General features: G+C 63.4%; 107 protein-coding genes (2 of these 107 cut by a window edge). 62 read left to right on the top strand and 45 right to left on the bottom strand.

Annotated features, from left to right (window positions below):
• The 3 genes in view from PO883_RS06630 to PO883_RS06620 are tightly spaced (at most 20 nt apart) and all read right to left on the bottom strand, a layout consistent with a single transcriptional unit that may run on beyond the window.
• A protein-coding gene (locus PO883_RS06630) for an efflux transporter outer membrane subunit (RefSeq protein WP_289309039.1) crosses the window boundary here: on the bottom strand, positions 1-1,170 show its 5' portion. The gene continues 234 nt to the left of window position 1, outside the view; 1,170 of the gene's 1,404 nt are visible here — the first part of the coding sequence; it begins with the start codon at positions 1,168-1,170; its stop codon lies beyond the left edge, outside the window.
• Positions 1,160-4,324, bottom strand: a complete 3,165-nt coding sequence (locus PO883_RS06625; RefSeq protein ID WP_289309038.1) for an efflux RND transporter permease subunit — start codon at positions 4,322-4,324, stop codon at positions 1,160-1,162. Before PO883_RS06625 ends, PO883_RS06630 begins: the two co-directional genes overlap by 11 nt.
• 20 nt (positions 4,325-4,344) lie before the next feature.
• Entirely contained in the window at positions 4,345-5,595 is a 1,251-nt protein-coding gene (locus PO883_RS06620; RefSeq protein ID WP_289309037.1) for an efflux RND transporter periplasmic adaptor subunit, read from the bottom strand.
• A 150-nt stretch (positions 5,596-5,745) separates the two neighbouring features.
• Here PO883_RS06620 and PO883_RS06615 point away from each other — a divergent pair, with 150 nt between their 5' ends.
• Complete coding sequence (locus PO883_RS06615; RefSeq protein WP_289309036.1) at positions 5,746-6,357, top strand: TetR family transcriptional regulator; 612 nt, start codon at positions 5,746-5,748, stop codon at positions 6,355-6,357.
• Between the two features lie 78 nt (positions 6,358-6,435).
• Here PO883_RS06615 and tal read toward each other — a convergent pair whose 3' ends face one another.
• The 3 genes from tal to zwf all read right to left on the bottom strand — a co-directional run bounded on the left by tal (position 6,436) and on the right by zwf (position 9,852).
• Positions 6,436-7,368, bottom strand: a complete 933-nt coding sequence (gene tal / locus PO883_RS06610) for a transaldolase (protein WP_289309035.1) — start codon at positions 7,366-7,368, stop codon at positions 6,436-6,438.
• 57 nt (positions 7,369-7,425) lie between these two features.
• Entirely contained in the window at positions 7,426-8,280 is an 855-nt protein-coding gene (locus PO883_RS06605) for an SIS domain-containing protein (protein ID WP_289309034.1), read from the bottom strand.
• Positions 8,281-8,385: 105 nt separating this feature from the next.
• Positions 8,386-9,852, bottom strand: coding sequence for a glucose-6-phosphate dehydrogenase (gene zwf / locus PO883_RS06600; RefSeq protein WP_289309033.1), 1,467 nt, complete (start codon positions 9,850-9,852; stop codon positions 8,386-8,388).
• Positions 9,853-10,229: 377 nt separating this feature from the next.
• On the opposite strand from zwf, the gene PO883_RS06595 reads away from it, so the two are divergent.
• Positions 10,230-11,261 carry a hypothetical protein gene (locus PO883_RS06595; protein WP_289309032.1) on the top strand — a complete coding sequence of 344 codons (1,032 nt, stop codon included), beginning with the start codon at positions 10,230-10,232 and terminating at the stop codon, positions 11,259-11,261.
• A 30-nt stretch (positions 11,262-11,291) separates the two neighbouring features.
• Here PO883_RS06595 and PO883_RS06590 read toward each other — a convergent pair whose 3' ends face one another.
• Entirely contained in the window at positions 11,292-12,515 is a 1,224-nt protein-coding gene (locus PO883_RS06590) for a sensor histidine kinase KdpD (RefSeq protein ID WP_289309031.1), read from the bottom strand.
• Positions 12,512-14,068: an ATPase domain-containing protein gene (locus PO883_RS06585; RefSeq protein ID WP_289309030.1), complete on the bottom strand. Its 1,557-nt coding sequence runs from the start codon at positions 14,066-14,068 to the stop codon at positions 12,512-12,514. Before PO883_RS06585 ends, PO883_RS06590 begins: the two co-directional genes overlap by 4 nt.
• Positions 14,069-14,260: 192 nt before the next feature.
• Here PO883_RS06585 and PO883_RS06580 point away from each other — a divergent pair, with 192 nt between their 5' ends.
• Complete coding sequence (locus tag PO883_RS06580; protein WP_289309029.1) at positions 14,261-15,004, top strand: hypothetical protein; 744 nt, start codon at positions 14,261-14,263, stop codon at positions 15,002-15,004.
• A 69-nt stretch (positions 15,005-15,073) separates the two neighbouring features.
• Here PO883_RS06580 and PO883_RS06575 read toward each other — a convergent pair whose 3' ends face one another.
• Positions 15,074-15,970 carry an SMP-30/gluconolactonase/LRE family protein gene (locus tag PO883_RS06575; protein WP_289309028.1) on the bottom strand — a complete coding sequence of 299 codons (897 nt, stop codon included), beginning with the start codon at positions 15,968-15,970 and terminating at the stop codon, positions 15,074-15,076.
• Entirely contained in the window at positions 15,970-17,613 is a 1,644-nt protein-coding gene (pgi, locus tag PO883_RS06570) for a glucose-6-phosphate isomerase (RefSeq protein WP_289309027.1), read from the bottom strand. Before pgi ends, PO883_RS06575 begins: the two co-directional genes overlap by 1 nt.
• Positions 17,614-17,888: 275 nt before the next feature.
• On the opposite strand from pgi, the gene edd reads away from it, so the two are divergent.
• Entirely contained in the window at positions 17,889-19,805 is a 1,917-nt protein-coding gene (edd, locus tag PO883_RS06565; RefSeq protein WP_289309026.1) for a phosphogluconate dehydratase, read from the top strand.
• Positions 19,802-20,425, top strand: coding sequence for a bifunctional 4-hydroxy-2-oxoglutarate aldolase/2-dehydro-3-deoxy-phosphogluconate aldolase (gene eda / locus PO883_RS06560; RefSeq protein WP_167076462.1), 624 nt, complete (start codon positions 19,802-19,804; stop codon positions 20,423-20,425). Before edd ends, eda begins: the two co-directional genes overlap by 4 nt.
• A gap of 223 nt (positions 20,426-20,648) precedes the next feature.
• Here the strand turns inward: eda and PO883_RS06555 are convergent, their stop codons facing one another.
• Positions 20,649-21,029 carry a hypothetical protein gene (locus tag PO883_RS06555; RefSeq protein WP_289309025.1) on the bottom strand — a complete coding sequence of 127 codons (381 nt, stop codon included), beginning with the start codon at positions 21,027-21,029 and terminating at the stop codon, positions 20,649-20,651.
• Positions 21,030-21,203: 174 nt separating this feature from the next.
• Complete coding sequence (locus tag PO883_RS06550) at positions 21,204-21,617, bottom strand: hypothetical protein (protein ID WP_289309024.1); 414 nt, start codon at positions 21,615-21,617, stop codon at positions 21,204-21,206.
• Positions 21,618-21,796: 179 nt separating this feature from the next.
• Here PO883_RS06550 and PO883_RS06545 point away from each other — a divergent pair, with 179 nt between their 5' ends.
• The 7 genes from PO883_RS06545 to PO883_RS06515 all read left to right on the top strand — a co-directional run bounded on the left by PO883_RS06545 (position 21,797) and on the right by PO883_RS06515 (position 29,597).
• Positions 21,797-22,318, top strand: a complete 522-nt coding sequence (locus PO883_RS06545; RefSeq protein WP_289309023.1) for a Rhs element Vgr protein — start codon at positions 21,797-21,799, stop codon at positions 22,316-22,318.
• Between the two features lie 350 nt (positions 22,319-22,668).
• Positions 22,669-23,169 carry a hypothetical protein gene (locus PO883_RS06540; protein WP_289309022.1) on the top strand — a complete coding sequence of 167 codons (501 nt, stop codon included), beginning with the start codon at positions 22,669-22,671 and terminating at the stop codon, positions 23,167-23,169.
• Positions 23,170-23,386: 217 nt separating this feature from the next.
• Positions 23,387-25,684: a type VI secretion system Vgr family protein gene (locus PO883_RS06535; protein WP_289309021.1), complete on the top strand. Its 2,298-nt coding sequence runs from the start codon at positions 23,387-23,389 to the stop codon at positions 25,682-25,684.
• Positions 25,681-26,838, top strand: coding sequence for a DUF2169 domain-containing protein (locus PO883_RS06530; RefSeq protein WP_289309020.1), 1,158 nt, complete (start codon positions 25,681-25,683; stop codon positions 26,836-26,838). Before PO883_RS06535 ends, PO883_RS06530 begins: the two co-directional genes overlap by 4 nt.
• Before the next feature lie 32 nt (positions 26,839-26,870).
• Positions 26,871-28,670 carry a hypothetical protein gene (locus tag PO883_RS06525; RefSeq protein ID WP_289309019.1) on the top strand — a complete coding sequence of 600 codons (1,800 nt, stop codon included), beginning with the start codon at positions 26,871-26,873 and terminating at the stop codon, positions 28,668-28,670.
• A gap of 26 nt (positions 28,671-28,696) precedes the next feature.
• The gene (locus tag PO883_RS06520) at positions 28,697-29,047 is read left to right on the top strand and encodes a hypothetical protein (protein WP_289309018.1); all 351 of its coding nucleotides are present in this window, start codon (positions 28,697-28,699) and stop codon (positions 29,045-29,047) included.
• 127 nt (positions 29,048-29,174) lie between these two features.
• Positions 29,175-29,597, top strand: coding sequence for a hypothetical protein (locus PO883_RS06515; protein WP_289309017.1), 423 nt, complete (start codon positions 29,175-29,177; stop codon positions 29,595-29,597).
• Positions 29,598-29,680: 83 nt separating this feature from the next.
• On the opposite strand, the gene PO883_RS06510 is transcribed toward PO883_RS06515, so the two are convergent.
• Genes PO883_RS06510 through PO883_RS06490 form a run of 5 tightly spaced genes read right to left on the bottom strand, consistent with a single transcriptional unit; the run spans position 29,681 to position 33,935 of the window.
• Positions 29,681-30,406: a hypothetical protein gene (locus PO883_RS06510; RefSeq protein WP_289309016.1), complete on the bottom strand. Its 726-nt coding sequence runs from the start codon at positions 30,404-30,406 to the stop codon at positions 29,681-29,683.
• A 5-nt stretch (positions 30,407-30,411) separates the two neighbouring features.
• Positions 30,412-31,635, bottom strand: a complete 1,224-nt coding sequence (locus tag PO883_RS06505; RefSeq protein WP_289309015.1) for an ABC transporter permease — start codon at positions 31,633-31,635, stop codon at positions 30,412-30,414.
• Positions 31,632-32,396 carry an ABC transporter ATP-binding protein gene (locus tag PO883_RS06500; protein WP_289309014.1) on the bottom strand — a complete coding sequence of 255 codons (765 nt, stop codon included), beginning with the start codon at positions 32,394-32,396 and terminating at the stop codon, positions 31,632-31,634. Before PO883_RS06500 ends, PO883_RS06505 begins: the two co-directional genes overlap by 4 nt.
• Positions 32,396-33,604 (bottom strand): efflux RND transporter periplasmic adaptor subunit, encoded by a 1,209-nt coding sequence (locus PO883_RS06495; RefSeq protein ID WP_289309013.1) that lies wholly within the window; start codon positions 33,602-33,604, stop codon positions 32,396-32,398. Before PO883_RS06495 ends, PO883_RS06500 begins: the two co-directional genes overlap by 1 nt.
• A gap of 58 nt (positions 33,605-33,662) precedes the next feature.
• A complete protein-coding gene (locus tag PO883_RS06490; protein ID WP_289309012.1) occupies positions 33,663-33,935 on the bottom strand; it encodes a hypothetical protein in 273 nt (90 codons plus the stop codon).
• Between the two features lie 127 nt (positions 33,936-34,062).
• Here PO883_RS06490 and PO883_RS06485 point away from each other — a divergent pair, with 127 nt between their 5' ends.
• Positions 34,063-34,530 (top strand): Lrp/AsnC family transcriptional regulator, encoded by a 468-nt coding sequence (locus PO883_RS06485; RefSeq protein WP_167088837.1) that lies wholly within the window; start codon positions 34,063-34,065, stop codon positions 34,528-34,530.
• Between the two features lie 182 nt (positions 34,531-34,712).
• Here the strand turns inward: PO883_RS06485 and PO883_RS06480 are convergent, their stop codons facing one another.
• From PO883_RS06480 to PO883_RS06470, 3 genes are read right to left on the bottom strand one after another with little or no spacing between them, the layout of a single operon-like run.
• On the bottom strand, positions 34,713-35,672 hold the full coding sequence (locus tag PO883_RS06480; protein WP_289309011.1) for a sensor domain-containing diguanylate cyclase: 960 nt from the start codon (positions 35,670-35,672) through the stop codon (positions 34,713-34,715).
• Position 35,673: 1 nt separating this feature from the next.
• Entirely contained in the window at positions 35,674-36,300 is a 627-nt protein-coding gene (locus tag PO883_RS06475; protein ID WP_289309010.1) for a chemotaxis protein CheC, read from the bottom strand.
• Positions 36,297-36,662, bottom strand: a complete 366-nt coding sequence (locus tag PO883_RS06470) for a response regulator (RefSeq protein ID WP_289309009.1) — start codon at positions 36,660-36,662, stop codon at positions 36,297-36,299. The genes PO883_RS06475 and PO883_RS06470 overlap by 4 nt, the downstream gene beginning before the upstream one ends.
• 198 nt (positions 36,663-36,860) lie before the next feature.
• Between PO883_RS06470 and rpiA the strand changes: the two genes are divergently transcribed.
• Together rpiA and PO883_RS06460 are read left to right on the top strand one after the other, a co-directional pair.
• Positions 36,861-37,538, top strand: coding sequence for a ribose-5-phosphate isomerase RpiA (rpiA, locus tag PO883_RS06465; RefSeq protein WP_289309008.1), 678 nt, complete (start codon positions 36,861-36,863; stop codon positions 37,536-37,538).
• 75 nt (positions 37,539-37,613) lie between these two features.
• On the top strand, positions 37,614-37,955 hold the full coding sequence (locus PO883_RS06460) for a hypothetical protein (RefSeq protein WP_289309007.1): 342 nt from the start codon (positions 37,614-37,616) through the stop codon (positions 37,953-37,955).
• Between the two features lie 60 nt (positions 37,956-38,015).
• Here the strand turns inward: PO883_RS06460 and PO883_RS06455 are convergent, their stop codons facing one another.
• Entirely contained in the window at positions 38,016-38,288 is a 273-nt protein-coding gene (locus PO883_RS06455; RefSeq protein ID WP_099875725.1) for an oxidative damage protection protein, read from the bottom strand.
• 35 nt (positions 38,289-38,323) lie between these two features.
• Positions 38,324-39,634: an amino-acid N-acetyltransferase gene (argA, locus tag PO883_RS06450; protein WP_167088843.1), complete on the bottom strand. Its 1,311-nt coding sequence runs from the start codon at positions 39,632-39,634 to the stop codon at positions 38,324-38,326.
• A gap of 383 nt (positions 39,635-40,017) precedes the next feature.
• Here argA and hrpA point away from each other — a divergent pair, with 383 nt between their 5' ends.
• Positions 40,018-44,295 carry an ATP-dependent RNA helicase HrpA gene (gene hrpA, locus PO883_RS06445; RefSeq protein WP_373890040.1) on the top strand — a complete coding sequence of 1,426 codons (4,278 nt, stop codon included), beginning with the start codon at positions 40,018-40,020 and terminating at the stop codon, positions 44,293-44,295.
• A 294-nt stretch (positions 44,296-44,589) separates the two neighbouring features.
• Here the strand turns inward: hrpA and PO883_RS06440 are convergent, their stop codons facing one another.
• Complete coding sequence (locus PO883_RS06440) at positions 44,590-45,087, bottom strand: PRC-barrel domain-containing protein (RefSeq protein WP_289309005.1); 498 nt, start codon at positions 45,085-45,087, stop codon at positions 44,590-44,592.
• 224 nt (positions 45,088-45,311) lie between these two features.
• Between PO883_RS06440 and PO883_RS06435 the strand changes: the two genes are divergently transcribed.
• The 6 genes from PO883_RS06435 (at position 45,312) to PO883_RS06410 (ending at position 50,227) form a co-directional block, all read left to right on the top strand.
• Positions 45,312-45,434 carry a hypothetical protein gene (locus PO883_RS06435; RefSeq protein WP_289309004.1) on the top strand — a complete coding sequence of 41 codons (123 nt, stop codon included), beginning with the start codon at positions 45,312-45,314 and terminating at the stop codon, positions 45,432-45,434.
• On the top strand, positions 45,428-46,624 hold the full coding sequence (locus PO883_RS06430; protein ID WP_289309003.1) for a PHB depolymerase family esterase: 1,197 nt from the start codon (positions 45,428-45,430) through the stop codon (positions 46,622-46,624). Before PO883_RS06435 ends, PO883_RS06430 begins: the two co-directional genes overlap by 7 nt.
• 57 nt (positions 46,625-46,681) lie before the next feature.
• Positions 46,682-47,104: a hypothetical protein gene (locus PO883_RS06425; RefSeq protein WP_289309002.1), complete on the top strand. Its 423-nt coding sequence runs from the start codon at positions 46,682-46,684 to the stop codon at positions 47,102-47,104.
• 171 nt (positions 47,105-47,275) lie between these two features.
• Complete coding sequence (gene imuA / locus PO883_RS06420) at positions 47,276-47,983, top strand: translesion DNA synthesis-associated protein ImuA (RefSeq protein ID WP_289309001.1); 708 nt, start codon at positions 47,276-47,278, stop codon at positions 47,981-47,983.
• On the top strand, positions 47,913-49,400 hold the full coding sequence (locus PO883_RS06415) for a DNA polymerase Y family protein (RefSeq protein ID WP_289309000.1): 1,488 nt from the start codon (positions 47,913-47,915) through the stop codon (positions 49,398-49,400). Before imuA ends, PO883_RS06415 begins: the two co-directional genes overlap by 71 nt.
• 65 nt (positions 49,401-49,465) lie before the next feature.
• The gene (locus PO883_RS06410; RefSeq protein WP_289308999.1) at positions 49,466-50,227 is read left to right on the top strand and encodes a S9 family peptidase; all 762 of its coding nucleotides are present in this window, start codon (positions 49,466-49,468) and stop codon (positions 50,225-50,227) included.
• Positions 50,228-50,446: 219 nt separating this feature from the next.
• Here PO883_RS06410 and PO883_RS06405 read toward each other — a convergent pair whose 3' ends face one another.
• From PO883_RS06405 to PO883_RS06395, 3 genes are all read right to left on the bottom strand, one after another.
• Positions 50,447-50,797 (bottom strand): hypothetical protein, encoded by a 351-nt coding sequence (locus tag PO883_RS06405; protein WP_289308998.1) that lies wholly within the window; start codon positions 50,795-50,797, stop codon positions 50,447-50,449.
• Between the two features lie 19 nt (positions 50,798-50,816).
• Positions 50,817-51,794: a sensor domain-containing diguanylate cyclase gene (locus tag PO883_RS06400; protein WP_289308997.1), complete on the bottom strand. Its 978-nt coding sequence runs from the start codon at positions 51,792-51,794 to the stop codon at positions 50,817-50,819.
• 130 nt (positions 51,795-51,924) lie between these two features.
• Complete coding sequence (locus PO883_RS06395) at positions 51,925-53,844, bottom strand: M61 family metallopeptidase (protein ID WP_289308996.1); 1,920 nt, start codon at positions 53,842-53,844, stop codon at positions 51,925-51,927.
• Positions 53,845-54,154: 310 nt separating this feature from the next.
• On the opposite strand from PO883_RS06395, the gene PO883_RS06390 reads away from it, so the two are divergent.
• The 6 genes from PO883_RS06390 (at position 54,155) to PO883_RS06365 (ending at position 59,621) form a co-directional block, all read left to right on the top strand.
• On the top strand, positions 54,155-54,718 hold the full coding sequence (locus PO883_RS06390; protein WP_289308995.1) for a hypothetical protein: 564 nt from the start codon (positions 54,155-54,157) through the stop codon (positions 54,716-54,718).
• A complete protein-coding gene (locus tag PO883_RS06385; RefSeq protein ID WP_289308994.1) occupies positions 54,715-55,116 on the top strand; it encodes a hypothetical protein in 402 nt (133 codons plus the stop codon). Before PO883_RS06390 ends, PO883_RS06385 begins: the two co-directional genes overlap by 4 nt.
• A gap of 90 nt (positions 55,117-55,206) precedes the next feature.
• Positions 55,207-55,662 (top strand): Hsp20 family protein, encoded by a 456-nt coding sequence (locus PO883_RS06380; RefSeq protein WP_289308993.1) that lies wholly within the window; start codon positions 55,207-55,209, stop codon positions 55,660-55,662.
• A 354-nt stretch (positions 55,663-56,016) separates the two neighbouring features.
• Positions 56,017-57,576 carry a DegQ family serine endoprotease gene (locus PO883_RS06375; RefSeq protein WP_289308992.1) on the top strand — a complete coding sequence of 520 codons (1,560 nt, stop codon included), beginning with the start codon at positions 56,017-56,019 and terminating at the stop codon, positions 57,574-57,576.
• 42 nt (positions 57,577-57,618) lie between these two features.
• Positions 57,619-58,281, top strand: coding sequence for a response regulator transcription factor (locus tag PO883_RS06370; protein WP_289308991.1), 663 nt, complete (start codon positions 57,619-57,621; stop codon positions 58,279-58,281).
• Positions 58,278-59,621, top strand: a complete 1,344-nt coding sequence (locus PO883_RS06365) for an ATP-binding protein (RefSeq protein WP_289308990.1) — start codon at positions 58,278-58,280, stop codon at positions 59,619-59,621. Before PO883_RS06370 ends, PO883_RS06365 begins: the two co-directional genes overlap by 4 nt.
• A gap of 96 nt (positions 59,622-59,717) precedes the next feature.
• Here PO883_RS06365 and PO883_RS06360 read toward each other — a convergent pair whose 3' ends face one another.
• From PO883_RS06360 to PO883_RS06350, 3 genes are all read right to left on the bottom strand, one after another.
• Positions 59,718-60,272 carry a hypothetical protein gene (locus PO883_RS06360; RefSeq protein ID WP_289308989.1) on the bottom strand — a complete coding sequence of 185 codons (555 nt, stop codon included), beginning with the start codon at positions 60,270-60,272 and terminating at the stop codon, positions 59,718-59,720.
• Positions 60,273-60,403: 131 nt separating this feature from the next.
• Positions 60,404-62,788: a TonB-dependent receptor domain-containing protein gene (locus PO883_RS06355; RefSeq protein WP_289308988.1), complete on the bottom strand. Its 2,385-nt coding sequence runs from the start codon at positions 62,786-62,788 to the stop codon at positions 60,404-60,406.
• A gap of 95 nt (positions 62,789-62,883) precedes the next feature.
• Complete coding sequence (locus PO883_RS06350; protein ID WP_289308987.1) at positions 62,884-63,681, bottom strand: PhzF family phenazine biosynthesis protein; 798 nt, start codon at positions 63,679-63,681, stop codon at positions 62,884-62,886.
• Positions 63,682-63,772: 91 nt separating this feature from the next.
• Here PO883_RS06350 and PO883_RS06345 point away from each other — a divergent pair, with 91 nt between their 5' ends.
• Entirely contained in the window at positions 63,773-66,937 is a 3,165-nt protein-coding gene (locus tag PO883_RS06345) for an error-prone DNA polymerase (protein WP_289308986.1), read from the top strand.
• 56 nt (positions 66,938-66,993) lie between these two features.
• On the opposite strand, the gene PO883_RS06340 is transcribed toward PO883_RS06345, so the two are convergent.
• Entirely contained in the window at positions 66,994-68,961 is a 1,968-nt protein-coding gene (locus tag PO883_RS06340) for a PQQ-binding-like beta-propeller repeat protein (RefSeq protein ID WP_289308985.1), read from the bottom strand.
• Between the two features lie 264 nt (positions 68,962-69,225).
• Positions 69,226-69,627, bottom strand: coding sequence for a PRC-barrel domain-containing protein (locus PO883_RS06335; RefSeq protein WP_289308984.1), 402 nt, complete (start codon positions 69,625-69,627; stop codon positions 69,226-69,228).
• 230 nt (positions 69,628-69,857) lie between these two features.
• Between PO883_RS06335 and PO883_RS06330 the strand changes: the two genes are divergently transcribed.
• From PO883_RS06330 to PO883_RS06290, 9 genes are all read left to right on the top strand, one after another.
• Positions 69,858-71,537, top strand: a complete 1,680-nt coding sequence (locus PO883_RS06330) for a CTP synthase (RefSeq protein ID WP_289308983.1) — start codon at positions 69,858-69,860, stop codon at positions 71,535-71,537.
• Positions 71,534-72,388, top strand: a complete 855-nt coding sequence (kdsA, locus tag PO883_RS06325) for a 3-deoxy-8-phosphooctulonate synthase (protein WP_289308982.1) — start codon at positions 71,534-71,536, stop codon at positions 72,386-72,388. The genes PO883_RS06330 and kdsA overlap by 4 nt, the downstream gene beginning before the upstream one ends.
• 103 nt (positions 72,389-72,491) lie before the next feature.
• Positions 72,492-73,775: a phosphopyruvate hydratase gene (gene eno, locus PO883_RS06320; protein ID WP_167094245.1), complete on the top strand. Its 1,284-nt coding sequence runs from the start codon at positions 72,492-72,494 to the stop codon at positions 73,773-73,775.
• A gap of 50 nt (positions 73,776-73,825) precedes the next feature.
• The gene (ftsB, locus tag PO883_RS06315) at positions 73,826-74,164 is read left to right on the top strand and encodes a cell division protein FtsB (protein WP_289308981.1); all 339 of its coding nucleotides are present in this window, start codon (positions 73,826-73,828) and stop codon (positions 74,162-74,164) included.
• A 432-nt stretch (positions 74,165-74,596) separates the two neighbouring features.
• Positions 74,597-75,139, top strand: a complete 543-nt coding sequence (locus PO883_RS06310; RefSeq protein ID WP_289309053.1) for a GbsR/MarR family transcriptional regulator — start codon at positions 74,597-74,599, stop codon at positions 75,137-75,139.
• Positions 75,136-75,555 carry a DUF393 domain-containing protein gene (locus PO883_RS06305; RefSeq protein ID WP_289308980.1) on the top strand — a complete coding sequence of 140 codons (420 nt, stop codon included), beginning with the start codon at positions 75,136-75,138 and terminating at the stop codon, positions 75,553-75,555. The genes PO883_RS06310 and PO883_RS06305 overlap by 4 nt, the downstream gene beginning before the upstream one ends.
• 8 nt (positions 75,556-75,563) lie before the next feature.
• On the top strand, positions 75,564-76,016 hold the full coding sequence (locus tag PO883_RS06300; protein WP_289308979.1) for a cell division protein: 453 nt from the start codon (positions 75,564-75,566) through the stop codon (positions 76,014-76,016).
• Positions 76,013-76,630, top strand: coding sequence for a DUF4166 domain-containing protein (locus tag PO883_RS06295; protein ID WP_289308978.1), 618 nt, complete (start codon positions 76,013-76,015; stop codon positions 76,628-76,630). The genes PO883_RS06300 and PO883_RS06295 overlap by 4 nt, the downstream gene beginning before the upstream one ends.
• A complete protein-coding gene (locus PO883_RS06290; protein ID WP_289308977.1) occupies positions 76,627-78,072 on the top strand; it encodes a TIGR01777 family oxidoreductase in 1,446 nt (481 codons plus the stop codon). Before PO883_RS06295 ends, PO883_RS06290 begins: the two co-directional genes overlap by 4 nt.
• Before the next feature lie 3 nt (positions 78,073-78,075).
• On the opposite strand, the gene PO883_RS06285 is transcribed toward PO883_RS06290, so the two are convergent.
• The 4 genes from PO883_RS06285 to PO883_RS06270 form a co-directional block, all read right to left on the bottom strand.
• The gene (locus PO883_RS06285) at positions 78,076-78,840 is read right to left on the bottom strand and encodes a hypothetical protein (protein WP_289308976.1); all 765 of its coding nucleotides are present in this window, start codon (positions 78,838-78,840) and stop codon (positions 78,076-78,078) included.
• 19 nt (positions 78,841-78,859) lie between these two features.
• Positions 78,860-79,564: a LytTR family DNA-binding domain-containing protein gene (locus PO883_RS06280; protein WP_289308975.1), complete on the bottom strand. Its 705-nt coding sequence runs from the start codon at positions 79,562-79,564 to the stop codon at positions 78,860-78,862.
• A gap of 5 nt (positions 79,565-79,569) precedes the next feature.
• Positions 79,570-80,664, bottom strand: coding sequence for a sensor histidine kinase (locus PO883_RS06275; RefSeq protein ID WP_289308974.1), 1,095 nt, complete (start codon positions 80,662-80,664; stop codon positions 79,570-79,572).
• Between the two features lie 61 nt (positions 80,665-80,725).
• A complete protein-coding gene (locus PO883_RS06270) occupies positions 80,726-81,718 on the bottom strand; it encodes a formylglycine-generating enzyme family protein (protein ID WP_289308973.1) in 993 nt (330 codons plus the stop codon).
• A 282-nt stretch (positions 81,719-82,000) separates the two neighbouring features.
• Between PO883_RS06270 and PO883_RS06265 the strand changes: the two genes are divergently transcribed.
• Both PO883_RS06265 and PO883_RS06260 read left to right on the top strand, forming a co-directional pair.
• Positions 82,001-82,438, top strand: coding sequence for an RcnB family protein (locus PO883_RS06265; protein WP_289308972.1), 438 nt, complete (start codon positions 82,001-82,003; stop codon positions 82,436-82,438).
• A gap of 74 nt (positions 82,439-82,512) precedes the next feature.
• On the top strand, positions 82,513-83,019 hold the full coding sequence (locus PO883_RS06260; protein ID WP_289308971.1) for a MepB family protein: 507 nt from the start codon (positions 82,513-82,515) through the stop codon (positions 83,017-83,019).
• Here the strand turns inward: PO883_RS06260 and PO883_RS06255 are convergent.
• Positions 83,004-83,834: a helix-turn-helix domain-containing protein gene (locus PO883_RS06255; protein WP_289308970.1), complete on the bottom strand. Its 831-nt coding sequence runs from the start codon at positions 83,832-83,834 to the stop codon at positions 83,004-83,006. The genes PO883_RS06260 and PO883_RS06255 overlap by 16 nt on opposite strands.
• Before the next feature lie 92 nt (positions 83,835-83,926).
• Between PO883_RS06255 and PO883_RS06250 the strand changes: the two genes are divergently transcribed.
• Positions 83,927-84,403, top strand: a complete 477-nt coding sequence (locus tag PO883_RS06250) for a DUF3224 domain-containing protein (protein WP_289308969.1) — start codon at positions 83,927-83,929, stop codon at positions 84,401-84,403.
• A gap of 135 nt (positions 84,404-84,538) precedes the next feature.
• A complete protein-coding gene (locus PO883_RS06245; protein WP_289308968.1) occupies positions 84,539-85,537 on the top strand; it encodes an aldo/keto reductase in 999 nt (332 codons plus the stop codon).
• Positions 85,538-85,575: 38 nt separating this feature from the next.
• On the opposite strand, the gene PO883_RS06240 is transcribed toward PO883_RS06245, so the two are convergent.
• Genes PO883_RS06240 through PO883_RS06225 form a run of 4 tightly spaced genes read right to left on the bottom strand, consistent with a single transcriptional unit; the run spans position 85,576 to position 88,039 of the window.
• Positions 85,576-86,109 carry a GNAT family N-acetyltransferase gene (locus tag PO883_RS06240; protein ID WP_289308967.1) on the bottom strand — a complete coding sequence of 178 codons (534 nt, stop codon included), beginning with the start codon at positions 86,107-86,109 and terminating at the stop codon, positions 85,576-85,578.
• Positions 86,110-86,115: 6 nt separating this feature from the next.
• Positions 86,116-86,553: a thioesterase family protein gene (locus PO883_RS06235; RefSeq protein ID WP_289308966.1), complete on the bottom strand. Its 438-nt coding sequence runs from the start codon at positions 86,551-86,553 to the stop codon at positions 86,116-86,118.
• A 1-nt stretch (position 86,554) separates the two neighbouring features.
• Entirely contained in the window at positions 86,555-87,511 is a 957-nt protein-coding gene (gene hslO, locus PO883_RS06230) for an Hsp33 family molecular chaperone HslO (protein ID WP_289308965.1), read from the bottom strand.
• A 3-nt stretch (positions 87,512-87,514) separates the two neighbouring features.
• Complete coding sequence (locus PO883_RS06225; RefSeq protein WP_289308964.1) at positions 87,515-88,039, bottom strand: gamma carbonic anhydrase family protein; 525 nt, start codon at positions 88,037-88,039, stop codon at positions 87,515-87,517.
• Positions 88,040-88,229: 190 nt separating this feature from the next.
• Here PO883_RS06225 and PO883_RS06220 point away from each other — a divergent pair, with 190 nt between their 5' ends.
• The 13 genes from PO883_RS06220 to bamC all read left to right on the top strand — a co-directional run bounded on the left by PO883_RS06220 (position 88,230) and on the right by bamC (position 99,392).
• Entirely contained in the window at positions 88,230-89,378 is a 1,149-nt protein-coding gene (locus PO883_RS06220) for a hypothetical protein (RefSeq protein WP_289308963.1), read from the top strand.
• Positions 89,379-89,425: 47 nt separating this feature from the next.
• Positions 89,426-89,842, top strand: coding sequence for a hypothetical protein (locus PO883_RS06215; protein ID WP_289308962.1), 417 nt, complete (start codon positions 89,426-89,428; stop codon positions 89,840-89,842).
• Positions 89,843-90,000: 158 nt separating this feature from the next.
• Positions 90,001-90,513 carry an antitoxin Xre/MbcA/ParS toxin-binding domain-containing protein gene (locus PO883_RS06210; RefSeq protein WP_289308961.1) on the top strand — a complete coding sequence of 171 codons (513 nt, stop codon included), beginning with the start codon at positions 90,001-90,003 and terminating at the stop codon, positions 90,511-90,513.
• Positions 90,510-91,025 (top strand): RES domain-containing protein, encoded by a 516-nt coding sequence (locus tag PO883_RS06205; protein ID WP_289308960.1) that lies wholly within the window; start codon positions 90,510-90,512, stop codon positions 91,023-91,025. Before PO883_RS06210 ends, PO883_RS06205 begins: the two co-directional genes overlap by 4 nt.
• A gap of 107 nt (positions 91,026-91,132) precedes the next feature.
• Positions 91,133-92,008 carry an alpha/beta fold hydrolase gene (locus tag PO883_RS06200; protein WP_289308959.1) on the top strand — a complete coding sequence of 292 codons (876 nt, stop codon included), beginning with the start codon at positions 91,133-91,135 and terminating at the stop codon, positions 92,006-92,008.
• A 77-nt stretch (positions 92,009-92,085) separates the two neighbouring features.
• On the top strand, positions 92,086-92,919 hold the full coding sequence (locus PO883_RS06195) for a 3',5'-nucleoside bisphosphate phosphatase (RefSeq protein ID WP_289308958.1): 834 nt from the start codon (positions 92,086-92,088) through the stop codon (positions 92,917-92,919).
• Between the two features lie 144 nt (positions 92,920-93,063).
• A complete protein-coding gene (gene htpX / locus PO883_RS06190) occupies positions 93,064-93,948 on the top strand; it encodes a protease HtpX (RefSeq protein ID WP_289308957.1) in 885 nt (294 codons plus the stop codon).
• On the top strand, positions 93,945-94,580 hold the full coding sequence (locus PO883_RS06185) for an L-threonylcarbamoyladenylate synthase (protein ID WP_289308956.1): 636 nt from the start codon (positions 93,945-93,947) through the stop codon (positions 94,578-94,580). Before htpX ends, PO883_RS06185 begins: the two co-directional genes overlap by 4 nt.
• A gap of 55 nt (positions 94,581-94,635) precedes the next feature.
• Positions 94,636-95,400: a site-2 protease family protein gene (locus PO883_RS06180; protein ID WP_289308955.1), complete on the top strand. Its 765-nt coding sequence runs from the start codon at positions 94,636-94,638 to the stop codon at positions 95,398-95,400.
• Between the two features lie 3 nt (positions 95,401-95,403).
• A complete protein-coding gene (locus PO883_RS06175) occupies positions 95,404-96,606 on the top strand; it encodes a tryptophan--tRNA ligase (RefSeq protein WP_289308954.1) in 1,203 nt (400 codons plus the stop codon).
• Positions 96,607-96,620: 14 nt separating this feature from the next.
• Entirely contained in the window at positions 96,621-97,205 is a 585-nt protein-coding gene (locus PO883_RS06170) for a bifunctional 2-polyprenyl-6-hydroxyphenol methylase/3-demethylubiquinol 3-O-methyltransferase UbiG (RefSeq protein WP_167093408.1), read from the top strand.
• 71 nt (positions 97,206-97,276) lie between these two features.
• Positions 97,277-98,161, top strand: a complete 885-nt coding sequence (gene dapA, locus PO883_RS06165; protein WP_289308953.1) for a 4-hydroxy-tetrahydrodipicolinate synthase — start codon at positions 97,277-97,279, stop codon at positions 98,159-98,161.
• 61 nt (positions 98,162-98,222) lie between these two features.
• Positions 98,223-99,392, top strand: a complete 1,170-nt coding sequence (gene bamC, locus PO883_RS06160; RefSeq protein ID WP_373890039.1) for an outer membrane protein assembly factor BamC — start codon at positions 98,223-98,225, stop codon at positions 99,390-99,392.
• A gap of 204 nt (positions 99,393-99,596) precedes the next feature.
• Here the strand turns inward: bamC and PO883_RS06155 are convergent, their stop codons facing one another.
• The 3 genes from PO883_RS06155 to PO883_RS06145 form a co-directional block, all read right to left on the bottom strand.
• Entirely contained in the window at positions 99,597-99,878 is a 282-nt protein-coding gene (locus tag PO883_RS06155) for a hypothetical protein (RefSeq protein ID WP_167093404.1), read from the bottom strand.
• A gap of 317 nt (positions 99,879-100,195) precedes the next feature.
• On the bottom strand, positions 100,196-100,675 hold the full coding sequence (locus tag PO883_RS06150) for a hypothetical protein (protein ID WP_289308952.1): 480 nt from the start codon (positions 100,673-100,675) through the stop codon (positions 100,196-100,198).
• A 12-nt stretch (positions 100,676-100,687) separates the two neighbouring features.
• Positions 100,688-101,809, bottom strand: coding sequence for a cupin domain-containing protein (locus PO883_RS06145; protein WP_289308951.1), 1,122 nt, complete (start codon positions 101,807-101,809; stop codon positions 100,688-100,690).
• Between the two features lie 79 nt (positions 101,810-101,888).
• On the opposite strand from PO883_RS06145, the gene PO883_RS06140 reads away from it, so the two are divergent.
• Positions 101,889-102,437 (top strand): peptidylprolyl isomerase, encoded by a 549-nt coding sequence (locus PO883_RS06140; RefSeq protein WP_289308950.1) that lies wholly within the window; start codon positions 101,889-101,891, stop codon positions 102,435-102,437.
• A 78-nt stretch (positions 102,438-102,515) separates the two neighbouring features.
• On the opposite strand, the gene PO883_RS06135 is transcribed toward PO883_RS06140, so the two are convergent.
• Together PO883_RS06135 and mutS are read right to left on the bottom strand one after the other, a co-directional pair.
• Positions 102,516-103,472 (bottom strand): hypothetical protein, encoded by a 957-nt coding sequence (locus PO883_RS06135; RefSeq protein WP_289308949.1) that lies wholly within the window; start codon positions 103,470-103,472, stop codon positions 102,516-102,518.
• Positions 103,469-106,162, bottom strand: a complete 2,694-nt coding sequence (gene mutS / locus PO883_RS06130; RefSeq protein ID WP_289308948.1) for a DNA mismatch repair protein MutS — start codon at positions 106,160-106,162, stop codon at positions 103,469-103,471. The genes PO883_RS06135 and mutS overlap by 4 nt, the downstream gene beginning before the upstream one ends.
• 566 nt (positions 106,163-106,728) lie before the next feature.
• Here mutS and PO883_RS06125 point away from each other — a divergent pair.
• The 6 genes from PO883_RS06125 to PO883_RS06100 all read left to right on the top strand — a co-directional run.
• Positions 106,729-108,771: a peptidase domain-containing ABC transporter gene (locus PO883_RS06125; RefSeq protein WP_308605757.1), complete on the top strand. Its 2,043-nt coding sequence runs from the start codon at positions 106,729-106,731 to the stop codon at positions 108,769-108,771.
• 6 nt (positions 108,772-108,777) lie between these two features.
• Positions 108,778-110,202 (top strand): HlyD family type I secretion periplasmic adaptor subunit, encoded by a 1,425-nt coding sequence (locus PO883_RS06120; protein WP_289308946.1) that lies wholly within the window; start codon positions 108,778-108,780, stop codon positions 110,200-110,202.
• Between the two features lie 580 nt (positions 110,203-110,782).
• Positions 110,783-111,118 carry a hypothetical protein gene (locus PO883_RS06115; protein WP_289308945.1) on the top strand — a complete coding sequence of 112 codons (336 nt, stop codon included), beginning with the start codon at positions 110,783-110,785 and terminating at the stop codon, positions 111,116-111,118.
• 300 nt (positions 111,119-111,418) lie between these two features.
• Entirely contained in the window at positions 111,419-111,889 is a 471-nt protein-coding gene (locus PO883_RS06110) for a hypothetical protein (RefSeq protein ID WP_289308944.1), read from the top strand.
• A gap of 2 nt (positions 111,890-111,891) precedes the next feature.
• Positions 111,892-112,698 carry a hypothetical protein gene (locus tag PO883_RS06105; RefSeq protein WP_289308943.1) on the top strand — a complete coding sequence of 269 codons (807 nt, stop codon included), beginning with the start codon at positions 111,892-111,894 and terminating at the stop codon, positions 112,696-112,698.
• Positions 112,695-113,843, top strand: partial view of a putative Ig domain-containing protein gene (locus tag PO883_RS06100; protein ID WP_289308942.1) — the beginning only. 8,244 nt of this gene lie beyond the right edge of the window; only the first 1,149 of its 9,393 coding nucleotides appear in the window; it begins with the start codon at positions 112,695-112,697; the stop codon falls past the right edge of the window. The genes PO883_RS06105 and PO883_RS06100 overlap by 4 nt, the downstream gene beginning before the upstream one ends.

Raw genomic sequence — 113,843 nt, 5'->3', positions numbered from 1 at the left:
GGCCTGGCCCGCCAGCGCGTCCGACACTTCGCGGAATGCCGTCTGCACCGATTTTTCGTACTGCGCCACGGCGATGTCGCGCCCCGCCTTGGCGCTGCCCAGGTTGGCGTTGTTGCGGCCGTAGTCGAAGATCGGCAGCACCATCTGCGGCGCAAAGCTCCAGCCGTAGGAACCGCTCTTGAACAAGCCGCTCAGCTCCTTGCTGGCGCTGCCGGCGCTGCCCGTGAGCGTGATGCGCGGGAAGAAAGCCGCGCGCGCCGCGCCGATGTTGGCATTGGCGGCGATCAGCTGCTGCTCGGCGGCGCGGATGTCCGGGCGCACCGTCAGCAAGTCCGACGGCAAGCCTGCCGGCAATTCGCTCAGCGACATCGCCGCCAGCGTGGTGCTGGTATCCGGCCCGGCCGGCAAGGTCTGGCCGACCAGCAAGGTCAGCAGATTGAGGTCCTGGGCGCGCTGGCGCTGTTGCTGGGCCAGCACCACGCGGGCGCTGTCGGCCAGCGACAATCCCTGTTGCAGGTCGAGCTTGGACACCACGCCATGGTCGAACTTGAGCTGGATCAGCTTGAGCGATTCCTCGCGCGCGCCCAGGGTTTTTTGCGTCAGGCCCAGCAATTCTTCATCGGCCAGCAGGCTCAGATAAGCGTTGGCGACCGAGGCGACCAGGCTGATGTGGGTGCTCTTGCGTGCTTCCTCGCTGGCCAGGTACTGGGCCAGGCCGGCGTCGCTCAGGCTGCGCACGCGGCCGAACAGGTCCAGCTCGAACGAGCTGATGCCAAACCCGGCCGTGTAGCTGCTGTTGATGCTGTCGTCCGCTCCCGGCACGCGGCTGCCGCTGACGCTGGCGTTGAGCGAAGGCAGGCGCTCGGCGCGGCGGATCTGGTGCTGCGCGCGGGCCTGTTCGATATTCAGGATCGCCACGCGCAGGTCGCGGTTATTGGCCAGCGCCAGTTCGATCAGTTGCTTCAGGCGTGCATCGGCGAAGAAGCGCTGCCAGGCGATGCTTGATGCCGCTTCGGTGCTGGCGCTGCTCATCGCTGGCGCCGGGAAGGCGGGTGCCACCGGCGCGGCCGGACGCTCGTACTTGGGCGCCATCGAGGCGCAGCCGGCCAGGACCAGGGCCAGGGCCAGCGGAGACAGCCGGGTCATCAAGGTGGTCAATTTATGCGTCATGTTTTACCTCTGCGGTCAAAGCGGCGCCCTCTTCGTGCGCGTATTTCTTGCGCTGGCGCTCGCTGCCCTTGAATAGTTTGCGCACCACCACGAAGAACACGGGGATGAAGAACACGCCCAGTGCGGTCGCGGTGAGCATGCCGCCGGCCACGCCGGTACCGATGGCGCGCTGGCTGGCCGAACCGGCGCCGCTGGCGATCACCAGCGGCATCACGCCGAGGATGAAGGCAAACGAGGTCATCAGGATCGGACGGAAGCGCAGGTGGCACGCTTCGATGGCCGCTTCCACCAGCGGTTTGCCCTGCGCCTGCAAGTCCTTGGCGAATTCGATGATCAGGACCGCATTCTTGGCACCGAGACCGATGATGGTGATCAGGCCGACCTTGAAGTAGACGTCATTCGGGAAGCCGCGCCCGCCGGCCGCGATCAGCGCGCCCAGCACGCCGAGCGGCACCACCAGCAGCACGGCCACCGGAATCGACCAGCTTTCGTACAGCGCGGCCAGGGCCAGGAATACCGCCAGCAAGGCGAAACCGAGCAGCACGAACACAGTCGAGCCGGACAGTTTTTCTTCGCGCGACTGGCCAGTCCATTCGAAGCCGAAGCCCGGCGGCAATTCGGACGCGATGCGTTCCATTTCAGCCAGCGCGTCGCCGGTGCTGCGGCCCGGGGCGGCGTCGCCCGCGATGCGCATGGTCGGGTAACCGTTGTAGCGCACCGTCTGCATCGGGCCGGTGATCCAGCGCGTGGTGGCGAACGAGGATAGCGGCACTTGCTGGCCCTTGTTGTTGACCGCGTTCAGCCTCAAGAGGTCTTCCGGCTGCATGCGGTCCTTGGCGTCGGCCTGGACCACCACGCGCTGCAAGCGCCCGGCATTCGGGAAGTCGTTCACGTAGGACGAGCCGAGCGAGGTCGAAATGGCGGTGTTGATGGCGTCAAACGTCACGCCCTGGGCGCTGGCCTTGTCGCGGTCGATGTCGAGCTGCACCTGCGGCGCATCTTCCAGGCCTTCCGGACGCACGCCGGCCAGCACGGGGCTCTTGCTGGCCGCGCCGAGCACCTGGCCGCGCGCGGCGAGCAGGGCGGCGCGTCCGAGGCCGGCACGGTCTTGCAGGCGGAACGAGAAGCCGGTGCTGCTGCCCAGTTCGGGAATCGGCGGCGGGCTGATGGCGAAGATGAAAGCGTCGCGTACGCGGCTCATGCGGCCCGAAATGCGCCCGGCCACGTCGCCGGCGCTATGGCCGGCGCCTTCACGCTCTTTCCAGTTCTTGAGCGTGATGAAGCCGAGCGCCATGTTCTGGCCGGAGCCGGAAAAGCTGAAGCCCTGCACCCCGACCATGCTGGCCACTTCCGGCTGCTTGAGGATGAAGTCTTCCGCTTCGCGCAGCGCCTTGCCGGTGCGTTCCAGCGTGGCGCCAGGCGGCAGCTGGAAGTTGGCGATGATGTAGCCCTGGTCTTCGTTCGGCAGGAAGGAGTTCGGCAAACGCACGAACAGCAGCCCGACCACGGCGACCAGCGCGACGAACACGATCATCGAGCGGCCGGTGTGGCGCAAGGTGGTGGCGACCCAGCCTTCGTACTTCTTGGCGGTGCGCGTGAAGCCGCGGTTGAACCAGCCGAAGAAGCCTTTCTTGGCGTGGTTGTGGCCGGCTTCGACGGGTTTCAAGAAGTGGGCGCACATGGCCGGCGTGAGCGAGAGCGCCATGAAAGCCGAGAACAGGATCGACGAGACCATCACCGCCGAAAACTGGCGGTAAATATTACCGACCGCGCCGCCAAAGAAGGCCAGCGGCACGAACACCGATACCAGCACCACGGTCACGCCGATGATGGCGCCCGAAATCTGGCCCATCGCCTTGCGCGTCGCTTCCAGCGGCGGCAAGCCTTCTTCGCTCATGATGCGTTCGACGTTTTCGACCACCACGATGGCGTCATCGACCACGATACCGATCACCAGCACCATGCCGAACATGGTGAGCACGTTGATCGAAAAGCCCAGCGCCAGCAGGGTCGCGAGCGAGCCGAGCAGCGCCACCGGCACCACGATGGTGGGAATCAGGGTGTAGCGGAAATTTTGCAGGAACAGGTACATCACCAGGAATACCAGGATCACCGCTTCGACCAGGGTTTCCAGCACTTGCTTGATGGAGATCTCGACGAACGCGGAGCTGTCGAACGGCACCGCGTATTTCATCCCGGCCGGGAAGTATTTGGACAGTTCGTTCATGCGCGCGCGCACCAGCTTGGCCGTTTCCAGCGCATTGCCGCTCGGCGAAAGCTGGATGCCGATGCCGGTCGACGGCTTGCCGTTCAGGCGCGCCGAGGTGGAGTAGCTCTGGCCGCCGATTTCGATGCGGGCCACGTCTTTCAGGCGCACGGTCGCGCCCTCCGGATTGGAGCGCAGAATGATGTTGCCGAACTGCTCGATGCTGGCCAGCTGGCCGGTCACGACCACGGTGGCGGTGATGGCTTGTCCGCCCAGGTTCGGCAAGTCGCCGATGGTGCCCGAGGCGACTTGCGCATTCTGGGTGCGGATGGCGTTGTTCACGTCGGCCGGCGACAGGTTGAAGCCCACCAGCTTGGCCGGATCGATCCAGATGCGCATGGCTTTTTCGGTACCGAACAACTGGGCCTGGCCCACGCCGCGAATACGCTGGATTTCCGGCAGTACGGTGCGCGAGGCGTAGTCGCCGAGCGCAATCGGGTCCCATTTCGGGTCGTCCGACGAGAGGATGGTAAACAGCAGGAAGTTCGAGCGCGCCTTGTCCACGCGCACGCCCTGCTGCACCACCGCCTGCGGCAGGCGCGGGGTGGCGCGCCCGAGGCGGTTCTGCACGTCGACCTGGGCCAGGTCGGCATTGGTGCCGGTCTCGAAACTGAGCGTGATGGTGCCGGTGCCGTTGGCCTGGCTGTTCGATTCCATGTAGATCAGGCCGGGCGAACCGTTCATCTCGCGTTCGATCACGCTGATGACGCTGTCCTCCAGGGTCTGGGCCGACGCGCCCGGGTAGGAGGTGGTGACCACGATGGCCGGCGGCGCCACGGTGGGGTATTGGGCGATCGGCAGCTGGGTGATCGCCACCGCGCCGACAACCATGATGAATAATGCGATCACCCACGCAAAAATGGGGCGGTCAATAAAGAAACGAGCCATGAAGGAGTCCTGTTATATGTTTAACGGCTGGCGGCCGCGGCGGCACTGGCCGCCGGCGCAGCGCTGGCAGCGGGTGCGGCAGCGGCGGGAGCGCTACCGGCGGCTGGCGCTGCGCCCGGCGTCCATGGCACCGGCTTGACCGTCATGCCGGGCGCCTGCATCTTCTGGAAGCCATCGACCACGACCTGCTCGCCCGGCTTGATGCCTTCGAGGACAATCCATTTGCCGTTCTGCTGCGAGGCCACCTTGACCGGACGCGGGCCGGGTTTGCCGTCCTGGCCGACGATGATGACCGTGTCGCCCTGGCTGCCGCGCGTGACGGCTTGCTGGGGAATGAGCATGCCGGCCGGCAGTTCAGCCTGCGACAGGCGCACGCGCACGTACTGGCCGGGCAGCAGCAAGCCATCCTGGTTCGGCACTTCGGCGCGCAGGGTGACCTGGCCCGAGGTCGGGTCGACGCTCACGTCGGAAAACAGCAGCTTGCCCTTGCTTGGCAGTTCGGAGCCGTCTTCCAGCAAGATCGATACCGGCAGCGACTCGGCGTTGCGCACTTTCAGGTTGGCCGACTTGCGCAGGCGCTGCAGGTCGGAGGCCGACTGGGTGAAGTTGACGTAGACGTGATTGGTTTGCTGGATCAGGGCCAGCTGGGTCGCTTCGGTGGCGCTGACCAGCGCGCCTTCGGTGACCAGGGCGCGCCCGATACGGCCGGCGATCGGCGCCGTGACCCGGGTGTAGCCGTTATTGATCCGGGCGATCTGCAGCGCCGCTTTGGCGGCTGCCACGTCGGCCTCGGCCTGCTTCTGGGTGGCCACGACGTTGATGTATTCCTGCTTGCTGACCGCGTTCGCTTCCACCAGCGGCTTGTAGCGTTCGGCCTGGGCGGCGGCCTGGGTCAGGTTGGCCTGGGCCTTGCCGAGGGCCGCCTGGGCGCTCAGCAGCGAGGCGGCGTACGACGCCGGATCGATCTGGAACAGTTCCTGGCCGGCCTTGACTTCGCTACCCTCTGTAAACAAGCGCTTGAGCACCACGCCATTCACCCGCGCCCGGACCTGGGCCACGCGGATCGGTTCGACCCGGCCCGGCAGTTCGGTTTGCAGGGCGACCGGTTCGAAGTTGGCTGTAATCACCCCCACTTCCGGCGGCGGGCGCTGGGCGCCAGCGCCGGGCGCGGCGTCTTTCTTGTCGCCGCAGGCCGATAACAAAGCCAGCGCAGCGAGCGTGCAGGCGGCGATCCGGGTCAGGGACGGGGAAGGGAGGAGGGTGTGGCGCATTACGTGTGCATCCTTTAAGTAAGGGATGGGCTGTGGTTACATCCGCCGGAGGGGTGTAATTACGAACTTCATCGCGGGCTTCCTGATTTTGGAATATACTAACATGACTGTATGTTTAATGTTTGACGCCCCCTGAAAGGGAGGAGTTGCATGGTCCGCAGGACAAAGGAAGATGCGCTGGCGACGCGCGACAGCATCATGGATGCCGCGGAACAGCTGTTTGTCGAGCAGGGGGTGTCGGGAACCACCTTGCAGCATATCGCGACGGCGGCGGGCGTGACGCGCGGTGCGATTTACTGGCATTTCGAGGATAAGGGTGCGCTGTTCAACGCCATGATGGAACGCGCCACCATGCCGCTCGAAGCGGCGATGCAGACGCTCGACTGCGCGGCCGGGGCCGACCCGCTGGGGCATTTGCGCAGCTATGCGCTGTGCGTGTTCGACTTGACCATTCACGATCCGAAGGCGCGCCGGGTGTTCGAGATTGCCACCCTGAAACTCGAATATGTCGGCGAAATGTCGGCCATGCGGGGGCGCCGCAGGCAGCATCGCGAGCAGTTCATGGCCAGTGCCGAACGGATTGTGAGGGAAGGGATCGCCCATGGCCGGTTAAAAGGCACGGTCAAGCCGCATGCGGCGGCGCTGGGATTGTTCATCCTGATCGAAGGGCTGGTGCGCAGCTGGCTGATCACGCCCGATTTCGACCTGGAGCAGCTGGGCGCGGAAATCGTCGATACGCATCTTGATTCTCTCCGCGCCTGACGACAATGGTCGTGATTTTCGGGATCGGGTTTCCGGCGCCGGACGGATGCATCCGTCCGGTCCGGGTCGGAGCGATGCTTAACGCATGCCCGTAATGATCTGTTTCAGCTTGCCCGAATCGGCGCAGAACGCACGGATGCCTTCCGCCAGCTTCTCGGTCGCCATCGCATCTTCATTCATCATGAAGCGGAACGTCTTTTCATCAATCGCCACCTTCTCGATCGACACCGCCGACGCGCTCGGAGTCAGCTTGCGCTCGACCGGCTCATTGCTGTCGGCGAGCTTTTGCAGCAGCTCGGGGCTGATGGTCAGCAGGTCGCAGCCGGCCAGTTCCAGGATCTGCGAGGTATTGCGGAAGCTCGCGCCCATCACTTCGGTGGTGTAGCCGAACTTGCGGTAGTAGTTATAAATGCGCTTGACCGATTGCACGCCCGGGTCTTCCGCGCCCGTGTACTCAAGATCGTTGGCCTTCTTGAACCAGTCGTAGATGCGCCCGACGAACGGTGAAATGAGCTGCGCGCCCGCTTCGGCGCAGGCAATCGCCTGGGCCAGCGAAAACAGCAAGGTCATATTGCAGCGGATGCCTTCCTTCTGCAAGATCTCGGCGGCGCGGATGCCTTCCCAGGTCGACGCGATCTTGATCAGCACGCGCTCGCGGCCTGCGCCGGCGTCTTCGTACAGGGCGATCAGCTCGCGGCCCTTGGCGACGGTCGCTTCGGTATCGAACGACAGGCGCGCATCGATCTCGGTGGAGACGCGGCCCGGAATGATCTTGAGGATTTCCATGCCGAAGGCGACCAGCACGCGGTCGATCACGTCGCCGGTGGACAGGTCCGGAAAGTCGCGCACGGCTTTTTCGAGCAGGGGTTTGTATTCGGGTTTTTGCACCGCCTTGAGGATCAGCGACGGATTGGTGGTCGCGTCGCGCGGCGTGTACTGTTTGATCGACTGGAAATCGCCGGTGTCGGCAACGACCTTGGTGAATTGCTTGAGTTGTTCGAGTTGGTTCATGGTTGCGCTAACGGGTAAGGAGATCGAACCTTATTGTACAACCATGTACAGACTTGTCTATCCGATAAAGGAATCGAACTGCATGTCGAATTCCTGCAACGCCTTTTGCGCATTCTGCATCTTCTTGCGGAACTCCGGCCCGCGCTGCAAGGCCAGGCCCACCGCCAGCACGTCGATCACCACCAGATAGGCCAGGCGCGCCGAAATCGGCGTGTACGGGTCGATATTGAACACCAGGTCGATCGGAATGAGCACCGTGGCCATGTCGGCCAGCGGGGTGCCCGAGGGCGCCAGCACGATCACGTCGGCCCCGCCACGGCGCGCCAGCTTGGCCGAACGCACCAGCGCCGAGTTGTTGCCGCGCTGGGAAATGGCCACTACGGCGTCGCCCGCGTGCAGCAGCGAGGCGGCGATGCTGTGGATGGCCGGATCGGCGTAGGCCACGGTCGGCACGCCGGAGCGGAAGAATTTGTGCTGGGCGTCGGTGGCGACGATGCCGGACGTGCCCTGGCCATAGAACTCGATCTTTTTCGCGCGCGACAAAATATCGAGCGCGCGCTGGATCGCTTCGGGATTGAGGTTGTTGCGCAGGTCGAGCAGGGTGTTGATGGAACGGCTGCAGATCTTGTTGACCAGGTCCGCCGCCAGGTCGTCCTGGGTTGGCTGTTCGTTGGCGCCGGGCAGGGCCAGGGCCAGGCCCTGCGCCAGTTTCAGCTTGAATTCATGCCAGCCGTCGTAGCCGAGGGTGCGGCAAAAGCGCACCACGGTCGGCTCGGACACCTGGGCGCTCTTGGCCAGCGCCGTGATGTTCTGGCTGACCGTGGCCGCCGGTTGTTCAAGCACCGCCAGCGCGACTTTTTTCTCGGACTTCGAGAGGGAATCGAGCTGGGTGCGGATGGAGTCGAGTAGCACTGGTTCAGTCTTCGGGGAAGGGTGAAGCAGGGGTTTCGCGGTGCACCGCACCGCGCCTGCGTAACGGTCTGGCCATGCAGGGCCAGACTCCTTGCGCTTCCATTTTTAGTCCTCGGGAAGGGCTTCTTCGCGCCACTGCAAGCCATCGCGTCCGATCAGGGCGCTGGCTGCGGCAGGGCCCCAGGTGCCGGCGCTGTATGGAATCGGTACGCTGTCTTCCTGGTCCCAGTGGTCGAGGATCGGTTCGACCCATTCCCACGCCGCTTCCAGCTCGTCGCCGCGCATGAACAAGGTCAGTTGGCCGCGCAGTACGTCGAGCAGCAGGCGCTCGTAGGCATCCATGCGCGGGGTCTTGAACTGCTCGCGGAAATCGAGTTCGAGTTCGGCTTGTTTGAGGCGCATGCTGTCGCCCGGGGTCTTGGCCATCAGGTTCAGCGACAGGCCTTCGTCCGGCTGCAGGCGGATCACCAGGCTGTTTGGCTGGAAGCTGCTGGTCGGCTGGTTGAAGATCGAGTGCGGAATCTGCTTGAAGCGCACCACGATTTCAGCCAGGCCGTCAGCCATGCGCTTGCCGGTGCGCAGATAGAACGGCACGCCGGCCCAGCGCCAGGTATCGATTTCGGCCTTGATGGCGACGAAGGTTTCGGTGCGCGACTGTTGCGGCGCGTCCGGTTCATCGCGGTAGCTCGGCACGGCCTTGCCGTCGACATGACCGGCGCGATACTGGCCGCGCACGATGTTTTGCGCCAGCGTGGTCGGGGTGAAGCGCTTGAGGGAGCGCAGCACCTGCAGCTTGGCGTCGCGCACGGCGTCGGGAGCGATCGAGGTGGGCGGTTCCATGGCGACGATACAGAGCAGCTGCAACAGGTGATTTTGCAGCATGTCGCGCAGGGCGCCGGAGGTGTCGTAATAACCCATGCGGTTGCCCACGCCGATTTTTTCGGCGATGGTGATCTGCACGTCCGAAATCCACTCGCGGCGCCACAGCGGCTCGAACAGGATGTTCCCGAAGCGCAGGGCCAGCAGGTTCTGGACGGTCTCTTTGCCGAGGTAGTGGTCGATCCGGTAGATCTGCGATTCGGCGAAGACCTTGCCGACTTCGGCGTTGATCTGCTTGGCCGATTCCAGGTCGCGTCCGAGCGGTTTTTCGAGTACCACGCGCGAGTTGGCGGTGGCAAGACCCGCGCTGGCGAGGTTGTCGCAAATTTGCGCGAACAGGTGCGGCGGCGTGGCCAGGTAATAGACGCGGGTGATCTTGTCGTCGTTGCGCAGGGCGTCGACCAGCGCGCCGTAAGTGGAGGCGTCGGTGGCGTTGAGCGAGACGTAGACGATGCGCTTGACGAAATTGGCCCAGCCTTCTTCGACCAGCTTCTTGACGTGCGGCTTTGAGGTGCTGTCGACGGTTTGCAGGAATTCTTCTTGCGAGATGTCGTTGCGGCCGACGCAGATGATGCGGGCGGTCTGCGGCAGGTCCTTGGCGACATCGCGCGCGTACATCGCAGGGAGCAGCTTGCGCATCGACAGATCGCCGCTGCCGCCAAAAAGAACGAGGTCAAAATCGGTAAGAGCCATAGTATGTGATCGCTGAAAGTAGGGGGCCGGATGATGATGCCGCTAGTTGCCGATGGCTGGCGCACGCAAGAGAGCGCAAGCAGAAAGGGTAGCAAAGCTGGTTGTGTAAATTTACTACATATTTAGATGGTTCGCAAGAAATTTTACTACGCATTTCCGTCTTGGCCTGATTGCGTGGGCCTTCTCGAAAACCTGTGGATGCCGCAAGGTCAAGGATCGCTGCGCTGATAACCTTGCCTGGAACGGATGAGGAACGGGCAAGCGCACGACCGCCCCGCCTCGTGCCCGGCGCACAGCCCTTTTTCAAGGTATGTGCAATTGGACATGTTACCGAATCGAATCGTCGACATGTCGCCTGACTTCTCGGAGGATTCATCATGCAATCGATCCACCCACTCACGGCCGCCCTGGCCGTCCTGTTCGCCGCATCGGGCGGCAGCGCGCTGGCCCAGGACGATCACGCCCATGCGGGCTTCTGCGCGCCGACGACCAAGGCCACCCCCGTGCTGAGCACCAGCGATTTCGATGGCGACGGAACAGTGACGAGGAACGACATCCGCCTGCTCAGGCAGCAGGTCAGGACGGGCCAGTACATCGCCTTTTTCGAGCGCAACGCCGATCATGTCCTCGACCGCAAGGATATCGCGATAGCGACAGCCGAAGCCGGGGCGAAGAGCACTGAACTCGACCGCCAGCTGGCCGCCGCCTACCGGGCAACGAAGGCTTACCGCAACATCCGCGCCGCCATCCGCGCCGGTTTCGTGCCGTGGACGCCGTCCTTCCACGGCCACGGCACGCATTGGGTCCAGGTTCCGCAAAAAGGCTCGCTGGGCTACGCGTTCGACCCTGGCGCGCCGGAAGGGCTCAATTACGATGCCAGGGGCCGCCTGTGGGCCGTTTTCTACTATTCCGGGCCCTCGCCAACCCGCCTCAATGGGGAAAAATATCCGCCCGGCGACAGTTATGTGCCGAACCTGCACGCCTTTGGTGAGGGATTTGCCGGCGACACGGATGTCTGGCACCATCACAATGGCGTTTGCTTCACGGGGCTGAACTACGAACATCCCACCCTGGATGCGCGCAAACTGACGTTCCGGCAGGGACTGAGCCCGAAAGAGTGCCTGCCGGCCAGTGCCATCGCAAAAGGCTTGCCGGTCGCCCCCGACGTCAAATGGACGCCGCAATTCCACATGCTGCATGCCTGGATCTACGAGTTGAACCGCTGCGGCACCTTTGCCGACGCGGATCCGGACCTGGCGACGCGTTCTCCGCTCCTGGAAAGCACCATGCCGAAGGAGGGCGGCGATCCGCAGGCGCCGCATCCGGCCTATCCGTTTGCCGGAGGCACCCTGTGCGCCTGGCTCAGTGAGCTCGGCCAGACGCCGGCTTCCTGCGCGCAGCGCAAGTGACGAGCATCGCGCACTGCCGGGATGGCCCTGTCACCGCACCGGCAGGCGAATCGTAAACGTGGTTCCCTTGTCCTTGCCCGCGCTGGCCACCGACAAGGTGCCGCCATGCAGTTCCACCAGATGCCGCGCGATGTACAGACCCAGTCCCAGTCCCGCGGCATTGGCGTGGCGCTGCAAATTGAAGGCCCCGAACACATGCGGCAGATCGTCCGCCGCGATCCCCTGGCCGGAATCGGCCACGGCGATCTCCACCTGTTCGGCGCCCTGGCTGATATCGACGCGGATGGTGCCGCCGCGCGGCGTGAACTTGATCGCGTTGAACAGCAGGTTCCACAGCACCTGCTGCAAACGCCGTCCATCGGCCTCCAGATGCACCTGGTCGCCATGGTCGGGCGGCGTCACGGCGAGCACAATCTCCTTTTCGCTGGCGTTGCCTTCCACCGTCGACAGCGCGTCGCGCAGCACCTGGCCCAGCACCACCGGCGTGCGCGCAATCGACATTTGCCCGGTCAGCGTGCGCGCCGCGTCGATCAGGTCATCGATCATGGCCGCTTCCTGGCCGATGTGCACGCGCATCGCCGTCAGGCCGGTTTCCACCTTGGCCGGCAGGTCCGGCACGGTCTTGAGCAGCACCTCGATGCGCATCGACAGCGCCGACAGCGGCGTGCGCATTTCGTGCGACACCGTGGCCAGGAACAGATCGCGCGCGCGGTTGACGCGATTGAGTTCTTCGATGGTTTCGCGCTGGCGGTCGATCGACCCGGCCAGCGTTTGCAGCAGCGCGCCGTAGGTCGCCAGGCGCGCTTCCGACACCGGCGACTCAAGCCGCACTTCGCTCCACAGCGCATTGCCCGACACGCCCACCGCCGCGCCGATGCGCTCGCAGGCCATGGGCGAACTGAAATCGCTGAAGCGCCAGCCGTACACCAGCACCCCGTACACCTGGCCGAACTGGGTCAGCGCCAGGCTGCATATGCGCATGCCGTGAAAACTGCCTTCCTCGGCGATGTCGCCTGCAAACACGCGCGCGGCGATGCGCCTTTCCAGCGCCGTGCCGGGGCCGTCGTCGCGCCACAGGGTCGAGGTGCCCAGTACGCGCGTGGTGGACGAGGCAACCAGCGGGCCGACCTGGCGCCAGCCGCGCACATCGTACAGCGACACCGTCAGTCCGCTGGCCTGCGCAAACTGGGTCAGCGGCGTGACCCATTCGTCCCAGTCGATGCCGGCGTCGCCGGCCACGGCCAGGTTGATCATGCCGGATTGTCGGTCGGCAGGTCGACCGAGTCAGGCAAGCGCGTTCCGTGCGCCACGGCGTCCTCGATGAGAGGACTCTGGCGCGACGGCGAGCGCGAAAGCAGGCCGTAATACGAGGAGAACGGCAGTTGCGGCACCACGCCGGCCGGATCGGCATGGCCGCTGGCTTCGTCGAGCAACTGCAAGCCGCCTTCGGCGATCACGTACTCGCGCGTGATCTGGCGATTGCGGCTGCCGCGCACCTTGGGCACGGCGATTGCGCGCCGCAGCACGGTGGAGATTTCGACGTAGTTAAGCAAAATGATGTTGTCGACCAGGTGCGAGCCCTTGAGTTCTTCGCTGATCTGCGAAATGCCCAGCAGTTCCGGGCTTTCGTAATTGAAGAGAATGGTCGCCAGCCGGTTCTTGAAGAAGGTGGCCAGCGCGTACAGGTAGTCGGCCACCTCGGAAGGACTGGTCATTTCATACACCGCGCAGGAATCGAACACCACGCAGTCGATGCCTTTTTCCTCGACCAGCTTGATGATGCGGTCGAAGTGGATGTCGAGTTCGAGTTCGAGCGGCGACTCGTAGTGGATGAACAGGTCGCCGCTATCCATCAGCGCGGCCAGGTCGAAACCGAGCGTGGCGGCGTTGCGGATCAACTGGCGCGGGTGTTCGTCCAGGCTGACCAGCAGCGTCTTGTGGCCGGTGCCGATGGCCGCGGTGAGGAACTGCACGCTCAACACCGTCTTGCCGGTGCCGGAGATGCCGCTGACCATGGTGACCGAGCCGGCGTACAGGCCGCCGTCCATCATGTCGTCGATGGCCTTGGAGCCGGTCGAGACACGCTGGTCGGAGGTTGGCTGGTCGTTCGAACTGATTGGGCGCGACTGCGCGCGGCGGTAGATGTGCACCCCGCGCCCGCCTTCGATGCGCATGGTGTGGCTGCCGCCGATGAAGTCCTGGCCGCGCGACTTGAGCACCGTCAGGCGCCGGTGCACGCGGCGGCGCTGCTCTTCGCGCGTGAGCGAGACGATGGTGTCGAACACGAAGCGCTCGTGCGACGGCACCGAGCCCAAGCTCTCGTCGCGTTCAGCCGTGACCATGGTGGTCACGCCCATGCGCGCCAGGCCTTCGATCAGCAGGTGCACGTCTTCGCGGAAGGGTTTGTCGTGCACCTCGGCGTACAGGCGCATCGGGGTCAGGCCGTCGATCAGCAGGCGCTTGGCGCCCATCGATTTGAGGGCGTCGGCAAAGGCGCCGTCGGCGTTGCGGAACTCGCTGAGCAGCACGGCGGGACTGGTCTGGATCACCTTGATCTTGCCGGCGTCGATCAGCCCTTGCAAGTCCCAATTGAAGCCAGCGGCGTCGCGCAGCAGCTTGGCCGCATCGAGCTCGAACGACACGATCACGCCCGGCTCGTCGTGCAGCGCAGCGCCGGCGTAAATGAAGCCGAGACCGAGCGTGGTCTTGCCGGTGCCGGGCGCGCCTTCCACGATCAGGTTGTTCCCGCGCGGGATGCCTCCAAGCAGAACTTCGTCCAGTCCGGCGATGCCTGTTTTGACCAGCATGTTCAATTGGCTTCCTTCAGTGTGTTTTGTGCATTCTTAATTGCACGCTAGTTTATCACCGGGCATTGAATCGTTCCGCCGCACGCGGCATTTTGCCGTGCACCGTTGTTCGCAGGTATATTACTCAGCGGAATCGATGACATTCAGAAGCGCATCGATCGCCCTGGCAGTGACTAACTCAATAGGATGGATATGAAATATTTGGTAATTGCGGCGGTTTTTTGTGTCGGACCGGCATGCGCGAGCGGGCTCGACGACATGAAGGCAGCGCTGGCGCTGTTGCAGGGGCAGGGCACGCTGCGCGCGGCGTATGAGGCGCGCGAAACGCACACGGAATTCGACGCCAAGCCGCTCAAGGGGCCGGAGACGGCGATGGCGGCGGCGCAGGTGGTGGACGATCCGGCCGGGCTGGAGATTCGCTGGGACCGCGGCTTGCTCAAGCGCGCGGCGGACGAGTCGAGCGTGGCGAAGGGGGCCAAGCGCAAGCAGGCGCTGACGCAGCTGGTGGCGTCGAGTTCGGCGCCGCGGCTGGCGGTGGCGGTCAATTACGCGCCGCGCTTGCTGCAGGCGCTGGCGATCAGCCAGTTCAAGTCGGAGCGCGCCGATACCTACCAGGGCAAGCCGGCCAGGCTGGTGGAGGTGGTGATGACGCCGCAGGAAGAGGTGAACCAGAACGTCAGCATCAAGGACAACACCATCGAGGCGCGCTTCTGGCTCGGGCCGGACGGGGTGCCGCTGGCGGCGGTGACGAATCACACGATCAAGGCCAAGTTCATGGTGTTCATGTCGTATGCGAAGACCACGAAGGAAGAGTTCACGTTCGGGGTGGTGAATAACCGGCTGGTGGTGCTCAAGCGCGAGATGCAGGGGAAAGAGAAGGGGCCGGGGACCGAGAATGAGTTCAAGAATTTGTATACGATGACGCCGAAGTTGTAGCGCACCCTAAAGCCGTCGTTCCCGCTAATGGCAGGAACGACGGTTTTTAAGCTAACGTGAAAGCGTGGATCATGGCCGGTACGCGTATTCCTCGCGCCCCGCCACATCCACCCTCAGCGACAGCACGTGTCCATTCAACGGATAGCTCTCGCGTTCCGCTTCCGGCCGTCCGTGGCTGGCGCTGGTCACATACAGGGTGCGCAGATCCTCGCCGCCAAACGCGATCATGGTCGGGCATTTGACCGGCAGCTTCACTTCGCGCAGCAGCTCACCCGACGCCGCAAAGCGCAGCAGCCGCGCGCCCTCGAACATCGCGCACCAGTACGCACCTTCGCTGTCCACTGTCGCGCCATCGGGCCGGCCGCCGTAATCGGCCGCCTTCTTATCGGGCGAAAACAGCTGGAAGGTTTCACGCGCCTTGGCCTCGCCGCTGGCCGCATCGAAGCGATAGCGGTCGATCCGGTGGGCGGCGGTGTCGGCGTGATACATCGCGTGTCCGTCCGGCGTGAAACCGAGTCCGTTGGAATTCATCATTCCGCCCGACCATTTGAGGCTGACAACGCCTTTCTCCAGGCAGAACATCTGCGCCGCCTGCTGGTCGCGCGGCTCGTAGATGGTGCCGACCCAGAAGCGCCCGGCCGGATCGACCCGGCCATCGTTAAAGCGCGTGGTGGCCATGTCGTACGGCGCGGCGGCGATGTCGGTGACGTCGTTGCTGGCCGTATCGAGGTGCACAAAGCCGGCGCGGGTGGCGACCACCAGGCCGCCGCCGGCGTGGATGGCCAGCGCCGCCGGTTCGCTCGCCATGCGCCACGAACGGTGCGCGCCGCTGCCCGGGTGCAGCGCGTGCACCGTGAAGCCGCCGATGTCGACCCAGTACAAGGTCTGTTCGCCGGCATGCCAGAGCGGGCATTCGCCCACCAGCATTGGCGTGTCGTGGACGACGGTAAAGGCGCCGGCGTCCATTACACCGCCGCCTTGGCCATGGCGATCAGGCCATTGGTGGAGCTGTCGTGCAGCTCGGGCTGCGCTTCGCCCGTCAGTTCGGCCTCGATCTTCTTGGCCAGCACCTTGCCCAGTTCGACGCCCCACTGATCGAAGCTGTTCACGTCCCAGATCACGCCCTGCACGAAGGTCTTGTGTTCGTACAGCGCGATCAGGGCGCCCAGCGTGTAGGGCTTGAGGTACTCCATCAGGATGGTATTGCTTGGACGGTTGCCGGGGAAGGTCTTGTGCGGCGCCAGCGTTTCGATGTCGGCCAGCGACAGTCCTTGCGACTGCAAATCGATGCGCACCTCGTCGATGGTTTTACCGCGCATGAAGGCTTCCGACTGGGCGAAGCAGTTGGCCAGCAGCGCGGCGTGGTGGTTTTCCAGTTCGTGCGCGGGACGCAGCGCGGCGATGAAGTCGATCGGCGTGACGTCGCTGCCCTGGTGCAGCAGCTGGAAGTAGGCGTGCTGGCCGTTGGTGCCGCAATCGCCCCAGATTACCGGACAGGTTGGCGTGTCGACCGGCTGGCCGCCCTTGGTCACGCGCTTGCCGTTGCTTTCCATGTCGAGCTGCTGGAGGTAGGCCGGGAAGCGGTTCAGGTCCTGGTGATACGGCGCGATCGACACCGAGCTGCAACCGAGGAACTGGCGGTTCCAGAAGCCCACCAGCGCAAGCAGCACCGGCATGTTGTCCTCCAAGGGCGTCTGCTGGAAGTGCTGGTCCATCGCGTGGGCGCCGGCCAGCAGGTCGCTGAAGTGGCCGAAACCGATTGCCAGTGCCACCGACAGGCCGATTGCCGACCATACCGAATAGCGTCCGCCGACCCAGTCCCAGAATGGAAACATATTGGCCGGGTCGATGCCGAAGGTCTTGATCGCTTCCGTGTTGGTGGAGACGGCGACGAAGTGGCGCGCCAGTGCGTCTTCCGGCGCGTTTTGCAGGAACCAGGCGCGCGCGGTTTGCGCGTTCATCATCGTTTCGGTGGTGGTGAAGGTCTTGGAGGCGATGATGAACAGGGTGGTTTCGGGATTGACCTTGCCCAGCGCGGCGTCCATGTCGTGGCCGTCGACGTTGGAGACGAAGTGCATGGTCAGGCGCGGGTGTGCGTATTGACGCAGCGCCAGGCAGACCATCTTCGGTCCCAGGTCGGAGCCGCCGATGCCGATGTTGACGATGTCGGTAATCGGTTTGCCGCTGTGGCCAAGCCAGGTGCCGGCGCGCACCGCGTCGGTGAAGAGGCGGACCCGGTCGAGCACCACGTGGACGTCGGCGTTGACATCCTGGCCGTCGACCACCAGCGGCGTGCCGCGCGGGGCGCGCAGGGCGGTGTGCAGCACGGCGCGCCGTTCGGTCAGGTTGATGTGCTCGCCGGCGAACATGGCGTCGCGCTGGCTTTCGATGCCGCGTTCCCGCGCCAGCTCGACCAGCAGTTCAAGCGTGCGCCCGTCAAGCCGGTTTTTTGAATAGTCTAGGAACAAACCCGCCGCATCGACGGTCAGTTTGGGGAAGCGTTGCGGGTCGGCGGCGAACAGGCCGCGCAATTCCCAGTCTTCGGCTTCGATCGCGTGCGTTTCGAGGGCCTGGAAGCTGGCGGTGGAGGTAAGGGCAGGCTGGCGCATTGGTACTCGCTGTTCGGTTGGTTAAGATCGGGTGCCGGCCGCGCGGCCAGCGCATCGAAGAAGATTATCCAATAATACAGAAATTCACGTAAATTCACTACATAAAATTGGCGGCCACGAGCGGTGGCGAGCCCGCATGACCGATGTTGCCGGGTCGCTTTATCGGCTGTGGAGTGGCAATTGGCGATTGAATTAAGCAAGCCGGATGACCAGAAGGTACGGTTTGCGCCAATTTTGTAGTAAAATTTCACGAAATAAATTCATAAGGAACGACCATGGCGTTGCATCCCGTAGTTGAATCGGTCACCAAACGCATCATCGAACGCAGCCGGCCATCGCGCGCGGCGTATCTGGCGCACCTCGACGCGGCGCGCGTCGACGGTCCGCAGCGCGGCGCGCTGTCGTGCACCAATCTGGCGCACGGCTTTGCCGCTTTCCCCGCCAACGACAAGCTGATGCTCAAGCAGGTGAAAAAGCCATCGGTGGCGATTGTCTCGGCGTACAACGACATGCTGTCGGCGCACCAGCCGTTCGAGCACTTCCCGGCCATGATCAAGGATGCGGTGCGCGAGGTTGGCGCGGTGGCGCAGTTCGCCGGCGGCGTGCCCGCCATGTGCGACGGCGTCACGCAAGGCCAGCCGGGCATGGAATTGTCGCTGTTTTCGCGCGACGCCATCGCCATGGCGACCGCGATCGCGCTGTCGCACAATATGTTCGATGCGGCCGTGTACCTGGGCGTGTGCGACAAGATCGTGCCGGGCCTGCTGATCGGCGCGCTGCACTTCGGCCACCTGCCGGCGGTGTTCGTGCCGGCCGGGCCGATGACGACCGGGATGTCGAACAAGGAAAAGGCGCGCATCCGCCAGCTGTACGCGCAGGGCAAGGCCACGCGCGACGAGCTGCTCGAATGCGAATCGCAGTCGTATCACGGCGCCGGCACCTGCACCTTCTACGGCACCGCCAACAGCAACCAGATGCTGATGGAAATCATGGGCCTGCACATGCCCGGCGCCGCCTTCATCACCCCCGGCACGGCGCTGCGCGACGGCCTCACGCGCGCCGCCGCCCAGCGCGCGGTCGCCATTTCGCAGCAGGGCGGCAGCTACACGCCGGTCGGCCAGATCGTCGATGAAAAGTGCATCGTCAACGCGGTGGTGGGCTTGCTGGCCACTGGCGGCTCGACCAACCACACCCTGCACCTGGTAGCCATCGCCAAGGCGGCCGGCATCGTGATCGACTGGAACGACTTCAACGAACTGTCGGCGATCATCCCGATGCTCACCCGGATCTATCCGAACGGCGACGCCGACGTGAACCACTTCCAGGCCGCCGGCGGCCCCGGTTTCGTGATCCGCGAACTGCTCGATGCGGGCCTGCTGCACGACGACGTGACCACCATCCTGGGCAAGGGTTTGCGCGCGCATTGCGCCGAACCGTTCCTTGATGGCGAAAAGGCGATCTGGAAGGAGCTGCCCGCGCTCACCGGCGACGACAGCGTGCTGCGGCCTGCCTCGGCGCCGTTCGCGCGCGACGGCGGCATGATCCTGGTGGCCGGTAACCTGGGCCGCGCGGTGATGAAGATCTCGGCCGTCAAGGAAGAGCACCGCATCGTCGAGGCACCGGCGCTGACCTTCAATTCGCAGGAAGACTTCATGCACGCCTACACGGCGGGCAAGCTCGATCGCGATTTCGTGGCCGTGCTGCGCTTCCAGGGGCCGCGCGCCAACGGCATGCCGGAACTGCACGCGCTCACGCCGGCGCTGGCCAATCTGCAAGATGCCGGGCGCCACGTGGCGCTGGTGACCGACGGACGCATGTCTGGCGCGTCGGGCAAGGTGCCGGCGGCGATCCACGTCTCGCCCGAGATCCTGGCGGGCGGCCCGCTGGGCCTGGTGCGCGACGGCGACATCATCCGCCTCGACGCCACCACCGGCACGCTCGAAGCGCTGGTGCCGGCTAGCGTGTGGGCCGCGCGCTCGCAAGCCACGGCCGACCTGTCGTCCAGCCATATCGGCATGGGCCGCGAATTGTTTACGATGTTCCGCAATGCGATCAGCGAAGCGGAGAAGGGCGCCACCACCTTCCCGCTGCCATCGCCGATTCCCACCACCGTGTCGCTGCACGACACCGCCGACATTGGCGACAGCGTGCCCGGCTCCGACGAAGACTTTTTGATCAAGAACCCAAAATGACCATGACCCTACTCGACATCATGCGCTCGGCGAGCGTGATTCCCGTGATTGCCATCGACGATCCAGAGCACGCGGTGCCGCTGGCAAAGGCGCTGGTTGCGGGCGGTATCCGCGTGCTCGAAGTGACGCTGCGCACCGCGCACGGCCTGGGCGCGATCCGCGCGATGGCGCAGGTGGAAGGCGCCATCGTCGGCGTTGGCACGCTGACGCAGGCCGATGAATTTGCGGCCGCGCGTGACGCCGGCGCGGTGTTCGGCGTTTCGCCGGGCCTGACGCCGGCGCTGATCGAGGCGGCGCGCAAGAGCGGCTTGCCGCTGCTGCCGGGCGTGATGACGCCGTCGGAAGTGATGGCCGCACGCGAAGCGGGTTTCCGCCAGCTCAAGCTGTTCCCGGCGGTGCCGGCCGGCGGCGTGGGCATGCTCAATGCGATCGGTGGTCCGCTGCCGGACGTGACGTTCTGCCCGACCGGCGGCATTTCGATCGAGACCGCGCCGCAGTTTTTGGCATGTAAGAACGTGGCCTGCGTGGGCGGTTCGTGGCTCACGCCGAAAGATGCGATCCTGGCCGGCGACTGGGCCCGCATCACTGAGCTGGCCAGGGCCGCTTCCGCGCTGCGTTAAGGCGGAGCTGCCGTGCTAGCGTGCTGGCGCGGCAAACCCGGGCGTCGCATGACGCCGGGGAGATCGGCATGGCGTCGGCCCTGTTCGGCGACGCCATCGATTACGCGCAGGTTCAAGTGCACGCGCGTCACTGGTTCATGCACGAGATGGTAGGGTTCTGTCGCTTTGCATACCGATAATCAAGTATCAGCGGCTGGCCCGGAGCCGGCTCTCCACTAATGAATCAGCCGTGGCCCCACCTTGGGAGCACGCGTTTCAGATCGATTTCGTAGAGAACTGCGTCGTCTAAAACGTAGAGTACTGCCCCCCTCCCAATCGTTCGGAGAGGCTTCACGGCGACGCCATCGTCGCCGGTCAGTTCGAATTCGCCTATCAGCGTTGAAGTGCCATCCGGGTCAAGGCGAACAAGCGTGAACGAGTCGCGTTTGTCGTAGCCACCGGCAAATAGAACGTGTGCACCGGCGATGGCGAATGCATTGCTGCCCGCGACCGGGACGTTCCAGGTCGAGGCGATGCGCTTCTTGTGTAAATGGACGAGCGGGAAGTTCGTATAGTAGCAGCACCATACGTCCGCTCGGCGCTCGCCACGTTCAGCGCATAGCAATCGATGATCCGGTCTAGTGGCCCGACAGGGGCGTACTCGTACACTTTTTCACCCAGTTCATTCCAGGCGACCAAACCGGCAGCGCCCACTGGATCGGGCCATCCATAGTTTCCTGAAACTCCTTCGTCGAAGTAGGAAGCCCAGATGTCGCCATGCATGGTCGTTTGGATGGTTTCAAGACCGCCCGTCGCCGAGTAGAAACTCTCTAAGGAAGATACCGTCTCGCGAATAGACGCGCGCATTCAGGTCGACATCGTCTTCCCGTCTATACTCCGAGCGCGAACACGCTAGAAGGAGGTCGTTTCCCAGTGGCTGGATAGTGTGAATGTTGAATCGCTCTCCGTGAATGGCAAGATCGAGTTCGAGTTCGCCTTGGCGAAAGACCAGGATACGGTAACGCTGCGGCGAATCCGGAACGGTTTTCGCGAAGGATGCGAATGCGTTATCCTTGGTACGGTAGTCCAGCGTGTCGAGGGCGAGAAGGACGTACACCTCACCGCCCGGCCCTACGTTGAATGTGATAAGGGTATGTTTGCCAATCGCTTCCTTCAGTGTGTACGAGAGGGTCGGGAGAAGGACTTTTTTCATGTATTGGGACGGGGGAGATTCCGGCTTCCGGATAAGCGCATCCGGTTGTCCGGTGGAAGCAGGAGTAGCGTTCAACCTTTCATAGTAGCTCAGTATCCGCAAAACCAACAATGGACACAATGCTTTCTCAGCACCCGGGGTCGCGCCGTTACCGAACACTCACCGCAGGCGAAATCGCGATGGCGTCCCTGCTGTTCCGGGATACCATCGACTACCGGCGCGTGCGCATCCATGGCCGGCGCTATATGCCTTTCCAGCCGAGTAACTGCGCGATGACGCCGAACGGTCACCTGTACTTTCATGCGTCCTGCTTCCTCGATGACTACGCCCAGGCATCCATCAGTAACCGGCATTGGTTCCTTCATGAAATGGTGCATGTATGGCAGCATCAACTGGGATACGCGGTGCGCCTGCGGGGCGCGGTGCGCATCGGGCTGTCGTACGATTACGATCTGGCAGCGGGCAAGACACTGGCGGACTTCAACATGGAGGCGCAGGGCGATCTGCTGGCCGATTATTTCGCACTCAGGCACCTGAGTTCACCGGTATCGATGCGCCAGCAGCGCTACGCAGACAGCCTGTCACTGTATGAAGAGGTACTGGCTGGCTTTCTCGCTGATCCGTCCAGCGTGGCGAATCTGCCACGCGATTGTGGCCGCTGCATGCTGTATCTGAAGCGACTGGCAAGACGCAAGGCCTAGTCCCAAATCTTGGGGAACTTCACCGTGCGTTCATCGGGAGGGCAGCGCAGCCGGCATCTGCCCGGCCAGCATGGCGGCATTCGTTCCTGTGTGAGATGGTGTAGGGATGGCAGTACCAGCTGGGCTATCCGGTGTGGTGGCGCGTTGCGCGTCGGCTTGCGTTGCCGCTATGAGCTGGGCCAGCAGCGCACGCTGGCCGATGTCCCGGCGCGCCTTGCGGCTTGTAAGATAAATACCTCGACGCTGCGTCAAGTCCCACGCAGCGTTACCGTATGTGCTGAGTCAACACTGTGCGGAGCCAGCCCTCTACTCTTGATGTTTATTTACGACATCATTTCCGGGGGTGTTTCATGCGGCCCAGCCTGCAAATCCTGTGTTGTTTGGTCGCGCTCACGTCCAGCGCGGGCGCATGCGCCGCCCCCCACATCGGCGAACTCGATGTGCGGCATGGCAGCGGGGGCGTACCGTGTTTTACGGTGTTCCAGAAGGATGAGCGCCTGTTCGGCGCGCCCGAATTTCGCTCGATCGGCGTGACCGATGTGACGGCGGGAGGGCGGACGCCGATGTGGGCGATGGCGATCCCGCCGGAGCGGGCGTTCCTGGTGACGTTTCGCCTGTGCATACCGTACGCGGGGCGCTTGCCGGTCTTGCCGAAAACGTCAGCCTTGCCGCTGCAGCCGGGCAAGGTCTACGAAGTGCTGATCGATATCAAGCCGCCCACGCTGGCCACCGCGCCGCGCGCTTACCGCGCCCGGTTTTGCCTGAGCGGCAAGGCGGACGGCGGGGTGCAGCTTCGCACGCTCAACAGCGGGACAGGGGACGGCAAGAACCGTCCTGGCTGCGCTGGCTAGGACTCCGAAACGGGGTGTCGCCGGCGAAGGTGTTGTCCCCGCACAGGCTAAGCCTTAATCTTAAGAAATTTCGCGTTCCTGGCAACACCATCTTCGCGTTGTCGCGCGGCTTCGTGCCATCTCTGCGTTCGCTCAATCCAGCCTTGCTTTCGTTCCTCTACTGTCGTTTAAAGATTCCAAGTGGAAATATCTTAAACCGACAACAGTGGACTGGGACATGGCGACTATTTCCTATTCTGGATGCTTGCAAGACCTGGTGGGCGAGCGCCAGCACGACCGCCTGTTGCGCTTGTCCTTTCCCCACGATGACGGCCCCGTTGCGCAATTGCTCGTGAATCAGCTTCATGCGTCGGAAGGCTTGTCCCGGCCGTTCGAGTTTATTGTCGAACTGTTGTCGGACGATCCAGGCATTGCGCTGAAAGCAGTGCAGGGAAAGCTCATGTGCATCGAGCTGGTGCGCAAGGATGGCAGCCTGCGTCATTTTTCCGGAAGGGTATTCGGTTTTTCGCTGAAACGCGTCGATGGCGGCGTGTCGTTTTACGAAGCGCGGCTGGCGCCGTGGTTCAAGTATCTGAGCCTGCGCAAGGATAACTATCTGTTTCATTACACCACCCTGTATGAGCAGGCGCGGAGCATCTTCGGGGATTATGCCAACCTGGCCGATTGGGAATGGCGGGTGCAGGGGGCGAGCGGCATGATGACGGATTGCTGCCAGTTCGACGAGACCGACAGCAATTTCCTGGAGCGGCGCTGGGCCACCGCCGGCATTTTTTATTGGTTCGAACACAACGCCACCGGCCATACGCTCGTGCTATCGGATGATTCGAGTGCGGCTCCTCCAATTGACGGCGATCCGGAGATTGCCTTCCAGCGTCATGGCGGCGCAGTGGAGGAGGACGGCATCGGCGAATGGTCGCCGGGGCGCCAAGTCACGGCGGGCAGTATCGCGCTGGCATCGTACGACTTCAAGTCGCCGCAGCCTGCGCTGACTTCCTTGCCGACCTGTCATCGGCAAGGCGAGGTGCTGCATGTCGAGTCTTACGAATACACGGGCGCGTTCGGGTTCAAGGATGGTGGCGATGCGCGGTCGGTGGCGCAGACCCGCATGGAAGCGCTGGAAGCGGCTGGCAAGAGCTTCAAGGGCGCTGGCAACAGCCGCCATGTCATGCCGGGCCGCTGGTTTCGTCTTACCGGTCATGTCGACCGCGGGGCGATGGAGCATGACGAGCAGGCCAGGGAATTCCTCATCGTCGAGGCGATTCACAGCGCGAGCAATAACTACCATGTGAGTTCGACGGCGCCGTCCCATTACGACAATGAACTGCTCTGCGTACGAAAAATCGTCCCCTGGCGCGCTCCCCGCAGCCATAACAGCAGCGAGACGAAAATTCACGGCATTCAGACGGCCACTGTCGTCGGCCCCGCCGGCGAAGAAATTCATACCGATATGTATGGCCGGGTACGCGTCCAGTTTCATTGGGACCGTGCCGGTGCCAGTGACGAAAAGAGTTCGGCCTGGATTCGGGTCGCGACGCCCTGGGCGGGTGAAAACTTCGGGATGGTGTCGATCCCGCGCGTCGGGACGGAAGTGCTGGTGCAGTTCATGGATGGAAATCCGGACCGGCCGATCATCACGGGCATGGTGCCGAATGCGAATACCCTGCCGCCATGGGCGCTGCCGGCCAATAAAACCCAGAGCGGCATCCTGTCACGCTCGACGCCGGGCGGCAGCTACGACAACGCGAATGCCTTGCGCTTCGAGGACAAGAAGGGGCAGGAGCAGTTATGGCTGCATGCGGAGAAGGATCAGCTGACCGAAGTCGAACACGACGAAGACAAGTGGGTCGGCAACGACCGGCGCAAGACGGTCGACCGTGACGAAACCAGCCGCATCAAACGCGACCGGACCGAAACTGTCGACCGGGACGAAGCGATCACGGTGCATAACAACCGCACGGAACGCGTCGACCATGACGAACGTATCAGCATCGGAGAGAACCGCAGCGAAGACGTCGGCATCGACGAAACGATCTCCATCGGCGGCAACCGCAGCGAGACCGTCGGCAAGAATGAAACGGTCAGCGTTGGCGTGAACCGCAGCAAGACGGTTGCCAAAAACGAGAAGGACAAGATCGGTAAAAACTGGTCGATCAATGTCGCGCGGATGAAGACCGAGACGATCGGCATGGCGTCGATGCAGAACGTGGGCATGGGCCGGATCGATACGGTGGGCATGGCCTACAACCTGAATGTCGGCATGATCATGGCGACGGTGGTCGGCAGGAGCCAGACGACCAAGGTCGGCAAGGTCGTCTCCGTGTCCGCAGGTGACAGGATAGAGCTGGTGTGCGGTGGTTCGAAATTCGTCATGACGCCGGATGCGATTTACCTTGAAAGCAAGGACATTCATATCAAGGCGAGCGGCAAGGTCCATGTTGACGGGCCGGGGGATGTGCTTCTCAATTCGGGCGGCGCCGCAAGCCCGCCGGGAGACGATGGGGAGAAAGCCACATGATGGCGGCGGTTTCCGAGGAGGAGAGGCCCGCCAGCGACGCGGGGACATGCGCCACCATCCATAACCATACGGGCGTACCGCACTTCTGGTTTCAGCAATCCGGTCCCGAAGGCGAACGTCTCGATGTTCTGGTGGTGCGCGCCACCTTCGACTTTGCCGCGCACGGCGAGCGCGTGACTCTCGCTGCGGACCAAGATCCCATCGTTGCCGGTGATGTGTACAGCGGACCGGCATCGGCCGATCCGCTGCGCGCGGTGATCCAGGAAGATGGCGATCTGGTGCCGTATAAGCCCGGCACGGACATCCTCGTCAGCGGTCGCGCACTGGCGCCCGGCGGGGTCCCGCGTACGCAGTGGATCGCGGGATTACGCGTTGGTCATCTCAAGAAATTGGTACGCCTGCATGGGCCGCGCCAGTTTCGCAAGCGGGTGTTTGGCTGGCGCGTCGGGCCGGCGTCGCCTGTGGAATCTGTCTGTCTCGATTACCGGTTGGCGTATGGCGGCTGCATTGACGTGGGCGCTGAATTCACCGGCGATGGTGGACCCGACACGATCCGGCATTGCGCAAATCCGGCGGGAATCGGCTGGTTGCCAAAGCCCGCCGATTACCGGCATCTCGGGCGGTCGGGGCGCGCCTTCGTCGCGCGCTGGGTGGCCGGCCAGAAGGTGCTGGATGCTCCGCAAATCGAAGCTGCGCTCGATCCGGTCACGCATCCATTCCAGCATCTGGCGCCCCAGGGCTTGGGGGCGATTGCACGCTGGTGTACACCCCGGGTGAATTATCAGGGGGACTACGACGCGCGCTGGCGTGCCACCCGCTATCCGCTGCTGCCGGAGAATTTCGACGCACGCTATTTTCAGAATGCCCCGGCCGACCTGGTGGCGACCCCGCATCTGCGCGGCGACGAAAGCGTGACGATGACCGGCCTGCTGGCGGAACGAAGCGACATGGCGCTGCCTGGGTGGATGCTCATTGTCGTGGCCAGGCTTGCCGGTGGGAGCGATGTGGTCAGCGTGCCGCTGCTCGACACCCTGCGTTTCGACCTGGACCGGCGCCAGGTGTCGATTGTGTGGCGGACCCACTTCGACTACCACGATCCGGTGGTGGACATTGCGATTGCTTCCACCCGTATCCCGGATCGGGAACGTGGGTGACGAGCCGGTAGTGCAACCATTGAGCGGGGTGGATGATGGGTCTGGTCCGACATATCGCGCATGCTGACGGTTGGCTGGTCGTCGCCACGGAGCCTGATTTGTGCCAGGTGGGCCAGTGTGTGGTGGCGTTTAACAGCTTCGCACAGCTCGATTACAAGTACGCGGCGTCGCCGGATGTGAAAGCGCGGGGAACGCCGGTCTACCGCGTCGGCGATCTCTTCAGGAACACGCAAGCGAATGCGGGCGCACACATTGTGTCCGGCACCTCGCTGTCCACAGGCTATGTGCAGATCCTGGAGGGACATTCCAACGTCAAGGTCAACGGGATTGCTGTCGCGCGTCACGACAGCGGTTGCCGTATCAATTGCGACAGCGCGGGCGTGGGTGGCGCGCGCGGGCAGATCGTAACGATGACGAAAACCGTCGCGTCGCCACCGGCGAAAGGCGCCGCCGCGCCGGCCGGCGCTGCGGCACGTATCAGCAAGAAATTGCTGGCGCTCAAAGCGCTGCGGGAGAAGGTGATTGCAGGGCGCCTGGATTTCGATGCGTTCGACGAGTTCATCGATTTTGATAGCGCGAATTCTGTGTTGGATGGCTGGATCGGCAAGATCCAGGGGACACCGGGAACGGTCAGTGATTGGGATGCGCAGCTCGGACGCGGTTTGCTCGGCGGTGCGAAGGACCTTGCCTTTGGCTTAAGCGAACTTTTCTACGAAGGGATGAAGGGTGTCCCCAAGCTGGTGCGCCGATTTGGTACGGTGGATGGTCAGCTGCTTGCGGCGCTTGATGAGCAGATTCTTCTCGAAGAGATTAATCTTGGTAATGTCAATACAACGAGTATTGCGCAAGATGCAGGGAAGCTTGCACAAGCCATAGCCCGGCCTGTGACCAATCCATGGACGAAGGGGCAGTACGTTGAATCGATATCGCGGGGTGGGTTCGAGGTAATCACGTTCTTCAGTGGTTTGCTTAAAGCTGGACGTGTTGCGAAAGCGAAGAAGCTGTTGGATGTGGCTAAGGCGAAGGATGCGGCGGCAGCCGCTACTGCTGCCACGGCCGCTACCGCAACCCCTGGTACCGCTGTTGTTCGAGCAGTGACGAGTACTACCGCGACGGTCGGTACTGCCACCGCTGGTGCTGCTACTGGTACTAGCGCGACGGGCGTCACCGCTGCTGCTGGTCCGGCCGCCGGTGCTACTGCTGCTACCACGACAGTCCCGACTGTCAAAGCGCGAGTCGCTTCTCGTCCGGGCGGTGCTGCGACGGCCCGTGGCGGGGTGTATATTTCGCGTGCGCCTAAGCGTGCACGTCCTCCGGCTAACGGCTTTGTCGGCCCGGATGCGTACATGACACATGGGATTCGCGAAAGTCCCCTTCGTTCTGAAGAAGGACGCAAGCTAGTTGCCGCTTACCGAGCGCAAGGTATTCCACCCGATAAAGCGTTGAAATTGTCTAAGGACTTGATGGCTAGTGGATCAACATTGCCGAAAGCAATCGATCTCGCAGCGGGAGAATCACTATTTAAAATAGTTCCGGAGGGGAATATGCCAGGTCCTTATTCAGCATTTTTTGCAACACAGGACGAAATTTCTGCGCTAAAGGGGATGAGTTACGACCAGATATCAGATCGTATTGGAATTCCGCTGGAAAGTCAGCAAACTCTGCGATTTGATGTGGTAGAGGTAAAAACAACGAAGAACGTTACTGTTTTTGAATCTACAATTGCCCCTACGACGCAGAACGGTTACATTCAACCTGGTGGGGGGGTGCAAACGCTTATAACTAATCGCAGCGCTTTTACAAATCCTATTGTGATTGGAAAATTACCATGAGGTTGTGCAAAAGAAAACTTGTTAGAGTGGATGAGCAGACGGGGGACTATGCAGAGGTTGATATAGTACGATTGAAACGTGAATCACGGGAGTTAATTGAATATATTAAGGGAAATATTGATCCGAACAAAGACCAATATGGTATATGGAATTCGGTTGTTCCGCTATGCCGAGAGGTGCTGGCCGAAACGATTTCCTTGCCCGTCCCTTTTTTTAACTTGCCACTCAGATATGAAACTCGGGAGGGCATGTTAGATGCAGACTTCGACGAACGGTTTTCGGAGTTTGCCTTAACCATCTCAGGCACTGCCAGAGAGATTCTTGAGGAAGTCGTTATTGACGGCATAAGGTACATGTACGCGGATTTTGAAGAATGAGTGATAATTGCCGTTAAGGAAGCGCTGATTTAATCACTCCATGTGCATCAAGTGTACGAATCAAGGTGAAAAAGAGGTGCGGTGCCCCGCCTTTTTTTAAATGGCGGAAAAGTGTATTTGGAAAACTGTGAGGTTACCAGAAATTATTCGTAAAGTGATTGGGAATGCCATGGGTGTAACGAAAAAAAGATTGGTAAAGCTATTGGGTAATACCTATTTTTATGCGGATATTGACGAGCGTCGACTAAGGTGTGATACAGTTGAGCTGCTGGTTTATATACGAAGCCACATTGATCCAGATAACGATGAGCATGAGGTTTGGAAATGGGTAGTGCCGGTGTGTGAGAGTGTACTGGCGTGTACCATTAGTCTACCGGTTCCATTCTATGAGCTACCCCTAAAATATGCAGTTCGTGAGCGACTGTTGACACCGGAATTCGAAAAAGTTCTGGCTGAGTTCAGCTTAACCATTTCCGGATCTCCTCGCGAAGTTTATGAGGAAATTGTCATCGACGGTGTGAGGCATGCGTATGTAGAGTTTGAGGAGTAAATGCGGTTTGGATGTTTATTGATGGCGTACACGGGAGGCTGTCAGGTCGACCTCCTCATGCGCCAGCACAACTGCACCAGAAATCACTTCTGCCCCGCAAACTCAAACTCCACCAGCGCATCATCCGGCCAGCTCGCATCGTGCAGCGGTACCACGTACGTCATTCCGTCCGGGCCAACAGCCCCGGCCGGCGCAGTCACGGTGCGCTCTCCCGCCACCATGCGATAGCCCGCAAGCGCGCGCGGTGCCAGCTGGATCACGTGCACGCGCGCGGTATGGCAGGGGCCGCCTAGCGTCGTAATCAGCGTCCGCTTGACGAACGGGAGGTCCTGGCGGTCCACCGCCCAGCGCACTTCGCATTCCAGCCGTAAATCCCCCAGGCGGCGCGCGTTGGCCGGCACCTCGGGCGTGTGCACGTCCGGGCGCCAGCGGAAGCTGCCTTTCTTGCGGTTGAGGATGATTTCGGCGTCCTCGTCCAGCGCCGCCTGATTGCGCGGCATCGCAAACGTCCCATCGGCCGCCAGCGGCACCCCGATGCTGGTCTCATTGCCGGCAATCCGGATCGTCACGCCCTCGATGCTGGCGTCCGCTGCGCTCGGGCGCAGCAGAAAGCGCAGGGCCGAGGCCGGCGCCAGCGCGTGCTTGCTGTCGAACTCGTCCAGCCCGGCAACAAACGCCCGGTAGGTCTTGAAATCGGGATCGCGCAGGGCGTTGACCTGCACCGTGTCAACTTCCTTGCCGGCCTCGGCCTCCTGGGCGGGAGCGGTGCCGGCCGCGAGCATCATGGCAATCAGTAATGTGAATTTCATCTAGTCTATTCGTAACGCAAACAATCGACCGGCAGCAGCCTGGACGCGCGCCGGGCCGGGTAAAAACCGAAGAACACGCCCACCAGACTGGAAAAGCCGCAGGCAACGATCACGGCAGACAGGGTGATCACGACCTCGAACTTGCCGGTGGCGGTGATCGCCGCCGCCAGCCCCACGGCGATGGCGATGCCGAGCACGCCGCCAGCGAGGCAAATTACCACCGCCTCGGTCAGAAATTGCAACAGCACATCGCGCGGCTTGGCGCCGATGGCCATGCGGATGCCAATCTCGCGCGTGCGCTCGGTCACCGACACCAGCATGATGTTCATGATGCCAATTCCGCCCACCACCAGCGAAATGGCGCCGATCACGCCGAGCAGGGCGGCAATGCCTGCGCTGATCTTGCCGGCCGTCTCCGCGAACGAGGCCAGGTTGTCGATGCGGAAGTCGTCCGGTTCCTCGAACTTGATGTGATGGCGGTCGCGCAAGGTTTCGTTGATGTCTTCGATGGCATCGAGCAAGTTGCCGTCCGATCTGCCCTGCGCCACGACGTAATGCACATTGTCGGGGAAGGGATTGCGGATCAGGTGGGCGCGGGCGGCGGTGATCGGCACCAGCACCAGTTCCGACAAGTCCGGCCCGTCGACCTGCTTGCCTTCGCCATGCAGCACGCCAACCACCTGGAAGGCGACGTTTTCGATGCGGATATATTTGCCGAGCGGGTCCATCTTGTAGAAGAACTGGTCGGCCACCTTGTGTCCGATAATCACGCTGCGCGAGGCGGCGCGCACGTCGGCTTCGCTGAACACGCTGCCGAGCTCCATCTTCCAGTTGCGGATCTTGAACATGGCTGGCGTCACGCCGTGCACGCTGCTCGACGCCGTTTCGTTGCCAACCGCCAGCTTGAAGCCGCCTTGCAATGCCGGCGCCGCGCCGGACAGGCTCGATAGCGAATTCAGGGCAGCCGCATCGGCCAGGGTCAAGGCGGGAGCGGCCCCGGCGCGCATGCGCTGGGCGGCGGCGCGGTTGCCGCCCGGCGAAATGAACAGCATATTCGTGCCCAGCGCTTCGAGTTCCTTGCCGATGAAACGCTGCATGCTGTCGCCCAGGGCCAGCAGCAGCACCACCGAGGTGATGCCGATGATGATGCCGAGCATGGTCAGCGCAGTGCGCAGGCGATTCGCGCTCATCGAGCGGAACGCTTCGATCACGACCTGGAAGAAATTCATGGCGCGCCTCCGTGCGCCAGCACCTGCTGCTCATGGCTGAGCGCCAGGTCGCGCAAGCCCTCGGCGGCCGGGCCGTCGTACAGCACGCGCCCATCTTTCAGGCGCATCAGGCGCTTGCTGTAGGCGGCGATGTCGGGCTCGTGCGTGACCAGCAGGATCGTGATGCCACGCTCGCTATTTAATTGCTGGAAGGAGCGCATGATCTCGACGCTGGTCTGGGTGTCGAGGTTGCCAGTCGGCTCGTCGGCCAGGATCAGCGGCGGGTCGCCCACCAGCGCGCGGGCGATCGCCACCCGTTGCTGCTGGCCGCCGGACAATTGATTGGGCGTGCGTTTGGCGTATTCGGCCAGGCCGACCCGCTCCAGTTCGACCAGCGCCTTGGCATGCGCTTTGGCGCGCGAGACGCCGGCGTAGATCAGCGGCAAGGCCACGTTCTCGGCCACGCTCATGCGCTTGATCAGGTTGAAGCTCTGGAACACGAAGCCGATGGTCCGGTTGCGCACGGTCGCCAGTTCGGCGCGCGACAGGGTCAAGGTATCGATGCCGTTGAGCAGGTAGGTGCCGCCGGTGGCCTGGTCGAGGCAGCCGAAAATATTCATCAGGGTCGACTTGCCCGAGCCGGATTGCCCCATCACCGCCAGAAAGTCGCCGCGCGGCACCAGCAGGTCGATGCCGAACAGCACTTGGGTTTCCATGCTGCCCGAAAAATAGCTTTTCGTGACCTGGCGGATATCGATCAGCGGCGTGTCCTGCGCCGGCATCAGAACTCGCTCTTGGCGCTGGCGTTGGCGCGCGTGATGACTTTGTCGCCTTTTTTCAGCTCGCCCGACAGCACTTCGGTGTAGCGGAAGTTGGACAGGCCGATCTTGATGTCGACCGGTTTGGCGGCATTCTTCTCGTCGAGCTTGTAGACCTTGAAGATGCGCGCCGTTTCGCTCTTGCTGCGGAAGGTGATGTCGTCATCCTCGGCCGGCGGCGGCACGGCGGGCGGCGCCTTGCCGTCGGCCTTTTGTTTCTTCTGTTCTTTTTCCAGCTCTTCATCGCTGAGGCGGAAACGCAGGGCGGCCGTGGGAATGCGCAGCACGTTGGGACGGTTGCCGACCACCAGGCGCACCTGGGCCGTCATGCCGGGTTTCAGCAATTCTTCCTTGTTTTCCACATCGAGCACGACGTTGTAGGTGACCACGTTCTGCACCACGTTCGCCGCCAGGCGGAACTGGCGCATGCTGGCCGCAAATTCGCGGTCGGGATAGGCGTCGACCACGAAGTGGGCCGGCTGGCCATCTTTCAGCGCGCCCACGTCGGCTTCCGAGACGCTGGTGTCGATCTGCATCTTGGTCAGGTCCTTGGCGATCTGGAACAGGTTCGGCGTGGTGAAGGAGGCCGCCACGGTCTGGCCCAGGTCGATGGTGCGCTTGATCACGACGCCGTCGATGGGGGCGCGGATCACGCTGTTGTCGAGGTCGGCCTGAGCGCGTGCCAGTTGCGCTTCGGACAGCTTGATATTCGCCTTGGCCACGTCCAGCTCGCGCCGCGCCTGGTCCAGGGTCAGGCTGGAGACGTAGTTCTGGGCCACCAGCCGTTCGTTGCGCTCGAAGTTCGCTTGCGCCAGCCGCATCGAGGCCTGGGCCGAGGCCAGCCCCGCTTCGACCTGGCGGATCTGGGCGTTGAAGATGGTCGGGTCGAGTTTGAGCAGGACCTGGCCCTTTTTCACATGGTCGTTGAAGTCGGCCTTGAGCTCGACCACGGTGCCCGATACTTGGGAGCCGACATTGATCAGCGCCACCGGATTGATGGTGCCGGTGGCCGTGACGGTCTGGGTGATGGTGCCGGTGTCGACCGGCGCGGCGCGGTAGCGCGACTCCGGGATGACGGGCGCTTTTGTCGATTGCAGGTAGGCAGCGCCGGCGGCGCCGGCAGCGGCCACGGCGATCAGGATTGCTACGCGTTTCCGGGTAAATAGTGTCATGGGCTTCAACAAGTCTGGCGCGGCAGCGCGACGTTGTAGTGTCCGCCATTTATGCTAGTTAGGCAACATGCATACGCGTAACTTTTTCGTCCAGAGGGCAAATGTCGGTGATGCCGATCACGTTGTTCAGGCGCGCCATGAACAGGTCGAGCAGGTCGGCGTCGGGGGCGCGCAGGTTCAGGAAGACGGTATCGTCGCCGGCGCGGCTGTCGAGCGCCAGCGCGGCCAGTTGCAGGCCGCCGCGGCGGGCGATGGCCAGCACGGCTTCGAGGGTGTCCAGGGTGGCCGTCTTGGAGACGGAGAAACTCAGGGGGAGGTGGCTATCGTTCATGTTGAAAGGATATCCGCAGGGCGGCGGAATAGGCTTTTGAAGTGGGGGACGTTTTGGAGTTTGGTGGAAGATTCTTCTGGCGGGAATGTGATATCGTGGAAATTCTTCTTTTGGAATACGAAAAGCCATGAATGCTGCCGAACTTGATGAGATTGACCGCAAGATCTTGCGCGAGCTGCGCCGCGATGGACGGATTTCCAATACGCAGCTGGCCGAGAAAATCGGCCTGTCGGCCTCGCCATGCTGGAACCGGGTGCGGCAGATGGAGGAGGCGGGGGTGATCGAGGGCTATACGGTGCTGCTGAGCCAAAAGGCGCTGGGCGTGCCCGATACGGTGATGATCGAGGTCACGCTCGACCGGCATGATGACGATACCTTCGAGCGCTTCGGACAGGCGCTGGCCGATATGCCGGAAGTGCTGGAAGCGTATTTGCTGACCGGGGAGTACGATTACCTGATCAAGGTGGCGGTGGCGGGCACGGCGGGGTATGAAGAGTTTTTGCGGCGCAGGTTGTACAAGCTGCCGGGATTGCGGCACAGCAGGTCGACCTTTGTGTTGAGGGTGATGAAGCGGAGTTATTCGCCGGAGCCGTAGCCTCTGTCGTTTCTGGCATTGCCAGAAACGACGGGCTGGTGTTGGGAAGGACGGGCTGGTGGCGGGAACGACAAGCTGAAGGTGGGGACGACGGGCTGGTGGTGGGAACGACGGGCCGATGGTGGGAAGTCGTTTCTGGCAATGCCAGAAACGACGGAGCGGGAGTGGCGGGGCGCCTACGACTAACTAAACCTCACCACCTGGTTGCGTCCCGCATCCTTGGCCATGTACAGCGCCCGGTCCGCTTCGCCCAGCAGCACTGCAATATCGCTCGGATTTTCCAGCGCGTGCGTCGCCAAACCAATGCTCACCGTCACATACCCGGTCTGCTCGGCCTTGGCATGCGGAATCGCCAAAGCGGCAATGCGCTCGCGCATCTTCTCCGCCAGCACCTGGCTGTGTTCCGCCGTCATCTCCGGCAGGATCACGGCAAACTCTTCCCCGCCATAGCGCGCGATCAGGTCGCCCGGCCGCTGCAGCATGGCCGCCAGCGCGTGCGCCACCTTGATCAGGGTGTCATCTCCCTGCTGGTGCCCGTAATGGTCGTTGTAGGGCTTGAAGAAGTCGATATCGATCATCAGCAGCGACAGCGGCGTGCCGGAACGCTTGGCGCGCCGCATTTCCTTGTCCATCGCCACATCGAAATGGCGCCGGTTGGCGATCCCGGTCAGGCCGTCCGAAAACGTCTGCGAGCGCAGTTCCAGTGCCTGGTTGCGCAGCAGCCGGTCGCGCTTGACCGCCACGCTGACGTCGGTAATCTGGATCAGGCAATGGCGTGCCAGCCCCGGTACTTCCAGCGGCGTCACCGCCACGGCCTGCTGCATGCGTTCGCCCGCCTCGCGCGCCGCAGCGTTGACGAACAGCGCAAACGGGGCCTTGTGCAGGGTCTGCGACAGCACCGATGGAAAATTGTCGCGCAGCGCCTGGCGCACGGCGCTGTCGATACGCTTGCCGCCCAGCTCGGGGAACAGCGCAAAAAAATCCTGCCCCACGACACGCTCGGCGCTCAGCTCCGAATACTGGCTCATCCAGCGGTTCCAGACCACCACGCGCTGTGCATGGTCGAGCACGATCGTGCCCAGATTGATCGCGCCGAGCACGCTTTCAAGCATGCCCTGGCCAGGTGCCGCGGCGTGGGCCATATCAGGCCGGACCCATGATCTTGGCAAGGTAGCGGTCGACCTGGTCTTGCAGGTCCTGCAGCGCGGTCAGGTCGAGGATGAAGGCAACATAGCCGTGGATCTGGTGTTTTTCGAGGATGAAGTCGATATGCAGCATCAGCACCACGGTATCGCCCAGGCCGCCGGTGGCGCTCAGGATTTCTTCACTGGTGCCGACGTGGTACTCGGGCAGGGACCCGCTCAATTCTTGCGCAAAGATATTGGCCAGGGTGCCGACGCAAGAGTTGAGAATGATGTTGCCGATTTCGCTCAGCGCTTCCTGCTCCATTTCCGTCAATTCCTTGAGCGGCACCGACTCGCCCACCATCAGGCGCACGATGTCGAGGCTCTTGTCCTCGGGGAACATCAAGATGGCTTCGGTCTTGAACGCGCCTTCGTAGTGCTGGCTGACGCCGCATACGCGCGCACTGTCCTTGTTGCCGAGCATCTCAGCGGCTTCAGCACGGTTGAGGAAGCTGATCGACGGTACCGACATCGTCACTTCCTCATTGACGATCTCGCTCATCGACTTGGCCGCGTGGCCCACGCCGATGTTGAAGATCTCGACCAGCGCATCGTGCTGCAGTTCGCTGAGATTGAACGCGCTCATTCCAGGGCGCCGATCAGGGCGTGCATGCGCGCTTCGGTGATAGGCTTTTCCATGAAACCGATGCCCAGTTCCGTGGCGCGGTTGCGGGTGGCGTTCTGGACGTTGGCGGTGACGAGGGAAATGTGGGCGTCCGGGCAAGCTGCGCGCAGGTGCTCGGCAGCGGCCAGGCCGCCCATGCCAGGCATGTTGACGTCGATCAGAATCAGCACGGGAAAGAGGGTTTTCACCTTCTCGATCGCTTCTTCGCCGGTGCCGGCTTCTTCCACCTGCCAGCCGGGCTGCCGGCTGAGGATGAATTGGCGGGCCATCAGCCGCGAGACCCGGCTGTCATCGATGACGAGGACCGTTTTCGTTTCGTTCATGTCACTTTCCCAGGGAATCTATGCATCAAGGCATTTTCGCATAGTTTCCCACGCCGTATAGGTAAAACGGGGCAGCCGTGCCGCCGACTTGCTTACGTTCATGCGACATGGCAACAAAATTGGGCAGGAAAGGTGTATTGGCGGGGTACGATCCGTTAAAATAAGAGCATTCCTTCTTTTTCTCCCCTATTTCCTGATATGACTCAAGACGAATTGAAACAAGCCGTGGCACGCGCCGCCATCGCCTACGTGGTCGACGGCGAGATCATCGGTGTTGGCACGGGCTCCACCGCCAATTTCTTCATCGATGAGCTGGCCACCATCAAGGACCGCATCAAGGGCACGGTGGCGTCGTCCGAAGCCACCGCGGCGCGCCTGCGCGGCCACGGCATTGCCGTGTACGACCTGAACGACGTGACCGAGATTGCCGTCTACATCGACGGTGCCGACGAGATCACCGCCAGCGGCGCCATGATCAAGGGCGGCGGGGCGGCCCTGACGCGCGAGAAAATCGTCGCCTCCGTGTCGCGCCAGTTCGTCTGCATCGCCGATGGCTCCAAGCTGGTGCAGACCATGGGCGCCTTTGCGCTGCCGGTCGAAGTGCTGCCGATGGCGCGCGCGGCCGTGATGCGGCGCCTGGCGGCCCTGGGCGGCCAGCCGCGCCTGCGCCTGAAACCCGGCACCGAACAAGCTTTCATTACCGATAACGGCGGCGAGATCATCGACGTGGCCGGCCTGACGATCAGCGCTCCGGTCGGACTGGAGCAACAGATCAACCAGATCGTCGGCGTCATCGCCGTCGGCCTGTTTGCCCAGCGCGGGGCCGACGTGTGCCTGCTGGGAACCAGCGAAGGCGTCAAGACGCTGACGTTTTAAGCCATCCAAGACATCGATTCGGCAAGAAATCGATCAGACATGATGTTAAAGAAGTAGTTCAACGACGGGGATAACATGAAGCGATTGCTTTTGGCGGTGATGTGTGTGGCGGTGCTGGGCGGCTGTTCGTCGGGCAGGAAACAAAAAGTCGCGGCGCGGCCCGCGCCCGTGAAGATGGCGGCGCCGGTGCAAGCGCCAGCGCTTGACGCCAAGGGCCAGCCGATTGCGCATGTGCCGTTCCGCCCGGGCGTTTCGTCGGTGACGGTGGAAAACATGGCCAAGAAGCAGGGTTGTACGGGTGGCGTGGGTGCCGGCCTGATGACGCCGCCGGGCCCGGTCGAGGTGTACCGCATGGTGTGCAATAACCGGACCATTTTCCAGGCCAAGTGCGAATTGCGCCAGTGTAAGCAGATCTGAAGCGGAAATAAGGCAGGAATGGCGCTGTCCCAGCGGGGCAGCGCCGTGATGCTGGCGCGCTCAGTCGGCCGGTGGTACGTAGCCTTGGGCAGCGTCGGCGCCGTCGCCGAAGAAATGCTTTTCCATCTGCGTGGCCAGGTATTTGCGCGCGCGCTGGTCGGCCAGGTTCAGGCGGTTTTCATTGACCAGCATGGTCTGGTGCTTGAGCCATGCCGCCCAGGCTTCCTTCGACACCGATTCCCAGATTTTCTTGCCCAGTTCGCCCGGGTAAGGTGGGAAGTCGAGTCCTTCGGCTTCCTTGTTCAGTTTGATGCAATGGACGGTACGGGCCATGTGTACTCCTCAAGCGGATAAGTGTAAAGGCGTGATTATAAAGACTTAATCAGCACTTGGGATTTGCGCTGCCAGTTATACATATGCTGGCGGTCCTTGGGCAGGGCGTCGACCGTGGCCGGCTTGAAGCCGCGCTTCTGGAACCAGTGCGAGGTGCGCGTGGTGAGCACGAACAGCTGCTTGAGGCCAGCCGCGCGGGCGCGGTTTTCCACGTGCTTGAGGATACGCTCGCCGTCGCCCTGGGCCTGCACTTCCGGGTTCACGGTCAGGCAGGCCATTTCGCCCATTTTCGATTCCGGGAACGGATACAGGGCGGCGCAGCCGAAGATCACGCCATCGTGCTCGATCACGGAAAACTGGTCGATTTCGCGTTCGATCAGTTCGCGCCCGCGCTTGACCAGCGTGCCGTCCGCTTCCAGCGGCTCGATCAGCTTGATGATGCCGCCCACGTCTTCAATGGTGGCGCGGCGCAGGCTTTCCAGGTTTTCGTGGCTGATCATGGTGCCCACGCCATCGTGGGTGAACAGTTCGAGCAGGGCCGAGCCATCCATCTCGAACGGCACGATGTGGGCGCGTGGCACGCCGCTGTTGCAGGCCTTGATGGCGTGCTGCAGGTAGAACGCGGCGTCGGCCGGCAAGAAGCCCGCCTGCAGCACGGCTTCGGCCTGGTGCGAGGACAGTTCGCGGATTTCGGCGCCGCCTTCATCGAGCATCATCGGGGTTTCGGTGATGAACACGAGTTTGTCGGCGTGCAGGGCGATCGCGGCCGACACGGCCACGTCTTCCATGGTCAGGTTGAACGCTTCGCCGGTCGGCGAGAAGCCCAGCGGCGAGAGCAGCACCGGGCTGTCGGTGGCCAGGATCGCGTGGATGGTTTCGGCGGCGATCTTGCGCGGCATGCCGGTCAGTTCAAGGTCGACGCCATCGATCACGCCAAGCGGACGGGCGGTGACGAAGTTACCCGAGATGATGCGGATCGCGGCGTGCGCCATCGGCGTGTTGGGCAAGCCCTGGCTGAAGGCGGCCTCGATGTCGAGGCGCAGTTCGCCGGCCGCTTCTTTCGCGCATTCGAGGGCGGCGGTGTCGGTGATGCGGATGCCGTTGTGAAAACGGCCTTCGACGTTCCTTAGCGCGAGCTGCTCGGCGACCTGGGGCCGCGAGCCGTGCACGATCACGACCCGGATATCGAGCGCCACCAGCAGCGACAAATCCTGGGCCAGCACCGGCAGCGCGCCGGCGGTGACGAGTTCACCCGGAAAGGCGACCACGAAGGTCTTGCCACGGAAGGCGTGGATGTACGGCGCGACTGAGCGCAGCCATTGGACGAATTGGTTAGGGGTTTCCATTTGGCGCATTATAATTCGCTGCGCGACTTGCGCGCTAAATTCATGTAAAAACAATGTCAGAACAGAGTAACAAGCCTTCCACACCGCCGTCGCCACCTGTCGCCACGCCCCGCAATGCCAGCGATCCGGGTCAACCCGTGACGCGTGGGTCTCAATCCCACCAGCCGCGCGCGCCGCGCCAGCCGGGGGAGGGCGAGCGCCCGGGCGCCGGGCCGCGTCCACCAAGGGAAGGTCAGGCGGCGGGCGAGCGTGCCCCGGGTGATCGTGCCCCGCGCGAAGGCCAGCCAGCCGGCGAACGTGCGGCGCGTGCCCCGCGTCCACCGCGTGAAGGCCAAGCGGCAGGTGAACGTGCGCCGCGCGAAGGCCAGCCAGCCGGCGAACGTGTGGCGCGTGCCCCGCGTCCACCGCGTGAAGGCCAGCCGGCAGGTGAACGTGCCCCGCGCGAAGGACAACCCGCCGGCGAACGTCCGGCGCGTACCCCGCGTCCACCGCGTGAAGGCCAGCCGGCAGGTGAACGTGCCCCGCGCGAAGGACAACCAGCCGGCGAACGTCCGGCGCGTACCCCGCGTCCACCGCGTGAAGGCCAGCCGGATGGTGAGCGTGCGCCGCGTGAAGGTCAGCCAGCAGGTGAACGTCCGGCGCGCGCGCCGCGTCCACCGCGTGAAGGCCAGCCGGCAAGTGAACGTGCGCCGCGCGACGGCCAGGCTGTCGGTGAGCGTGCCCCGCGTGAGGGCCAGGTTGCCGGTGAACGTCCGGCGCGTGCGCCGCGCGAGGTGTTTCGCACGCCACTGCCGCCGATTACCTTTCCCGAGGACTTGCCGGTCTCCGGGCGCCGCCAGGACATCGCCAAGGCGCTGCTGGAGAACCAGGTCATCATCGTCTCCGGCGAAACCGGTTCCGGCAAGACCACCCAGCTGCCCAAGATTTGCCTGGAACTGGGACGCGGCCAGAAGGGCCTGATCGGCCACACCCAGCCGCGCCGGATCGCCGCGTCGTCCACCGCCAAGCGCATCGCGCAGGAACTGGGCACGCCGCTGGGCGTGCACGTGGGGTTCAAGGTGCGCTTTACCGACACCTTGCAGCCGGGCGCCTCGGTCAAGCTGATGACCGACGGGATTCTGCTGGCCGAAACGCAGACCGATCCGCTGCTCAAAAACTACGACACGATCATCATCGATGAAGCGCACGAGCGCAGCCTGAACATCGACTTCCTGCTTGGTTACCTCAAGCAGTTGCTGCCGCGCCGTCCCGATCTGAAAGTGATCATCACCTCGGCGACGATCGATGCCGACCGTTTCGCGCGCCATTTCGCCAACGGCGACAAGCTGGCGCCGGTGATCGAAGTGTCGGGCCGCCTGTACAAGGTGGAAGTGCGCTATCGCCCGGTCGACCGCGATCCGGTGGCGCTGACGCCGCCGCCAGCGGCGGGCAAGCCGATGCCGAAGGCGCAGGCCGCGCGCGACAAGCGCGACCTGATGGATGCGGTGGTCGATGGCGTCGACGAGTTGTGCCGCATCGGCTCGGGCGACGTGCTGGTGTTCCTGCCGGGCGAGCGCGAGATCCGCGATTGCGCCGAGGCGCTGCGCAAGCACCATCCGCCGCACGTGGAAATCCTGCCGCTGTTTGCCCGCCTGTCGGTCGAGGAGCAGGAAAAGGTCTTCAAGATCACCAACGCGCGCCGCATCGTGTTGGCCACCAACGTGGCCGAAACCTCGCTGACGGTGCCGGGCATCCGCTACGTGGTCGACGCGGGCCTGGCGCGCGTGAAGCGCTACAGCTTCCGCAACAAGGTCGAGCAATTGCAGGTGGAGCCGATCGCGCAGTCGGCCGCCAACCAGCGCGCCGGCCGCTGCGGCCGGGTCGCCGACGGCGTCTGCATCCGCCTGTACGAAGAAAACGATTACCTTCAGCGCCCCAAGTTCACCGAGCCGGAAATCCTGCGCTCGTCGCTGGCGGCGGTCATCCTGCGCATGAAGTCCCTGCACCTGACCGATGTGGAGACCTTCCCGTTCATCGAGCCGCCGCAGGGGCGCGCCATCGCCGACGGCTACCAGCTGTTGCAGGAAGTGGGCGCGGTCGACGAATCGAACGACCTGACCCCGCTCGGCCACAAGCTGGCCAAGCTGCCGCTCGACCCGCGCGTTGGACGCATGATCCTGGCCGCGCTGGAAAACGCCTGCCTGACCGAGATGCTGATCATCGCCTCGGCGCTGTCGGTGCAGGACCCGCGCGACCGGCCGATGGAGCACCAGCAGGCGGCCGACGAGGCGCACAAGAAGTTCGCTGACGAGAAGTCCGAATTCCTCACCTATATCAAGATCTGGACGTGGTTCGAAGGGGCCATCGAGCACAAGAAAACCAACCGCCAGCTGATGGAAACCTGCCGCACCAATTTCCTCTCGCAGGTGCGCCTGCGCGAATGGCGCGACGTGCATTCGCAGCTGCTCACCATCGTCAAGGAGCAGGGCTGGCGCATGAACGAGCTGCCGGCCACCTACGAAAACCTGCATACGGCCCTGCTTACCGGCCTGCTTGGGAATATCGGCTTCAAGTCCGAGGATGAACCTGGTGCCGGCTACCTGGGCGCGCGCGGCATCAAGTACCACGTGTGGCCGGGTTCTTCGCTGACCAAAAAGCCGGGCAAGTGGATCATGGCGGCCGAACTGGTGGAGACCACGCGCCTGTACGCGCGTTGCGTGGCCAACATCGCGCCCGAATGGATCGAGCGGGTGGGTAGCCACCTGCTGAAAAAATCGTGGGGCGAGCCGCGCTGGGAAAAGCGCGCCGCGCAGGTCACCGCGTCCGAACGCGCGACCTTGCACGGGCTGGTGATCTACAGCCAGCGCCGCATCAACTACGGCCAGTTCAATCCGGCCGAAGCGCGCGAGATCTTCATTCGCGATGCGCTGGTGGCGGGCGACTACGATACGCGCGCGCCGTTTTTCGCGCATAACCACAAGCTGATCAAAGAGATCGAAAACCTCGAGCACAAGTCGCGCCGTCTCGACGTGCTGGTCGACGACCATTTGATCGCCGCGTTCTACGACAAGCTCATTCCGACCGATGTGGTCAACGGTGCGGGCTTCGAGAAGTGGCACAAGGACGCGACCTTCAAGGAACCCAAGCTGCTGTTCCTGAACCGCGACGAATTGATGCGCCACGAGGCGGCCGGGGTAACCACCGAGTTGTTCCCGAAAATGATGTCGGTGACCGGCATCGAGATGCAGCTCACCTACCACTTCGAGCCGGGCAGCCTGCGCGACGGGGTCACGCTGGCGGTGCCGCTGTTTGCGCTGAACCAGTTGCCGCGCGAGCGCGCCGACTGGCTGGTGCCGGGCATGCTCAAGGAGAAGGTGCATCTGCTGTTGAAATCGCTGCCGCAGAAGCTGCGCCGCCATTGCGTGCCGCTGCCCGATTACGCGGCGCGCTTTTGCGAACGCGTGCACGAGGCGGGCAAGTTCGGGCGCGGTGACCTGATCGACGCGATCATCGCCGATATCCGCTCGCAAACGAGCCTGATGGTGATGACGACCGACTTCAAGCCCGAAACGCTGCCGGCGCATCACTTCATGAATTTCAAGGTGATCGACGAGCACGGACGCCAGCTCGACATGGGACGCAATCTGGCGACCTTGCAGGCTGAATTTGGCGGGCAGGCGCGCCAGAGCTTCCAGAAGCTGGCGGAAGTGTCGATTCCGGCGGCGCCGGGCAAGGTGCAGGCGACGGCCACGAGCGTTTCGGCGGCTGCGCCGGCGTCATCGGCGGCAGGTTCGGCCTCGGCCTCGCAGGCGAATGCGCCCAAGGTCAGCCAGCACACCGGCCTGACCTCGTGGACCTTCGGCGAATTGCCGGAGCTGCTGGAAATCGTGCAAGGCAAGCTGACCCTGATCGGCTTTCCGGCGCTGGTCGACAAGCAGACCCACTGCGACCTGGAAGTGTTCGACGACCCGACCGTGGCTACCGCGACCCACCGCATCGGCCTGCGCCGCCTGTTTGCGTTGCAGTTCAAGGAGCAGATCAAGTTTGTTGAGAAGAACATTCCTGGTCTGCAGCAGATGGGCATGCAGTTCATGGCGATGGGCTCGCAGGAAGAGTTGCGCGACCAGATTATCCAGAAAGCGATCGATATCGCCTGCCTGCAAGATCCGCTGCCGACCGACGCGGCCTCGTTCAACAAGCGCAAGGACGAAGGCAAGTCACGCCTGACCTTGCTGGTGAACGAGATTGCACGCCTGGTGTCGCAGGTGTTGACCGAGTTCCATGGCTTGCCCAAGAAGCTGCAAGGCGTGCAGGCGCAGGCCGCGGCCGACATGCAGTCGCAGTTGCAGGGGCTGGTGCACAAGCGCTTCCTGATCGATAACGATTACGCCCAGCTGGCGCATTTCCCGCGCTATCTCAAGGCGATTAATGTGCGGCTCGAAAAACTGCGTGCCGATCCCGCACGCGACGCCAAGTTGATGGCCGAGTGGACCCAGTCCGCCAGCCACTTCATGCGCGCCGCGCGCGACCGTCTGGCGGGGAAGAACACCGATCCCAAGATGGTGGAGTTCCGCTGGATGCTCGAAGAACTGCGCGTGTCGCTGTATGCGCAGGAATTGCGCACGCCAATGCCGGTGTCGGCCAAGCGCCTGCAAAAGGTGTGGGAGTCGATGCAGCGCTGATCCAGGCGCAGGCGTGCGGAAGACACAGGCATGCGGAAGCCACAGGCGTGCGGAAGCCACAGGCGTGCGGAAGCCACAGGCGTGCGGAAGCCACAGGCATGCGGAAGCCACAGGCATGCGGAAGCCACAGGCATGCGTCTTATCCAGGTTGAGGCTCAGACGTACGGAAGCCGCAGGGCGCCACGCGTGGACACTTTTGGCTGGCGTGCCCGGCTATCCGCGCGTGTCGCACGGGTGCGCGCGCGGGCGCCGCACTGGCGCCCGCGCCGTCAGCGCTTATTCGTCAAGCACGCTTCATAGTCCGGCACCCATGCCGCTCGTGCCCGAGCTGCCGCTCATCGTGCTCGTGCCTGCGCCGCTCATGCCGGACTGCGTGGCCGTACCCATGCCGCCGCCGGTGCTGTTGTCGATGCCGTAAAACCCGTGTATCTGGTTGGCCCAGCCGACATCGCTCATGTCCGGCCAGGCATCGGGATCGAAGCCGGGCGCGTTTTTCAGGCGCTCCTTCTCCACATTGAGCACGAAGCGCTTGTTGACGGTGTCGAGGTGCAACGCTTGCCACGGCACCGCAAACAGTTTTTCGCCCAGCCCCAGCATGCCGCCGAAGGCCAGCACCGCATACGCGACTTGCCCGCTGCGCATGTCGAGCATGATTTCCTTGATCTCGCCCAGATCGTCTTCCTGGGCATTGACCACGTTGTCGCCGATCAGGGTATCGGCGCCCATCAGGGCAGGGCCCGGACCGGCGCTGCCTTTGTACATGCCATATTTGTCGCGCTCTGTGTAATTCATCTCGTTCTCCTGGTGTTTTTGGGTATGCGGACCTCGCCGGCCGCAGTCCTTATGCAAACAGACTAGGTTTTTGCGCAAGCCGTTCTTTGATATGCCTCAATGGTGTCGGCCCGCACGCGTCTCCCACCGATGTTGCTTTTTTGTTCATCGGACCCGCTAAGCGGCGCAACGCACGGAGCAGCGCCATGGGTCCACGCTATGCTGGTTGAAAGGAGCCCGTCACCATGTTCGTCACCGCACGCTGCAATCACGCCGGCCCGCTCGGCAAACCGATTCCCACCCGCGCGTCCGCCGCCCTCCTGTGGGCCCGCCTGCACCAGCGCGTGATGGTGCGTTTGCGATGGTAAAGTCGAGCGCCCCCTTGCTGCGCAGCCTGATGCGCGTGGGGAAAAAACAGCAACGCTCGGCCGCGCGCCTGCTCACGGCCCTGTTCGCGCCGCCCAAGCCCGCGCCCAAAGCGCGCGCCCAACCGAAACCCGCCTCCACAAGCGCGTCCACGCCCGCGCAGAAACCCAGACCCGTTGCCACAAGCGCGCCCAAACCCGCGCCGAAACCCAGACCCGCCGCCACGGCCGCATCCACGCCGAAACCCAAACCAGCGCCGCGCGCCGCGCCGGCAGCTTTGCTGAAAGACGCGCCAGCGCCGGGCAAGTGGCTCACTGCGCGCTACGCTGGCCAGAGCGGACAAGTGCTGCGCCCGATGAGTTACTGGCTGTATCTGCCCGATGGCGCGCCGCCGCTCTCGGGCTGGCCGCTGATCGTCATGCTGCACGGCTGCGAGCAGAGCGCCACCCAGTTTGCCCAGGGCACGCGCATGAACCAGATGGCGCAAAAAGCCGGCTATGCCGTGCTGTACCCGCAACAATCGCTCGCTGCCCATCCGCGCCGTTGCTGGAAATGGTATGACCGCGCTACCCAGCAGGGCGGCGGCGATGTGCCGGTGATTGTCGGCATGATCGGCCAGGTGCTGGCCGCGTACGGCCTGGACCGCTCGCGGGTGTTTATCTGCGGGATGTCGGCGGGAGCGGGCATGGCCAATATCGTCGCGCTCAACCATCCGGAGCTGTTCGCCGGGCTCGGGCTGCATTCCGGGCCCCTGTATGGCGCGGGGCACAGCACGGTCGGGGCGCTCGGGGTCATGCAACATGGCAATGGCGCGCGGGTCGACAGCGCCATCGCCGAGGTGCTCGAACGGCGCCCGGGCTTTCCATCCATGCCGACCATCCTGATCCAGGGCGACGACGACCGGGTGGTGCGGCCGGTTAACCAGGTGCACTTGCGGCGCCAGGCGATGCTGCTCAATGATTTGCCGGCGGCGACGCCGGTGCGGGTGGCGCACAAGGCGGGCGGGCGCAGCGGCTTGCCGCACCAGCTGCACGATGTGTATCGCGGACGCAAGCTGATGCTGCGCGTGGCCCAGATCGCCCAGCTGCAGCATGCCTGGAGCGGGGGCGACGCGCGCCTGTCGTTCAATTCGGCGGCAGGGCCGGATGCCAGCAAGATGCTGGTCGATTTTTTCGGCAAGCACCGGCGTTGACCTTGGTTTGTTTCTGGGCAATGATGCGCACCTATTCATCCCTGCCGGAATCCATCCATGCGCCACTGGTATGCAAATCTAGACAAGAAAAATGTTTTCGCGACCGGCGTCGGATTGGTGGCGCTCTGCGGGTTGATTGTTGCCTTGATTTTTACGTTCCTGCCCGAGTCCGAGCATATAGTGGGGAGGTCGGTATTCTGTTGCGCCGCGACGGTGCCGATGGCGCTGTATTACTGGATTGGAAAAGGCGCCGTCGAGCTGGATATCGATAGCTGGATATTCTGGCTGGGGATGTTTTTTCTCGGTTCGCTGTCGTCCATCCTGTTTATCGCGATCGATTGCGGCTGGCAAAATCCTTTTAAGGCAGAAATAGCGTCATGCCAGCCTGGCCCGATCGGTGGCATGTTCACGCTTGGTGCAGTGGTCATGACCCTCATGTCCTTGCCCGGGGCCTTGCGGGCATGGCTGCTAAGGAGATGATGTCTCTCAGAAAAATTTCTAATCAGAGGTCTGACCCCGGTTGCAGCGAAAAATTGCTAATTAGAGCTTTGACCCCGGTTGTAGGAGGACGCTGGTACGCACGATAGGCCTTGCCAAATTGGTAGTGACAGAGTACTGTATAAACATACAGTATTTTTTGTTGATCTGACCATGAGCTCCCCTGATTTCCTTGCCGCGCCCGAGACCTTGCATCCCGCCCTGTGGCGCGCTTCCCAGCTGGCCCATGCCGGCACGCGCTGTGTCGACAGCGGCCATCCCACCCTGTCGCCCCAGTTGCCCGGCGGCGGCTGGCCCAGCGGCTGCCTGGTCGAACTGCTGCTGCAGCAAAGCGGCATCGGCGAATTGCGCCTGCTGCGCCCGGCCCTGGCCAGGGTGGCCGAGCGCCGCATCGTGCTGCTGCAGCCACCCCATCCACCCCAGGCGCTGGCGCTGGCTGCGCTCGGGCTGCCCCCTTCGCAGATGATCTGGGTGCGCAGCGCGCGCAATGCCGATGCCTTGTGGGCGGCCGAGCAAGTGTTGCGCAGCGGTAGTTGCGGTGCGCTGCTGTTCTGGGCCAGCCATGCGCGTCCCGATGCGCTGCGCCGCCTGCACCTGGCGGCCCAGTGCGGCGAAGCCCTGTTTTTCCTGCTGCGCCCGCTCGCGGTGGCCCAGGATGCGTCGCCGGCGCCGCTGCGCCTGAGCCTGCGTCCGGCCCCCGGTGGGCTCGATATCGGTTTCGTCAAACGCCGGGGACCGCAGCGCGACGCGCCGCTGTTCCTGCCCCTGACTCCTTCTTTACTGCAACGCCATGCGACTCTGGATCGGCCTTTACCTGCCCCGGCTCCCGCTCGACGTATTCAGCCCGCACTGGTCGGCTGACGCCGCCAGCGTGGTGCTGGAACACGGGCGCGTGCTGGCCGCCTCGCCGCTGGCACGGGCGGGCGGGGTGCGCGAGGGCATGCGCCGTGGCGGCGTGCTGATGCTGCTGCCGGCGGCGCGCCTGCACGAGCGCGAGCCCGCGCGCGAGGCGGCGGCCATGCAGGCGCTGGCCATGGCGCTGCTGCAATACACGCCCCAGGTCACCCTGGCCGAGGAAGCGAGCTTGCTGATGGACGTGGGGGCCAGCCTGCGCCTGTTCGGCGGGGTGCGCGCGCTGTGCCGGCGCATCCGCGCCAGCGTGCGCGCGCTTGGCTTCAGCGCCTGTCTCCGCTGCGCGCCGACGGCGCGCGGGGCCTGGCTGCTGGCGCGCGGCGGCAGCGGCCACGCGCTCGGCATGGCATCGCTGAAACGCCGCCTCGACCTTCTGCCGGCCGCCTTGCCGCTGCCGGCGCGCCCGTTTGCCGCCTGGCTCGAGGGCATCGGCTGCCTGTCGCTGGGCCAGCTGCGGCGCCTGCCGCGGCCGGGCTTGCAGCGCCGCTGCGGCGGCGCCTTGCTGGGCGTGCTCGATGCCGCCTACGGCATGACGGCCGAGCTGTTCGACTGGATCGCCGCGCCCACCACCTTCCAGGCCCGGCTGGAATTGTTCGACCGGGTCGAGCAGGCCGATGCCCTGCTGGCCGGCGCCCACAGCCTGCTGCTGCAAATGACGGGCTGGCTGTGCGCGCACCAGCTGGCGGTGGGGCGCATCGTGCTGCTGCTCGAACACGAGCGCGGCAGGGTGGCGCGCCCGCCCACCGTGCTCGACATCATCCTGGCCGAGCCGACCTGGCGCGATGAGCATCTGGTGCGCCTGCTGCGCGAGCGCCTGGGTAGCCTGAGCCTGGAAGCGCATGTGATCGGCCTGGTGCTCGAAGCGCCCGAGGTGCAGGCCATGGCCATGCCGAGCGAGTCGCTGTTTCCCGAACCCGGCGGCAGCGAGCAGGACCAGTGGCGCATGCTCGAACTGCTGGTGGCACGCCTCGGTCCCGAGAATGTGCTGCAGGCGGCCCCGCGTGCCGATTACCGGCCCGAGCTGGCCAACCGCTGGGTGCCGGTGCAGCGCACGCGGCGCACGGCGCAGCAGCAGACGCAGCCGCAATTGCCGCCGGACTTGCTCAGCCTGCCGCGCCCGGCCTGGCTGCTGGCCAAGCCGGTGGCGCTGCTGATGCGCGATCACCGGCCGTTTTACGGCTCGCCCCTGCGCATGGCCTCGACCCCCGAGCGGATCGAGGCGGGCTGGTGGAGCCAGTCGCAGGCGCGCGATTACTTCATTGCGCAAGGGCAGGATCATGCCCATTACTGGGTCTACCGCGAGCGCATCGCCGGCGCCGATGGCGATAGCGCGCCGCGCTGGTTCCTGCATGGCTTGTTCGGTTGAGGCAAGCGGCAGCGGTAACGCCGCCGGGGTAAGATGCCTGAATTCTTTATGGACGAGGAGGGCGCATGTACAGCGAAAAACAAGCGTTTACCGGCGCCGATGGCCACACCCTGGCGGCCCGGCTGGACGCGCCCGACGGTGCGGCGCACGCGTACGCGCTGTTTGCCCATTGTTTCACCTGTGGCAAGGACGTATTTGCGGCCAGCCGCATTGCCCAGGCCCTCACCGAGCACGGCATCGCGGTGCTGCGCTTCGATTTCACGGGGCTGGGCGCGAGCGAAGGCGATTTTGCGAATACCAATTTTTCATCGAATGTGCAGGATCTGGTGGCTGCCGCCGCTTTCATGCGCGGCGCGCTCAAGGCGCCCGAGATCCTCATCGGACACAGCCTGGGTGGCGCCGCCGTGCTGGCCGCCGCCGCCAGCATCGACGAGGTGCGCGCCGTCGTGACCATCGGTGCGCCCAGCGATCCCGCGCATGTCAGCGGCCTGTTCCGGGACCAGCTCGGGCTGATCGAAGCCGATGGCGAGGCCCTGGTGCAACTGGCCGGGCGGCCGTTTACCATCAAGCGCCAGTTCTTGCGCGATGCCGCCGAGCAGAATCTGAACGCCAGCACGAGCCAGCTCAAGCGCCCCTTGATGGTCATGCATGCGCCGCAGGATTGCACGGTCGGGATTGAAAATGCGCTGCATATTTTCCAGGCGGCCAAGCATCCCAAGAGTTTCGTGTCGCTCGACGATGCCGATCATTTGCTCACGAGCAGGGACGATGCGGTATGGGTGGCGGGGATGATTGCGGCGTGGAGCGCGCGCTATGTGAGCGCGTAGGAGGAGAGCGATGCCGCTGCCGGCTGCGAGCGAAGCAGGGTTCGCGGGAATGCGCGCCACGGCGTACATTCAAGACATCGTTGCTCGAGATCGTTAACTTGGATTGCTGCGGGGCGCCGAGCCCTGCGCGGGCAGGACGGCTTGGAAGTCAAGGGGCATGCAGCACGGCGCGCGCCCTGTTTCAAGCGGCGCGGCAAGGTTGTCGGAGGGGGACGTGCTTTATTCGTCGTCGAATTCTTCGGCCAGGTTCTTCCAGCCCTTGAGCTTGGCGAAGGCGCTGAATTCCTCGGGCGCTTCCAGTACGATCAGCTTGCGCTCTTGCAGGCCCGGGTCGCTGTGCGCAAAGTTCGGCCCCACGTAGCCCAGCGCGCGCAGGCGGTCGATGATGTTGCCGACGAGGACCTTGTCCTTGTACAGCCCACCTTCGATCGGCGCGGCGAAGTCCACGTACACGTCAATAATCCCGTATCCCTCGTCGAAAATGCGGATCGCCTTGACGTCGTGGGAATGGCTGCTGCTGTCGCTGGCCTTGAACGGGCCGCTCAGCTGGATGTCGGTATCGGTAGTCATAAGGCGCAGCATAGCACCATCAGCGCGACACGGTATTGCGCCCCTTGTGCTTGGCCCGGTACAGCGCCTGGTCGCCCCGCTCGTAGGCCGCACCTTGCGCAAGGACATCGTCGGCATCGTGCGGATACAGGAATGCCAGCCCGATCGACAAGGTCACCGTGCCATACGGATCGTTGGCCAGGTGGGGGATGGCCTCGGCTGCCAGCGCCGCGCGGATACGCTCGGCCAGCTCCACGCTTTCCTCTTCGGTGTTGGCGGTAAACAGGCAGGCGAATTCATCGCCGCCGAGGCGGAACGCCAGGTCGCCCGGCCGGGTCAGGGTGTGCCGGATCGCCTGCGCCACGGCGGCCAGCACCACGTCGCCCTGCGGATGGCCGTGCGTGTCGTTGTACCCCTTGAAACGGTCGACGTCGGCCAGCAGCAAGGTCAGCAGGCGTTGATCGCGCTGCGCGCGCCGCTGCTCTTCCACGAAACGCATATTGAAATAGCGCCGGTTCTTGAGCCCCGTCAATTCGTCGTTCAGGCTGTCGGCCTGGGCCGTCCGCACGTCCGTGATGTCGGTCGACACCGCGCAGGTGGCAATCACGGCGCCACTCTCGTCGAACAAGGGAAACTTGACCGTGGCATAGGTGTGCGGGGAGCGGTCGCGGTGGTACACGGTTTCTTCTTCGTGGATGGGGCTCCGTTCGGCGGCGGCGCGCAGGTCGTTGCGCCATAACTGCTCGGCAATATCCGGCGGGAACAGGTCGAACACCTTGCGGCCCACGAAGGCGGCCGCATCGTAGCCGTCCAGGACCTCGAAGTGGCGGTTGGCCATGAGAATGGTGCCATCGAGCGCCTTGGCCGAGATCAGCAGGGGCGCATTGTCGAGCAGCGCGCGGAAGGTGCGGTCGGATTCGCGCAGCCGCACCAGCTCCTGGCGCAGCAAGGCGTTTTCTTCCGACAACTGCGCGATTGCCTGCGCCTCGGTCGGCGCTACCTCGATGCTCGTACTCATTGCGGAGGCTTCAGGTGGGCCGTGCTTGACGGCAATGCTCCAGAATATACCAGTGTCTGCCGGCATGGACAGCAATGCCGCAAACAAACTGGCGCCGTCACGCCGGAGTGTGGTTTTCCGCCTACCGGGATCAGCGCCGCGCTTGCAGGATGGCATCGAGCCGGTCCAGGCTGCCGGGAATGCGTTCCAGGCGCGGATAGCGCAAGCCGCCCTGGTAATCGAGTGCCACGGTGCGGAAAGTGCTCCCTTTCTTGACAAGCAAGCTGAGCGGAGACTTGCCGTCGCGCGCGGCCTTCACGGCCGCTTTCAGCAGTTCCGGCTTGTAGGCACGGTTGTTGACGGCCACGATGCTGCTATTGCCCGACAGCCCGGCGCGGAAACCCACGCCATCCCATTCGATGCCCTCGATCGTGCCATCGTTCTTGACGGAAAAACCAAGCGAGTAGCTGAAGTCGCTCATCTTGTTGCGTTCTTCCTGGCTCTTGATGAGCTCGGTGGGGGTGTCGGTATACACCAGCTTCCAGCCCGCGCGGGCCAGGCCGTCGAGCGGCGCGCCCGCGCCATTGCCGTCGAGCTTGGCGCGCAGGAAGGGCGCCCAGTCGAACGCTTGCACCGATGCCAGGGTGCGCACGACCTCGTCGAACTGGTAATAGGCGGGACCGACGCTGCCATTGTCGATGCCGTAAAAGAGGCGCGCGAAATCGTCCAGCGAACGCTGCTCGCCGGACAGTTCGCGGATGCGCGTGTCGACGTCCAGCCAGATCAGCATGCCTTCGACGTAATAATCTTCGCTGCGTTGCCAGTTGCTCCAGCCCAGCGCGCGGCGCGCCTGCACGATCGGGTCGTTGACGGTGTCCTGCAAGCTGCGCCAGGCGCGGCCCCGCACATGGTCGTAGCGCGCCGCGTAGGCGGCGATGGCGTCGCGGATGCCGGCCGCCGACACCAGTCCCGAGCGCGCCGCCAGCACATTGCCCCAGTACTGGGTCTGGCCTTCGTAGACCCAGAGCAGGCTGTTTTGCAGTGGCACGTTGAAGTTCGGCACATCCTGGTCGGCCGGACGGCGGAACTTGCCGTTCCAGGAGTGGGCGTACTCGTGCGGCAGCAGGTCGCGTCCCGCTTCGCTCTTGGCCCAGTCGGTGAAGTAGCCGGGCTTGACCCCGTTCTCGCTCGACTGGTGATGCTCGCGCCCGATGCCGCCGAAGTCGTCGGACAGGGCAAACAGGAAATCGTAATGCTTGTAATGGCGGGAGGCGAACAGCTTGGCGGCTTCCTGCACCAGCGCGCGGTGCGGGGCGATCTGTTCCGGCTTGGCGTCCAGGCTTTCCGGATTGTCGGCCACGATGTTCAGGTGCACCGGCACGGCGGCGCCGGGGTCGAGGTCGATGCGGCGGAAGTGGCGTCCCGCGAACACGGGCGAATCGATCAGCGTTTCCAGGTCGAGCGGCATGAAGCTGATTTCGTCGCCCCGGCGCGCGGCGGTTTCGAGCGCGGTGCCGTATTGCCAGCCATCGGGCAGCTTGAGCGAGGCTTGTACGGGAATGCGGCGGCTGAAGTAGCCGGCCGGATACAGGGTCATGGCTTGCCATTGCACGCCGAGCATTTCGCTGGTCATCGTGACGCGGCCCTGGGCCGGCTCGACCGGCGACAGGAACTGGTATTCGGCCTCGACCGCGGTGGCGCCCTCGGGCACGCTCAGGTGGAAGGCATGCACCTGGACCGGATCACGCGTCCACGCCAGCGGCTTGCCGCCGGCCGACAGGCGCAGGCCGGCGAGCTGGTTCAGCGGTCCGCTGGGGCCGTGGTTGCCGGGGACCCACTGCGGATACAGCAGGGTCAGCGGACCGGGCGCGGCCGGGATGGTGGCGCGGATGCGGAAAATCTGTTGTCCGACATTGGTGGCGTCGACCTTGAGCACGATGGTGCCGGGGTAGGGCAGGTCGCGCGGGGCGGGCACGTCGGCGCGCGCCGGCAGGGCCAGCGTGGCCAGCAGGGTCAGCGCGCAGGCGGCAGGAATGGCGGACGGAAGAAGGCGGCGAAGCGGAAAGGGCATGGGCGTGTCAATACGGTAAGGATCGGCAATGTCTGCGGGTATTCGCAGGCGACCATGATTCTACCGAAAGCCTTGCCTCCCCGGTGTCCGCCGCGACCGGGTTCGCCAACGGTCGGGGCAATATCGCGCGGCACGCAATACGGCATGTTTTGCGTCCGATGCGTGAGCGGCAGCGCCATCACCGCCTTGCGCGCGGGCGCAATGAGTTGCAAATCGTTACGGGTGTGGCGGCTCCTGGGCCTATCCGCGGCGCTCCCCCTGCGGGGGAGCGCCAACAAAAGACCACACGCTGGCACGGCTGGTTGCCTATTTGCATGCCACCGGCAGCAATGTTTCCGTCGACCAGGCCTTGGGCATGGCCATCGATGCCTGGCTGGCGGCCGAGGAAGCGCGGGCGTCGCGCACCATGGCCGATGGCAGCGCAAAAGGGTATCAGTGGAAGTGCCTGTTCCTGCCGGATACCACCCAAATCCGCATGAGTTTCGATGGCCGGACCGAGTATGCGGAGGTGGTCGGTGACGCCATCGTCCACCGTGGCCGCAGCGTCTCGCCACGCGGCTTGACGCTCGCCGTCGCCGGGGATGGGCGCAATGCGTGGCGCGAACTCGTCGTCCGCCGCCCGGGGGATGCTGGCTGGCTGCGCGCGTCGGTATTGCGGGCCCGCATCGAGCGCGCCTCGCGGCAGGCACAGCCGCAACCGGCCACGCCCGCCGACAGCATGGCCGCCGCCGCGCGCTGCATGTCGGACGCCTTGCGCAGCGCGCTGGCGGTGGTGGAGCACGTGAACGTCCAGGCGGCGCAGCAGTACGAACGGCGCGCCGAGCGCCACCGCCGCGCGGCCGACAAGATGGGTGAAGACTGCGCCTTTGATTGATGCCCGTTGCCGCGCAGCTGTTTGCGCTGAACCGCATGCGCCGTGGCGACGGAGAGTTCGATGCGCTCGCCCTGACGCAACCGCCGCAGCGCTTGCAGGAGCCATCGCTATCGCCGCAGCGTTTGGATGAGCCACCGCTGTGCCGCAGTGCTTGCATCAGCCACCGTTATCGCCGCAGCGCTTGCATGAGCGCCGCTGTTGCCGCAGCGCCTGCATCAGCCCCCCCCCCAGTTGCAGCAGCGCTTGCAACGGCAATCGCTATTGCCGCAGTGCTGCCGCTTCCCGCCGGGGCCGTGCACGGCCAGCGTCCGGACACTGAATCGTTTTTGCCTCAGGCCCACATTTTCAAAATATTTTTTGGTGCATTGGGCAAAAAATCGTATTTTTCAAGGCCTTGAAAACCCTTACCGGCGCCATTAGATTGGATTCAACGGATGCTCCACGGAGGTCCGTCAACTTATCGCTTAACTTCTAAAAGGATATTTATCATGCGTACATTCGACCTGGCTCCTCTCTATCGTTCCGCTATCGGCTTCGACCGTCTGGCCAATATGCTGGAATCGCAGCGCGCCGACGCGCAGCCCAGCTATCCACCGTACAACATCGAACTGGTGAGCGACGACAAGTACCGGATTGTGATGGCACTGGCTGGCTTCGACCGCTCGGAAGTCGAGATCATCGCCGAGCGCGACAGCCTGCAGATCACCGGCCGCAAGCAGAAAGAGGACACGCAGCGTACCTACCTGCACCGCGGCATCGCGGCACGTGATTTCGAGCAGCGCTTCCAGCTGGCGAACCACGTCAAGGTCACCACCGCCTCGTTCGACAACGGCATGCTGACGATCGAACTGGTGCGCGAAGTGCCCGAGGCCCTCAAGCCGCGCAAGATCGTCATCGACGGTGGCGACCATGTGCAGGTGCTGGAGCAGCGCCAGGCGGCCTGACCAGGCCCAGCCCGGCTTGTAGCGAGCCAGGCTAAGTGACACCGGGGCGCCCGCGGCAAGGGGCGCCCCGTTCCACGTGCGCTGCGGTCGCCCTTCACTGCCGCAAACGATTAGCCGCACGCGAGCCGGGATTAAGACAACCCTAAGTCTGCTGCCGCATGATTACATCATCGCATCATCGACCAGGCATCAGGTGGTCAAGAAAAGGGTCTTGGCAAACAGCAGCAAACAGCAGCAAACAGCAGCAAACAGTAGCAAATAGCAGCAGACAGTAGCAAACGCATCAACATACAACAACAAGCCTCATTGACCACACGGTCACTGAACATATCCTTTCAAACCAGGAGTACGTCCATGCATAACGAAGGTGCCATCACTGTCATCACCGCTAAGCGTCTCACGCTTGCCCTTGCCGCCGCCGGCGCCATCGGGGGAGCGGTTGGTGCGATCGCGGTCAACCATAACAACGCAGTCGCTTCGTCCGCTGCCGTCGCGCCCGCCACACCGCTGCTCGCTTCGGCAGTACCCGCCGCCACGGGCACGCCGGTCAATCCAGGCGCCCCCGCGCCGGTCGCGGCCGGCGTCGTGTTGCCCGACTTCACCGCACTGGTGTCGCGCAACGGCCCCGCCGTGGTCAATATCCGCGTGATGGGCAGCACCAAGACGGCCATGGGCCAGCAGCGCGGCCGCGTCCCGCAATTCGATGAGGACGACCCATTTTACGAATTTTTCCGTCGCTTCCAGGGGCCGCAGATGCCCCGTGGACAACAACGCGACACGCCCGTTTTTGGCGCCGGTTCCGGGTTCATTATCAGCCCGGACGGTGTCATCCTGACCAACGCGCACGTGGTGCGCGACGCCAAGGAAGTCACGGTCAAGCTGCAGGACCGGCGCGAATACCGCGCCAAGGTGCTCGGCTCGGACCCCAAGACCGATGTGGCGGTGCTCAAGATCGACGCCAAGAACCTGCCGGTGGTGCCAATCGGCAAATCAAGCGATCTCAAGGTCGGTGAATGGGTGCTGGCGATCGGTTCGCCCTTCGGCCTGGAAAGCTCGGTCACGGCCGGGGTGGTCAGCGCCAAGGGCCGCTCCCTGCCCGACGATAGCCAGGTGCCGTTCATCCAGACCGACGTCGCCGTCAATCCCGGCAACTCGGGCGGTCCCCTGTTCAATACCAAGGGCGAAGTGGTCGGCATCAATTCGCAGATCTATAGCCAGACCGGCGGCTATATGGGCTTGTCGTTCGCCATTCCGATCGACGTGGCTTACCGCATCAAGGAACAGATCGTTTCCACCGGCAAGGTGCAGCATGCCAAGCTCGGCATAGCGATCCAGGAAGTGAACCAGGGTTTCGCCGATTCCTTCAAGCTCGACTCGCCCGAGGGCGCGCTGGTGTCGAATGTGGAAAAAGGTGGCGCGGCCGACAAGGCGGGCATCAAGTCGGGCGATATCATCCGCAAGCTGAACGGCCAGCCGATCATTGCCTCGGGCGATTTGCCGGCCATGCTCAGCGTGGCCCAGCCAGGCGACAAGGTCAGCCTCGACGTCTGGCGCGACGGCAAGATCGTGCGTATCGATGCGCGCCTGGCCAATGCCAGCGACAAGGTGGCGCAAGACGAGCGCGAACCGGCCGCCGGCGCCGACCAGAGCGCGAAACTGGGCCTGGCCCTGCGTCCGCTCGAGCCCAACGAGAAGCGCCAGTCCGGCATCGCGTCGGGCCTGGTGATCGAGGATGCGGCCGGCGCCGCCTTGAATGCCGGGGTGCAGCCGGGCGATGTTTTACTGTCCGTCAATGGCCGTGCCGTCAATTCGGTCGAGCAGGTGCGCGATGTGGTGGGCAAGGCCAGCAAGTCGGTGGCCTTGCTGATTCAGCGCGGTAATGACAGAATCTTCATTCCGGTGCGGATCGGGTAATTGTGCTTTGTTCCGCCAGCCGGTTCGAGAAAGAAGGATGTGATGCGGCTGCTGCTGGTGGAAGACGATACGATGATCGGCGAAGTGGTGCTCGACCTGCTCAGGGCCGAGCACTACGCGGTCGATTGGGTCAAGGATGGCGAAATGGCCGACACGGCCCTGCGCCAGTCGCAAAGCTATGACCTGGTCTTGCTCGACCTGGGGCTGCCGCGCAAGGATGGCCTGGAAGTGCTGCGCGCCATGCGCACGCGCAAGGACCGCACCCCGGTGCTGGTGGCGACCGCGCGCGACGCGGTCGAGCAGCGCATTGCCGGCCTGGACGCCGGGGCCGACGACTACGTGCTCAAACCCTACGACCTCGACGAGTTGCTGGCGCGCATCCGCGCCTTGCTGCGGCGCGCCGCCGGACGCGGCGAACCGATCTTTGAATACAATGCCATCAGCATCAACCCCGCCACCCGCGAAGTGCAGGTCGACGGCAGCGCCGTGACCCTGTCGGCGCGGGAGTGGGCGGTGCTCGAAGCGCTGATCGCCCGTCCTGGCGTGGTGCTCTCGCGCGCCCAGCTCGAAGAAAAGCTGTACAGCTGGCGCGATGAAGTGAGCAGCAATGCCGTGGAAGTCTATATCCACGGCTTGCGCAAGAAGCTGGGTAGCGAACTGATCCAGAACGTGCGCGGGGTCGGCTACATGGTGCCCAAACTATGAACCTGGCGCACTCGCTGCGCGGCCGTCTGTTGTGGTTTTTGCTTGCGGCCATCAGTATTGCCGCCGTTGCCCAAGCCTCGATCGCGTACCGCACGGCCCTGTCCGACGCCGACCAGATTTTTGATTACCACATGCAGCAGATGGCCTTGTCGCTGCGCTCCAGCGCGCCGCTGGCCAATACCGAAGCGGCGGCCAATGTCGAAGCGGACGCCGAAAACAACGACCTGATGGTGCAAGTCTGGACCCCGGACGGGGTCCAGGTATTCCGCACGGTATCGCGCGCGCGCCTGCCGCAGCACGCGGTGCTTGGTTTTTCCAACGTCAAGGCCAACAACACCACCTACCGCGTGTTCTCGGTGCAAACCCCTACCCAGACCCTGCAAATCGCCCAGGACATGGCGGTGCGGCGCAATATGGCCGGCAACCTGGCGCTGCGCACGGTCGGGCCGATCGCGGTGATGATGCCGATCCTGATGCTGGTCGTGTGGTGGGTGGTGAGCGGTTCGCTGCAACCGGTGGCGCGCGTGCGCGCCCAGGTGGCGGCGCGCCAGGCCGACGATCTCTCGCCCGTGTCGGAAGCGGATTTGCCGGACGAAGTGCTGCCGCTGGTGCAGGAATTGAACCTCTTGTTCGGGCGCGTGAAAACCGCCTTCGACGCCCAGCAGCATTTCGTGGCCGATGCCGCGCACGAGTTGCGCACGCCGCTGCAAGCGCTGAAACTGCAGGCGCTGAGCCTGGAGCGGGCCGACAGTCCGGAAGCGCGCGGGGTGGCCATCGGCCGCCTGACGGCCGGCATCGAGCGCGCCACCCGGCTGGTGGAACAATTGCTGGTGCTGGCGCGCCAGGAGGCGAGCGCGGCCAGCGGGGTCAAGACGCAGGCGGTCGACCTGGCCGAGCTGGCCCGGCGTGCGCTGTCCGATCTGGCGGGCGCGGCGCAGACGCGCGGCATCGACCTGGGGCTCACGCGCGCCGACGCGGTGCAGGTGGCGGGCCAGCCGGACGCGCTGATGATCATGCTGCGCAATCTGGTCGATAACGCCTTGAAATATACCCCGGCCGGCGGCACGGTCGATATCAGCGTGACAGGCGAGGGCAAGGGCGCCAGCCTGGTGGTGGAAGACAGCGGGCCGGGCATTCCGGCAGAGGAAAGAGAGCGCGTGTTCAACCGCTTTTACCGCATCGCCGGCAGCGAGGCCAGCGGTAGCGGGCTGGGGCTGGCGATCATCAAGGCCATCGCCGAGCGCCACGGGGCCAGGCTGAGTCTGGGCGAATCGCCCAAACTGGGCGGCCTGAGCGTGCGCATCGACTTCCCCGCAGCGAGCAAGGCCGACGCCGGCTAACCGGGGTCTGACCCTGACCGCATGACCCCGACCGCAGCCCCGTCGTTTCTGGCAGTGCCAGGAATGTCGGGGCTGAGGTGACGACCTAGCCCAGCCTTACTTTTTGATAATCGCCTGCAACAGCACAAACGCTTCATGCCGGATGGTCGCGTCGGCACCCGCCAGCTCCTTGCGCGCCTGCACCAGTTCCGGCCGCTTGAGCATCTTCTTCTCGGCCGGATTCGGCACCGGCGGTTCCGGCGGGAACATGCTGGCCCGGCTGTTATACGTTTGCTGCAGCAAGCGTTTGCCGTAATCCGACGCATAAAATGCCGTCAATTCATTGGCCGTCTGCACCCCGATCACGCGCGCCACGGGCGTGGCCAGGCGCTGGTAAATTTCTTGCGGCGCTACCTTGTCGAGCTTGGCGAACACGCTGGCGCGCTGCTCTTCATTCGCATAGCGGCTCGCACCGGCCACCGAGCGCATCATTTTTTCCGACTGCATGGCAGCGAGCATGGCTTGCACAGCCTGCACCCGGGCCGCATCGGGCGTCGTCACGGCTACCGAGGCGGCGGGGACAGCAGGAGCGGCAGGAGCGGCTGCGCCTGCACGCGTCAGCGGCACGCAGGCGAACAGCGCGGCCAATGCCAGCGCGTAAGTTGGTTTCATTCTCAATCCTTTTCAACAATCACAGGGCTGCCCACAAGGGGCCAGCCGACACAATAATGCAAAAGGGCAGACGATGTCTGCCCCTTACTGCGTAGCTACCTGGATAGCTACCTGCCTGGCTAGCGCTTCACTTAAAACTTATGCCACAGGCGGGCAAAGTACGACGCGCCATTCATCCCGAACTGGACCGACTCGTACTTGAAGCCATTGTCGGTCTCGTCCGGATTCTGCTCGGTCGGCTTGACACTGAAAATGTTCGCGCCGCCCAGGGTCAGCTTGGTCTTGTCGCTGAAATTATACGTAAAACTCAGGTCGGCCGAGGTCTTCGGCTTGTACACCTGGTTCGGGGTTGGCGCACCGGACCAGGTGCCCAGGATTTGCTTGCCGAAATGGATCACCTTGAAATCGGTGCCGATCTTGCCCAGCAAATACTCGAAGCCCAGGGTGGCCTTGCGCCGCGGTCCGCCCTGTTCCAGGAACAGGCGTTCGCGCTCGGACAGCAGCACGTCTTCATAGCCCTTGAACGCGGCCGGCGCATTCACGCCCGTCACTTCGGTCTTGCTGATGTTCATGGCCAGGAAGGTATTGAGCTTGCCGCCCGCCACTTCGCTGCGGTTCGATACGGTCAAGTCCAGGCCCTGGGTCTTGGTATCGATCGAATTGACGAAGAACTGGGCCGCGCCCACGCCCAGGCTGCTCAGCAGCGGCACGATGGGCGCGTAGTTGTCGGCGTCGAAGCGGCCGGAAAACACGATGCGGTCATCGATGGCGATGCGGTACAGGTCGGCCGTGACCGAGGTGGTCGGGGTCGGCGTCCAGGTGCCGCCCAGGGTGAAGCTGACCGATTTTTCTTCCTTCAGCTTGGGAATGCCGATCGCGTTGGCCACGTTGCCGCCGTTCGGCGCGAACACCGAATCGACCGGATTGCCGTTGACGAACTCGGTAAACGTCGACGAGAAGTAGCCTTGCTGCAGCGATGGCGCGCGGAAGCCGGTACTGGCCGAACCGCGCACCAGCACGCTGTCGCTGATCTTGAAGGCGGCGGCCAGCTTGCCGGTCACGCTGTTGCCGAAGTCGCTGAATTTTTCATAGCGCACGGCCGACAGCACTTTCAGGCGCTCGGTGATGTCGGTCTCGACATCGACGTAGGCGGCCACGCTATGGCGGCTGCGGTCGGTCGCGTCGCCCGGACGGAAGCCCGGGAAGCCCTGGCTGCCCGGGTCGCCCCCGAAGCCGGCACCGTCGACATCGTTGTAGGAACCGGCTTCACCGGCGAAAATTTCATAATTTTCCTTGCGGAACTCGGCGCCGAAGGCCAGGTTCATGCCGCTCAGGATGTTCGGATAGAAGCGGCTGGCGTCGGCATTGGTGGTCAGCTGGGTGGCCGCGAAACCGCCCGCGTCGAATTGCGAGGCCGACACGCCCTTGCCGCCCTTGATCAGGTCGAGGTTGGCGATCGAGGCATTGAGCGTATTGCTGACGTTGTAATGCATCTTGTTGTAGCCATAGGTTTGCGAGAAATCCGCATTCCACTCGCCCAGCTTGGCGCGATAGCCGATGGTGCCGTAATGGTCGTCGATGTCGGCATTGATGAAGGGCGCGAAGCCGTTCGGGTACATGGCTTGCGCATTGCGCGTCGGAATCTGGTCCGGACCGCGGCCGAAGGCGGCCGAGGAAGCGTCGCGCTTCTGGGTGCCGGCCGTGAAATACAGCTTGCCGTCAACCAGGGGAATGTCGCCATTCAGGTACAGGGTCTGGTTCTGGACCTTGCTGTCGCCGATGGTGCGTAGGCTGCCCGCGTCGGCCCGGTTCGAGCGGCCGCGGTCGAGATACTCGCCCGTGATGCCGACCACCCCGCCGCCCACGGCCACGCCGCAGTAAGCCGAGGCCAGGACATTCTTGCCGTCGCCGGCCGAATACTGGCCCGCGCCGAGCACGCTTTCGCAGCCGAGCGAGCGTTTCAGTTCGATATTGATGACCCCGGCGATCGCGTCGGAGCCGTACTGGGCGGCGGCGCCATCGCGCAGCACCTGGATGTTTTTCACCGCCAGCAGCGGAATTGCATTCATGTCGGTGCCGGTATTGCCGCGGTTGCGGGCGCCGAAGATGTTCACCAGCGAGGTGCTATGACGGCGCTTGCCGTTCATTAGCACCAGGGTCTGGTCGGAACCGAGGCCGCGCAGGGCGGCCGAATCGACCAGGTCGGCGCCATCGGCCCCGCTCTGGCGCGTGGAATTGAACGATGGCGAGATATAGGTCAGGGTCTGGGCCAGGTCGAACTGGCCGCCTTGCTCGGCCATGCGGGTCATGGGAATCAGATCGACCGGGACCGCCGTATCGGTGGCGGAGGTGGCCGAGACGCGGCGCGAACCGACCACGCTGACGCTGGGGATGACTTCTTCCTTGGTGGCTTGCTGGCCCGACTGGGCAAAGCTGGCGGGGGCGTACACGGCGAAAGCGGCTCCGCCGTACAAAGCGAGCAAGACGGACCTACGTAAAGGGGTGGTAGTGAACACGCGACAGTCTCCGGGTTTTATTATCGAAAGGTGAATGATTCTAATGCAATTTTCGCCGCACCAGTCCAGCGCGGTGTGGTGCAATGACAACGTTGTCAATCGCCGGGCACGGGCTCGGCCCGCCCGCCCACCAGGATCGCGCCATCCTGCACCCGGGTGCGGATCAGGCAGGGCGCACCCAGCGCACCACCCTGGTGCAGGGTGATGGCGCGGCCCAGGTGGGCCGCCAGGGCGCCGGCCGCCACCCCGGTGGCGCGGTCTTCCATGGCCGGATCGAGGTGGTTGAAGTTGCGCCCTTCGTAGGCATCCTCGCCGATGCGGCACACCACATAGCAGCCGCTCACGCCATGCGCGCCGCCCCAGTCGAGGATGCGCTCGAGCGGTGGGCGCAAGGCAAGCAGGGTGGCGCGCTCAGGCACTTCAATGAGCAGCTTGGGACTGCCGACCGAGGCCAGCACGGGCGCGGCCGCCAGCCTCAGGCCGGGCTGGTCCAGCAGCCAGGCCGCCAGCGCGGCATCGACCGCGACGTCGGGCACGTCCTGGGGCTGCAGGGCGACGAAAACATCCTCCCCTTGCCGGCTCAGGCGCAAGGCTTGCCCGCGCATTGCCGTGGCCAGTACCAGGTCCGGCGCCGCCTGCCCGGCGCGCGCGAACAGCACCTGCGCCGCGCCCAGGGTGGCGTGCAGGCACAGGGGACTCCTGGCGTGCGGGTAGTAATAGTCGGCGATCCAGTTTTGCTGCAATCCAGGGTCGAGAAAGACGCAGGCCGGATGCGGCTGGGCCTGCGCAAACGCCTGGCGCGCCGCGGGCGCGGCCGGCCCGTCTTCGATCACCAGCGCCACATTGCCGTGGCCCGGCGCTGCACCAAAACAGCGCACCGTATGCACCTGCATAGTTATTCCCAATTGGTAAGAAATGCGAAAAGCTTATACTGTGTTTCCATACAGTATTTTCCCTAATACATTTGATTGTAATATTTTTTTCATGAGTACCGCCGCCCCCGCCCCCAGCCTGCCCGACTACGCCGAGTTGTATTGTCTGAGCAACTTTACCTTCCTGCACGGCGCCTCGCACGCCGAGGAACTGGTGGCCCGCGCCGTCCAGCTCGGCTACGCGGCGCTGGCCATCACCGACGAATGTTCGCTGGCCGGGGTGGTGCGGGCCCACGCCGAAGCCAAGAAGGCGGCGCTGCCCCTGATCATCGGCGCCCACTTCCACCTGCGCCATGCCGATGGCAGCGCGGCCCTATCGCTGATCTTGCTGGCCAAGAACCGCAATGGCTACGGCAACCTGGCTGAACTGATCACCCTGGCGCGCACGCGTACGGCCAAGGGGACTTACCTGCTCACCCCGGCCGACCTGGCCTCGCCCGCGCCGGCCCAGGCCCACCTGGCCGGCATGCCCGACTGCCTGGCGATCCTGCTGCCCGCCTATCCCGGCCACGATGCGGCCGAGCTCGACCGCCTGCACACCCAGGCCGCCTGGATGGCCGCCACCTTTCCCGGGCGCGCCTGGCTGGGCCTGACCCTGCTGCACCGCGCTTTTGATGAAGCGCACCGCGCCACGGTCGAGGAAGTCGCCTGGCAGCACGGGCTGGCCGTGGTGGCGCTGGGCCACGTCTGCATGCACGTGCGCTCGCGCAAGCCCCTGCACGACACCCTGTGCGCGATCCGCCTCAACACGCCCGTGGACGAGTGCGGCTATGCGCTGGCGCAAAATGCCGAACAGCACCTGCGCGCGCGCCTGCGCCTGGCCAATCTGTACAGCCCCGAGGCCCTGGCTGAAACGCTGCGCATCGCCCGCCTGTGCACCTTTTCGCTCGACCAGCTGCGCTACGAATACCCGGACGAACTGGTGCCGCCCGGCCAGACCCCGTCCGGCTACCTGCGCGCCGAAACCTATATCGGCGCCCACCACCGCTTTCCGCTCGGCATACCGGCCAAGGTGCAGGAACAGCTCGAAACCGAACTCCAGCTGATCGGCGAACTGCGCTACGAAGCGTATTTTTTGACCGTGTACGACATCGTGCGCCATGCGCGTTCGATCGGGATCCTGTGCCAGGGGCGCGGCTCGGCCGCCAATTCGGCCGTGTGCTATTGCCTCGGCATCACCGAAGTCGACCCGGCGCGCGGCAACCTGCTGTTCGGGCGCTTCATTTCCAGGGAAAGGGACGAACCGCCCGACATCGACGTCGACTTCGAGCACCAGCGGCGCGAAGAAGTGATCCAGTACATCTACAACAAATACAGCCGTGCGCGCGCCGCCCTGGCCGCCGTGGTGATCAGCTACCGGCCCAAGAGCGCCCTGCGCGACAGCGGCAAGGCGCTCGGGGTCGACCTGGCGATTGTCGAAAAAGTCGCCAAGACGCACCACTGGTTCGACAGCAAGGACGACCTCGTCAAACGCCTGGCCGAATGCGGGCTCGACCCCGATTCCCCGCTGGCCCAGCAATGGGCCACCCTGGCCCAGCGCCTGCTCGGCTTTCCGCGCCATCTGTCGCAACACCCGGGCGGCTTCGTGATCGCCGCCGGCAAGCTGTCGCGCCTGGTGCCGATCGAAAACGCCAGCATGCCGGAGCGCAGCGTGATCCAGTGGGACAAGGATGACCTCGAAGAACTCGGTTTGCTGAAAGTCGATGTGCTGGCGCTGGGCATGCTCTCGGTGTTGCGGCGCGCATTCGACCTGGTGGGCGAGCTGCGCGGCACGGTGTTTTCGATGCAGGACATCCCGGCCGACGACCGCGCCACCTACGACATGATTTGCGCGGCCGACACGGTGGGCGTGTTCCAGATCGAATCGCGCGCGCAGATGAGCATGCTCCCACGCATGCTGCCGCGCACCTTTTACGACCTGGTGATCGAAGTGGCGGTGGTGCGGCCGGGGCCGATCCAGGGCGGCATGGTCCATCCCTATTTGCGCCGGCGCCAGGGGCTGGAACAGCCCCTGTATCCCAAGGAAGAACTGAAGGTCGCGCTGGAACGCACCTTGGGCGTGCCGATTTTCCAGGAACAGGTGATGCAGGTGGCGATGATCGCGGCCGGCTTTAGCGCCGGCGAGGCGGACCAGCTGCGGCGCGCCATGGCCGCCTGGAAACGCAAGGGTGGGCTGGAAAAATACTACGACAAGATCGTCAGCGGCATGCTCGAGCGTGGCTACACGCTGGAATTTGCCGAATCGATCTTCAACCAGATCAAGGGTTTCGGCGAATACGGCTTTCCCGAATCGCACGCGGCCAGTTTCGCGCTGCTGGCCTACGCCAGTTCCTGGCTCAAGTGCCACGAACCGGCCGCGTTTTTATGCGCCTTGCTCAACAGCCAGCCGATGGGTTTCTACAGCCCCTCGCAACTGGTGCAGGATGCGCGCCGCCACGGCATCGAGGTGCGCGCGGCGGACGTGGCCATCAGCGGCTGGGATTCCAGCCTGGAAGCGGGGGAGGGCGCGCAGCCGGCGGTGCGGCTGGGGCTGTCGCTGCAGCGCGGCATGCGTCCCGCGTCGGCGGCGCGGATTGAAGAGGCGCGCGCCGTGCGCGGGTTCGAGAGCGTGGCCGAGCTCGCGCGCCGCGCCGCCCTGGACCGGCACGACCTGCAGGTGCTGGCCGGCGCCAATGCCCTGCATGGCCTGGCCGGCAACCGGCGCCAGGCGCTGTGGCAAGCGGTGGGCGCGGTGCCCGACAAGGACTTGCTGCGCCCCACCACGCCCGAGGAAGAGGTGCCGCTGCTGCATGCCCCGAGCGAAGGCGAAGATATTGTCGGCGACTACCGCGCGCAGGGCTTGACCCTGGGACGGCACCCGCTGGCGCTGCTGCGCGCGCGCCTGCTGGAGCAGCGCTTCCTGCCGGCCGCGCAACTGAACGGCTACAAGCAGGGGCAGCTGGCGCGCGCCTGCGGCATCGTCACCGTCAGGCAGCGGCCGGCGACGGCCAAGGGCGTGCTGTTCGTCACCATCGAAGACGAGACCGGCAACGTGAACGTGATCGTCTGGCCCAGCCTGGTGGAACAACAGCGGCGCGAAGTGCTGGGCGCGAGCTTGCTGGGCGTGTACGGCGTGTGGCAAAGCGACGGCCAAGTGCGGCACCTGGTGGCCAAGCGCCTGGTCGACCTGTCGCACCTGATGGGCCGCCTCGACACCAGCAGCCGCGATTTTTGCTAGCCCCCTTAACCGGGCTCAGAGCTCTGATTCGCAAGGTCTTCAGCGCCCGCGGCGGATCACTGCAAACCGATCGCGGCCACCCGTCCGCTCCTGTTCACGATATACAGCATGCCCCGATCCGAGATCGACAGCTTGCCCCCCAGCGCATAGCGCCACACAGTCTTGCCGCTGGCCAAGTCGATCGCCAGGGTGCTGACCTCGGAACTGATGAAGGCCAGGTTATCGGTCACGACCAGCTGGTCGAACCAGGTGGCGTCGGCCGGGTCGCTCAGCTTCGCCGCCGTCCACAGCAGCTTGCCGGAGTCCGGCGCATACGCTTCCAGCGCATTGCCGGTATTGTTGAACAGGTACAGCACGCCCTTGGCATAGGACGGTGTGCTCACCCGTTTTCCCTGGAGCGTCCAGGCGTGCGTGCGCTTGGCCAGGTTGAACGCGACCAGACGGCCGCTATCCGAGACAAAACCGAATTGATTATCCGACAGGACCGGCGTGCCGCCGCTATAGCTGGGCCACAGGTGATCCGGATCGTCCACCTGGTAGGCGAGCCGGCCGTCGGCCACGCCCATGGCGTACAGGCGCCCGTCCAGATACACATACGCATGGCTGGCATCGACCGCCGGGGTCCAGTCGGCAAAAGCGGGCAGGGCGCTGCTCCAGGCGGGCTGCTGGCTGCCGGCGCGGAACTGGCTCAAGCCACCGGCGCTGCCATTCGGCGCATACAGCGTGTCGCCGAGCACGGTCGGCGCCAGCGCATAGCGGCCCTGCGTGTCCATTTTCTGGCGGCTCAGCAGCTTGCCGGTTTTCTGCTCGAACACCCACAGCGAGGCCTCGTCGCTGCTGGTCGAAGTCAGGTACACCTTGCCGTTGGCGGCGGCCGGCGGATTCAGGTGGCTTGTCAGGACCGGGAAGGGCAGGCCCAGGCTGGTGCGCCAGACTTCGGTGCCGCTCTCCTCGCTGATGGCGACCAGCGCGGCGCGATCGCCGCGATACGTGACCACGCCCTGGAATACCAGGCCGTTATCGTGGGCCGGCGCGGTCACCCTGCCATCCTTGTTCTCGAACAGGCGCTGCCAGCGCAGCGCGAAGCTGGCCGGATCGAAGCTGGCCGGCACATAGCCGGTATGCGCCGGATTGCCCCGGTACGTGCTCCATGGCCCCAGTTGCGGCAGCACCGGCAGGGGTTTCACGCTGTCGGCGGGCAGGACGGTCACCTTGAGCGCCAGCGTCCAGGGCGAACCGGCGTAGGGCAGATGGCACACGGCCGCATCGTCGGCGCAGGCGCGCATTTCGAGCTTGCTGGTGTAGACGCCGGGCGCCAGGCCATTGGCGGGTACCAGGGTGGCCGCGAACTGCCTGTCGGACAGCGTGCGCACGCCGACCGGCGCGGCGAGGATACCGGCCGGGTCGATCAGCGCCACATGGACCTTCTCGCCCAGCACGCTACTGGTGCTGGCCTCGACCGTCAGGCTGGCCGCCTGGCCAGCCTGCATGGTGATCTCGGCCATGGCCGGCGCGAAGCGCATGCGCCCGCTGGTATCGGTCTTCGGCTTGACGTTGATGGTCAGCGGCAGGCGCCAGGGCGAGCCTTCGAGCGGCTTGGCGCAGACTCGGGGATCATCCTCGCAGGCGCGCAGTTCCAGGGTGCTGCGGTGGGTGCCGGGCTGGAGGTCGCTCGAACTGCGCATGGTGGCCGAGTAATGGCGCGCCGTGCCCGCCAACACGTCGGACGAGGCGATCAGTCCGCCGCCATCGACGATGCCCAGATTGAATGGCCTGGACGGGGTGCGGGAAAGCGAGATATCCATCCCGAAAGCGCTGGTCTGGCCTTCGGCCATGCCGATCTCCAGCGCCGCGCCATGGATGGTCAGCCAGTCGCCACCGGCGGCGACAGTGACGGGTGGTTTGTCGCCAGGCACGACGGTGACCGGCGGCTTGTCGCTGGCGCCGCCATTGCCACCGCCACCGCAGGCGGCCAGCCAGGCCGGTGCCAGCAGGCAGGCGAGTAAACGTGTGAATCGATGCATCGTATTCCTTATTGTTGCCATGCCGGCAAAATTAATAAAAGGAAATTATAGCTTGCAGGCAAGCTAGGCGACAAGCGCGCGGGGCGCATCGAGCAGGGAAAAGGTGCGGAAAACAGTGCGGGAAGGGGGGGGGGGGCGGCAAGCGCGGGAAGCGAGGTCGGAAAGGGGAACGACGGGGGGCGGGGCGGCAAGCGCTACCGCACCCCGCACGCAACGCCCCCGCCCTGGCGGGAAGGCGGGCGCGCGCGATGGAGCCGGGGGCGCTTAGTGTGCGCTGGTGCCGTAGTAGCTGTGAATCTGGCTCGACCATTGCTGGTTGGCCATATCCGGCCAGTGATCGGTATCGAAACCTGGCGCGTTCTCGATGCGATCTTTCTCGATGTCGAGCGTGAAGCGCTTGTTGGCGGTGTCGAGCGTCAACGCCGACCAGGGCACGGCAAACAGTTTTTCGCCGATGGTCAGCACGCCACCACTCGACATGACGGCATACGCGATCTTACCGGTGCGCATGTCCAGCATGATTTCCTTGATTTCACCCAGATGCTCGTTCTTCAGATTGTGCACGTGGTCGCCGATCAGGGTATCCGCACCCATCAGTTCAGGACCCGGGCCTTTCGAGCCCTTGTCGACATACATGCCATAAGCATCGCGTTCTTCGTAGGACATTTTGACCTCCTGTGGTAAAAGTTCAATCCTGAGGCTTGAGCAAGATCATGTCTGCTCGTTGGCGCACACCGAATAAGCAATCGGTAATCTTTCAAATTGATCAATACGGCATCCCCGACGGTACCGCCCGCTGCGCCGCCGTTGCTGTTTTTTACCTTGTTTTACGGAAGCATTGGCCGGTTTAAGGTATAATTTCAATTTCCCGCACGTGCCGTTCGGCACCATCTGCAATGACCAAATTTGTCTTCGTCACCGGTGGCGTTGTGTCTTCCCTTGGAAAAGGGATTGCCGCCGCCTCTCTCGCCGCGATCCTCGAATCGCGCGGCCTTAAAGTCACCATGCTCAAGCTCGACCCGTACATCAACGTCGATCCCGGCACGATGAGCCCGATGCAGCATGGCGAAGTCTTCGTCACCGACGATGGCGCCGAAACCGACCTCGACCTGGGCCACTACGAGCGCTTCATCAGCACCCGCATGCGCAAGGTGAACAACTTCACCACCGGCCAGATCTACGAATCGGTGATCCGCAAGGAACGCCGTGGCGAATACCTCGGCAAGACGGTGCAGGTGATCCCGCACATCACCAACGAGATCCAGGATTACATCTACCGCGGCGCCGAAGGCGTGGACGTGGCGCTGGTGGAAATCGGCGGCACCGTGGGCGACATCGAATCGCTGCCCTTCCTGGAAGCGGCGCGCCAGCTGTCGCTGCGCGCCGGGCGCAAATCGGCCGCCTTCGTGCACCTGACGCTGGTGCCGTACATCGCTTCGGCGGGCGAACTGAAAACCAAGCCGACCCAGCACAGCGTGCAAAAGCTGCGCGAAATCGGGATCACCCCGACCGCGCTGCTGTGCCGCGCCGACCGTCCGATTCCGGACGACGAACGCGCCAAGATCTCGCTGTTCTCGAACGTCGAAGAGCAGGCCGTGATCTCGGTGTGGGACGCCGACACCATCTACAAGGTGCCGCAGATGCTGCACGACCAGGGTTTGGATGCCATCATCCTGGAAGCGCTCGGCCTGGAAGCGCCGCCGGCCGACCTGTCGATGTGGACCAAGCTGATCTACGCGCTGGAAAACCCGAAAGCGGCCGTCACCATCGGCATGGTTGGCAAATACGTCGACCTGACCGAATCGTACAAATCGCTCACCGAAGCGCTGCGCCACGCCGGCATCCACACCGAAAGCCGGGTCAACATCGAATACCTGGACTCGGAAGACATCGAAACCAAGGGTTGCGAGCACCTGGCCAAGTACGATGCGATCCTGGTACCGGGCGGCTTCGGCAAGCGCGGCGTGGAAGGCAAGATCATGGCGGCGCGCTACGCCCGCGAACACCAGATCCCTTACCTGGGCATCTGCCTGGGCATGCAAGTGGCCCTGATCGAATACGCGCGCCACAAGGCTGGCCTGGCCAACGCCAACTCGACCGAATTCGACACCGACACCGACCAGCCGGTCGTGGCCCTCATCAACGAGTGGCAGAACCATGACGGCAAGGTCGAAAAGCGCGACGAAAAATCCGACCTGGGCGGCACCATGCGCCTGGGCGCGCAAACCTGCGCGGTCAATCCGGGCACCCTGGCCGCCGAAATCTATGGCAGCGTGGTCACCGAACGCCACCGCCACCGCTACGAAGCGAACAACCACTACCTGGCGCGGGTCGAAGCGGCCGGCATGATCGTGTCGGCGCGCACCCCGACCGAAGACTTGTGCGAGATCATGGAACTGCCGCGCACCGGAGAGAACGCGCACCCGTGGTACATGGGCGTGCAGTACCATCCCGAGTTCAAATCGACGCCGCGCACCGGTCACCCGCTGTTTACGTCGTTCATCAAGGCGGCGCTGGCGCACCAGGCCGCCAATGGCCATGCAGCGGCGGCCGCACCCACAGGAGATGCAGCATGAAGCTTTGCGGTTTTGACGTCGGCCTCGAGCACCCGATTTTTCTCATCGCCGGCACCTGCGTGATCGAATCGCGCCAGATGGCGATGGACACCGCCGGCACGCTGAAAGAAATCACCTCGGCGCTGGGCATCCCGTTCATCTACAAATCGTCCTTCGACAAGGCCAACCGCTCCTCGGGCACCTCGTTCCGCGGTCCCGGCATGGACAAGGGCCTCGAGATCCTGGCCGATGTGCGCCGCGAAATCGGCGTGCCGGTGCTGACCGACATCCACACGATCGAAGAAATCGCTGCCGTTTCGAGCGTGGTCGACGTGCTGCAAACGCCGGCCTTTTTGTGCCGCCAGACCGACTTCATCATCGCCTGCGCCCAGTCGGGCAAGCCGGTCAACATCAAGAAGGGCCAGTTCCTCGCGCCCGGCGACATGAGGAACGTGATCGACAAGGCGCGCCAGGCCGCGCGCGACGCTGGCCTCAATGAAGACAACTTCATGGCCTGCGAGCGCGGTGCCTCGTTCGGCTACAACAACCTGGTCTCCGACATGCGCTCCTTGGCGATCATGCGCGAATCGAACTGCCCGGTCGTGTTCGACGCGACCCACTCGGTACAACTGCCGGGCGGACAGGGCACCACATCCGGTGGCCAGCGCGAGCACATTCCCGTGCTCTCGCGCGCAGCCGTGGCAGCCGGTATCGCCGGCCTGTTCATGGAAACGCACCCGAACCCCGCCCAGGCGCTCTCGGACGGCCCGAATGCCGTGCCGCTCGGACGCATGAAGGAACTGCTCACCACCCTCGTCGAACTCGACCGCGTGGTCAAGAAAGCCGGCTTCCTCGAAACCAGCTTTGCGTAAGTTTGCGTAGTGCGGCACTTGCCGCCGTCCCGATCGCCCTGACAGATGCAGGCGGACCGTTCGCGCTCCGCCCACCTTTTTCTTACCCTTTGGAGATTGAAACATGAGTGCTATCGTTGACATTATCGGCCGTGAAATTATCGATTCGCGCGGCAATCCAACCGTCGAATGCGACGTGCTGCTGGAGTCGGGCGTGATGGGCCGCGCGGCGGTGCCATCGGGTGCCTCGACCGGTTCGCGCGAAGCGATCGAACTGCGCGACGGCGACCAGAAGCGTTACTTCGGCAAGGGCGTGCTGCAAGCCTGCGAAAACATCAACACCGAAATCTCCGAAGCCATCATGGGCCTGGACGCGAACGAACAAGCCTTCCTGGACCGCACCCTGATCGATCTGGACGGTACCGAAAACAAGAGCCGCCTGGGCGCCAACGCCATGCTGGCCGTCTCGATGGCGGTGGCCAAGGCTGCCGCTGAAGAAGCCGGCCTGCCGCTGTACCGTTATTTCGGCGGTTCGGGCGCGATGCAAATGCCGGTGCCGATGATGAACGTCATCAACGGCGGCGCGCACGCCGACAACAACCTGGACATCCAGGAATTCATGATCATCCCGGTCGGCGCACCGAGCTTCAAGGAAGCGATCCGCTACGGCGCCGAGATCTTCCACACGCTGAAAAAGATCCTGCACGAGAAAAAGCTGGCGACCTCGGTCGGCGACGAAGGCGGATTCGCGCCGAACGTGGCCAACCACGAAGAAGCCATCAAGCTGATCATGCAAGCGATCGAGCAGGCTGGCTACGAGCCGGGCACCCAGATCTGCCTGGGCCTGGACTGCGCCGCGTCCGAATTCTACAAGGATGGCAAATACCACCTTGAAGGCGAAGGCATGCAGCTGACCGCCACCGAATTCACCAACATGCTCGCGACCTGGTGCGACAAGTACCCGATCATCTCGATCGAAGACGCGATGGCGGAAAACGACTGGGATGGCTGGAAGATCCTGACCGAAGCGCTGGGCAAGAAGGTGCAGCTGGTGGGCGACGACCTGTACGTCACCAACACCAAGATCCTGAAAGAAGGCATCGAAAAAGGCATCGCCAACTCGATCCTGATCAAGATCAACCAGATCGGCACCCTGACCGAAACCTTCGCCGCGATCGAAATGGCCAAGCGCGCCGGTTATACTGCCGTCATCTCGCACCGTTCCGGCGAGACTGAAGACTCGACGATTGCCGACATCGCCGTTGGTACCAATGCCCTGCAGATCAAGACTGGCTCGATGTCGCGTTCGGACCGCATGGCCAAGTACAACCAGCTGCTGCGCATCGAAGAAGACCTGGGCGACATCGCCAGCTACCCTGGCCGTAGCGCTTTCTACAACCTGAAGTAAGCCGAACCGCACCGGCTGGCCGCGCGCCGGCCGGTGCCATGCTCCCTGTCATGCGCCTCATTACGCTCGTTCTCGCGACCCTCCTGCTCCTGATCCAACTGCCGCTCTGGCTGGGCAAGGGTGGCTGGCTGCGCGTGGGCGAACTGGAAAACCAGGTTTCGCTGGCGCAGCGCAAGACAGTCGAACTGAAGGCGCGCAACGCCAAGCTCGACTCCGAAGTGCACGACCTGACCAATGGCACGGGCGCGGTGGAAGAGCGCGCGCGTTTCGAGCTGGGCATGATCAAGAAAAACGAGATCTTCATCCAGATCCTCGACGCCAACGGCCAGCCCAAGGAATCGGCCACTCCGCTGCCGCCGCCCAAGCCCGACGCCAAGACTACCCCCTGAAGCAAGCTCCTAACACCGGGGTCTGACCTCTGATTAGAAATTAGTTGTTACCAGGCATCGTCACCCCCACACCGGGGTCAGAGCTCTGACTTGAAATAATTTCAGCCTGGACAAGTCCCTCGCCCAACATTGCGCTGCCCTTGAACGACCAGCCGTCGCTGCTGCCATGGGAGACGGATGGTGCGGCGGCGCTGCGGCAGCGTGGCTTGCCCGGTGAGCAACAAATCGCGTTGCTGCCTAGACAAAAATTGCTAATCAGAGGTCAGACCCCGGTTGTAGGGTGTTGACTCGGCAGTTTATAGGTGCTTTTACCGAATTACGGGCAAATTCCGCCGCAGTGCCATCTTGCGTTTTCTCTGATTAACGTTGACAAACGTCATCAATCGGTATTTAATTTCTGTAACGACAGAAATGAATGAAATTGGAGAAATGATGGCACTGGGACCGACCGAACAGAAATTCGTCCTGCACTGGGGCGAGATGGGCACGCGCTGGGGCGTCAACCGCACCGTCGCGCAGATTCATGCACTGCTGTTCCTCGCCAAGCGCCCGCTGGCGGCCGAGGATATCGCCGACGCGCTGTCGGTGGCGCGCTCGAACGTGAGCAACAGCCTCAAGGAGCTGCAAAGCTGGAACCTGATCCGCGTCACCCACTTGATGGGCGACCGCCGCGATCACTTTGTCGCCCTCCATGATGTGTGGGAGATCTTCCGCGTCATCGTCGAGGAGCGCAAACGGCGCGAGATCGATCCGACCCTGACCGTGCTGCGCGAATGCGCCATCGAGGGCGATACCGATACCGCGCTCGAACCAGCCTCGCTGGCGCGCATGAACGAGGTGCTGAGCTTCCTCGACATGCTCGGCACGACCTACGACGATTACAAGCACCTGCCGCCCGCAACCCTGCAGCGCTTCCTGAAAATGGGCGGCAAGGTGGCGCGCTTCCTCGGCCCCGACGACAAGGACGGGTCGTGAGCGGCGCCGAACTGACCCTCTACTTCGACGGCAAGTGCCCGTTCTGCCGCGCCGGCATGGCCAGACTGGCGCAATGGGACAAGGCCGGGCGCCTGGCCTTTGTCGATATCGCCGCTCCCGGTTTCGATCCGGCCCACCTGGGTGTCGACATGGCCGCCCTGAACCGCGAGCTGCACAGCCAGGCGCGCGATGGCCGCGTGCTGGTGGGGATCGACAGCATGCTGCGCGCCTACCCGTTGGCCGGCCAGGCCTGGCGCGTGCTGCCGCTGCGCGTGCCCGGCTTGCGCACCTTGTGCAGCTGGTCGTACCGGCTGTTCGCGCGCCACCGCTACCTGATGTCGCGCGTGCTCGGCTACCGCGCCCCGGCCTGCGCCGAGGGTGTATGCGAGCGTCCCAATCCCTTTTTCAAACGATGAAAGCACGTATGCACTCTCCATTTCTGCGCCGCTGGGCCATCCGCTGGATGTACGCGGCCATCGCCACCCATCTGGTGGTCGGCATGCTGCTGCCATGGTTCGCCGACGCCGCGATCTTCAGCGGCTACCACCGCGGCATCGAAACGGCGTTCTGGGGCGAGAGCGTGCCGGCGCCGGCCCACGCGCAGCAAATCTGGTGGATCTCGCTGTTCGGCCCCACCGTGCAAAGCGCGGCCCTGTGGATGGGCGCCCTGGCGTGGATTGGCGACCGCCAGCGCAGCGCCTTTGCCTGGGGCGCGCTGATCGCCGGCATGCTGCTGTGGGCGCCGCAGGACATGATGGTGTCGCTGCGCGCGGGCTGCTGGGATAACATCTGGATCGATACCTTCGCGCTGGCCACGATGCTGCCGCCGCTGGTGTATCTGTACTGCGTCGACCGCATGCAAGCGGTGCGCACATGATCGCGTCCGAAGGCGAGTTATTCAAGAAGATCCTCGGTCCCGCATGGCGCGGCCTTCATCCCGACATCCAGGCGCGTTTCGACCATAACCCCATGCCCGGCAAGCCCTTGCACTACACGGGCCGGATGACGGAGCTGAGCTGTTCAAGCGTCGGCCGCGTGCTGGGCTACCTGACCATGCCGCTGATCCAGGGCGCGCTGATGCCGTTTAACGATGCCGATTTCCCGGTCGATATCGAGGTGTACTCGAAACAGGGCAGCGCTGCCATTTTCAAGCAGCGCATCTATCGCCTCAACGGGCGCAAGCCGGTGCAGTTCACTTCCTACATGTTGGAGAGCGCGCGCGGCGAAGTGCTCGAATACGTCGGCATGGGCATGGGCATGAAGCTGGTGCTGGCGGTGCGTGACGGGAACCTGCACTTTGAGAGCGACGGCTACTTCTGGCAGGTGCTGGGCGTGCGCATTCCCATACCGGCCTGGTTCACTCCGGGTAAAACCTATCTTTGCCACCGCAATAACGACAGCGCGCAGTTCGATATCCGTATCGAGATCCGCCACGCGCTGTTTGGTACAACCTTCACGCAGGCGGGCGTGTTTCGCGAGGTGCGTTCATGAATACCCATTTGCTTGCGCTGCAGTTGATGGCCGTCCAGGGCTGCCTGGGCGCCTTCGACACCCTGTATCACCACGAATTGACCGAGGCCTTGCCCGGCCGCGCGAGCGCCCGTCTGGAACTGCGGATCCATGCGTTGCGCTCCGTGATTTACTGCGCCATGTATGTCGGCCTGGCGTGCTGGCGCTTCAACGGCCTGTGGGCGGTGGCGCTGCTGCTGGTGTTCGCGGTCGAGATCGGGCTGACCTTGTGGGATTTCGTGGTCGAGGACCAGACCCGCCTGCTGCCGGCCACCGAACGGGTCACGCACACCGTGCTGACGCTCAACGGCGGCGCTTTCATCGCGCTGCTGGCCCTGAACGCAGGAGAAAGCATGACGCTGCCGACCGCGCTGGCATGGGAGCCGCATGGCCTCCTGAGCGCGTTCCTGCTGCTTTGCGGCGCGGGCGTCGGTCTGTCCGGCGTGCGCGATGCTTTCGCGGCGCGCGCCCTCGACCGCCAGGCGGCCCGGCCGCAGCCGCCGGCATTGCGCTTTGGCGCCACCGGCTGCGCAGTGCTGCTGACCGGGGCCACGGGCTTCATCGGCCAGAAGCTGGTGCGCGCGCTGCTGGCCGATGGCCACCGCGTCACGGTGCTGTCGCGCCAGCCGCGCGCGGCGGCCTGGCTGTTCGACGGTCGCGTGGAGTGCGTCAACGACCTGGCGCAGTTGCCGCCGGCGCGCCGCATCGATGTGGTCATCAACCTGGCGGGCGCGCGCATTCTCGGCTGGCGCTGGAGCGAAGCACGCCAGGCGGCCTTGCGGGTCAGCCGCATCGGCCTCACGCGCAAGGTGGTGTCCTGGATCGCCGCCGCCGATCACAAGCCGGCGCTGATGCTGTCGGCGTCCGCCATCGGTTACTACGGCATCCAGGCGCGCGGTGACGATACCGTTCTGACAGAAAGCGATGCGCCGCAGCCGATGTTCATGTCGGACCTGTGCCGCGAGTGGGAGGAAGCCGCCGGCACCGCCGCGGCGTACGGCGTGCGCGTGGCGTGCATGCGTTTTGGCCTGGTGCTCGGCACCCAGGGCGCACTGCCGATGATGCTGCTGCCGGTCAAACTGGGAATGGGCGGCCCGCTCGGCGACGGGCGCCAGTGGCTGTCGTGGATTCATGTGGACGATGTCATCGCCGGCATCGCCCATCTGTGGACCAGCGGCGAGGGCGGGGCCTACAACTTCACCGCGCCGGAGAGCCTGCCGCAGGCGAGCTTCAACCGGGTGGCGGCCAAGGTATTGAAGCGCCCTTACTGGCTGCCCACGCCCGGCTGGCCGATGCGCCTGGCCTTGGGCGAACAGGCCGACCTGCTGCTCGAAGGGCAGCGCGTGGCGCCCGCGAAGCTGCTGGCGAGCGGTTTCGCCTTCCGCCATCCGACCCTGGCCGGCGCGCTGGCGAGTCTGTCGTGACGCTTAGTCGAGCAGGGTCTTGACCAGGATCTTGCCCTCGCCGGCGGGGCTGTCCTGGCGCACCATCAGCTGGCTGCCTTTGGCGAACCAGAAGGTCGATACGTAACCGGGGCGGTTGTAGTCGGTCGTGACGACCCAGCACTCGATCATGCCTCCCGGGCCAGGAATGCTGGCCGATCCGGATACCTTGAACAGGTAGCGCGCCGGCCCCTGCTGCCCGCCCGGGTGGTAGAAGTTGATACTGGCTTGGTAGCCATCGGCCAGCGGTAATGCTTGCAGCGTTTCGATATCGGTCTCGAAGTTGAAGGTCGGCTCGGGAGAGTCGACCACCAGGTCCTTGTTGACGCTGTCGGCGAGTTCCTTCATGCCGGTGATCTTGTCGGGTGCGAAGATGAATCCCTCGACCACGCGCTTGCCATCCTTTTCCGCGATGCGCTCGTGGGTGCGCGGCCGCAGCGAGCCCGCATCGAACCAGGAGCTGACGGTTTTGAGCGACGCCGCCGATGGCGCCGTGTCGTAGCGCTGCCGGATCTGCATGCGTTGCTGGCCATCCTCGGTGGAGAAACGGATCTCGCGCGTGATGATGTCGGCCGGTACCCGGCTCTCGCCGCTGCGCAGGTAGCGCAGGTAGTGGTGTACGCCTTCCTTGAGCAGGGCAGCGCGCGGCAGGGTGGGGCCGACGTCGACGCTGGTGACGGCGGCGTGGCTCGAAGGGGCAAGGGCGGCCGCCATGATCAGGGCGGGCGATGCCAGTCGGGGTATGCGCATATCGAACATCTCCTGTAGCTTAAAAACTCAAAAGGTCCTTCAATTCCTGGGCATTGCGGCGCGAGATGTCGAGCACTTTGCCGTCGCTCATCGTTACCTCGTAGCCGAGCGAGATCGATTCTTCGATGGCGCGGATTTCCTGCAGGTTGATGATGCACTGGCGGTTGGCGCGGAAGAAGAACTTGACCGGCAGCCGTTCCTCGATGCTGTTCAGCGATTTCTTGACGTAGGCTTTTTCGGTGCCGAAGAAGATGCGCACGTAGTTCTTGCAGCTTTCGATATACCGGATCGACTCCAGGCTCACCAGGTGGCAGCGTTCGCCGTCCTTCACGAAGATTTTGCTGTTGATATCGAGCGGCGGCCGTGCCACCGCTGCCGGCGCGGCATCGGCGGCGGCCAGTTTGGCGATCGCGGTGGCCAGCCGTTCGTGGCTGACGGGCTTGAGCAGGTAGTCGACCGTGTTGTAGTCGAACGAGCGGATCGCGTATTCGGAATAGGCGGTCGTGAAGACAATGCGCGGCAGGTAGTCGAGCATGTCGAGCAGGTCGAATCCGCTGGCGCCGGGCATGTGGATGTCGAGGAACAGCACGTCCGGCCGCAGTTCGGCGATCAGCGGCGCCGCCGTCGCGGGATGGTCGGCCTGGCCGATCACCTCGACCCCGTCGAACTGGCCGAGCATGCGCACCAGCCCTTCGCGCGCCAGGCGCGAGTCTTCAATCACCATGACCCTCATGCCGCGTGCTCCAGCGGCAGCATGATGCCGACCTTGAAGACGCCATTTGCGTGGGTGGTGCTGAGCGCGGCCAGATCGCCGTACAGGAGGTGCAGGCGCTGCCCGATATTGAGCAGGCCAATGCCGGTACCTGCGGGGGCCGGCACCGGTTTGTCGGGAGCGTCGTTGTGCACTTCCAGCAGCAGGCACGGGCCTTGCCGGGATGCGCTCACGGTCAAGGTGCCGCCGCCCTGGAGCTGGTCGAGGCCATGCTTGACCGCGTTCTCCACCAGCATCTGCAAGACCATCGGCGGCATCAGGGCGTCGTCCAGGCCGGGCGCGATGTGAAGGGAAAAGGCGAGGCGCTCTTCCAGCTGCGTCTTGACGATGGCAAGGTACTTGGTGATGATGCCCACTTCATGGTGCAGGCTGACTTTTTCGTGTTGGCTGCTTTCGAGCGAATAGCGCAGGATGTCGGAGAACGAGGTAATCATCGCGTCGGCGCGCTGCGCATCTTCGTGGATCATGAAGCGAATGTTATTGAGTGAGTTGAACAGGAAGTGCGGGTTGAGCTGGTTCGACAGACTGCTCAACTGCGCTTCCTTCAGGTTGTTTTGCAGGCGCAGGTTGAGCACTTCGGCCTTCTTGATGCGGCGGCTGCTGCTCACGCTGATGTAGATGAAGCCCCACACTGCCACGAACAGCTGGCTCTTGGGCGCTTCGTCGATGAATTTGTTCAGTATGAGTTCGGACGGGATGATCGGGATGTTGAGTTTTTTGTATTTGGCGCTGATGGTTTTCAAGAACATCGGCGCGACCGCGGCTGTGACGCAGGCGCCGATCAGCATGCCGGCCACCGCGCTGTACAGCACCACGATGGCAATGAGCTTGGCGATCGGCACGGCTTCGCCGCCGCGTCGCTTGTACAGCCAGCGCAACACCAGTACCGCCAGCGTGTAGAACGGAATCCACGCCAGGCTGGAGTAGAACTGCATCCTGACCATGAAACCCCACGCGACGGCGATGGCGGTACTGGCCATGACACCCACCGCGACGGCGCTGCAGTGGTAAATCCAGAAGTCGCGGTCGCGCGGGAAGAAGTGCGGTTGCATGCGGTCGGCTTATCCAGTGAATGATCGGAGACCGCATTCTAGCAAGGCGGCGCGCCCGGCTTTATTTGGCCATCTTGCGCCGCTCGCGTTCGGCGGCGCGGGCTGTGACCAACTTCGCTTCGAAGCGCGCCACCGCCGACGCCTGCGGCAGCACCGGCCCGCCCAGCGCAAGGCGGAAGCCTTCGCCGATGCTGCTTGGGTTTTCATCTCCCGCGTGCCCGCGCACCACCGTGCGCGCGTCGCGCGCCCCGTAGCTGCCGCCCCGGTGCATCTTCATGGGCGAATCGCGCTTGTGGCAGTTGGTGGTCCATGCGGAACCGTCCGTCGGTGCGCCTTCGTAGTTCAGGTGCTCGCAATCGGCAACGAACTCGCCCACGTTGCCGATCATGTCGTACAGGCCGAAGGCGTTGGGCTCGTACATGCCGACCACAGTGGTGAACGCGGCGCCGTCTTCGCAGATGGCGGGCTTTCCAGTGCGGCCGATGAGCGCTGCGATCGCCTTGTTGCCCGAGAAATCGCGGATGTTCGCATGGCGGCACACCTGGCTGGCGTCGTCGCCGAAGGGGTAGTCGGTCTTGCTGCCGGCGCGCGCGGCGTATTCCCATTCCGCTTCCGACGGCAGGCGGTACGGCTTGCCGGTCTGGGCCGACAGCCATTCGGCGTAGGCGGTGGCGTCCTTCCAGGTCACGCACATGACCGGATGGTAGTCGCTCGGTGCATATACCGGCGTATTCCAGGCGCCCGGTGCCATTTCGATGCCCCATTCGGTGCTGCCGAACTTCCAGCATTCTTTCAGGGTCTGGTGGCCGGTCGCTTCGACGAACTGGCGGAATTCGCCGACGGTGACTTCGTACTTCGCCATCTGGAAGCTGGCCACGCGCACGTCGTGGAGCGGCTGGTCGGTCGGGTAGTCCTTGTCCGCGCCCGGAGTGGTACCGCCCATCGCAAACGTGCCGCCCTTGATGGCGACCATCGGGGGTTCGGCCACGCTGCCGGCGGCTGCCGCGCCGGTCGATGCCATCAGGGCCAGGGAGAACAGGAGGGTGCTTTGCATGTGCTGCCTTCATCAGGTGGGGTGGTGAGAATGACCACATTCTGTGCGAGACGGCCGCGCTTGGCGGGAAAAGGTGCCGACCGGCGTTATGCGGGGATAAACGGCGATCTGTCGCGCAGACACGTCCCGTAACACTTCTTACCGGAGCATGCTGGTTGCAAGGGGCGAATCGCGGTGCAATGGATACATGGACGACACGCAGTAGTCGCCCTGGTCCCCGGAGAGGCGGCATTTCTCAGGCGGCCCATATTGCTGCGGGCAGCATCGACGACAGGAGTTCATATGCACAAGAAAGCCCTTATCATCGCCCTCATGGCTGTTTGCATGGGCACCGGCAGCACCGCTTTCGCCCAGTCGCGCGAGTATCGCGGCGACCATGGGCAGCGCAGCGAGCAGGATGAACGCAATGGCCGTTACGAGCGCAGCGACCGCCATGACCGCCATGACCGCGACCGGCACGACGATCGCCGTGGCGACCGTTACGACAGCCCGCGCGGCGGCTACCAGCCCCACGACCATCACCGGTCCGGGCGCCAGCATTTCCGCCGTGGCGCGTACCTGGACCATCAGTATCGCTCAAGCAGCTACGTGGTCAGCGACTGGCGCAGCCGTCGCCTGAGCGCTCCGCCGCGCGGCTCGCACTGGGTGCAGGCCAATGGCAATTACCTGCTGGTGGCGGTGGCCACGGGCCTGATCGCGCAGGTGCTGCTGAACCAGTGATCATGGCGCCAGGCGCGCAGTGCTTGCGGGCGGCTACAATGCCGCTTTCGCCACGACTGCGCTGCCTGAACTCCATGACACTGAAAGAAACCCCGTTCCATCCCGACCTGCGCGTGCTCCAGCGCGCGTACGACACGCATGGCATGGCGTGGAGCGCGCCGCAGCACGAGGCGGAAAGCGCCGAGTATGCGGCCAGCAGTTTCGCGGTCGAGGGCATGCAGGTGCGCTTTCGCGTCGCCAAGATCACGCCCACCAAGGTCGGCCAGTTCGTCACGCTGTGGAAGCGTCTCGGCAGCGGGCCGATCCAGCCGTTCGACGAGACCGACCCGGTGGACCTGTTCGTGGTCAGTACCCGCGACGGGGAGCGGATCGGGCAGTTCGTCTTTCCCCGGGCGGTGCTGGCCGCGCGCGATATCGTGGCGCGCGCGGGGCAGGGCGGCAAGCGCGCCATTCGCGTGTATCCGCCATGGGTGCTCACGGCCAGCAAGCAGGCGCACGCCACGCAGCGCTGGCAGTTGCAGTATTTTCTTCCCGACGGCGCCGACGCGGCTGCCGTGCGCAGGCTCTATGGACCGCTCTGACGCGGCTCCTGTTGCGACTTCCAGTATTCCAGCGGCGATGTGCCCACCAGTTTCGTGAAGTCGCGCGTGAAATGGGCCTGGTCGAAAAAGCCGAGCTGACTTGCCAGGTCCGCCAGGTCGACCGGCGCCGGCCTGGCCAGGCGCCAGCTCGCTTCCTGCAGCCGGTAGCGCTGGATCACCCATTTGGGTGACACCCCCACATAATTGCTGAACAGCCTTTGCAGCGCGCGTTCTTCGATCCCCACTTGCGCGCACAGGGCGGCCACGCTGGCCGGTCCATCGATGGCTGCGGCGGCGTTGACGGCTTGTTCGGCGAGCAGTGCGCGTGCGTCCGGGGCCGGCAGCACGGCGAGCAGCATCGCTTCGGCGGCGGCGACCATATCGGCGTCGCTATCGCAGTCCAGCACGCGCTGTTCGGCGGCGGCGGTGGGCATGCGCAGGACCTCATCGAACGGCATGGTGCGGTCGGCCAGGCGCGAAACGGGATGCGCGATGAAGGGACGCAGACCGCCCGGCTTGAAGCGCACGCCGAGCACCCGGCCCGCCCCCGCCACGCTGCGCTCGAACGCGCCGCGCACCACGCCGTGGATGGCGCTCAGGCCGCGGTCAAACACCAGGTGCGCATTCGGATAGGGCAGCACGCGCTGGATCTCGGGGGCGCGCTCGCCCATGTTCCATTCGACGATCCAGAAGTAGTCGACGCAGCGCGCCAGCGGGGCCGATGGCGGGTAGGTGGCCAGGCGGATGCGGCGCGCCATGCCGAGCGGATCGACGATCCCTTTCGGCGTTGCGGGTGCGGTGTCGGGTTTATCCAAGATGTTTTTCGTCCTTGCGCTTAGTGTGGAGGTTCCCGCGAGCGACCGTGCGAATGTGCCGGCGCCGCCCATCCTGAAATCGAAAGCCTGCCATGTCATTGTTCCGCTTCAGCGCCATCGCGCTCTCCCTGTTCGCCTTTCTGCAACCCGCTGCCGCACAAACATCGCCCGCGATGCAGCGCGCCAGCGGGCCGTTCGAGATAGCGATCATACCCGCCGGCGCTCCCGAGAAGGAAGGCCGAACTGCCATCGCCCGCATGGCGCTCGACAAGCAGTATGCCGGTGCGCTGGCCGCTACCGGCAAGGGCACCATGCTCACGGCGGTGAGCGACACCAAGGGCTCTGCCGCCTATGTCGCCATTGAACGGGTCAGCGGTACCCTGGCCGGCCGCAAGGGCAGCTTCGTGCTCCAGCATGCGGGCACGATGCATGGCGGGACCAGCCAGGCCGCCATCACCATCGTTCCCGATTCGGGCACGGAGGAGTTAAGCGGCATCACCGGCAGCCTTGCGCTTACGGTCGTCGACGGCAAGCACTTCTACGCGCTCGATTACGCGCTGGGGCGCTAAGACGCCGGGTGCGCGAAGGTCGGTCATGAATTGATGAATTTTGCTCAGTGGTGCATGCACGGCAAGGCCTCTTATCCAATCAATCAAGACCACCCATACTGGCCGCTCGATTGACTACACGAGGAGTTTGCTGTGATGAAAACGCGCGCATTGGGATCGACCGGCTTGTCGGTGTCCGCCATCGGGCTCGGTTGCATGGGGATGAGCTTCGCCTACGGCGGCGCCGACGAGGCGGCGTCGATCCGCACGCTGCAGCGCGCCGTCGAACTGGGCGTGACCATGTTCGATACGGCGCAGGTCTACGGCCCCTACGCCAACGAGGAGCTGCTGGCGCGGGCCTTGCGCGGGCTGCGCGGCAAGGTGAGCATCGCCACCAAGTTTGGCTTTCGCATCGGCGCGCAGGGGCAGGGCATGCAGCGGGTGACGGGAGTGGATAGCCGCCCGGTGCAGCTGCGCGTGGCGGTCGAGGGTTCGCTGGCCCGGCTGGGCGTGGAGGCGATCGATCTGCTGTACCAGCACCGGGTCGATCCGGCGGTGCCGGTCGAGGAGGTGGTGGGCGTCATGGCCGATCTGGTCCGGGAAGGCAAGGTGCTGCATCTGGGCTTGTCGGAAGCGTCGGCCGGCACGCTGCGGCGCGCTTGCGCAGTGCATCCGATCGCCGCGCTGCAGTCGGAGTATTCGCTATGGAGCCGCGAGGTGGAGGATGAGGTGCTGCCGGCCTGCCGCGAGTTGGGCGTGGGCTTCGTGCCATACAGCCCGCTGGGGCGGGGCTTCCTCACCGGGAAGCTGGCTTCGGCCGATGTTCTGGCGGCGGACGACTATCGGCGCGGCCTGCCGCGCTTCCAGGACGAGGCGTTGCGCGCCAACGCGCCGCTGGTGGCGCGGCTGGAGCAGCTGGCCACCGCACACGGGGTCAGCGCGGCCCAGCTGGCGCTGGCCTGGCTGCTGGCGCAGGGCGAGCAGATCGTGCCGATTCCGGGCGTGCGCCGGCTGGCCAACCTGGAGCAGAACGTGGCGGCCGCGCAGTTGGTGCTGAGCGCGGCGGAACTGGCGGAGATCGCCGCCGCCGTGCCCCCCGGCGCGGTGCGCGGCGCGCGCTACAGCGAGCAGGAGATGGCCATGGTCGGACTGTGAGGCGTTGCACCAGGTGCAGGTGGTGACGAAGCGCGGCTTCAGGCCGGGGTCAGGTCGAGCAGGTAGCGGGCGCCGTCGACCCAGGCGTTGTCGATCATGGCCAGGCGCGGCAATTCAGCTGCGTGGACGAAGCCGCATTTATGCAGCACCGCCGCCGAACCCTGATTGGCGAGGGTGATCTCGGCGCGCAGCGCGTTCAGTTGCCAGGTCGAGCGGGCCAGCCCGATCAGGTGGTGCAGGGCGAACGTGGCCAGGCCCTTGCCTGTCTGGTCTTGCGCGATGCGGTAGCCCACTTCGGCCGAACCGGCGCCGCGGTCGATGTCCTTCAGGTTGGCGCGTCCGACGATGCGGCCTTCCTCATCGAGAAGTACGCACGGATGCCAGCTGCCGGCCGCATGCCCCTCCAGATAGTGTGCGATATGCCGCGCCACGCCTTGCGGCGTATGGAACGCCGGGTCGCGCGCTGCGACGTGGCGCTCGAACCAGGCGCGGTTGGCCAGTTCGAACGCCAGCAGGGCGCCGGCGTCGTCATGTGCCAGCGTGCGCATGCTGTGGGTGGATGCGGCCGGCATGCGCGCTTATGCCGGCGCCGCGCTGGCGATGGTGGCCAGCACGGCGCGCACGGCGTCGGGCACGGGCACCGAGCGATTGCTCGCGCGCTCGACGTACACATGAACAAAATGCCCGGCCGCCGCCGGCAGCGCTTCGTCATTGCGGTACAGCGCCAGCTCGTAGCGCACGCTGGAGTTGCCCAGCCTGGCCACGCGCACGCCCACGTGCACCGTGTCGGGAAAGGCGATCGGGCGAAAGTACGAGCAGCCGGTGTCGGCCACCAGAGCGACCACGGTGTCGGCGTGGATGTCGAGCACGCCGCGCGCGATCAGGAACTGGTTCACGGCGGTGTCGAAAAAGCTGTAGTAGACGACGTTGTTGACGTGCTGGTAGGCGTCGTTGTCCATCCAGCGCGTCGGTATCGCCAGAAAATGCGGGAACGCGGAGCGCGGCGACTCGCGCATGTCAGTGCTTCACGTCGCTGGCGGGAAGCAGCACTTCGACCGGGGTGTCGCCCACGAACAGCTGCGCGCAGTCGACCTTGTCGAACGAGTAGTGCTTGCCGCAGAAGTCGCAGTCGATCGCCAGCTGGCCCAGTTCATCGAGGGCGCCGTCGACTTCGTCGCGGCCCAGCATCTTGAGCATGTTGCCGACTTTTTCGCGCGTGCAGCTGCAGTGGAACTGGGGATGGGCCGGCTCGAACACGCGGATCGTCTCTTCCCAGAACAGGCGGTTCATCAGGGTCTGGATGTCGGTCGAGAGCAGCTCTTCCTGCTTGAGGGTCGAGGCCAGCATGACGGCGCGGTTCCAGGTTTCCAGTTCGTCGGCTTCGCTGCTTTGCTTGATCTGGTCATCCTTGCCGCTGTGGCGCGGCAGCTTTTGCAGCAGCAGGCCGCGCGCGACGCTGTCGTCGGCCGCCAGCCACAGGCGCGTGTCGAGCTGCTCGGAACGCAGCATGTAGTTTTCGATGACGGTCGCCATGTCGTCGCCGTCGAGCGGCACGATGCCCTGGTAAGGCTGCTGGCCGGGCATCTTGTCGGCCGGGTCGAGCGTGATGACGAAGCGCGCCTTGCCGCCGGCGTTGAGCAGGTCGGTCAGGCTGGCGTCGTCGGCCACGCTCACGCCCTCGGCCAGCTTGGCGGTGGCGCGCATGCGCAGGTCGGAATCGCATTCGACCACCAGCAGGCGCACTGGCCCGTCGCCATGGATCTGCATGACGATGGCGCCGTTGAACTTGAGGTTGGCCGACAGCAGGGCCGCCGCCGCCACCATTTCGCCGAGCACCTTCTTGACCGCCGGCGGATAGCTGTGGCGTTGCTGGATCTCGCCCCAGGTAGCCGAAATTTCGACGAACTCGCCGCGCACGGCGGCATTGTCGAAGATGAATTTTTGCAGGGTATCGTTGTTATTTTCTGTAGTCATTGTTTATCCAATCTTTTTCAGTTGCGTCTTGAATAGCTGGCCGCGTGCAACATAGCTGGCGGCGCTGCCTTCGAGACGCGCGAGGTCTTCCGCGCTCAGGGTGCGCACGGCTTTGGCCGGGGCGCCGATGATGAGCGAGTGGTCAGGGAATTTTTTTCCTTCGGTTACCAGCGCTCCGGCGCCGACCAGGCAACCCTTGCCGATCCTGGCGCCATTCAGGATCACCGCCTGGATGCCGATCAGCGAGCCATCGCCGACCGTGCAGCCGTGCAGCATGGCCTGGTGGCCGATCGTCACATTGCTGCCAATGGTGAGCGGAAAGCCCATGTCGGTGTGCATGACCGTGCCTTCCTGCACGTTACTGTTGGCGCCGATCGTGATGCGCTCGTTGTCACCGCGAATGGTCACGCCGGACCAGACCGAGGTATTGGCCTCCAGCGTCACTTTGCCGATCAGGCTGGCGGAATCGGCGACGTAGGCGGACGCGTGAATCTCGGGCGCATGCTCGCCCAGTTGGTAGATAGCCATATTTGGTGTCGGGAAGCGTTGGAATGGCGCTATTTTACGCCGCCCCGGCGCTTTCGATGCGGCATGGCCGTTTACTGCTGCGTCCCGGCAAGGTTGGGGGCTTTCTTCTAATCACAAGGCGGGGCGGCGCAAGACTACTTGTTTCGCGTAGGATAGCTTTCTTTTATGACACGTTTATAGCGGAGGCATCATGCGACTTTCCCCTGTTTTGCGCCTGGCCGGTGTGCTGGCGCTGGCCGGCGCCCTGACGGTTCCGGCGGCGCGCGCCGCCGATTTCACCACCACCGACGGCTACCACGCCGCCTGCCGCGAGGTGGCCAAGGGCGCCGTGCCCAAGGATGACGAGGCGCGCATTGCCGCCGTCATCTGCCGCGATACGGCGCTGGTGCGCCAGATCGTCACCTGGGGCACGCAGGGCTTCGAGCGGGTGCATAAAGACCGTACCTCGAACGACGCCATCCTGGTCGAGGTGACCAAGGAAATCGACTACGTGATCGCCGAACTGGGCGCCACGCGCAAGTTGCTGGCCCAGGTCAAGCTTGGCAAGCGCAAGTCGCTGCGCCTGGCGCCGGCGCAGTGGGAGCTCGACCTCGACAGCGACGGCCAGGTCAAGCTGTGGGAAAAATACCTGTTCGCCCTGCCAAAGCGCGGGCACCAGGCGTTCCGTGTGAGCGGCCCGAGTAACGATCAGGAATATTACGACCGCGAATACAATCTCGGCGCCGTGATCCGGGTCGACCAGAGCGATATTTTATGGTCGCTGTCGTATCATCATTTCATCGAGGGCTTGCTGAGCAATGTGCGCGCGTTCGACCTGGCCAAGGACCATAACGGCGTGATCCTGGCGCGGCCGGCCTTGCTCAAGGCGGCGCACCAGCTGATCGGCAACGGCTTCCTGGTCTCGGGAAAGATGCGCCAGGAAGTGCTGGCCGAAACCGATGACGACGAAGAGTGGATCGGCAATCCCAAGCAGGCCAACACCGTCTTCCCGCTGCCGCTCGACGCGGCCGATTTCGCCAGTTGGGACATGATGATCAAGGAAATGTCGGCGCTGTGGCAAGGCCGCACTCTGTTGCCGGCCACCCAGGGTGGAAGCGGGATGCTGGCGGCGATGGCGCCCTTGTGTCCCGAGGGGACTGGCTTGAACGTGGCCAAGGTGTATTTGCAGCCGCCGGCGGCCGGCACCTTGTACGCGTTTCGCCGCACCAAGCTGCCGACCAGCCATTGCCAGCGCATCGACAAGACCCATCCCGTCTCGCCGCTGCCGCAAATGGCGGAACAGGCCGGAAAATCGAATACCGGCATGGGGTTCCTGCGGTATTTGTACTGGACTAATTAAATGCGGCGCTCATTTCCACTGTGCCTGGACCCGGAATGACATTGGCCATGAACGCACAGTTGATCAGCGTCGAAGACGACGAAACGGGCACCGCGCTGATGCTGATCGGCGGCGTTGAAATAGCGGCCATGAGCTGCTTGTGGTACGGAAGCGCTTGCGTCGCCTGTCCCACGCTGGGGGAGTTGTTCAACCCGACGTTTTCCTGCTTGTTCGATGAATCCGATCATGCCGATTGGGCATCGGTGTTCGCCGGGAATCCCGCTCAGGAAATGCGGCTGCATCGTACAGGGCTGTGGTCGTACCGCGCCCTTGGCCGGATTGTGGCGATAGAAGGACCGGAGCATGCGGCGCTGGCTGACTGCGGCGGATGTCTGATTCCATTGCCTGTCACGCTGTACGACCCTTGCTGTATTGGCGTATATGTCGGTTTCAATATTCAACGTTTGAGTGTCTCGATTGCGTGAATTGACAGAGTGCTGAAGGAGCGGGGCCGGGGACAAGGATGGCGCTTCCCGGCAACATCGGAACCTGCTTTCATGTCCGGCTGGCCGGGTCCGGTTGACTTCCGCGTGACACGTGACATACTCTAAAATGACAGGTGTCGTTGGGAAGGGAGGCAAGAATGAAGGCTGCATCAGCGCGAGACATGCCGGCGCGCATCGTCGCAGAATCATCCATCGCTACCGGCGAGTTGGCGAAGTTCCCACAGGCCGTCATGTTTCTGGGCGGCGAAGGGGCGATGAAGCGCAAAATTGAAACCAAGCTCGACGTTCATGTACTCATCATGGAGGGCTTTCCCAACGCGGTCATGAGCTTTCTGATCGAGAGTATTCCTGAGTTAAAGAATCCCGATTTTCTTCAAAAAACCGTCGGCATGAGCAAAAGAACGTCGCAGCGGAAGCACGTGGCGGACAAGCTCCTCACCAGCGAGCAAAGCAGTAGAGCGTGGAATTTTGCCGAGGTGATGACGCAGGCGACCGCAGTGTTTGGATCGAAGGAAGAGGGCGTCCGGTGGCTCGGCAAACCCGCGCTGGCGCTTGAAGGACGGCGACCGGTCGATTTGTTGCCGACGAGTGCAGGTTGCGATCTGGTAAAGGATCTGCTGACCAGGCTGGAATACGGCGTTTACGCGTGACGCCTTTACCGGACATCTCGGGTCATGCAAGCCTGGTTGCCTGGCGCCTGGATCAAGCCGTGCACGCGGCTGCATGGGACAGTGGGGAAGGCGCCTTCCGCGTCGGCGGCCGCTGGAATGTCAAGGGTTCCAAATACGTCGTTTACTGCTCTGTCGACCCTGCCACAGCCATACTCGAGGTGGCAGTTCACAAAGGATTTCACACCTTGGACACGGTAGCGCACGTACTGACATCGTTGCGGATCGATCCGGCCGCCGGGCCCCGCATACATGTTGTCAATCCATCGGATCTGCCGAACGCAAACTGGCTCACCCCTGGCGTGCCGAGTATCGGTCAGCAGCAGTTTGGTGACGCTTTGCTTGATAAGCATGAGTTTGTACTCCTGCCGAGTGTCGTTTCAAAACATAGCTGGAACCTCATCTTCGACAGCAAACGTTGCGGCAAGATGGTCGCCAAGGTGTTCCAGGAGGCGTTTGCACTTGACACCCGCTTGCATCCACCCGCTACCTGACCCTGTTCCTCGTAGCTGGCCGCAGCCAGGACCGAGGCCGGTTGAAACGCGAAAAATGTTCTCCGGTATAATGCGAACGGTCGTTCTTTTTTATTGCCGAGTGTCCCATGAAACCATCCCGTTCCGAATTCCTGACCGTGCGCGGCTTGCGCACCCACGTGCGCCACTGGGGCAGGGAGGGCGCGCCCAAGCTGTTCATGGTGCATGGCTGGATGGATGTGTCGGCCTCGTTCCAGTTCGTGGTCGATTGCCTGAAGAACGACTGGCACGTCATTTCACCCGATTGGCGCGGCTTCGGGCTGAGCGAGCGCAGCCACTCGGACACCTACTGGTTCCCCGATTATGTGGCCGATCTCGATGCCATTGTCGACCATTACGCGCCGGGCGAGGCGATCAACCTGCTTGGCCACAGCATGGGCGGCAATGTGGTCGGTATTTACGCCGGCGCCAGGCCGGCCCGGGTGCGCCGCCTGATCAACCTGGAAGGCTTCGGCATGCCCGCGTCGAATCCGGACAAGGCGCCGCGGCGCTACGCCAACTGGCTCGACGAGATGCGCGAGCCGCCCTCGCTGCGCACCTATCCGAGCCAGGCGGCGGTGGTGGCGCGGCTGCAAAAGACCAATCCGCGCCTGTCGGACGCACGCGCACAGTTTTTGGCGCAGCACTGGTCGGCGCAGAACGCGGCCGGCGCATGGGAAATCCTGGGCGACCCGAATCACAAGAAGCCCACGCCGCTCGGCTACCAGGTGGAAGAAGTGATGGCTTGCTGGTCGGCCATCAGCGCGCCGGTGCTGTGGGTCGAGGCCGAAGACACGAATATGTGGCAATGGATGGGGCCGCGCGAAGAAGCGCGCATCGAGGTCGACCGCCGCCTGGGCCATTTGAAAACAGTGAGCACGCGCATGATGGCCGATGCCGGGCATATGCTGCATCACGACCAGCCCGAGGCGCTGGCGGCGATGGTGGAAGCGTTCCTGGTTTAGCACGCTCCGCGTCCATCGCCCAGTCAGCGTACAATAAAGCCTGTCCCAACTGTTGCCGATCCGAGCCTTGCCTGCGTATGCTGAATGTAGATCTCCATTGTCACTCGACCGTGTCCGACGGCGTCCTGGCGCCTGCCGCCGTCGCCAAGTACGCGCACAAGGCGGGGGTGAACGCGTGGGCCCTGACCGACCACGATGAAGTCGGCGGCGTGGCGGCGGCGCGCGCGGCGGCCGCCGAGCTGGGCATGCACTTCGTTTCCGGCGTCGAAATCTCGATCACCTGGGCCAACCACACCGTGCACATCGTCGGCCTGCAGATCGATGCCGACAACCCGGGCCTGGTGCAGGGCCTGGCCGCCACCCGCAGCGGGCGCGATGCGCGCGGGCGCGAAATGGCCGACCAGCTGGCGCGCGCCGGCATCCCCGGCGCCTACGAGGGGGCGCTCAAGTTCGTCGACAATCCCGACCTGATGTCGCGCACCCATTTCGCGCGCTATCTGGTCGAGTCCGGCGTGTGCGCGAATATCCCGGAAGTGTTCCGTAAATACCTGGTCGAAGGCAAACCCGGCTACGTGCCGCACCGCTGGGCCAGCCTGACGCAGGCGGTCGGCTGGATTCGCGGCGCCGGCGGCATTCCGGTGATCGCCCATCCGGGCCGCTACAAGCTGGGCATGGTGGGGCAGGGCGCCTTGTTCGATGAATTCAAGCAACTGGGCGGCACGGCGATCGAGGTGGTCACCGGCAGCCACACACCCGACCAATATCACCTGTACGCCGAGGAAGCGCGGCGTTATGGCTTCCTGGCCTCGCGCGGCACCGATTTTCACGCGCCGGGCGAGTCGCGCGTCGATTTCGCGGCCTTGCCGCCGCTGCCGTCCAGCGTCAAGCCGGTCTGGCACGACTGGTTCTAAGGCATGCAAGGCTGGCCGGATTGCTTACGGCACGCTTAACACGCGCCGTTCCCGCCGTGGCGGGAGCGCTGCGGCTCTTGTATTTGTCCGCGCCAGCCCTATCTTGTTTTCCTGTTCATTAATGTCGACGCCGGGAGGCTTGTCATGAAGCGCATTTTGCTGTTCCTTGCCACTAACCTTGCCGTGATCCTGGTCCTGACCGTGGTGCTGAACGTGTTCGGCATCGCGCGCGGCGTCGGCGCGTCCGGCATCCAGATCGGCCAGCTGCTGGTGTTTTCCGCCGTGGTCGGCTTCACCGGGGCGATTATCTCCTTGCTGATGAGCAAACTGATGGCCAAATGGTCGACCGGCGCGCACGTCATCGACAACCCGGCCACCCCCAACGAGGTGTGGCTGGTCAATACCGTGCGCAAGCTGGCCGAACGGGCCGGTATCGGCATGCCCGAGGTCGCCGTGTACGAGGGCGCGCCGAATGCCTTCGCCACCGGCGCCTTCAAGAATTCCGCCCTGGTCGCCGTTTCCACCGGCTTGCTGGAAAGCATGGACCGCGACGAGATCGAAGCCGTGCTCGGCCACGAAGTGGCCCACGTCGCCAATGGCGACATGGTCACGCTGACCCTGATCCAGGGCGTGGTCAATACCTTCGTGGTGTTCCTGGCGCGCGTGGTCGGGTTTTTCGTCGACAAGGTCGTGCTGCGCGGTAACAGCGAACGGGGCCCCGGCATCGGCTACATGGCCACCGTGTTCGTGTGCGAACTGGTGTTCGGCCTGGTCGCGTCGATGATCGTCGCCTGGTTTTCGCGGCACCGTGAATTCCGCGCCGACGCCGGCTCGGCCAGGCTGCTGGGCAGCCCGCGCCCCATGCAGCAAGCGCTGGCGCGCCTGGGCGGCCTGGCGCCCGGCGCCTTGCCCTCGCAAATGTCGGCGTTCGGCATTGCCGGCCACGGTTCCGGCTGGGGCGCCCTGTTCGCCACCCACCCGCCGATGGAAGAACGTATCGCCGCCCTCAACAACCTGCCCCCCGCATGAGCCAATTTTTCCAGATCCATCCCGACAATCCGCAGGCGCGCCTGATCAAGCAAGCCGCCCAGATCATCCACGCCGGCGGCATTGTCGCGCTGCCGACCGATTCGTGCTACGCCCTGGTATGCCATCTGGACGACAAGGCGGCGGTGGAAAAGCTGCGCCGCATCCGTGGCATCGATGAAAAGCACCACCTGACCCTGCTGTGCCGCGACCTGTCCGAAATCGCCGTCTACGCGCGCGTCGACAACCGCCAGTTCCGCCTGCTCAAGGCGGCCACCCCGGGCCCGTACACGGTGATCCTGGAAGCGACCCGGGTCGTGCCGCGCCGCCTGTCGCACCCGTCGCGCAAGACCATCGGCCTGCGCGTGCCCGAAAACGCCATCGCCCAGGCCCTGCTGGCCGAACTGGGCCAGCCGCTGCTGGGCACCACCCTGATCCTGCCCGAGCTGGACGGCGAAAGCGGCGATCCGCTGACCGACGCCGACAGCATCCGCGAGCGGATCGACAAGCAGGTCGACCTGATCGTCGACGGCGGCGCCTGCTCGCTCGAACCGACCACCGTGATCGACCTGACCGGCGACGACGTGGTGCTGGTGCGCCAGGGCCGCGGCGACGCCGCCGTGTTTGGCCTCTGAAGCGCGGCCGCGCGGCAGTTCCGGGGCGCTGCCCCCGCTCTGCTAGAATCGTGCGATGAATAGCACTCACCAGACCATCCAGGCACTGTTCGTGTTCGCGATTCCGGTCCTGTTCGCCATTTCGCTGCACGAAGTGGCGCATGGCTACGTGGCCCGCTATTTCGGCGATCCGACCGCTGCCAGCGAAGGCCGCCTGAGCATCAATCCGCTGCGCCACATCGACCCCTTCGGCACCGTGCTGTTGCCGCTGGTGCTGTACTGGCTGATCCAGCTGCCTTTCGGCTACGCCAGGCCGGTCCCGGTCGAGTACGACCGCCTGCGCAATCCCAAGAAACACATGGCCTTCGTGGCGCTGGCCGGCCCGGCCGCCAACTTCGCCATGGGCGTGGCCTGGAGCATCATCGGCATCGTGCTGGCGGCGGCCGGCATCGGCGAGCGCTTCCTGTTCGACATGGTGCGCGCCGGCGTCAGCGTCAACGCGGTCATGATGGTATTCAACCTGCTGCCGATTCCGCCGCTCGACGGCAGCCACGTGCTGGCCAGCGTGCTGCCCGCGCGCGTGCTGCGCCTGCTGCCGACCGTGCCGCCGGACGGTGGACGTTCCCTGGCCACTTTGTTTCCAATCGGCATGCTGGCAGCCTTGCCCAAGCGCCTGCTGCGCCTCGTCAACGATGTGGCCGTGATCGACGTGCTGATTTTCGCCGCCTTCATCCTGCTGATGCGCCTGCACGTGCTCGACAGCTTCCTGTTCAAGGCGATGACGGTCGCGATCGCCGCCTTTTCCCGGGTCGCCTCGCCCTTTTCCTTTCTCCTGAGTTAATCCATGTACCCAGAACGTGTTGTTTCCGGTATGCGCCCGACAGGCACCATGCACCTTGGCCATTACCACGGCGCCCTCAAAAACTGGATCACGATGCAGGCGCAACAGCCCTGCCTGTTTTTCGTGGCCGACTGGCACGCCCTGACCACCCATTACGACGACCCCACGATCATCGAGCGCAGCACCTGGGACATGCTGGTGGACTGGCTGGCGGCCGGGGTCGACCCCTCGCAGGCGACCCTGTTCATCCAGTCGCGCGTGCCCGAGCATGCCGAACTGCACCTGCTGCTGTCGATGGCCACGCCGCTCGGCTGGCTGGAACGGGTGCCGACCTACAAGGACCAGATCGAGAACCTCAGTAACAAGGACCTGGCCACCTACGGTTTCCTGGGCTATCCGCTGCTGCAGGCGGCCGACGTGCTGATCTACCGCGCGAGCCAGGTGCCGGTGGGCGACGACCAGGTGCCGCACATCGAAATGATGCGCGAGATCGCGCGCCGCTTCAATCATATGTACGGCAAGGAAAAAGGCTTCGAGGAAAAGGCGATGGAAGCGGTCAAGAAGCTCGGCAGCAAACGCGCCCGGCTGTATCTGGAATTGCGCACCGCATACCAGCAGGAAGGCAAGGGCGATGCGCTTGAGCAAGCCCACGCCATGCTGGGCGATGCCCAGAGCCTGTCGATGATCGACCGCGAGCGCCTGTTCGGCTACCTCGAAGGCAGCCGCAAGCTGATCCTGGTCGAGCCGCAGGCCAGGCTGACGGTGGCCTCGCGCCTGCCCGGGCTGGACGGGCGCAAGATGTCCAAAAGTTATGGCAACGCCATTTCCCTGCGTGAAGACAAGGAGTCGGTGCTCAAGAAGGTGCGCACCATGCCGACCGACCCGGCGCGCGTGCGCCGCCTTGACGCGGGCGATCCGCGCAAATGCCCGGTGTGGCAATTGCACGAAGTCTATTCCGACCAAGCGACCCGCGACTGGGTGGTCAAGGGCTGCACCACGGCCGGCATTGGCTGCATCGAATGCAAGCAGCCGGTGATCGACGCCATTGTCAAGGAACAGGAACCGATGCACGAACGTGCCCAGCAATACCTGGATGACCCCTCGCTGGTGCGCGCCATCGTCGCCGATGGCTGCGAAACGGCGCGCAAGCTGGCGCAGGAAACCATGCGCGATGTGCGCGAAGCGATGGGTTTGGCTTACACTTGATAAAGGATGACTTGATGACCGACACACTGACTACCGATGCATCGGCCTGGATTGCCCGCTTCGCGCCGCTGGCGCCGCGCGGCGAAGCGCTCGACCTGGCCTGCGGCACCGGCCGCCACGCGCGCCTGCTGGCCGCGCTCGGCCATCCGGTGATCGCGCTCGACCGCGACCCGGAGGCCCTCGCCAGCGCGGCGGGCGCGGGCATCAGCACCCTGCAATTCGACCTCGAAGACGGCACCCTGGCCTGGCCGTTCGCCGAAGGGCGCTTCGCGCTCATCGTGGTGACCAATTACCTGCACCGGCCGCTGATTCCCGCGCTGGTGCGCAGCCTGGCCCCGGGCGGCTTGCTGATTTATGAAACGTTTGCGTGCGGAAATGAAGAGTTCGGCCGGCCGAGCAATCCCGCCTTCCTGCTGCACGAAGGCGAGCTGCTGCGCCAGGCGGCGGCCCACCAGCTGCGCGTGCTGGCCTTCGAAGATGGTTTTACCAGCCTGCCCAAGGCCGCCATGGTGCAGCGCCTCTGCGCCGCCGGGCCCGCTTTCGCGCGCACCGATGCCCGCCTGGACGGCGGCGCGGCGCCAACCGAAGCGCGATTCTAGTCAACAATGAACCATTCCGGCGGACGATCCGCTACAATCAGGCTTTTACTTACCAGCATAGTTACCTACATATGATCAAGGGCAGCATAGTAGCAATCGTCACCCCGATGCATGCAGACGGCAGTCTGGACCATCCGGGCCTGCGCAAGTTGATCGACTGGCACATCGCCGAGGGCACCGATGGCATCGTCATCGTCGGCACCACGGGCGAATCGGCCACCGTCAGCGTCGAGGAACACTGCGAACTGGTCAAGCTGGCCGTCGAGCACACCCGTGGCCGGATTCCGATCATTGCCGGCACCGGTGGCAATTCGACCGCCGAAGCGATCAAGCTGACCGAATTTGCCAAGGAAGTCGGGGCCGATGCCGCGCTGGTGGTGGTGCCTTACTACAACCGTCCTACCCAGGAAGGCATGTACCGCCACTTCAAGGCCATCGCCGAAGCGGTCGACCTGCCGATCATTTTGTACAACGTGCCGGGCCGGACCGTGGCCGACATGAGCAACGAGACCGTCGTGCGCCTGTCCGCCATCCCGAACATCGTCGGCCTCAAGGATGCGACCGGCAACATCGGGCGCGGCCTGGAATTGCTGCGCAATGTCGATAAATCGTTCGCCGTGTACTCGGGCGACGACCCGACCGCGATCGCGCTGATGCTGTGCGGTGGCGCCGGCAATATTTCGGTCACGGCCAACGTGGCGCCGCGCGCGATGCACGAGCTGTGCGCCGCCGCGATGGGTGGCGATATCGCCCGCGCCGTCGCGATCAATGACAAGGTCATGCCGCTGCACCAGAAACTGTTCATCGAGCCGAACCCGGTCCCGGTCAAATGGGCAATGGCGGAAATGGGCCTGATGCCTGCCGGCATACGCCTGCCCCTGGCGCCGCTGGGGCAAGACTGCCACGACGCCGTGCGCGGCGCCCTGCGCGAAGCCGGCGTCCTACCACAGCCCTGACCCGCAAGGGTCGGATCATCCCAGACACCAGCTGCCTTTCAGCTTCTCATCCAGTAACGACATGACTATTCGCAACACAATTATGATGGCCAAGGCCACGGCATTTCCTCCTGCAGCCACGCGCGGCCTGGTGCTTTCGGCGCTGATGGTCAGCCTGTCCGGTTGCGGCATGATCAGTTCCGTCATCGAACAGGACAAGCTCGATTACCGTGGCGCCAAAAAGGCCGCGTCGCTGGACGTGCCGCCCGACCTGACCCAGCTCGAACGCGACAACCGCTACAGCATCCCTGAAACGCGCGGCGTGGCCAGCGCCTCGACCTACCAGCAACCCAAAGGCACGACGGCGATGCCGGCGCCAGGCGGGCAGGCGGTGGCCGTGGCCGGTGGCGAAGGCATCAAGATCGAGCGCAGCGGCAACCAGCGCTGGCTGGTGGTGAACCAGACCCCGGAGCAGCTGTGGCCGCAGCTCAAGCAGTTCTGGGCCGATTCGGGCTTTACCATCATCAATGAGTCGGCCACCACCGGCACCATGGAGACCGACTGGGCCGAGAACCGCTCGAAGATCCCGCAAGACTTCGTGCGCCAGTCGATCGGCAAGGTGTTCGATTCGCTGTACTCGACGGGCGAGCGCGACAAGTTCCGCACGCGCCTGGAGCGCACCCCGAACGGCACCGAAATCTACATCAGCCACCGCGGCGCGGAAGAAGTGCTGGTCGGCGCGCAAAAAGATTCGACCACCTGGACCGTGCGTCCGAACGATCCGGGCCTGGAAGCGCAATTCCTGAGCCGCCTGGTGGCCAAGCTGTCGGGCATTGCCGACGTCAAGCCGGCCGAAGCGGCCGTGGCGGCGGCGGTGGTGGCACCCCAGCACGCCAAGCTGCTGGGCGATACCGTGGAAGTGGATGAAGGTTTCGACCGCGCCTGGCGCCGGGTCGGCCTGGCGCTGGACCGGGTCGGCTTCACGGTGGAAGACCGCGACCGCGTGCAGGGCGTGTACTTCGTGCGCTATGTCGATCCGGACCTGGCCGACAAGGATGGTTTCTTGAGCAAGCTGTTCAGCTTTGGCGCCTCCTCGGACAAGGCCAAGGAAGCGCAGCGTTTCCGCGTGACGGTCAAGTCTGAAGCGGGCGCGACGGTGAGCAAGGTGGCGGTGCAGAGCAACGACGGCAAGGCGGAAACCTCGCCGACCGGTGCCAAGATCTTGAAACTGCTGAGCGACGAATTGAAGTAAGTGTCGACGCAGCAATAAAAAAACCGGCCGAGGCCGGTTTTTTTACGTCGCCTGCGCAACAAGGTGCCCCCAGGCCGGTGGACGCTGACAGCCGCGTTGAGCAGAGCTGCCATGGACCCGCGCCTGCGCGGGGGAACGAGCTTGACGCGAATCTGCGGACGAAAAAAAACCGGCCCGCAGGCCGGCTTTTTCAAATCGCGCTGATTACTTGGCAGCCGATGCAGCAGCCGAAGCAGCAGCCGAAGCGGCAACCGAAGCGGCGTTAGCAGCGTCAGCAGCTACGGAAGCGGCCGAAGCAGCGGTAGCTGCAGCGTTAGCGGCATCGGTTGCTGCTGGAGCAACTGGAGCGTCAACTGGAGCTGCTGGAGCAACCACTGCTGGGGTTTCCACAACTGGGGTTGGGGTAACGACTGCTTCTGGTTCTTTTTTGGTGCAAGCAGCCAGGGCAACGGCCAACAGGGAGACGATCAGCAAAGATTTTTTCATGGGTTTTCCTTAATTATTTCACTAAATTATGACGACGTATGTTGCGATGAATAATTACCGGTAATTATCGCTCGTTAGGGAATTCTCGTTAGCTTTCGTACCTGTAATGGTGCTTGACAGACAACGGAAACTTCCTAACCCGATATTATAGCTAAATTTGGTGCTCCGCAATAGCGGGAAGATGCTTTTATGGAAGCTTTTTGCGAACTGGCAACATTCACCTTGTGATAAAACGCTTCTTTATGCTCATTTCATCGGCCATTTTGCGCCAACTCCGATTTATATTCTGATTGGCAGGTTTCGGGCCTTACAAACCCTTACAAACCAGTCGTGGTCGGATGTAACGTTGAAACAGCCTCAATCCAGATTCCCGCGAATCTTTCCTGGCTTAAATCGGTGGCTTGCGGCATGTCGAAGGCCGCTTCCCCGCGCATGTGGTCGCTGTGAAAGCGGCGCACGATGTGCGCGCCGTCGGCGATGCAGAAGGAATCGGTCAAGTGATGCAGCGTGCGCGGGGTGGCGCGCGCCTCGATCTTGTGGTTGAACTCGCGCAGCAGGCGAAGGAAGCGCGGATAGTGGCGTTCGATATAGGCGCTGTGATGCATGGCGATCTGGATGGCGCCACCGCCGGCCAGGAATTGCCGCAGTGCGGCATCGGTCTCGATGCTACCGAGCGGAAAGACCGAAAAATCCGGATCGAACAATTGCAGCGTGGACCGCGCCCGCCCCAGGCAGTCGCGCAGCTGCGCCTCGAATTCGGCGTGCGAGTTGAATGGCAGGGCGGTGGCGTCGGTCATGGCAATTCCTTTTTAGGCGAGTTCAATCCATCCATCCTGGTACCAGGTGTACAGCGCTTCCATCACATCGTCCGAGGCGCCGGCCAGCGCGGCGCCGGCCAGGGCGCGCTCGTTGGCCAGCACGTCGAGCACGGCCTTGTCGGCGCGGCCCACGGCAAACGATTCGCCGTTGATGAACACGTGCTTGCCACGATACAGCATCTGCGACTTGAGCGAGAGCACCACGCCGCGCTTGGCGGCGGCTTCGGCGAAGCGGCCCATGGTCAAGGGCTTGGCCGGGCCGGTGAAGAACACATTATGCTTCGGTTCGGACATGTGCTCGCCGACGAAAATCGTCACGTCTTCCTCGGTGAAGCGCACCTTGTTCATTTCCTCGGTAATCGCCGCGAGCATATTGCGCGGGATTTCGGCCGGGTGTTTCGCCACTTCCAGGTCCGGATCGGCATAGCGGCCCGGCAGGTCGATCGAGTCGGCCATGAATTGCAGGAACGCTTCGCCCAGTTCCTGGTAGGGCGGCGAACGGAAGCCGATCGAATACGTCATGCACTCGCCCTCGGCCACGCCATCGTGCGCGTAATGGGGCGGCAGGTACAGCATGTCGCCCGCTTCGAGCAGGAATTCTTCCTGCGGCTTGAAGTTCTTGAGGATCTTGAGCGGCTTGCCTTCGACCAGCGACAAGTCCTTTTGCGCGCCGATGCGCCAGCGCCGCTTGCCGTGCGCCTGCAGCAAGAACACATCGTAGGAATCGAAGTGCGGACCGACCCCGCCGCCGTCGGTGGCGTAGCTGATCATCAAGTCGTCCAGGCGCGCGTCGGGAATGAAGCGGAACTGGCGCAGCAGCGCGTCGGCGCCCTTGTCGGCCAGGTTGGCGCCCTGCACCAGCATGGTCCATGCGCGCTGCGTGCGCGGTGGCAGTTCGGTCAGCGGACCGTGCTGCATGCTCCAGTCGTCATCGACCTGGGTGATCAGGCGCGATTCGACGTGGTTCAGCTTGGCGAGCGCGGCCAGGGCCTCGAACTTGAGCAGCGGCTTGAAGCCGGGGATTGCCTGGCGGATCAAGAGCGGTTTCTTGTGCCAGTAATCGCGTAAAAACTGGGCGGGCGTGATATCGCCCAAGAGCGTTAATTTTTTCATGCGACATTATAACCAAGTCCGAAACAGGGCAAGGCGGCGGGGAGGTATAATCCGCCAGTACACACTGAAAGGAAGCACTATGAAGATTGCCAAAAACACGGTCGTAACGGTCAAATACAAATTGTCCGACGCGCAGAACAATCTGATCGAAGACGGCAGCAAGCCGATGGTCTATCTTCACGGCGGTTATGAGAATACCCTGCCGAAGATTGAAGAAGAACTCGATGGCAAGGAAACGGGCTATGCCTGCGTCCTGCAGATCGAACCCGATGATGCGTTCGGCGACTACGATTCGTCGCTGGTCAAGGTCGAAGCGCGCGAGCGCCTGCCCGAGCCGCTCGAAGTAGGCATGCAGTTTGAAGGCATGCCCGACGGCCAGGATGGCACTGAAGAAGCCATGATCTTCACCGTCACCGACATCGCCGACGACAAGGTTGTCCTCGACGGCAATCACCCGCTGGCCGGGATGGCCCTGCGTTTCGAACTGGAAGTGACCGATGTGCGCGACGCACTCGATGTCGAGATCGCGCACGGCCACGTGCATGGCGCGCATGGCCACGACCATGATGATGACGAGGAAGATGACGGCGAAGAGGGCGACCACTTCCGCAGCCACCCCGTGCATTAAACCCCCGCATGCGGGGCGGCCTGCGGGTCGTCCGGCATCCGCGCGCTGCCAAGGCCGATGGCCGGCAGCGCGTCCGCTTTACGGTTTCTGAAGCAGGAACATCTTCTCGCTGCCTGGCGCCACGCGCATGCGCAGCACGTTCGAGCCCACGCTCACATGTCCCAGGTTGGCGCGCCAGGCAATCGCCGGTGCCGGTCCCTGTGGCGGCGCGGTATCGATCAGCAGTACCTTCCCCGCGAACTTTTGCGCCATCGTCACGACCTGGTGGCGCGCCGCCGCATAGCCATCCTGGCGGCTGTCGCCCTGTCCCAGCATGGAGAGCAGCCCCGGCTTGTCGCTGTGCGCCTTCATGTCCCCTTCGGTAAACAACACCACCGCGTCGAGCTTGTTGCGGTTGGCGATGCCGAACAGGCGCTTGAGCCAGAAGCGGTTGGCCACCGCGCGGTCCTCGAACTCGCTGTTGCGGCCCGCCTCGGGGCGGTAGTGATTATTGTCCGACGGTAGATTCATGGTTGCATACAGCACGTTGCCCATCACCCACTGCGCGTTTTCGGCATAACTGCGAAATTGCGAGCTGGCCGACAGGCGCAGCAAGGGCAGCTTGCGCTTGCCGAGCGAATCGGCGTCGGGATAAAACAGCTCACGCATGCGGTTCAGGCGGTCCAGTGCCAGCTGGCCGCCGGCGCCATTGGTGCAGCCGCTCCAGTCGCTGGCGGCGGGCGCCACGATCATCGGCCGGCGCGCCTGCGCGAACAGGTCGCGCCGCTGCGTGTACAACGCGTCGCTGCACGGCTCGCGCTCACCCTTGATGCCGGTGGCGACCACGAAGGCGACTGCGCCATCGTCGCTGGCGGCGATGGCTTGTTCGAGCTGGGCGTCGCCGCCGCCATCGGTGAAGCGGTGGCCGATGATGGCGAACTGGTAGGGCGCCGGCCCCTTCATGGCCGCCGCGCGCGCTTGCGCGGCGCCGGCATCGGCTTGCAGCGCCAGCAGGGCGGCGCACAGGAACGCGGCAAGTGGCGTGGCGCGCATCATGGTGCGGCCAGGCGCTTGAGCCGGTACAGCTGCTCAAGCGCTTCGCGCGGGGTCAGGGCGTCCGGATCGATGGCGGCCAGCGCGTCGTGCAGCGCGTCGCCTAGCGCGTCGCCTAGCGCGTCGCCTGGCGCATCGTGCGCGCTGGCCGCTGGCGCATCGTCCGCTTCCACGCACGGCAGCGCGAACAGGTCCAGCTGCGGCGTGGTGTCGAGCGCCTGCGATTCGAGTCGGGCCAGGTGCTTGCGCGCGGCCTTGATCACCGCCTGCGGCACGCCGGCCAGCTGCGCCACCTGCAAGCCGTAGCTTTGCGACGCCGGCCCGGCCTGCACCGCGTGCAGGAACACGATGCTGTCCTTGTGCTCGACCGCCGACAGGTGCACGTTGGCCGCGCTCGGGTGGCTTTCGGGCAGCTGGGTCAGTTCGAAATAGTGGGTGGCGAACAGGGTGAAGCTGCGGCTCGCATCGATCAGGTGGCGCGCGATGGCCCAGGCCAGCGCCAGGCCGTCGAAGGTCGAGGTGCCGCGCCCCACTTCATCCATCAGCACCAGCGACTGCGCGGTGGCGCCGTTGAGGATCGCGGCCGATTCGGTCATCTCCACCATGAAGGTCGAGCGCCCGCCGGCCAGGTCGTCGGTGGCGCCGATGCGGGTGAAGATGCGGTCGATCGGGCCGATGGTCGCGCTGGTGGCCGGCACGTAGCTGCCGATGTAGGCCAGCAGGGTAATCAAGGCCACCTGGCGCATGAAGGTCGATTTACCGCCCATGTTCGGGCCGGTGATCAGGAGCAGGCGGCGTTCGTCGTCGAACTTGCAGTCGTTGGCGATGAAGCGCTCGATCTGCTTTTCCACCACCGGATGGCGGCCTTCGCAGATCACCAGGCATGGCTCGCTCACCAGTTGCGGCGAACACCAGTTGTGCTGCAGCGCGTGGGTGGTCAGTGCGGTCAGGGTGTCGAGCTGCGCCAGGCCTTGCGAGATGGTTTGCAGGGTGCCGATGTGCGGCGCCAGGTCGGCCAGCAGCTGGTCGTACAGGAGTTTTTCGCGCACCAGCGCCTTGTCCTGCGCCGACAGGGCCTTGTCCTCGAAGACCTTGAGTTCCGGCGTGATGTAGCGCTCGGCGTTCTTCAGGGTCTGGCGGCGGCGGTAGTCGTCCGGCACCTTGTCGGTCTGGCCGTGCGTGACCTCGATGTAAAAGCCGTGCACCTTGTTGTACTCGACGCGCAGGTTGGCGATGCCGGTGCGGGCACGCTCGCGCGTTTCCAGGTCGACCAGGAACTGGCCGGCGTTCTCGGACAGGCCGCGCAGTTCGTCGAGTTCCGCATCGAAGCCGCGTGCGAAGACGCCGCCGTCGCGCACCATGGCCGCCGGTTCCGGGGCCACCGCGCGCTCGAGCAGGTCGAGGCAGATGGCGGGCGTGGCCAGCGCATCGTGGATGGTGGCCAGCAGGCTTGCTTCGCCGGCGCTGAAGGCTGGCTGCACCAAGCGGCGCAGGGCCGGCAACTGGCGCAGGCCGTCGCGCAGGCTGGCCAGGTCGCGCGGGCGCGCCGACAGCAGCGCGATGCGGGTGGTGATGCGTTCGATGTCGGGCACCTCGGCCAGGGTGGACGAGAGCGCGCCGGCGGCGTTGCTTTGCGCCAGCGCCGCGATGGCCGCATGGCGCGCGCGCGCCACGTTCTGGTCGCGCCGCGCATGGTGCAGCCAGTGGCGCAGCAGGCGCGAACCCATCGCCGTGCGGCAGTGGTCGAGCAAGGAAAACAGGGTTGGCGATTCCTGGCCGCGGATGGTTTCGGTCAGCTCCAGGTTGCGGCGGGTGGCGGCATCGAGGCCGATGAATTCATTCTCGGTTTCGGTCGACAGGCTGCGCACGTGCTGCAAGCCACGGCCCTGGGTCGACTGGGCGTAGCGCAGCAGCGCGCCGGCCGCGCCGAACGCGGCGCCCAGGCCATCGGCGCCGAACCCGGTGAGGGTGGCCACGCCCAACTGGTCGAGCAGGGCCTTGTGGCCGCCGACGACATCGAAATGCCAGTCCGGCACGCGCTGGGTGTGGACAGTGCCGTCATCCGCGAACAGCTCGGCGCCGCTACCGTCGCCGCGCAGGATTTCGGCCGGGGCGATGCGTTCGAGTTCCTGTTGCAGGCGCACGCCGACGGTGCGGCTGTCGCCCGAGAATTCCATCAGTTTCAAGCCGCCGCTGGCCAGCGACAGCCACGCCAGACCCGTGGTGACGACCTTGCGCTGGCTGATCATGCACACCGCCAGCAAGGGGCGTTCGGCTTTTTCGGGCAGCAGGTCGGCGTCGGTCAGGGTGCCGGGGGTGACCACGCGCATGACCTTGCGCTCGACCGGGCCCTTGCTGGTGGCCGGGTCGCCGATTTGTTCGCAGATGGCGCACGACTCGCCCAGCTTGACCAGCTTGGCCAGGTACGGGTCGAGCGAGTGGAACGGGATGCCGCACATCTTGATCGGGTTGCCGTTCGAGGCGCCACGGGCGGTCAGGGTGATGCCGAGGATGCGCGCGGCTTTTTCGGCATCGTCGTGGAACAGCTCGTAAAAGTCGCCCATACGGTAGAAAACCAGCATGGTCGGGTAGTCGGCTTTTATGCCGAGATATTGGGCCATCATTGGCGTGTGCTTTGCCGTCGGGCCATTTTTGACGGCGGCGGCGTTGATCTCTGAAGGGGTGGTGGTCATCGTTACTTTCAATCCGGTGCGGGCGCGGCGTTTTCTCGGCCGCGTCGTGAGGCCGCCATTTTACCGCCTCGGCGCGCGGGCGAGGCAAAGCGATCGCGCGTGCAGCGGATGAGTCTCCCGTCACCATGCCTCGTGGATTTTCCGGCGGTGGATTGATCGGGCTGTCGCCAGGAATCCCTACGACATTCGGAGTGGTATCGAAATTTAATACTTGCGGTTATGAAAACTCTGCAGGCGGAAAATAATAATCTAAATATAAGTTTGGGGTCTCGCACGGTGTTTACAATGCTACTTTGCAATTGTTAGTTGGTTTCTGAAACGGATTGATCGTCGTCAGTCGGCCTCCCGCGCCTACCCTCATCCACCTTCCAGACGAGTCGCAGAGGGCGTCGTCCGGCTTTTTCACAGCAGGTTTTTCGTTCACTATGAAACACACCGGTATCACCAAAGCGTCATTTTTCTGGGTTTTACAGGGCGTCTGTGCCCTTCACAGAAAACCTTACTCCCCTGAAATAGCTCAGCAACAATTAGCCGCGCCGTACTCGGTTGCTTCCCTTGCGACTGCCATGGAGTCATTCGGATTCAAGGCTGGTGTGGCCTCTGCCAAGCTGGCCAAGTTGTACAGGGAGTCGTTCCCGCTGCTTGTGTTTTTGCGCGATGGCGAGGAAACGGATGGCGCGGGGCCTGAGGCCACTTGCGCTGTCGCCCTCATCCTCCAGGCGGACCGTGGCAGCATCCTGATGGTCGAACCCGCCGATAGCGCACCCCGTACCGTTCCCCTGGACGAGTTTGGTGAGCGTTTTCTGGGGAAAGTCATGCGTGTGGCACCTGACAACGTGGATGCCAGCGACCCCGACAGCGAGGAACTGGCGCGCCAGTCGCGCCGTTTCGGCTTCAGCTGGTTTGTCCCGGAATTACTGAAGCATAAAAAATTGTGGCAGGAAGTGTTGCTTGCCTCGCTGGTGATCCAGCTGATCGCCCTCGCCACGCCGCTGTTCACGCAGGCGATCATCGACAAGGTCGTCGTGCACCACAGCCAGAGCACCTTGATCGTCATTGCCATCGGCATGGCCGTGTTCATGCTGTTTTCGGCGACGCTGTCGTGGATGCGCCAGTATCTGGTGCTGCATACCGGCAACCGGGTCGATGCCGCCCTGGGCGCCTCGGTATTCGGGCGCCTGTTCAAGCTGCCGCCAATGTATTTCCAGCACCGGCCCACCGGTGTCATCGCAGCGCGCCTGCATGGGGTTGAAACGATCCGCGAATTTATTTCCAGCGCTGCCGTGACATTGGTGCTGGACTTGCCTTTCCTGCTGATCTTTGTGGCGATCATGTTTTACTACAGCGTGACCCTGACCTTGGTGGTGCTGGCGATTCTGGCGGTCATTGTTCTGCTGAGTGTAATTGTGGCGCCGATTTTCCAGGAGCGTTTGCAGCAGCAATTCCTGCTGGGGGCGCGCAACCAGGCGTTCCTGACCGAGTACATCGGCGGGCTGGAAACGGTCAAGTCGCTGCAGATGGAACCGCAGCTTGACGCGCGTTACAGCAATTATCTCGGCAGCTATCTCGATGCCAGCCTGTCGACCAAGCAACTGGCGAATGGCTACAACACCTTGTCCAATCTGCTGGAGCAAGTGATGAGCCTTCTCATCCTCGGCGTTGGCGCGTATACCGTGATGAACAGCACCGATTTTACGATTGGCATGCTGATTGCGTTCCAGATGTTCTCAGGCCGCCTGTCGCAGCCGATGCTGCGCCTGGTTGGGCTGTGGCAGCAGTTTCAGCAAGCGAGCCTGTCGGTCGACCGCTTGGGCGACTTGATGAACGCGCCAGTGGAACCGTATTCCCTGGTTCCCGCGCGTGCCAATGCACGCGCCGGCAAGATCGAGATTGACACGGTCGCCTTCAAGTACGCCGAGCACTTGCCGCTGGTGTATCAAAACCTGTCGCTGACGGTGCAGCCAGGACAGACTATCGGCATCATGGGTGCCTCCGGATGCGGCAAGAGCACGCTGGCCAAGCTGCTGCAAGGGTTCTACCAGCCCAGCGCCGGCCGGATTCTGGTCGACGGCGTCGATATCCGCTATCTGTCGGCCAATGAACTGCGCAGCCATTTCGGGGTTGTGCCGCAGGAAACGGTGCTGTTTTCGGGAACCATCTTCGAGAACCTGCAAATGGCCAGCCCGGATGCCAGTTTCGAACAGGTGGCGGCAGCCTGCCAGATGGCGGAAATCCATAGCGCGATCGAAGCGCTGCCCAAGGGATACCAGACCGAGATTGGCGAGCGCGGGGCCGGCTTGTCCGGCGGGCAGAAGCAACGCATTGCGATTGCGCGTGCCTTGCTCAAGCGGCCGAGCATTCTTGTGTTCGACGAAGCAACCAGCGCGCTCGACCAGTCCACCGCCGAACAATTTGCGCACACCATCAACGCCCTGCGCGGCAAGGTCACGATGCTGTTCATTACCCACGGCTTGCCCAAGGGCTTGCAGCTGGACGCCGTCTACCGCCTTGGCCCGCAGGGAGCGCAGCGCGTCACGCTGGCGCCGGTTGCTGCCTCGCTCGGCAACCCTGAGCGCCCGCAAGCCGAATCGCCCGTTACCGCCGCATAAACAGAGATGAATACCATGAGCCCGAATCAAACATCCGCCGCCACGGCACCACCCCTGGCCGGCCCTTCCGGGGCAACGGTCATTCCGCTGCGCCCACCCAAGCGCTGGCACGATCCCCTGAGCCGCATCGAGCGGCAGGACCCAAGCACGGCCGGCCGCATGGTGCTGCGTGCGGTGTCGGTACTGGTGCTGGTACTGATCGTGTGGGCTGCCTTCGGCAAGCTTGACATCATCGCCAGCGCCGACGGCAAGCTGGCGCCGCAGACCCTTGTGAAGATCGTGCAGCCATCCGAGGCGGGCGTGGTCAAGGAACTGCTGGTGCATGAAGGCGATGCGGTCAAGGCCGGACAGGTGCTGGCGCGCCTGGATGCGACGCTCGCCAGTGCCGACAAGATGGGGGTCAGCATTGACCTTGGTATCCAGCAGATGCAGGTGCGCCGCATAGAGGCTGAACTGTCAGGCAAACCGATGCTGGCGCGCACAGCGGACGATGCGCTGCTGTTCGCGCAGGTGGAGCGGCAGTATCAGGCGCGCCGTGGCGCGTTCAACGATAGCCTGGAGCAGGAGAAGGCGTTGCTGCAAAAGATGGAGTTTGAAAAGAAAAGCGCTGGCGAAACGCTGGCCAAGCTGGAGCAGACCTTGCCGACGTATCAGGCGGCTGCCAGGAGTTTGGCTGAGCTGTCGCAGGAGGGCTATGTGCCGGTGCGCCAGAGTGCTGACAAGGAGCGCGAGGCCGTTGAAAAGGCCAGGGACCTCGATGCACAGCGTTCGACCGTGGCCGCGTTGAATTCGGCGATGGCGGCGCAGCGTCAGAAACTCAGCCAGTTGCACAGCACGTACAAAAGCGAGCTGGAGCGTGAGTTGGCGGAGATTCGCGCCAAGCTGGGCCAGTTGCAGCCGAGCCTGGACAAGAGCAGCTATCGCGAAGGACAGATGGTGCTGCGGGCGCCGCAGGATGGCGTGATCAAGGATCTGGCGACGACCACGACCGGCGCGGTGGTGCAGCCGGGCGCGGTGGTGCTGACCCTGGTGCCGAAAGATGAGCTGCTGTTTGCGGATGTGAATATCAAGAACGAGGACGTGGGCTTTGTCGCGGTGGGGCAGAGCGCGAAGGTCAAGCTGGCGGCTTATCCGTTTCAGCGGCATGGCATGTTGAGCGGGACTGTCATTCACATCAGCGCTGATGCCAGTGAACCGGCGCGGCCGGAAGCAGGCGGAGGCGGGAGTAATGGACAGGTGAGCGGCAGCGCAAATTACAAGGCGCGCGTTCGCCTCGATCAGCAAGCGCTGAATGATCCGCAAGGCAAGCGCCTGCATATCACGCCGGGGATGCAGGTGGTGGTCGAGATCAATCAGGGGCAACGGACCGTGTTGGAGTATCTATTGTCACCGGTGCAGAAGGCGGTTTCTGAAACGGCGCGCGAACGATGAGGGCTTGACAAGCAGATGCTTGTTTTTCCTCAGTCAGGAAGTTCCGTCCATGCGCTTTAGGAGCTCCGCTAGAAATTCACAAGCATTTCAATTTCAAATTATTTGTTATTTCTGGAGGGGGCATAATAGGCGTTTCTGCAATGAAATTCTTAAAAAAGGATTTGAATCGGTGAATCTTGTTTCATAACTAATTCGCCGTGAATAGGGTGGCACTTACTCGCCGTTTATGCAGTGGGGAGGTGCATCTTATCAAATATCGCGTATGTTTCTTTGGCGATAATTCCGACTTCAGAATATGGTTCGGGATCGCTTGACGTTCTCGCTATTAATAAATCGCGGCCGAGTTCGAGATTTCCAATGTTTTTAGAAACGGTGCGGAAATGAAAATTTTGTTACATTTGGCAGCTGGTTAGGGGGCATTTGTTTGGTTAAACTGATCGGCGGCGAAGATCGAACTCATGTTCAAGTTTGATGAGCAAGGCAGGGGGCGCAAATTGAATCTGTAAAGTATTGATGGTGCCAAACGCTAAAATTAAGGGTAAAAAGCCACCGCTATGGTCAGGTACACGTACCACTCAGCTTGTTTAATTCAACTTATAGTCATTTTGAAGTGTCTGCATGGAAATTAATTGCAACTTATTTTTTACCAGCAATAGAACGACGTTTTACTGGGCTAGTGATCTTATCGGTGATGTCGACATTGGCCGGATGTTACTATCCAAAAGCGGTTGATGATTTTTCCGTTCTAAATAATGATGTTTTCTCAAACCTTTTGCGCAATTCATACGAGAGTGAAAATGGTTTGAGTGGATCCGGCCAGTTTGATGAAGCGCAACTCAAGATATTAGTTGATAATTTAATTTTTAGGGCAATGGCGAAAAAAATTGAAGCAGGTTTTGTGAGAAATGATGAATGAGTTCACGGCTTAGGTAACGTAATTGAATATTGCGATTTAAATAATTTAAAAATTGAGAAAATTAAATAAACCGTGGATATCTGGATGCGCCCATGCACAGGTTAAAGATAGTTCGTTGGAAATTATCTTTCGTCAGATGATAAACTATTTCGGGGGCAGTATTTCTGTACGCCGAGGGAATTGGCAAGAGATCTACAATAAATTTATTTAAATAGAACACTTTCTTTTTTTGGAGCAATGCTAATGAGAAATATTTGCAATCAAATTTACATGCCGAGACTAAGATCTCGGGTTATCGGTATGCTGGCTATATCACTAACTTCGACATTGAACGGTTGCCTGCCACTCGCGGCGGATGATTTCACCGTTATGGGTAAAGATGTCTTATCAGATCTACTTAGAAACTCCTATTCCACGGTAAATTTGACCCCGGGAAACGCTTACGGCACGGTCGGGGTTGGGCGGATTGACAAGTCGAAAGTCGAAGTCTTGGCTAATAACCTATTTGTTGCACAGAAACGAAATGATATTCAAGAAATTTTTGCAATAAACGCAGGCGTGTGCAGGTTAGGTGTGACTCATAAAGAACTAATTTGCACTTTTATTAGGAAATGGAAACTAAAAAATTCCTGGGGTGGGCCTGGTACGGAAAATTGGTCAGATCCGGCAGCAAAAGTTGAAATTATATTCATATTTAATGAGCTGGAACGGCTGAAGGATTTGAGTATTGAAATCATTGATGTTACAGAGAAAAAAGAAATTAAAGGATAAAGATGAGTGAATTTATAATTCAGGCACGTTCATTCGAATTTGCGATTCCAGGACTTCCAGGGCTTATAAGTTTCATTAGACATAATTTTTGGGTTTTAATGGACTCAAATGGTTCAATTATTGCAGAGTTGAATGGACTCGCGACAGATAGAAAAAGCGGATTTCCTGTAGCGATCGGGACGAACGAGGTATCGCATTCGCTACTTGTTTGGCAATTTGTACACACTACGAATTATGCCGGCACCCTGGAGGGCGGTGAAACAAAAACCACCCTGCAAACAATGGTGCGTGCCGGACAGCCTAGCGAAATTGTGTACAAGGGCGAAATGGCCGATGTGTTTGCTCGATGGAACAAAGCGGTCAAAGCACAAATCTTCTTAAACGTTTTGGATCTCAATTATCCCAAGTACGGATTCAAATTGGATCGCTCTGAAGTAAACAGTAATTCAACATACCGCACTCTGGGCGAAATAATGGGCATTCCTGTTCATGTTTTCTCGGCATGGCAGTTTGGATTGAAGAATCGCATGGGGCCCAAGATTACATTCACTCCCATGGATGGTAGCGGTAATGAAAAGTTTTACGCAATTGGTGGGGGTGACGGCGGCGACGAATTGCGTGGCGGGCAAGGGGATGATGAATATACCATTAACATTGCCGGCGAGCTGGTGATCGAAAACAAAGATGAAGGTATTGATACTATATTGACGATGTTGTCGAAATTTAATCTTTCGGATAATGTGGAAAACCTCACGCTGACGTCAAAAAATGGTTGGGGGGGGATCGCAGCGGTACGGGAAACGATTTGAGTAATATTATGCTCGGCAGCAGGACAGATTCGAATACGCTCAACGGAAAAACTGGGTCCGATATTATCGTTGGCGGAGATAAGAGTGACATCCTGAATGGCGGTGATAATGGCGATAGAATTACGGGTGGCAAGGGAGACGATAAACTGAACGGTGATGGTGGATCGGATATCTATATGTTCACCAGCGGCGACGGTCACGATACCATTTTTGACAGTGACGGTGACGGAAGCATCACGGTGGGCGGAAACCCGCTTCCAGACGTTACGAGCAGCGACTATCAACTAAAGGGAAATCGCGGCATATGGACCGTTAATGGCGGTGAATTTGTTTATAAGCTTGACGAAGCTGGTGAGCGTTTGGTCATCAGCGGCACCGCCTTGGGCGACCAAAGCGATATCACTATCAATGGCGTCGATATTGCAAAGATCAAGGGCGGTGGTTACCTTGGAATCACATTAGAGAATACCCCGGCGGTGGCAATTGTGGAAAGCGGGGGCGGCAATGTATGGGAACAAGCCAACTTTGCGCTTGCCAGCCTTGCTGGCAAGTCGTCCACTGTGGTGGAAGGTATGGGCAAAACGTTCAAGATTGACCTCAACCAGGCAGCCAAGGCTGGCGACAAGGTGACGCTGTCGCTTTCCGGGCTTGCCGACAAGTTTCAGGTCGTATTGGGCGACACGACGGTGGCTGCAAACGGCGCCGTCATCGAGCTGGTGGAAGGCCAGGCAAGTGTCTCGTTCGCCCTGGTGCAAACTGGCGATGTGACGGCCAGTGGCAGTGCGCAACTGAGTGCCAGTTATACAGGCAAGGACGGTAGCGCAGCCAGCAATAGCTATGCGATCAATCTAAAGGACACCGGCGCGATCGAGCGCACGCAGATAGGCGACTATCGCCCCGGTAAATACAATGATGGGCGTTTTGATTGGATGCAGGTGCCGCAAGGGGACTGGAATCCCGCCTGGCACACCTACTTTACGTGGACGCCCGAAGGGGTAATGATCGGCACCTATCATGAGAAAGACTTCGACGACGTCCTTGGCGGTTGGGAACAGCGTGACAAGATCAGCAGCTTTGGCGGCAACGACATTGTCAGCTCTGGCGCGGGGAACGATGAGATCGACGGTGGCGACGGCGACGATATG

It is taken from the genome of Massilia sp. DJPM01, from assembly GCF_030348125.1.
GTDB lineage: Bacteria > Pseudomonadota > Gammaproteobacteria > Burkholderiales > Burkholderiaceae_D > Telluria_A > Telluria_A frigida.
This window is presented reverse-complemented; position numbering and strand designations above follow the sequence as displayed.

Bases quoted from the DNA above. Each gene is read 5' to 3' on its own strand.
- PO883_RS06625 (WP_289309038.1), bottom strand. From the start codon at position 4,324: ATGGCTCGTTTCTTTATTGACCGCCCCATTTTTGCGTGGGTGATCGCA.
- PO883_RS06620 (WP_289309037.1), bottom strand. From the start codon at position 5,595: ATGCGCCACACCCTCCTCCCTTCCCCGTCCCTGACCCGGATCGCCGCC.
- PO883_RS06615 (WP_289309036.1), top strand. From the start codon at position 5,746: ATGGTCCGCAGGACAAAGGAAGATGCGCTGGCGACGCGCGACAGCATC.
- tal (WP_289309035.1), bottom strand. From the start codon at position 7,368: ATGAACCAACTCGAACAACTCAAGCAATTCACCAAGGTCGTTGCCGAC.
- zwf (WP_289309033.1), bottom strand. From the start codon at position 9,852: ATGGCTCTTACCGATTTTGACCTCGTTCTTTTTGGCGGCAGCGGCGAT.
- PO883_RS06595 (WP_289309032.1), top strand. From the start codon at position 10,230: ATGCAATCGATCCACCCACTCACGGCCGCCCTGGCCGTCCTGTTCGCC.
- PO883_RS06590 (WP_289309031.1), bottom strand. From the start codon at position 12,515: ATGATCAACCTGGCCGTGGCCGGCGACGCCGGCATCGACTGGGACGAA.
- PO883_RS06585 (WP_289309030.1), bottom strand. From the start codon at position 14,068: ATGCTGGTCAAAACAGGCATCGCCGGACTGGACGAAGTTCTGCTTGGA.
- PO883_RS06580 (WP_289309029.1), top strand. From the start codon at position 14,261: ATGAAATATTTGGTAATTGCGGCGGTTTTTTGTGTCGGACCGGCATGC.
- PO883_RS06575 (WP_289309028.1), bottom strand. From the start codon at position 15,970: ATGGACGCCGGCGCCTTTACCGTCGTCCACGACACGCCAATGCTGGTG.
- pgi (WP_289309027.1), bottom strand. From the start codon at position 17,613: ATGCGCCAGCCTGCCCTTACCTCCACCGCCAGCTTCCAGGCCCTCGAA.
- edd (WP_289309026.1), top strand. From the start codon at position 17,889: ATGGCGTTGCATCCCGTAGTTGAATCGGTCACCAAACGCATCATCGAA.
- eda (WP_167076462.1), top strand. From the start codon at position 19,802: ATGACCATGACCCTACTCGACATCATGCGCTCGGCGAGCGTGATTCCC.
- PO883_RS06550 (WP_289309024.1), bottom strand. From the start codon at position 21,617: ATGAAAAAAGTCCTTCTCCCGACCCTCTCGTACACACTGAAGGAAGCG.
- PO883_RS06545 (WP_289309023.1), top strand. From the start codon at position 21,797: ATGGCGTCCCTGCTGTTCCGGGATACCATCGACTACCGGCGCGTGCGC.
- PO883_RS06540 (WP_289309022.1), top strand. From the start codon at position 22,669: ATGCGGCCCAGCCTGCAAATCCTGTGTTGTTTGGTCGCGCTCACGTCC.
- PO883_RS06535 (WP_289309021.1), top strand. From the start codon at position 23,387: ATGGCGACTATTTCCTATTCTGGATGCTTGCAAGACCTGGTGGGCGAG.
- PO883_RS06530 (WP_289309020.1), top strand. From the start codon at position 25,681: ATGATGGCGGCGGTTTCCGAGGAGGAGAGGCCCGCCAGCGACGCGGGG.
- PO883_RS06525 (WP_289309019.1), top strand. From the start codon at position 26,871: ATGATGGGTCTGGTCCGACATATCGCGCATGCTGACGGTTGGCTGGTC.
- PO883_RS06510 (WP_289309016.1), bottom strand. From the start codon at position 30,406: ATGAAATTCACATTACTGATTGCCATGATGCTCGCGGCCGGCACCGCT.
- PO883_RS06505 (WP_289309015.1), bottom strand. From the start codon at position 31,635: ATGAATTTCTTCCAGGTCGTGATCGAAGCGTTCCGCTCGATGAGCGCG.
- PO883_RS06500 (WP_289309014.1), bottom strand. From the start codon at position 32,396: ATGCCGGCGCAGGACACGCCGCTGATCGATATCCGCCAGGTCACGAAA.
- PO883_RS06495 (WP_289309013.1), bottom strand. From the start codon at position 33,604: ATGACACTATTTACCCGGAAACGCGTAGCAATCCTGATCGCCGTGGCC.
- PO883_RS06490 (WP_289309012.1), bottom strand. From the start codon at position 33,935: ATGAACGATAGCCACCTCCCCCTGAGTTTCTCCGTCTCCAAGACGGCC.
- PO883_RS06485 (WP_167088837.1), top strand. From the start codon at position 34,063: ATGAATGCTGCCGAACTTGATGAGATTGACCGCAAGATCTTGCGCGAG.
- PO883_RS06480 (WP_289309011.1), bottom strand. From the start codon at position 35,672: ATGGCCCACGCCGCGGCACCTGGCCAGGGCATGCTTGAAAGCGTGCTC.
- PO883_RS06475 (WP_289309010.1), bottom strand. From the start codon at position 36,300: ATGAGCGCGTTCAATCTCAGCGAACTGCAGCACGATGCGCTGGTCGAG.
- PO883_RS06470 (WP_289309009.1), bottom strand. From the start codon at position 36,662: ATGAACGAAACGAAAACGGTCCTCGTCATCGATGACAGCCGGGTCTCG.
- rpiA (WP_289309008.1), top strand. From the start codon at position 36,861: ATGACTCAAGACGAATTGAAACAAGCCGTGGCACGCGCCGCCATCGCC.
- PO883_RS06460 (WP_289309007.1), top strand. From the start codon at position 37,614: ATGAAGCGATTGCTTTTGGCGGTGATGTGTGTGGCGGTGCTGGGCGGC.
- PO883_RS06455 (WP_099875725.1), bottom strand. From the start codon at position 38,288: ATGGCCCGTACCGTCCATTGCATCAAACTGAACAAGGAAGCCGAAGGA.
- argA (WP_167088843.1), bottom strand. From the start codon at position 39,634: ATGGAAACCCCTAACCAATTCGTCCAATGGCTGCGCTCAGTCGCGCCG.
- PO883_RS06440 (WP_289309005.1), bottom strand. From the start codon at position 45,087: ATGAATTACACAGAGCGCGACAAATATGGCATGTACAAAGGCAGCGCC.
- PO883_RS06435 (WP_289309004.1), top strand. From the start codon at position 45,312: ATGTTCGTCACCGCACGCTGCAATCACGCCGGCCCGCTCGGCAAACCG.
- PO883_RS06430 (WP_289309003.1), top strand. From the start codon at position 45,428: ATGGTAAAGTCGAGCGCCCCCTTGCTGCGCAGCCTGATGCGCGTGGGG.
- PO883_RS06425 (WP_289309002.1), top strand. From the start codon at position 46,682: ATGCGCCACTGGTATGCAAATCTAGACAAGAAAAATGTTTTCGCGACC.
- imuA (WP_289309001.1), top strand. From the start codon at position 47,276: ATGAGCTCCCCTGATTTCCTTGCCGCGCCCGAGACCTTGCATCCCGCC.
- PO883_RS06415 (WP_289309000.1), top strand. From the start codon at position 47,913: ATGCGACTCTGGATCGGCCTTTACCTGCCCCGGCTCCCGCTCGACGTA.
- PO883_RS06410 (WP_289308999.1), top strand. From the start codon at position 49,466: ATGTACAGCGAAAAACAAGCGTTTACCGGCGCCGATGGCCACACCCTG.
- PO883_RS06405 (WP_289308998.1), bottom strand. From the start codon at position 50,797: ATGACTACCGATACCGACATCCAGCTGAGCGGCCCGTTCAAGGCCAGC.
- PO883_RS06400 (WP_289308997.1), bottom strand. From the start codon at position 51,794: ATGAGTACGAGCATCGAGGTAGCGCCGACCGAGGCGCAGGCAATCGCG.
- PO883_RS06395 (WP_289308996.1), bottom strand. From the start codon at position 53,844: ATGCCCTTTCCGCTTCGCCGCCTTCTTCCGTCCGCCATTCCTGCCGCC.
- PO883_RS06380 (WP_289308993.1), top strand. From the start codon at position 55,207: ATGCGTACATTCGACCTGGCTCCTCTCTATCGTTCCGCTATCGGCTTC.
- PO883_RS06375 (WP_289308992.1), top strand. From the start codon at position 56,017: ATGCATAACGAAGGTGCCATCACTGTCATCACCGCTAAGCGTCTCACG.
- PO883_RS06370 (WP_289308991.1), top strand. From the start codon at position 57,619: ATGCGGCTGCTGCTGGTGGAAGACGATACGATGATCGGCGAAGTGGTG.
- PO883_RS06365 (WP_289308990.1), top strand. From the start codon at position 58,278: ATGAACCTGGCGCACTCGCTGCGCGGCCGTCTGTTGTGGTTTTTGCTT.
- PO883_RS06360 (WP_289308989.1), bottom strand. From the start codon at position 60,272: ATGAAACCAACTTACGCGCTGGCATTGGCCGCGCTGTTCGCCTGCGTG.
- PO883_RS06350 (WP_289308987.1), bottom strand. From the start codon at position 63,681: ATGCAGGTGCATACGGTGCGCTGTTTTGGTGCAGCGCCGGGCCACGGC.
- PO883_RS06345 (WP_289308986.1), top strand. From the start codon at position 63,773: ATGAGTACCGCCGCCCCCGCCCCCAGCCTGCCCGACTACGCCGAGTTG.
- PO883_RS06340 (WP_289308985.1), bottom strand. From the start codon at position 68,961: ATGCATCGATTCACACGTTTACTCGCCTGCCTGCTGGCACCGGCCTGG.
- PO883_RS06335 (WP_289308984.1), bottom strand. From the start codon at position 69,627: ATGTCCTACGAAGAACGCGATGCTTATGGCATGTATGTCGACAAGGGC.
- PO883_RS06330 (WP_289308983.1), top strand. From the start codon at position 69,858: ATGACCAAATTTGTCTTCGTCACCGGTGGCGTTGTGTCTTCCCTTGGA.
- kdsA (WP_289308982.1), top strand. From the start codon at position 71,534: ATGAAGCTTTGCGGTTTTGACGTCGGCCTCGAGCACCCGATTTTTCTC.
- eno (WP_167094245.1), top strand. From the start codon at position 72,492: ATGAGTGCTATCGTTGACATTATCGGCCGTGAAATTATCGATTCGCGC.
- ftsB (WP_289308981.1), top strand. From the start codon at position 73,826: ATGCGCCTCATTACGCTCGTTCTCGCGACCCTCCTGCTCCTGATCCAA.
- PO883_RS06310 (WP_289309053.1), top strand. From the start codon at position 74,597: ATGGCACTGGGACCGACCGAACAGAAATTCGTCCTGCACTGGGGCGAG.
- PO883_RS06300 (WP_289308979.1), top strand. From the start codon at position 75,564: ATGCACTCTCCATTTCTGCGCCGCTGGGCCATCCGCTGGATGTACGCG.
- PO883_RS06295 (WP_289308978.1), top strand. From the start codon at position 76,013: ATGATCGCGTCCGAAGGCGAGTTATTCAAGAAGATCCTCGGTCCCGCA.
- PO883_RS06290 (WP_289308977.1), top strand. From the start codon at position 76,627: ATGAATACCCATTTGCTTGCGCTGCAGTTGATGGCCGTCCAGGGCTGC.
- PO883_RS06285 (WP_289308976.1), bottom strand. From the start codon at position 78,840: ATGCGCATACCCCGACTGGCATCGCCCGCCCTGATCATGGCGGCCGCC.
- PO883_RS06280 (WP_289308975.1), bottom strand. From the start codon at position 79,564: ATGGTGATTGAAGACTCGCGCCTGGCGCGCGAAGGGCTGGTGCGCATG.
- PO883_RS06275 (WP_289308974.1), bottom strand. From the start codon at position 80,664: ATGCAACCGCACTTCTTCCCGCGCGACCGCGACTTCTGGATTTACCAC.
- PO883_RS06270 (WP_289308973.1), bottom strand. From the start codon at position 81,718: ATGCAAAGCACCCTCCTGTTCTCCCTGGCCCTGATGGCATCGACCGGC.
- PO883_RS06265 (WP_289308972.1), top strand. From the start codon at position 82,001: ATGCACAAGAAAGCCCTTATCATCGCCCTCATGGCTGTTTGCATGGGC.
- PO883_RS06260 (WP_289308971.1), top strand. From the start codon at position 82,513: ATGACACTGAAAGAAACCCCGTTCCATCCCGACCTGCGCGTGCTCCAG.
- PO883_RS06250 (WP_289308969.1), top strand. From the start codon at position 83,927: ATGTCATTGTTCCGCTTCAGCGCCATCGCGCTCTCCCTGTTCGCCTTT.
- PO883_RS06245 (WP_289308968.1), top strand. From the start codon at position 84,539: ATGAAAACGCGCGCATTGGGATCGACCGGCTTGTCGGTGTCCGCCATC.
- PO883_RS06240 (WP_289308967.1), bottom strand. From the start codon at position 86,109: ATGCCGGCCGCATCCACCCACAGCATGCGCACGCTGGCACATGACGAC.
- PO883_RS06235 (WP_289308966.1), bottom strand. From the start codon at position 86,553: ATGCGCGAGTCGCCGCGCTCCGCGTTCCCGCATTTTCTGGCGATACCG.
- hslO (WP_289308965.1), bottom strand. From the start codon at position 87,511: ATGACTACAGAAAATAACAACGATACCCTGCAAAAATTCATCTTCGAC.
- PO883_RS06225 (WP_289308964.1), bottom strand. From the start codon at position 88,039: ATGGCTATCTACCAACTGGGCGAGCATGCGCCCGAGATTCACGCGTCC.
- PO883_RS06220 (WP_289308963.1), top strand. From the start codon at position 88,230: ATGCGACTTTCCCCTGTTTTGCGCCTGGCCGGTGTGCTGGCGCTGGCC.
- PO883_RS06215 (WP_289308962.1), top strand. From the start codon at position 89,426: ATGAACGCACAGTTGATCAGCGTCGAAGACGACGAAACGGGCACCGCG.
- PO883_RS06210 (WP_289308961.1), top strand. From the start codon at position 90,001: ATGAAGGCTGCATCAGCGCGAGACATGCCGGCGCGCATCGTCGCAGAA.
- PO883_RS06200 (WP_289308959.1), top strand. From the start codon at position 91,133: ATGAAACCATCCCGTTCCGAATTCCTGACCGTGCGCGGCTTGCGCACC.
- PO883_RS06195 (WP_289308958.1), top strand. From the start codon at position 92,086: ATGCTGAATGTAGATCTCCATTGTCACTCGACCGTGTCCGACGGCGTC.
- htpX (WP_289308957.1), top strand. From the start codon at position 93,064: ATGAAGCGCATTTTGCTGTTCCTTGCCACTAACCTTGCCGTGATCCTG.
- PO883_RS06185 (WP_289308956.1), top strand. From the start codon at position 93,945: ATGAGCCAATTTTTCCAGATCCATCCCGACAATCCGCAGGCGCGCCTG.
- PO883_RS06180 (WP_289308955.1), top strand. From the start codon at position 94,636: ATGAATAGCACTCACCAGACCATCCAGGCACTGTTCGTGTTCGCGATT.
- PO883_RS06175 (WP_289308954.1), top strand. From the start codon at position 95,404: ATGTACCCAGAACGTGTTGTTTCCGGTATGCGCCCGACAGGCACCATG.
- PO883_RS06170 (WP_167093408.1), top strand. From the start codon at position 96,621: ATGACCGACACACTGACTACCGATGCATCGGCCTGGATTGCCCGCTTC.
- dapA (WP_289308953.1), top strand. From the start codon at position 97,277: ATGATCAAGGGCAGCATAGTAGCAATCGTCACCCCGATGCATGCAGAC.
- bamC (WP_373890039.1), top strand. From the start codon at position 98,223: ATGACTATTCGCAACACAATTATGATGGCCAAGGCCACGGCATTTCCT.
- PO883_RS06155 (WP_167093404.1), bottom strand. From the start codon at position 99,878: ATGAAAAAATCTTTGCTGATCGTCTCCCTGTTGGCCGTTGCCCTGGCT.
- PO883_RS06150 (WP_289308952.1), bottom strand. From the start codon at position 100,675: ATGACCGACGCCACCGCCCTGCCATTCAACTCGCACGCCGAATTCGAG.
- PO883_RS06145 (WP_289308951.1), bottom strand. From the start codon at position 101,809: ATGAAAAAATTAACGCTCTTGGGCGATATCACGCCCGCCCAGTTTTTA.
- PO883_RS06140 (WP_289308950.1), top strand. From the start codon at position 101,889: ATGAAGATTGCCAAAAACACGGTCGTAACGGTCAAATACAAATTGTCC.
- PO883_RS06135 (WP_289308949.1), bottom strand. From the start codon at position 103,472: ATGATGCGCGCCACGCCACTTGCCGCGTTCCTGTGCGCCGCCCTGCTG.
- mutS (WP_289308948.1), bottom strand. From the start codon at position 106,162: ATGACCACCACCCCTTCAGAGATCAACGCCGCCGCCGTCAAAAATGGC.
- PO883_RS06125 (WP_308605757.1), top strand. From the start codon at position 106,729: ATGGAGTCATTCGGATTCAAGGCTGGTGTGGCCTCTGCCAAGCTGGCC.
- PO883_RS06120 (WP_289308946.1), top strand. From the start codon at position 108,778: ATGAATACCATGAGCCCGAATCAAACATCCGCCGCCACGGCACCACCC.
- PO883_RS06110 (WP_289308944.1), top strand. From the start codon at position 111,419: ATGCTGGCTATATCACTAACTTCGACATTGAACGGTTGCCTGCCACTC.
- PO883_RS06105 (WP_289308943.1), top strand. From the start codon at position 111,892: ATGAGTGAATTTATAATTCAGGCACGTTCATTCGAATTTGCGATTCCA.